The sequence below is a fragment of the Veillonella parvula genome (assembly GCF_040094895.1).
Taxonomy (GTDB): domain Bacteria; phylum Bacillota; class Negativicutes; order Veillonellales; family Veillonellaceae; genus Veillonella; species Veillonella parvula_L.
Map to the genome: position 1 here is coordinate 1 of NZ_JBBNGV010000006.1, position 88,829 is coordinate 88,829.

General features: G+C 37.8%; 59 protein-coding genes and 2 pseudogenes. 46 read left to right on the forward strand and 15 right to left on the reverse strand.

What is annotated here, in order from left to right; genetic code table 11:
• Positions 1–83: 83 nt before the first annotated feature.
• Both AAAT26_RS09075 and AAAT26_RS09080 read right to left on the reverse strand, forming a co-directional pair.
• Positions 84–1,013, reverse strand: coding sequence for a ParB/RepB/Spo0J family partition protein (locus AAAT26_RS09075; protein ID WP_349209109.1), 930 nt, complete (start codon positions 1,011–1,013; stop codon positions 84–86).
• Positions 1,014–1,161: 148 nt separating this feature from the next.
• On the reverse strand, positions 1,162–1,932 hold the full coding sequence (locus tag AAAT26_RS09080) for a ParA family protein (protein WP_287525929.1): 771 nt from the start codon (positions 1,930–1,932) through the stop codon (positions 1,162–1,164).
• An 800-nt stretch (positions 1,933–2,732) separates the two neighbouring features.
• Here AAAT26_RS09080 and AAAT26_RS09085 point away from each other — a divergent pair.
• Genes AAAT26_RS09085 through AAAT26_RS09095 form a run of 3 tightly spaced genes read left to right on the forward strand, consistent with a single transcriptional unit; the run spans position 2,733 to position 6,863 of the window.
• Positions 2,733–3,500, forward strand: coding sequence for a methionine synthase (locus tag AAAT26_RS09085; RefSeq protein WP_287525927.1), 768 nt, complete (start codon positions 2,733–2,735; stop codon positions 3,498–3,500).
• A 48-nt stretch (positions 3,501–3,548) separates the two neighbouring features.
• Positions 3,549–5,984 carry a homocysteine S-methyltransferase family protein gene (locus AAAT26_RS09090; protein WP_349209110.1) on the forward strand — a complete coding sequence of 812 codons (2,436 nt, stop codon included), beginning with the start codon at positions 3,549–3,551 and terminating at the stop codon, positions 5,982–5,984.
• A 21-nt stretch (positions 5,985–6,005) separates the two neighbouring features.
• Positions 6,006–6,863, forward strand: coding sequence for a methylenetetrahydrofolate reductase (locus AAAT26_RS09095; RefSeq protein WP_349209140.1), 858 nt, complete (start codon positions 6,006–6,008; stop codon positions 6,861–6,863).
• 305 nt (positions 6,864–7,168) lie between these two features.
• On the opposite strand, the gene rsmG is transcribed toward AAAT26_RS09095, so the two are convergent.
• From rsmG to rpmH, 8 genes are all read right to left on the reverse strand, one after another.
• Positions 7,169–7,921: a 16S rRNA (guanine(527)-N(7))-methyltransferase RsmG gene (gene rsmG, locus AAAT26_RS09100; RefSeq protein ID WP_349209111.1), complete on the reverse strand. Its 753-nt coding sequence runs from the start codon at positions 7,919–7,921 to the stop codon at positions 7,169–7,171.
• A gap of 124 nt (positions 7,922–8,045) precedes the next feature.
• Entirely contained in the window at positions 8,046–9,917 is a 1,872-nt protein-coding gene (mnmG, locus tag AAAT26_RS09105; RefSeq protein ID WP_349209112.1) for a tRNA uridine-5-carboxymethylaminomethyl(34) synthesis enzyme MnmG, read from the reverse strand.
• A gap of 187 nt (positions 9,918–10,104) precedes the next feature.
• The gene (gene mnmE, locus AAAT26_RS09110) at positions 10,105–11,490 is read right to left on the reverse strand and encodes a tRNA uridine-5-carboxymethylaminomethyl(34) synthesis GTPase MnmE (protein WP_349209113.1); all 1,386 of its coding nucleotides are present in this window, start codon (positions 11,488–11,490) and stop codon (positions 10,105–10,107) included.
• 181 nt (positions 11,491–11,671) lie between these two features.
• On the reverse strand, positions 11,672–12,469 hold the full coding sequence (gene jag / locus AAAT26_RS09115) for an RNA-binding cell elongation regulator Jag/EloR (protein ID WP_349209114.1): 798 nt from the start codon (positions 12,467–12,469) through the stop codon (positions 11,672–11,674).
• 9 nt (positions 12,470–12,478) lie between these two features.
• Positions 12,479–13,144, reverse strand: coding sequence for a YidC/Oxa1 family membrane protein insertase (locus AAAT26_RS09120; RefSeq protein ID WP_004692948.1), 666 nt, complete (start codon positions 13,142–13,144; stop codon positions 12,479–12,481).
• 168 nt (positions 13,145–13,312) lie between these two features.
• Complete coding sequence (gene yidD / locus AAAT26_RS09125; protein WP_012865047.1) at positions 13,313–13,534, reverse strand: membrane protein insertion efficiency factor YidD; 222 nt, start codon at positions 13,532–13,534, stop codon at positions 13,313–13,315.
• A gap of 48 nt (positions 13,535–13,582) precedes the next feature.
• Positions 13,583–13,942 (reverse strand): ribonuclease P protein component, encoded by a 360-nt coding sequence (gene rnpA / locus AAAT26_RS09130; protein WP_004692947.1) that lies wholly within the window; start codon positions 13,940–13,942, stop codon positions 13,583–13,585.
• A gap of 79 nt (positions 13,943–14,021) precedes the next feature.
• Positions 14,022–14,156 carry a 50S ribosomal protein L34 gene (gene rpmH, locus AAAT26_RS09135; RefSeq protein ID WP_004692946.1) on the reverse strand — a complete coding sequence of 45 codons (135 nt, stop codon included), beginning with the start codon at positions 14,154–14,156 and terminating at the stop codon, positions 14,022–14,024.
• Between the two features lie 1,058 nt (positions 14,157–15,214).
• Between rpmH and dnaA the strand changes: the two genes are divergently transcribed.
• From dnaA to AAAT26_RS09180, 9 genes are all read left to right on the forward strand, one after another.
• On the forward strand, positions 15,215–16,789 hold the full coding sequence (gene dnaA / locus AAAT26_RS09140; protein WP_012863613.1) for a chromosomal replication initiator protein DnaA: 1,575 nt from the start codon (positions 15,215–15,217) through the stop codon (positions 16,787–16,789).
• A 410-nt stretch (positions 16,790–17,199) separates the two neighbouring features.
• Positions 17,200–18,312 (forward strand): DNA polymerase III subunit beta, encoded by a 1,113-nt coding sequence (gene dnaN / locus AAAT26_RS09145; RefSeq protein ID WP_349209115.1) that lies wholly within the window; start codon positions 17,200–17,202, stop codon positions 18,310–18,312.
• 24 nt (positions 18,313–18,336) lie between these two features.
• Complete coding sequence (locus AAAT26_RS09150; protein WP_105087308.1) at positions 18,337–18,570, forward strand: RNA-binding S4 domain-containing protein; 234 nt, start codon at positions 18,337–18,339, stop codon at positions 18,568–18,570.
• Positions 18,571–18,573: 3 nt separating this feature from the next.
• Positions 18,574–19,674, forward strand: a complete 1,101-nt coding sequence (gene recF / locus AAAT26_RS09155) for a DNA replication/repair protein RecF (RefSeq protein WP_349209116.1) — start codon at positions 18,574–18,576, stop codon at positions 19,672–19,674.
• A complete protein-coding gene (locus AAAT26_RS09160; protein WP_349209117.1) occupies positions 19,661–20,563 on the forward strand; it encodes a DciA family protein in 903 nt (300 codons plus the stop codon). The genes recF and AAAT26_RS09160 overlap by 14 nt, the downstream gene beginning before the upstream one ends.
• A 13-nt stretch (positions 20,564–20,576) precedes the next feature.
• Complete coding sequence (locus tag AAAT26_RS09165; protein ID WP_004692940.1) at positions 20,577–20,825, forward strand: DUF370 domain-containing protein; 249 nt, start codon at positions 20,577–20,579, stop codon at positions 20,823–20,825.
• Positions 20,826–20,902: 77 nt separating this feature from the next.
• Entirely contained in the window at positions 20,903–22,804 is a 1,902-nt protein-coding gene (gyrB, locus tag AAAT26_RS09170) for a DNA topoisomerase (ATP-hydrolyzing) subunit B (protein ID WP_119563106.1), read from the forward strand.
• A gap of 10 nt (positions 22,805–22,814) precedes the next feature.
• Positions 22,815–24,296, forward strand: a complete 1,482-nt coding sequence (locus tag AAAT26_RS09175) for an amino acid permease (protein ID WP_004698078.1) — start codon at positions 22,815–22,817, stop codon at positions 24,294–24,296.
• 203 nt (positions 24,297–24,499) lie between these two features.
• Entirely contained in the window at positions 24,500–24,817 is a 318-nt protein-coding gene (locus AAAT26_RS09180) for a YbjQ family protein (RefSeq protein ID WP_349209118.1), read from the forward strand.
• A 208-nt stretch (positions 24,818–25,025) separates the two neighbouring features.
• On the opposite strand, the gene AAAT26_RS09185 is transcribed toward AAAT26_RS09180, so the two are convergent.
• From AAAT26_RS09185 to AAAT26_RS09195, 3 genes are all read right to left on the reverse strand, one after another.
• Complete coding sequence (locus AAAT26_RS09185; protein ID WP_349209119.1) at positions 25,026–28,088, reverse strand: efflux RND transporter permease subunit; 3,063 nt, start codon at positions 28,086–28,088, stop codon at positions 25,026–25,028.
• Positions 28,085–29,149 (reverse strand): efflux RND transporter periplasmic adaptor subunit, encoded by a 1,065-nt coding sequence (locus AAAT26_RS09190; protein ID WP_287517426.1) that lies wholly within the window; start codon positions 29,147–29,149, stop codon positions 28,085–28,087. The genes AAAT26_RS09185 and AAAT26_RS09190 overlap by 4 nt, the downstream gene beginning before the upstream one ends.
• A gap of 437 nt (positions 29,150–29,586) precedes the next feature.
• On the reverse strand, positions 29,587–30,942 hold the full coding sequence (locus tag AAAT26_RS09195) for a hemolysin family protein (protein WP_077707876.1): 1,356 nt from the start codon (positions 30,940–30,942) through the stop codon (positions 29,587–29,589).
• Between the two features lie 254 nt (positions 30,943–31,196).
• On the opposite strand from AAAT26_RS09195, the gene AAAT26_RS09200 reads away from it, so the two are divergent.
• The 20 genes from AAAT26_RS09200 (at position 31,197) to AAAT26_RS09295 (ending at position 56,659) form a co-directional block, all read left to right on the forward strand.
• Positions 31,197–31,796, forward strand: coding sequence for a class I SAM-dependent methyltransferase (locus AAAT26_RS09200; protein WP_302132371.1), 600 nt, complete (start codon positions 31,197–31,199; stop codon positions 31,794–31,796).
• Positions 31,797–32,144: 348 nt separating this feature from the next.
• Positions 32,145–33,332 carry a transcriptional regulator gene (locus AAAT26_RS09205; RefSeq protein WP_287517422.1) on the forward strand — a complete coding sequence of 396 codons (1,188 nt, stop codon included), beginning with the start codon at positions 32,145–32,147 and terminating at the stop codon, positions 33,330–33,332.
• Between the two features lie 334 nt (positions 33,333–33,666).
• A complete protein-coding gene (locus AAAT26_RS09210) occupies positions 33,667–35,700 on the forward strand; it encodes an LTA synthase family protein (protein ID WP_349209120.1) in 2,034 nt (677 codons plus the stop codon).
• A gap of 44 nt (positions 35,701–35,744) precedes the next feature.
• Positions 35,745–37,406, forward strand: a complete 1,662-nt coding sequence (locus tag AAAT26_RS09215) for a PIG-L family deacetylase (protein WP_227037178.1) — start codon at positions 35,745–35,747, stop codon at positions 37,404–37,406.
• 13 nt (positions 37,407–37,419) lie between these two features.
• A complete protein-coding gene (locus AAAT26_RS09220) occupies positions 37,420–38,415 on the forward strand; it encodes a glycosyltransferase family 2 protein (protein ID WP_058948356.1) in 996 nt (331 codons plus the stop codon).
• 58 nt (positions 38,416–38,473) lie between these two features.
• Entirely contained in the window at positions 38,474–39,229 is a 756-nt protein-coding gene (locus AAAT26_RS09225) for a glycosyltransferase family 2 protein (protein ID WP_058948357.1), read from the forward strand.
• Between the two features lie 66 nt (positions 39,230–39,295).
• Complete coding sequence (locus AAAT26_RS09230; protein WP_058948358.1) at positions 39,296–41,320, forward strand: LTA synthase family protein; 2,025 nt, start codon at positions 39,296–39,298, stop codon at positions 41,318–41,320.
• Positions 41,321–41,390: 70 nt separating this feature from the next.
• Complete coding sequence (locus AAAT26_RS09235; RefSeq protein ID WP_004692926.1) at positions 41,391–42,455, forward strand: glycosyltransferase family 4 protein; 1,065 nt, start codon at positions 41,391–41,393, stop codon at positions 42,453–42,455.
• Positions 42,456–42,459: 4 nt separating this feature from the next.
• Positions 42,460–43,401 carry a VirK/YbjX family protein gene (locus AAAT26_RS09240; protein WP_058948360.1) on the forward strand — a complete coding sequence of 314 codons (942 nt, stop codon included), beginning with the start codon at positions 42,460–42,462 and terminating at the stop codon, positions 43,399–43,401.
• A gap of 64 nt (positions 43,402–43,465) precedes the next feature.
• Entirely contained in the window at positions 43,466–44,659 is a 1,194-nt protein-coding gene (locus tag AAAT26_RS09245; RefSeq protein ID WP_058948361.1) for an O-antigen ligase family protein, read from the forward strand.
• Positions 44,660–44,904: 245 nt separating this feature from the next.
• On the forward strand, positions 44,905–46,344 hold the full coding sequence (gene wbaP / locus AAAT26_RS09250; RefSeq protein WP_349209121.1) for an undecaprenyl-phosphate galactose phosphotransferase WbaP: 1,440 nt from the start codon (positions 44,905–44,907) through the stop codon (positions 46,342–46,344).
• 8 nt (positions 46,345–46,352) lie between these two features.
• Positions 46,353–47,324 carry an acyltransferase family protein gene (locus AAAT26_RS09255; protein WP_349209122.1) on the forward strand — a complete coding sequence of 324 codons (972 nt, stop codon included), beginning with the start codon at positions 46,353–46,355 and terminating at the stop codon, positions 47,322–47,324.
• A gap of 10 nt (positions 47,325–47,334) precedes the next feature.
• Positions 47,335–48,438, forward strand: coding sequence for a UDP-galactopyranose mutase (glf, locus tag AAAT26_RS09260; RefSeq protein ID WP_349209123.1), 1,104 nt, complete (start codon positions 47,335–47,337; stop codon positions 48,436–48,438).
• 61 nt (positions 48,439–48,499) lie between these two features.
• Positions 48,500–49,258: a DUF4422 domain-containing protein gene (locus AAAT26_RS09265; protein ID WP_349209124.1), complete on the forward strand. Its 759-nt coding sequence runs from the start codon at positions 48,500–48,502 to the stop codon at positions 49,256–49,258.
• Positions 49,259–49,278: 20 nt separating this feature from the next.
• Positions 49,279–50,343: a glycosyltransferase family 2 protein gene (locus tag AAAT26_RS09270; RefSeq protein ID WP_349209125.1), complete on the forward strand. Its 1,065-nt coding sequence runs from the start codon at positions 49,279–49,281 to the stop codon at positions 50,341–50,343.
• A gap of 14 nt (positions 50,344–50,357) precedes the next feature.
• Positions 50,358–51,503, forward strand: a complete 1,146-nt coding sequence (locus AAAT26_RS09275) for a glycosyltransferase family 1 protein (protein WP_349209126.1) — start codon at positions 50,358–50,360, stop codon at positions 51,501–51,503.
• Positions 51,504–51,519: 16 nt separating this feature from the next.
• Positions 51,520–53,433, forward strand: a complete 1,914-nt coding sequence (locus AAAT26_RS09280) for a hypothetical protein (RefSeq protein WP_349209127.1) — start codon at positions 51,520–51,522, stop codon at positions 53,431–53,433.
• Positions 53,430–54,674 carry a flippase gene (locus AAAT26_RS09285; protein WP_349209128.1) on the forward strand — a complete coding sequence of 415 codons (1,245 nt, stop codon included), beginning with the start codon at positions 53,430–53,432 and terminating at the stop codon, positions 54,672–54,674. The genes AAAT26_RS09280 and AAAT26_RS09285 overlap by 4 nt, the downstream gene beginning before the upstream one ends.
• A gap of 22 nt (positions 54,675–54,696) precedes the next feature.
• Positions 54,697–55,359, forward strand: coding sequence for a hypothetical protein (locus AAAT26_RS09290; RefSeq protein WP_349209129.1), 663 nt, complete (start codon positions 54,697–54,699; stop codon positions 55,357–55,359).
• A complete protein-coding gene (locus AAAT26_RS09295; RefSeq protein ID WP_349209130.1) occupies positions 55,349–56,659 on the forward strand; it encodes an O-antigen polymerase in 1,311 nt (436 codons plus the stop codon). Before AAAT26_RS09290 ends, AAAT26_RS09295 begins: the two co-directional genes overlap by 11 nt.
• 36 nt (positions 56,660–56,695) lie before the next feature.
• On the opposite strand, the pseudogene AAAT26_RS09300 reads toward AAAT26_RS09295, so the two are convergent.
• A pseudogene (locus tag AAAT26_RS09300) lies at positions 56,696–57,772 on the reverse strand (IS30 family transposase).
• Positions 57,773–57,949: 177 nt separating this feature from the next.
• Between AAAT26_RS09300 and AAAT26_RS09305 the strand changes: the two are divergent.
• The 9 genes and pseudogenes from AAAT26_RS09305 (at position 57,950) to AAAT26_RS09345 (ending at position 69,064) form a co-directional block, all read left to right on the forward strand.
• Positions 57,950–58,630 (forward strand): hypothetical protein, encoded by a 681-nt coding sequence (locus tag AAAT26_RS09305; RefSeq protein ID WP_349209131.1) that lies wholly within the window; start codon positions 57,950–57,952, stop codon positions 58,628–58,630.
• 117 nt (positions 58,631–58,747) lie between these two features.
• The gene (locus tag AAAT26_RS09310) at positions 58,748–60,178 is read left to right on the forward strand and encodes an AAA family ATPase (RefSeq protein WP_349209132.1); all 1,431 of its coding nucleotides are present in this window, start codon (positions 58,748–58,750) and stop codon (positions 60,176–60,178) included.
• Positions 60,160–60,855 carry a toprim domain-containing protein gene (locus AAAT26_RS09315; RefSeq protein ID WP_349209133.1) on the forward strand — a complete coding sequence of 232 codons (696 nt, stop codon included), beginning with the start codon at positions 60,160–60,162 and terminating at the stop codon, positions 60,853–60,855. Before AAAT26_RS09310 ends, AAAT26_RS09315 begins: the two co-directional genes overlap by 19 nt.
• 286 nt (positions 60,856–61,141) lie before the next feature.
• A pseudogene (tnpA, locus tag AAAT26_RS09320) lies at positions 61,142–61,419 on the forward strand (IS200/IS605 family transposase); the annotation flags it as partial.
• Positions 61,420–61,614: 195 nt separating this feature from the next.
• Positions 61,615–63,798, forward strand: a complete 2,184-nt coding sequence (locus tag AAAT26_RS09325) for a KAP family P-loop NTPase fold protein (protein ID WP_322352867.1) — start codon at positions 61,615–61,617, stop codon at positions 63,796–63,798.
• A 27-nt stretch (positions 63,799–63,825) separates the two neighbouring features.
• Complete coding sequence (locus AAAT26_RS09330; RefSeq protein WP_349209134.1) at positions 63,826–64,440, forward strand: hypothetical protein; 615 nt, start codon at positions 63,826–63,828, stop codon at positions 64,438–64,440.
• Positions 64,441–64,818: 378 nt separating this feature from the next.
• On the forward strand, positions 64,819–65,895 hold the full coding sequence (locus tag AAAT26_RS09335) for an acyltransferase (RefSeq protein ID WP_349209135.1): 1,077 nt from the start codon (positions 64,819–64,821) through the stop codon (positions 65,893–65,895).
• A 66-nt stretch (positions 65,896–65,961) separates the two neighbouring features.
• Positions 65,962–66,288: a Tat pathway signal protein gene (locus AAAT26_RS09340; RefSeq protein WP_119563086.1), complete on the forward strand. Its 327-nt coding sequence runs from the start codon at positions 65,962–65,964 to the stop codon at positions 66,286–66,288.
• A 436-nt stretch (positions 66,289–66,724) separates the two neighbouring features.
• Positions 66,725–69,064: an autotransporter domain-containing protein gene (locus AAAT26_RS09345; protein WP_349209136.1), complete on the forward strand. Its 2,340-nt coding sequence runs from the start codon at positions 66,725–66,727 to the stop codon at positions 69,062–69,064.
• A 689-nt stretch (positions 69,065–69,753) separates the two neighbouring features.
• Here the strand turns inward: AAAT26_RS09345 and AAAT26_RS09350 are convergent.
• Entirely contained in the window at positions 69,754–70,011 is a 258-nt protein-coding gene (locus AAAT26_RS09350) for a hypothetical protein (protein ID WP_012863649.1), read from the reverse strand.
• A gap of 352 nt (positions 70,012–70,363) precedes the next feature.
• On the opposite strand from AAAT26_RS09350, the gene AAAT26_RS09355 reads away from it, so the two are divergent.
• From AAAT26_RS09355 to AAAT26_RS09375, 5 genes are all read left to right on the forward strand, one after another.
• Positions 70,364–71,407: an inverse autotransporter beta domain-containing protein gene (locus tag AAAT26_RS09355; protein WP_038125593.1), complete on the forward strand. Its 1,044-nt coding sequence runs from the start codon at positions 70,364–70,366 to the stop codon at positions 71,405–71,407.
• Between the two features lie 262 nt (positions 71,408–71,669).
• Complete coding sequence (locus tag AAAT26_RS09360) at positions 71,670–74,078, forward strand: S-layer homology domain-containing protein (RefSeq protein WP_349209137.1); 2,409 nt, start codon at positions 71,670–71,672, stop codon at positions 74,076–74,078.
• Positions 74,079–74,594: 516 nt separating this feature from the next.
• Positions 74,595–83,090 carry a YadA-like family protein gene (locus AAAT26_RS09365; RefSeq protein WP_349209138.1) on the forward strand — a complete coding sequence of 2,832 codons (8,496 nt, stop codon included), beginning with the start codon at positions 74,595–74,597 and terminating at the stop codon, positions 83,088–83,090.
• A gap of 87 nt (positions 83,091–83,177) precedes the next feature.
• Positions 83,178–83,822, forward strand: coding sequence for a hypothetical protein (locus tag AAAT26_RS09370; protein ID WP_325306275.1), 645 nt, complete (start codon positions 83,178–83,180; stop codon positions 83,820–83,822).
• A 508-nt stretch (positions 83,823–84,330) separates the two neighbouring features.
• On the forward strand, positions 84,331–88,829 hold a 4,499-nt coding region (locus AAAT26_RS09375), incomplete at its 3' end, for an ESPR-type extended signal peptide-containing protein (protein ID WP_349209139.1).

The following is an 88,829-nucleotide window of genomic DNA, read 5'->3' on the forward strand; positions in this document are numbered from 1 at the left end:
TTGCTTTTGCTTTTGCTTTTGCTTTTGCTTTTGCTTTTGCTTTTGCTTTTGCTTTTGCTTTTGCTTTTGCTTTTGCTAGCCAATTATACTCTAAACTCTATTGTTTCCGCACCTTCTGTTTGATCTTGCCCATCCATATATGCAATAAGTCTTTCTAATTCAGCTTCAGAGGAAAAAGCAATTTCAATTTTCCCTTGTACTTTTTTACCTGCACGGAATTTAATATTCACAGGGGACCCTAAACTTAATTTTAAACGATCCATTAAAGCACGAACTTCTGCCGTATTTTGAGGTTTACCAGCCTTTGCTTTAGATGATTTATTTTGCATAGACTTAACAAGGATCTCGACCTGTCTAGCGCTTAATTCACCCTCTTTAATACGTTCAGCTGCTTCCATTTGTTGAGCTGCACTTCTTAAAGCTAATAATGGACGAGCTTGACCAACCGTCAAATCACCTTCGATTAAATCCTTTTGTACAGAATCACATAATTTTAAAAGACGAACCATATTAGCAATATATGAACGGCTACGGCCAAGACGAGCAGAAATCATTTCTTGCGTTTGCTTATAGGTATCCATCAAACCTTGGTAGGCCAACGCTTCTTCAATTGGATCTAGCCCTTCACGTTGTAAGTTTTCTACAAGAGCAACCTCTGTCATTTCTTCTGTACTATATTTTTTAACAATAACTGGTACTGTTTTCAATCCAGCAATCATAGCAGCACGATAACGGCGCTCACCAGCCACAATTTGATATTTATTTTTTTGTTTACGAACCACAATAGGTTGAAAAATACCAAGATTCTTGATTGATTCGGCCAATGTAGCTAGACTATCATCATCAAAACTTTTACGTGGTTGATCTACATTTGGAACTAACTCAGAAATCGGCAGTTCATGTATCTCCTTTTCAGGCAATACAGAATCTACAGAGTCAACCTTCATTAAATTCTCAAGGCCCTTCCCCAATCCGGACGCTTTGCTTTTCTTGCTTTTAATTTCTCTTGGCATGCAACTAACCTCTCTCGACCTTACAAATATTTACCAATTATAAATAAGTAAATTTCTTAAACTATCAAAGAACCAATTTATTTAACATTTGATGCCTACTTATCACCAGATGCTTACTTAACTTTAAATACTAGTTCAGTTTTAGTACTTATTTAGCTTTGGATGCTTTAATTACCTCTTTAGCTAATTTCGTATATACATCAGCACCTTTGGATTTTGGATCATATACAATAATTGGCTCCCCATAACTAGGTGCCTCACTTAAACGTACATTACGAGGAATAATTGTTTTATATACTTTATTACCAAAGAATTTTTTTACTTCATCGGCTACTTGAATAGATAAATTTGTACGACCATCAAACATAGTCAATAATACGCCTTCAATTTCAAGATCTTTATTGGATGTTTGTTGTACAATTGTTATCGTTTTAACTAATTGACTAACCCCTTCCAATGCGTAAAATTCGCTTTGAATCGGAATCAATACACTATCAGCAGCAGTAAAAGCATTTAATGTTAATAACCCGAGAGATGGAGGACAATCTATAACGATAAAATCATATTTATCTCGTACTGACGCCAATGCTTTTTTCAACATTGTTTCACGTGAAACAACGGAAACTAATTCTACTTCAGCACCAGCTAGTTGAATTGTTGCAGGCGCCACAAATAGGTTTTCAAGCATTGTAGGTTGTACAATATCAGCAATTGGTTCTCCATCAATCAGAACATCATGTACACATAGCTCTAAATCATCTTTTTCAATACCCAACCCAGAACTAGCATTACCTTGTGGATCCAAATCAACCAGTAGCACCGTCTTGCCTGCATCAGCTAAACAAGCACTCAAATTTACTGATGTTGTAGTTTTACCAACACCACCTTTTTGATTAGTAATAGCTATAACTTTGCCCACTTAATTCACCTCACAGCTTCGTTCAAAATATTTCTTTTTCATTATAACATAAAACGATGCGAATTACGGTATTTATAAATCAAATTCTTTATAATTATATATTTACGATATTATTTTTACTTACACTAATAAAGCTTATAGATAAATAGCTTTATCAATATGGTTGCAATACAAATTTTTATTGTTTCACGTGAAACATTTAAGAATTAAAGTCTAACGTAAAACATTAAATTATAAAATCAATAAAAATTTTTACAGTAAAAAAATTATTACCTTAATATAAATCTATACCAACAGATAAAAATATACAAAAATATTTTATATCATTTTTCTATTTATAGAACAACCCTATTAACGAGAGGTATAAAGTAATCATTCTTTGATCGGTAACATTATATATAACAATAATATACGAAATGTAATATACTAATTTAATACTATACTCTTATATGCGTTTAACAACATATAATCAGATCATATTTAACAAATTGTTTCACGTGAAACATTAAAGTTAACATTAAATGCATAAAAACTTTATCGTCAATAACTTTTATGTCTAAAAAAGCATTTTGATATAACTTCAAACTATATCTATATACTACTAAATTATATGAGAATACAGGTCCTATATACTTTGACAGGTATTATCCATATCTATATACTATTAGTTAGATAGTAATTAGATTAATAATCTTAAGAGTCTAGAAAAATTACTTTATAAGATTTATATACAATTGATAACAGTAAGCACATGCTCTACGGACACGCAGAGCTTTTTATTTTGAAGAGGAGGCGTTTCCATGCCCATCTATAACGGAATGCTTCCTGCCATCGATAAAGCAGAAGTAAAACGATACGCAGGACTTCGTCACGCTGAGGATTTCCCACAAAATTATGTTGACGAAGCATGTAAGGAAATCCAATTATTGGCTACACCTAAGGGTGTATATCAAGAATATGATTACGATGCAGAAACAAAGACTATTTTAAGTAATCCACCCCTAAAAATTGAAGGGTCTATTATCGAAAAACACTTAGAAAAATCTACTAAGGTATACGTGTTAGGCGTAACAGTAGGTGAAGATGTAGAAATTCGTAGTGAGCAGTTATTTAAACAAGGTAACTATACGGTGGGTTTATTACTTGATGCAGCTGCTACAACTGCAGTAGAGCAGGTAGCTGATCAGGTAAACGAAGTAATCAATACGATTGCTAAAAAACAGGGGTATAAGCCAACATGGCGTTTTAGTCCTGGTTATGGCAATTGGCCACTAGAGATTCAACCTGAATTAGCTAAAATTATTAAAACCGAGCTAATCGGTTTACAAGTTACAGAGAATTATTTATTGTTCCCACGTAAATCTGTAACAGCTATTATTGGTTTAATGCCTGCAAATGAAGATATTAAAACAAAACGAGGCTGTACATCTTGTTCACAACAAGACTGTGCTTCTCGTAAATTACCAGAAAAAGCAACAGTTAGCGACCAAGATAGGGGAGAAGAGGATAGTAGTAAAACTACTGCCGATATTTCTGGCATCGCTATGAAAGGTCAGCCAACAGAGTGATGTTTCACGTGAAACATTTTAATTTTAGGATGTTAAAGGAAGATGTTTATGTATATATTTGACGGTGCTATGGGCACAATGCTGCAAGCTGCAGGCTTAGAAGAGGGCTATTGTCCAGAGCTGTTTAACGTAGAAAGACCAGAAGTAGTAAAGAATATTCACGCTCAATACTTACAACATGGCAGTGATGTAATTACAACAAATACGTTCGGCGCTTGTGGGCTTAAACTAGAAGATTATGACTTACAAGATCGTGTAAGAGAAATTAATATTGCTGCTGTAAAAGTTGCAAAAGAGGCTATTGCAGAGGTTAAACCATCTGCTCGTGTAGCTGGCTCTATGGGTCCTACAGGTCGTTTCTTACAACCTTTAGGCAATATGAGCTTTGATGCTATTTACGACACATACCGCGAGCAAGCCGAAGCATTAATCGAAGCTGGTGTTGATTTCATCATCATTGAAACTATTATTGACGTACAAGAAATGCGTGCCGCTTTATTAGCATCTTTAGATGCGCGCGAAGCAGCAGGCAAAACGAAAGAAGATGTACAAATCATTTGCCAATTTTCTTTCAGTGAAGATGGTCGTACTATTACTGGTACACCGCCAGCTGTAGCAACTTCAATTGTTGAAGCTATGGGTGCTGATATCATCGGTATTAACTGTTCTCTTGGACCTGAGCAAATCACACCGCTAATCGAAGAGATTGCCAGCGTTACAAACTTACCAATCAGCTGTCAACCAAATGCCGGTATGCCACAACTGATTAATAAACAAACTGTATTCCCACTTACAGCAGAAGAAATGGGACCATTGATGCTCGATATCGTTGATGCAGGCGCTAGTTATGTTGGTGGTTGCTGCGGTACGACACCAGCTCATATCCAATCTATTTCCAATGCTGTAAAAGCACATACACCTAAAGAGCGTGCTCATATCGAACCTAAAACAATTATTACAAGCCGTACTAGATTGTTAGAATTAGGGCACAATACAAAACCGCTTATCATTGGTGAACGTATTAACCCAACAGGTCGTAAAGTTCTCGCTCAAGAATTGCGCGACGGCTCTTTCATTCGTGTAAAGCGCGATGCCTTAGATCAAGTAGAGGCGGGGGCAGACATCCTCGACGTAAACATGGGCGTAGCTGGCATGGATCAAACTCCATTGATGGAACGAGCAATCTTTGAATTATCCATGCTCGTTGAAACTCCATTGTCTATCGATACATTGGACCCAGCAGCTATGGAAATAGCTCTTAAAAACTACCCAGGCCGTGCGCTTATTAACTCCGTAAATGGGGAGGAGGAGTCTATCACTCATGTTATGCCTTTAGCAAAACGTTACGGTGCAGCATTACTTTGCTTACCATTATCTAGTGGTGACCTTCCTGAAAAAGCAGAGGACCGCGTTGCGTTAGCTGAAAGCATCGTAAATCGCGCTTACGGCTATGGTCTTCAACCGCACGACTTATTACTCGACCCATTAGTGTTAACACTTGCCAGCGGTGAGGATAGTGCACGTCAAACATTGCGTACATTACAGTTATATAAAGAGAAGTTTGGCTTCCCAACAGTAATGGGCTTGTCTAATATCTCCTTTGGCATGCCTCAACGTCCATACTTAAACGGTCAATTTTTAACAATGGCCCTTGCATGTGGCTTAACAACACCGATTATGAATCCACTCAATTATCCAGCAAAAAAAGCATTTGTATCTAGTACTACCTTACTAGGCTGGGACCCAGGTTCTGCTGAATTTATTAAAGAATACGGCTATGAAGACGAAACGACTGCTCCTGGTAATTCTGCTCCTAAAGGGCCAGAGAAAAAATCCTTCGATAGCAATGATCCGTTAGCGAATATCCGTACTTGCGTAGAGCAAGGGGAGAAGGAAGCCATCGTTGAGCTTGTCAAAAAAGCCTTAGCTGACGGCATAGATCCATTAGATCTTACGAAAAAAGGTTTATCTGAAGCGATGAACGTAGTAGGGGATAAGTTTGGCTCTGGTAAATTATTCTTACCACAAGTAATGCTTGCTGCTGAAACAATGCAAGCTGCTTTCAACACCATTAAAGAAATTATTCCTGCTAGTGAAAGCTTAGATAAAGGCACCGTTGTCGTGGCTACAGTTAAAGGCGACATTCATGATTTAGGTAAAAATATCGTAGCGGCATTACTTGAAAACAATGGCTACAAAATCATCGACCTTGGTAAGGACGTTGACCCAGAAGTTATCGTACAAGCCATTAAAGATAACAAAGCCGCTCTAGTAGGTATTTGTTCCTTGATGACCACAACAATGCCACAAATAGACAATACCATCGCTGCTATCCGTGCAGCAGGCCTTAAAACCAAGGTCATGGTTGGCGGCGCCGTAGTATCTCAAGACTACGCAGACCAAGCGGGCGCAGATATCTACGCTAAGGACGGCATCGCTGCTGTTAACCACGCTAACGACTTTTTTGAAACACTAGAAAAATAATTTATAGTAACGAGGTACATGATGACATTAAGAGAAAAACATCAACAAGGGCAGTTCACCATTACGGTTGAATTGGATCCTCCCAAAAGCAGTTCTGCGGAAAAGACCTTCGAACAAGCAGCCCGTTTAAAAGGGAAGGTGGATGCTATCAACATCGCTGATAGCCCTATGTCCAAAATGCGCATGAGCCCAATTTCTCTTTCTTATTTGTTACAGCATAACAAAGAGATTGAAACCATTTTCCACCTTACATGCCGCGACCGCAATATTATCGGTTTGCAATCTGAATTACTCGGTGCAGCAGCGTTGGGTGTGCATAATATTTTAACCCTCACTGGTGACAAACCAGATAACGGGGACCATCCATTTGCACAATCTGTATTTGAAGTCGACTGTATGGGACTACTCAATATCGCCAAGACATTAAATGCAGGCAAAGACCTTGCAGGTAATGACCTAGACTCACCTACAAACTTCTACATCGGTGCAACTGGTAATCCTAGTGCTCCAGATTTAGAGATTGAACGCCAAAAATTGGCTGCTAAAATTCAAAATGGCGCTCACTTTGTACAAACACAACCAATTTACGATTTAGAACAGGCAAAACGCTACATTGATAAAATGTCTGAATTCGATGTACCTATCATGCTCGGTTTGATTCCACTTAAAAGCTTTAAAATGGCCACATACCTCCACGAAAAAGTGCCTGGAATCAACCTTACTCAAGAAATATTGGACCGCATGGAAAAAGGTGGTAAAGAGGCTGGTACAGAAATCGCTATCGAAACACTTGAACAAATCAAGAAAATTGCAGCAGGCGTACATATTATGCCTTTAAATGATATCGATACAACGTTACATATTATTGACCACGTATAAGTCATTTTAATGTTTGCATAGAATACCTTTCCCACGGACTCCAAAGCGAGCTAAGTCGTCCTTAGGGAAAGGTATTCTATTTTCATTTAAACTAATTTATCCTATATCAAAATAACTCCTCCTTAAAATGTTGTTGTAAACGATATCATTTAATAGGTAGTGGGGAGGGGGATAGAAAACGAGCTAAGTCATTCCTAATGAAAAGGAAAGAGGATGCAAATATAAAATTTGCATCCTCTTTTTGTACTTGTTTTGTATTGTATTGCTAGTTTTATTAAGTTTCACACAGTATATACTAGTAAAAATCATACTAATGGTTTATCTTTGATTTCTTTTGGTTTCCGTGGGAATTGTTTTGGTGTTTTTCCCGTTTTCTTTATATATATGATTGCTCGTTTATCATCTAAGGTTGGCAGAGTAATGGTTCTTACTTCTTCGATAGTAGCTTTTAGTGTGCTAAGGGCTTTATTAGATTCTTTAACTTCTTCTTCGTATATAGCGCCTTTTAGAGCAACGACGTAGCCACCTTCTTTTACGTATGGCACAGTCCATTCTAAAAGAATCGGCAAGCGTGCCACGGCACGGCTCGTAGCAATATCAAAGCTTTCACGGTAATCTTGATGACTCAAATCCTCCGCACGTCCGTGTAAGGTAGTACAGTTCGTCAGTTTTAGTTTATCTATAACCGATTCCAAAAAGGTAAGCCGCTTTTTCAAAGAATCAAACAGGGTAACCTTGAGGCTACGGTCATAGATAGCCAATGGAATACCAGGGAAACCTGCACCGGTACCAACATCGATAATCGTCATGCCAGATTTGATAATTTCAGAATCATAACAGGAGAGGGAGTCAATCATATGCTTAACCACGACCTCTTTCATGTCTGTGATACCCGTTAAATTGAGATATTTATTTGTTTCAATCATATGCGCATAATACATGTAAAGGTCTTTGGCTTGCTCTTCCGTACAAGGCAAGCCAAAACGGCTCATTTGCTCCATCATGTACGAAACAAATTCAGACTGAGGTGCTATAGGCACATCGTATTTTTCTTTCATAAGTACTCCTAATGAATTGTCTAATATGTATAGGACAATAAGATTTGTAGGAAATATCTTTTAAAATCTGTAAGAAATATCTTCTAAAAAGTTCATATAAAATGCATGTTTTTACATGCTATTTTTATTTACTTCTGTTGTATTGTTCGAGTTGGATCAACAGAACAGATACGTCCGCAGGTGATACGCCAGAGATACGGCTTGCTTGGCCGATGGAGTGAGGACGAATTTTGTTGAGCTTTTGTTGAGCTTCAAGGGAAATACCCTTGATTTGTGTATAGTCCCATTCTTTTGGAAGAATTTTTTCTTCTAGTTTACGAACCTTATCGACTTGCTCCATTTGTTTTTTGATGTATCCTTCGTAGGTAATGGAAATGTCGACAGCCTCTTCTACATCAGGTGTATAGCGTTTCAAACCAAATGCATCAGCTACAATGGCGTAAGAGAGTTCATTACGTTTTACTAAATCATAAGCATGAATACCTGTTCTAATAGGTGCTGTACCTAAACCTTCAAGCAAAACTTGTGTTTCTTTAGACGGATTGACAGGTGTATTTCGTAATATATCCATTGCTTCTTCGATAGCAGCTTTCTTTGCTGTAAATTTGGCCCAACGATCGTCTTTTACAAGACCGATTTCACGGCCTTTTTCCGTAAGACGCATGTCTGCATTATCTTGACGAAGCAATAAGCGATATTCACTGCGGCTTGTCATCATGCGGTACGGTTCATTTGTACCTTTTGTTACAAGATCATCGATGAGAACACCGATGTACGCTTCAGAGCGAGCAAGGATGAACGGTTCTTTACCTTCAAGCCACAATGCTGCGTTAATACCAGCCATAAGACCTTGTGCAGCCGCTTCTTCATAGCCAGATGTACCATTGGCTTGACCCGCAGAGTAGAGACCTTCAATATGTTTCACTTGAAGGGCTGGTGTTAATTGTGTTGGATTCAAGCAATCGTATTCAATAGCATAGGCAGGGCGCATAATTTCAACATTCTCAAGGCCTGGGATGGTACGCAAGAACGCATATTGTACATCCATTGGAAGAGATGTACTCATACCTTGTACATACATTTCATTTGTACCCGTACCTTCTGGTTCTACGAATAATTGATGGCGTTCTTTATCAGCAAAGCGCACTACTTTATCTTCGATGGAAGGGCAGTAACGAGGGCCTACGCCTTCGATTTTGCCACTATACATAGGAGCGCGGTGAATATTGCTATGAATGATTTCGTGCGTTTCCTTGTTAGTATACGTCAACCAGCATACATCTTCATTACGGTTAATCCATTCATCCATAAAAGAAAATGCGTGATGATGTGCATCGCCTTCTTGAACTACCATATTATCGAGGTTTAAAGTACGTTTATCTACACGTGCTGGTGTACCCGTCTTAAAGCGCATCAATTCAACACCATTATCGAGCAAGGATTGAGAGAAATGTTCCGCTACGCGTTGGCCATTTGGACCGCCCACATAATCGATATCGCCGATGAGGATTTTACCTTTCAAATAGGTACCCGTACAAAGAATTATCGCCTTAGCGCCATAAAATTCACCAAGCTCTGTAACGATGCCTGTTACCTTGCCATCCTCAACCTTAAGCTCAGTCACCATGATTTGCTTAACATTGAGATTATCTGTATTCTCCAATGTTTGTTTCATCAAATGTTGATATTTAATCTTGTCGGATTGACAGCGCAAAGAATGAACGGCAGGTCCCTTACCCATATTGAGCATACGCATTTGGATAGCCGTAGCATCCGCATTAATACCCATTTGACCGCCTAATGCGTCAACTTCGTAAACAAGATGGCTTTTACCAGGACCACCCACGGCAGGGTTGCACGGCATAAGCGCAATATTATCTAAACTGATGGTCGCCATCAACGTGCGATGACCCATGCGAGCAGCGGCGAGGGCCGCCTCACAACCAGCATGACCACCACCGATGACGATGACATCATAATTATCTACTGTGTACATATCAATTGAATTCCTTATAATTATTACTTATTTGAAAGCTTAATTTATTTAAATCACGAGGCCGTAGGCCGAGTTCCCTCTATTCTCCATAGAGTGGCAATGAGGGCTTTCAAAAAACGACTTTGGCCCTATCCCGAAGGGATAGACCTGGCCAGTGGAGGCTTTTTGGAAGTACTCATTGTCATCATCACTTACCTAAACAAAATCTACTGAATAGTTCATCGATCATGGATTCTCTAATTGTATCGCCCGTGATGTCGCCTAGTAGTTCCCAAGCGCTACGCAGGTCGGTGGCCACAAAGTCTACAGGCATGCCCATGTCGATAGAGGAGAGGGCTTGTTCTACTTGAGCCTTCGCTTGTTCCATGAGGCTGATGTGGCGCACATTACTGATCATGGCGCTATTGTCTTGTTTAACACGACCGCCGTAGACGAGTTCTTGCACCCATTTGGAGAGAACCGCAGAGCCTTCGCCTTCTTTAGCACTGATTCGTTCGATAGCCGTGAAGGTTCCGTGTTCTTTAATATTTTCGTCTGTAACGACTTGAGCCACATCAGACTTATTAAGGAGTACGATGGTGTTCAAACCGCTGACAGAGGTCAAAATTTCGATTTCTTCAGGGGTTAAAGGAGTAGACCCGTCTATAACGCAGAGTACGATGTCCGCTTTGTTGATATAATCTCGAGCGCGCTCAACACCGAGGGCTTCCACCGTATCTTGTGTGTCGCGAATACCTGCTGTATCGATGAGGCGTAAAGAAATACCTTCTACGGTCATATATTCTTCAATACTGTCACGTGTCGTCCCCGGAATATCCGTTACGATAGCGCGGTTTTCACGCAAGAGAGCGTTCATCAAGCTCGATTTACCTGCATTTGGACGGCCTACAATAACCGTTGTAATACCATCACGAATTAAACGGCCTGTGTTTGCTGTAGACAACAATTCATCCATAGCTTTCAAAATAGGCTGCAACTGTTCGCGCACCTCTTGGCTCGTTACATCTTCGATATCCTCCTCAGGATAATCAATGGTTACCTCTAAATGAGCAATCATGGCGATGAGCTGCTCTCGCACATCTTTTACAAAGAACGAAACAGTTCCATCTAGCTGAGCCACAGCGAGGGAGAGGGAGTCCTCTGTTTTTGCTTCAATAATATCAATGATCGCCTCCGCCTGTGTGAGGTCGATACGTCCGTTCATAAAGGCACGCTTCGTAAATTCACCGGCATCAGCCATGCGCACATCGTGATTTACGAGCAATTTCAAGATTTGTCGAACTGGCACAATACCGCCGTGACACTGAATTTCTACCACATCTTCCGCCGTGTAAGAATGAGGGCCTTTCATTAATAACACAAGAACCTCGTCGATGGTCTTGTTCGTCGCTGGATCCACAATGGTCCCATATTGTATCGTTCTATTTTGGCGATCCATCAAAGGAACGGTGCCAGTGCTCTTGAACAGGCTATTTACAATAGGAAAACTATCCTTGCCGCTAACACGAATAATACCAACCCCACCGATGCCGGGCGGTGTCGCAATGGCCACTATTGTATCATCTATATACATACATATCTCCGTATTTCGATTATTATCTTTTATATGTTCTTCGCCTGTGAAAGTTAAACTAAACCAATCTTACCCGTGCGAAGATTAACTTAGGTTAGCTTTCACCATAACCTAAAGAATAAAGGGAACAGCCCTCAAGTAACGGAGAATACCAGCTACTTGAAAGCTGCACCATTATATTTTATTTTTTGTACGAAATCACAACGTGGCGGAACGGTTCGTCCCCTTCGCTGTTCGTAACAATGTGTTTGTCCCCTTGAAGGGCGGTATGAATGATTTTGCGTTCAAAAGCATTCATCGGTTCTAAGGAAACCTTTTGACGGTTGCGTTTCACCTTAGAAGCCAAGCGTTTCGCAAGATTCACCAATGTTTCTTCTCGGCGAGAACGATAATTTTCCACATCTACCACGATATGGCAATGGCCAGATACATCCTTGTGAGCCACGAGATTTGTTAAGTATTGAATAGCATCCAATGTTTGACCATGTTTACCGATCAAAATACCTAGCTCTTCGCCGTGTACTTGGAATGTAATTTTATCTTTCGTCATCATTTTTTCGATAACTACAGTGAGGCCCATTTGCGTAAACATATCATCGAGGAATTGTTTACCTTTTTCAGCAATTTCTTGTTGATCTTCTTTTGAAAGTTCTTTTTTAGAAGGTTTTTCCGTTACAGTACTTTCAGAAGTTTCAACTGCTGTATCTTGTACTTCTATTTCGCTTGTTGCCACTGGTTCGGAAGCAATAGCTACAGATTGTTCTTCTGCGTTAGCTACTTCTTTTGCAGTAGCAGATTGAGCCAAAGCAGTGAAGAATAAGCGAACAACTGCTGGTTTACGACCAATGCCTAAAAATCCACTAGAAGGTTGTTCTAAGACTTTAGTTTCTACCAATTCTTGGCCTTCAGCGGCTAATTGAGCTACACCTTTAGCAATGGCATCTTCAATGGTTTTAGCAGATACATCGATAAATTCCATAATTGCCTCCTACTTAGCGTTCAAATTTTTGTAAATGAAATGCTGTTGAATCAATTGGAATACGTTAGAAACTACCCAGTAGATAACGAGACCAGATGGGAAGCTCAAAGAAATGTAACCAATGAATAAAGGCATAAAGATTGTCATAATCTTTTGTTGTTGCGCAGCTGCACCAGTTGCACCATTACTAGTTTGACGAGACATAACCCATGTGGATAATGCACTCAAAATAGGTAAGATATACATTGGATCTGGATCGCCAAGGCTAGGCAACCACAAGAATTGTACAAAGTTTGGATCGTATGGGTAATCTTTCAAAGCCCAGTAAATCGCGATCAAGAATGGCATTTGTACCAACAATGGCAAGCAACCAGCCAATGGGTTAACGCCCATTTCTTTGTACAATGCACCCATTTCCGCTTGCAGTTTTGCAGGATCGTTTTTGTATTTATCTTGCAATTGTTTCATGCGAGGCTGCAATTCTTGCATAGCCTTCATGGATTTGATTTGCTTAACAGTAAGTGGTGCCAAAATCGCTTTAATAACGATTGTTAAAAGGATAATAGCCACACCGTAGCTTGGATAACCTATCATTTGAGTCAATTGGAACGCATAAGTTACCAATGTGCTCATTAAATCAACGATAGGTTGGAAAATACCACTTAAAAAGTCCATTGTTTCTCCTTTTTCATACAGTCCGAAATCGTCCTTTGCGCATCTATATATCGTTATGGTATGGTCTAAATTTCATCCATACAGATGCTCAGGTATTTCCAAAACTGTGCTTGATGGTGATGGTGAAAGTTACTTTCACAGAACACATCCAGCCTAATCCCACGTGGGTTAGGGAACTGGATCGTAGCCACCCTTGTGGAAAGGATGACAGCGAAGAATGCGTTTTAAACCCATCCAGCTACCTTTCAAAGGACCATATTTTTCGATGGCCTGCAGAGTATATGTGGAACATGTCGGATAATAACGGCAACATCCAGGTTTTAAGGGAGATATGGCGAGCTGATAAAACCTAATTAAAAGTCGTAAAAGCATGGTTATACAGCGTTTCATGGAAACCTCCATATACACAAAAAGGACCAAAGCCTCTAACTTGTGGTCCTATTTATCATTTTGTATCAATAATTTGCTTTTTCGCAAGAGATACAAAATCTCCTTTTCCGCTTTTTCGTAGGTAGCGTTTTTCAGAGGGCCACGTCCAACAATTACGATATGATACCCTTCGCGAATGGCGTGCTGATTGAGGCGATATACCTCTTTCATCAGGCGTCTAGCTCGGTTGCGCTCCACTGCACAACCAACCTTTTTACCTGTTACAAAACCAATGCGCGTAGGTTGCTTTGCCACGGGCATACGATACAGTACACACATACGGCCTACTTCGTATTTTCCGTGCTTATACACAAGGCGATATTCATTATTGTGCGTCAGTCGTCTTGCTTTATCAAGGCAATAATCCATATGCATTGTCCTTAAGTCCTAAGAATAGAAAAACTTGGCAGCAGCGCCAAGTTTTTTCTCCTGCCTAACAGCTATTATATTATGCAGATAAGCGTTTTCTGCCTTTTGCACGTCTTCTTTTCAAAACGAGACGGCCACCAATAGTTTTCATGCGTTCACGGAAACCATGGGTACGTTTTCTCCAAAGAGTATTTGGTTGGTAAGTACGTTTCATTAGTAAAACACCTCCTCGTCATTCTGTATTGTTTTACTTATACCATAACAGGGTAATTATAGAGGTAAAACGTAAATTTGTCAATATAATAAAGGGGTTCTACTGTGAGTTCTTGTATTTCTGAAAATAATTCTACTACACATTTTATCCTGTAATTGATGTTACGTTTCCAGGGGGAGGAATATAGGGCTCCTTCATCGCTCCATACTCATCGTAAAGTCGCTCAAAAGGACCCTATATTCCCTCCCTAAGGCAACCCTAATGTCACCTTCAATACCACTACACGATGTAAACGTAACATCAATTTATCAACATATAAGAACTCACAATTTAAATCTTTTTATACTTTGGCAAATTTATGTTTTGATCTCTAGTTGAAGAGAGGGGAGGAATAGATGTGGTTTTCTCCCTCCATACTCATCGTAAGTCGGTCAAAAATCCACATCTATTCCTGCTCCTAAGACTCCCTTTTAGAAAAATCACTAGTTTGTCATTTTTATCTATCATTTATTTTTGATTATCTGAAGGTTGATGTTGTTATGTTCATCAATTACTTTTCCATCTATGTGTATAATAATCATAAAAATTATCTTATTGGAGGAGGGGAATGAAAACTACTTTTTGAGCGACTTGCGTTAGAATGGAGCGATAAAAGTAGTTTTCATTCCTCCCCCAAAAGTAATTGATGAACAAATGATAAGATAATTATTGATTTATTAACACATTTCCTTCAGATAATCAAAAGTTATCCACAGATTGAATGACAAATTACTTATTTTTTGGTACAATCATACTTGAAATTAGGGAAAATTATATATTTTTATAAGTTTTTGATGGATAACTTTCGAGGTTATCCACATTTTTTCTCTTTTAACCTATAAAAACTAAAAAGTCAGTAAATATCTGGTTAGAATAGGCTTTTATTTTTACTTATTCACAGGTTATACACAAGTTATTCACAGGAATAATAGGTTTTTCCACAGCTTTTATAATGGTTATACACATTATTCCTAAAGTTATACACATTTATCGCAATAGTTATTCACAAGAGGCACGTCATGCAATCATTTGATTTAAATAATATATGGGAACATATATTGCTTGAGGCGAAAAAGAATATGCAACATTTACCTGATGCATTGTATTTGCGCGTCACGTCATCGTTGATTCCCATGTCTCTCGAAAGTCATTCGATCCATATTGGGGTCATGCAAACATTTGTAAAAAACTTAATCGACCAGCAGCCGCAAATTAGCAAGGCTTTGCAGGATGCGATTACCACGGTCATCGGTTCCCATCGAGATATGGTGTTATTCGATTTTAATCAAGAGAGTATAGATACTAATTTTGTTGATGAAAGTCTCATCGATACGCCAGTTGTAGCACCTCCAATGCCTTTACCACCTATAGTAGAGGAAAAGGCTCATCAAGAGGAATTTTACACACCAGTCTATCAAGATCCTGTCTATATCGACCGCGCGCCAGCACCTGTGGATATTCCAGACGAACCAATGATAGCGACACCAAAGAAACCGACAGAAACAATGTCAACATTACAGTCTGATAATGTTCCTGTAGACTTGTCATTATCTAATCTCAATCCGGCGTACCGTTTTGATAACTACGTAACGGGCAACGCCAACCGCATTCCTTTTGGAGCTGCTCAAAATGTAGCTGAATTTCCAGGCGGCGACTACAATCCTCTCTTTATCTATGGTCCATCGGGCCTCGGCAAAACACATTTGATGCACGCCATCGGTAATGCTATCAAGGAAAATCATCCACATATGAAGGTCATGTCCATTACGAGCGAAAACTTTATGAATATTTTCGTCGAAACATTGCAGCGCAACCAAGGTAAATTATTCCGCAACACGTTTCGCAATATCGATGTTCTCATGATTGACGATATTCAGTTCCTTGAAAGCCGTGAAAGTACGAAAACTGAGCTATTTAATACGTTCAATGAATTATTAAATAACAACAAGCAAATCGTGCTTACCTCTGATACGATGCCAAACGATATGGAACAGTTCGAAGATCGTCTTCGCTCTCGTTTCCAAGCTGGTTACATTGCCACAATGGAAAATCCAGATTTAGAAACGCGCATCGCCATCTTCAGATCACTGCTCGAACGAGAATATAAAAAGAATCGCATTATTCGTATCGATAATGATTCAATTAACTACGTAGCATTGCAATTTAGCGAAAACGTCCGCGTGTTGCAAGGTGCTTTCACCAAACTCATCGGTACAGCGTCCATCGATCAACGTCTAGAATCTATTGACCTAGAATACACAAAACACGCCTTGGCGGGTCTCGTTCATACAGAAGAGGTAAATATAGTTAATATTGAAAGCATCCAAAATTTTGTAAGTTCCTATTTCAATATTAAAAAGCAAGACCTACTTGGCAAGAAACGAAAAGCCCAATTCGCATTTCCACGACAAATCGCCATGTATCTATGCCGCGATATGATCAATGAAAGCTATCCACAAATCGCAGCAGCTTTCTCTCGTGATCATACGACAATTCTCCATGCGTACGATAAAATAACGAAGGAAATTGAAAAAAACGAAGAAACTAAACGAATGGTTGCCGAAATTAAACAGAAATTAACAACCTGTGGATAACTCTGTGGATATATAGTGAATAACTTTGTGGATATCACAAAACTCGTACTTTGGTGTGAATATGTGGATAAGTGGGTACAAACTATTAACATAGTTATGCACAGCTCATAATTCACACAATTATTGGCGCCGATTCACTTTTACACATATAAACAGACCCCTACTATTACTACTACTAAAACTAAGAAACAATCAGAAAAACAGTAGAAACAGATCTATCGTAGAATATATATATAGCATCTACAATAGCAAACATAGAATATTACAAATAAAACAAGTAATTATTAGTGCTTCTACAATATATATAAATCGTAATCACAAACAATATATATATATTAGAAATAATATAGTAGTTAATAATAAAATCCAATTATACAAATTAATATAAAACTTTCAAAAAGGAGTAACATATGCATATTACATTCCCAAAAGCAAATCTCCAAAAAGCAATCAACGTATTGCAAAAGGTATCTCAAAATAAAACAAGTTCCAACTTACCAGGTGCTATTTACATAACTACAAAAAATGGTCAAGTAGAATTGCAAGGTAACGACTTTGAACTTGGTATCCGTTTAACAATTGACGGCGACATCAAAGAACCTGGTACTTTAGTAGTAGGTTCCCGTTATTTTCAAGAATTAATTCGTAAATTACCTGGCGATACTATCGAACTTTACAAACCAGAAGACGGAAATTCTTTGACAATCACATCTGGATCTTCCGAATTTAATCTTGTTACATTACACCCAGATGATTTCTCATTGGTTGAACAAATTCACGACCAAGATCATGTAAACATCGATAGCTTTGCTATGAAAGAACTCATCGATTTAACAAACTACGCAGCAGCTACTGATGAAGATCGTCCTGTATTTACGGGTGCTCTTCTTGAAATCAATGAAAACAAAGTCACTATGGTTGCTACCGATACACACCGTATGGCTGTTAAAAAAATTACCATCGATGAGCCAGCAACTACTCCAATGCGTGCTATCATTCCTACAAAAACGTTAGCTGAAGTATCTCGTTTATTACCAACAGATAATCCAGCAATGATCAATATCATTTGGAATCGTACACAAATCGTTTTTAATTTTGAATCTATTTATATTATTTCTCGCTTAATCGAAGGCACGTATCCTGAATATGAAAAGGTAATTCCTTCCCAATTCGATTCTAGCGCTGTAATCGACTGCCGCGAATTCGCTGGTGCTGTTGATCGCGTATCCTTATTGGCTAAAGACATCAGCTATAACGTAATTCGTTATGATTGGTCTGAAAGCAATGTCACATTGTCTACTCAAAATACTGAAATCGGTATGGCTAAAGAAGATGTAGCTGTTGAATTTAAAGGTACACCTTTTACAATCTCCTTCAATGGTCGTTACATCTCTGATATTTTGCGTCACAGCACAGGCGATAATATTCACTTGTTCTTAAAACAAAATGGTCCTGTTGTCATTCGCCAAGACAATAATCCGAACTATACATACGTAGTAACACCAGTTCGCACAAATGCTTGACCTTTATCACTTTAGGAGAACGTTATGAAAGAGCAACAGCAGGTACCCATTCATACGGAGTACATTCAAATTGATCAGTTGTTGAAGTTAGAAGGCATCATTGAAACAGGTGGTCAAATTAAATCTTTCATCGATGAAGGCATCCTTACCTTGAATGGTCAGGTCGTAACGGAAAAACGCAAGAAATGCCGCGTTGGTGATGTAATTTCTTGTGAAGGTCTCGATGTAGACCTCATAATTACACAAGAGGAGGCATAATCGGTGAGAATTGACTCACTGCAATTATTCCAGTTTCGTAATTATAAGGATGTACAGATACAGTTTAACCCTGAGATTATCGTTCTGCACGGCACCAATGGGGCTGGTAAGACGAATATCCTCGAATCGATTTATGTTGGTACGATTGGTAAAAGCCATCGTACTAACGATACATCGGATATGCTCATGTTTAATGCTGAAGAAGCAGGCATAGTTGTAAAATTCGAGAAAAAAGATACGCCTCAAAAGGTAAATATTAAATTATTCCGCCAAGGGGCCAAGGATATTCGTTTAAACGACACAAAAATATCTCAAAAAGAACTAATTGGTACATTAAATACAGTTATCTTTTGTCCTGAAGACTTACAGCTCATTAAGGGAACTCCGTCTGGTCGTAGGCGATTTCTCGATATGGAAATCTCTCAGACCAGCGCTACTTACTATCATCAATTGATGCAGTATAATCGGTTGTTACAGCAACGAAATGCAGTCCTAAAAGAATATAGGGGAAAGAATAATATTCCTCTTGAAGAATGGGATTTGCAGCTAGCAGATATGGCGAGCTTTATCGTAAAGAAACGATTAGAAAGCTTGAAAAAAATCAATCTGCTCATCGATTTGATGAATCGTAAATTGACGGGTGGACTCGAGAATTTAACTATCGGTTATGAACAGCCGTATATGGACACTGGTTCATTAGAATATACAAAGGAAGGCTTTTACGAACGCATCAAAGCAGCGTTGCCGCAAGATCGTCATCGTTTGAGCACTAGTGTAGGTCCTCATCGCGATGATTTAAGATTCTTTTCCGATGCTATGGATTTAAAGAAATTTGGATCGCAAGGTCAGCAACGAACCGCTGTATTGTCCTTAAAGTTGAGTGAACTTGAGTTTATCAAGTCAGAGGTAGGAGAATATCCAGTTCTTCTCTTGGATGATGTATTGAGCGAACTTGATGAGTCGAGACGAGTGAATTTATTGCAGTTTATTCATAAACGAATTCAAACATTTATTACCACTACAGATATTCACGATTTTAAAGATTTGAAATCCGTTCAATTTATTTCTTGTGAAGGGGGAAATGTTCAGTATGGACAGCCTTGATCTTTGTTTACCAAAGGCCTTAGCAGAACTGAATTTACTGGAACAATATAAATTAAATACCCTCGTTCACAAGTGGCGTGATGTAGTAGGCGATGTTATTGCTGATCATACGAAAATTGTGTCTATCAAGCCTCCAGACATGGTTATCAGTGCAGATAATTCCATGTGGATGCAGGAATTACAGATGCAAAAACGACGTATCATCGAGGCTATCAACAAGTATTACCGCCAAGAGGTAATTACCGATATTCGATTCATCATGAAACGTCAGAGCTATGTGAAAGTAGAAATTAATACGTCTCTAACGATTCCTGATGAACAGATTATTACAAAACGTATTAATTTTGCTAATATCGTGCTTTCAAAAGAAGATGTAGACGCCATCGATAAATCCTTAGAACAAACGGATAACGAAGAATTACGAGCTGCTTTCAGAAAAGTACAAATTACGGCTCGAAAGCGTGAAATATATTTAGAGCAGCATGGGTATCATCGTTGTAAACGATGTGGCATGCATATGAAATCTAAAAAGGAAATTTGTCCAACCTGTGAATATGAATTGCATCGGGCTCATATTAAGGAAATTAAAGCTGTTATTCGAAAGTATCCGTATTTTAAATATAGCGACTGCCAGCAATTTATACAGTGTAGTTTTTCAGACTTTGCAGAAGCGATGCGGGAATCCATATACTTTTACCTTGATAAGATTTATAAAGGATCTATCAATCGCCGTCATATGTTTATGGTGGCTATGCTTATCACCCACAAAAAGCCTGATGAGTTGACGGATCAGCACGTTATTAATTTGTGTAATAAATATCGGTCTAAGTTCCTTGCTGAAGAGGAGCAACGCAAAATCGATGCCCTTAATGGGACATTAGAAAAGTAGAGGGGGCATTCTTATGTATGTTCATATTGGAGATACCATTTCCGTGCCCATAGAATCCATTATTACGATGGTACATGCCAAGGGCGGAAAGTCCCATAAAAGTCCTATTCATCACTATGAAACTCTAGAATATATCGCCATGGTGCCAGAGGAGCAAATCAAGACCTATGTGGTCACAGATGACTGTGTGTATGGATCTGGTATCAGTATTAAGACTTTAATGAGACGGATTGATGAGTTTTATAGTATAATAAAGAGATAAAGTTTAATCCTGTACATGTTTTGTTACTTTATTTCAATCAAGTGCAGTATGATAGATTGTTAGGAGGAGTTTGTTTCATGCCTGAACAAAATTATGGCGCTCAGAATATTCAGGTTCTTGAGGGTCTAGACGCGGTGCGTAAACGCCCAGGGATGTATATTGGTAGTACGTCTGCTCGTGGTTTGCATCACCTCGTATACGAAGTTGTAGATAACTCTGTGGACGAAGCGCTTGCTGGTTATGCTACACATATCGAAGTATCCATCAATCCAGATAATAGTGTTACTGTTGTCGATGATGGTCGTGGTATTCCAACAGGGATGCATGAATCTGGTATGTCTGCGGTAGAGCTAGTATTAACGAAATTGCATGCCGGTGGTAAATTCGGTGGTGGTGGCTACAAGGTATCTGGTGGTCTTCACGGTGTAGGTATTTCCGTAGTTAATGCATTGAGTGAATGGACTAAGGTTCAAGTATCTCAAAATGGTATTGTCCAAGAGATTTCCTTTGCTCGTGGTCATAAAACTTCCGAGTTGCACGAAATTGGCAAGGCCGAAGGCACTGGTACTACAGTTATTTTCAAGCCAGATGCAGAAATCTTTGAAACTACCGTATTTAGCTTTGATACATTGAAAATGCGTTTACAAGAATTGGCATTCCTTAACAAAGGCCTTCGCATTACATTGAGCGATTTGCGCTTAGAGGAACCTCGTGTTGAAAGCTTCCACTATGAAGGTGGTTTGGTTTCTTTCATTACCTTCTTGAACGAAAATAAAGAAGCAATTAACCCAACTGTTATCAACATTGAAAATACAAAAGACGATGTTGTGGTAGATGTGGCATTGCAATATAACGATAGCTATAGCGAAAACTTGTTGTCCTTCGTAAATAACATCAATACTATTGACGGTGGTACACATCTATCTGGTTTCCGTGCTGCCTTGACTCGTACCCTCAATGATTATGGCCGTAAATCTGGTTTGATCAAGGAAAGTGAGTCTAATCTTTCCGGTGAAGACGTACGTGAAGGTTTGACAGCTGTCGTATCTGTAAAAGTGTTGGAACCTCAATTTGAGGGCCAAACAAAAACTAAACTTGGCAATAGTGAAGTAAAAGGTATTACAGACGTTATCGTTACAGAAGGTCTTAAAACATTCTTCGAAGAACATCCTCAAGATGCGAAGAAGATCATTGAAAAAGCAACGATGGCAAGCCGTGCTCGTGAGGCTGCTCGTAAAGCCCGCGACTTAACACGCCGTAAAAATGCGTTGGAAGTATCTAGCCTTCCTGGTAAATTGGCGGACTGCTCCGAAAAAGATACATCTATGACTGAAATTTATCTTGTGGAAGGTGATTCTGCGGGTGGTTCTGCAAAACAAGGTCGCGATCGTCGTTATCAAGCAATTTTGCCATTACGTGGTAAAATCCTCAACGTAGAAAAAGCACGCTTAGATAAGATTTTGGCTAATAACGAAATTCGCTCCATGATTACCGCTTTTGGTACAGGTATTGGCGATGAATTCGATATTACAAAATCCCGTTATAACAAGATTATCATCATGACAGATGCGGACGTTGATGGTGCTCATATCCGTACATTGTTATTAACATTCTTCTACCGCTATATGAGACAATTGATAGAAGATGGACATGTTTATATTGCTCAACCACCTTTGTATCAAATTAAGAAGGGTAAATCCCACTGGTATGTATACTCTGATGCAGAGTTGACTGCTAAACTTGATGAAGTAGGTCGCGATGGTACTACAATCCAACGTTACAAAGGTTTAGGTGAAATGAACCCTGAACAATTATGGGAAACTACAATGAACCCTGAAAATCGTACGATTTTACAAGTTAGTTTAGATGGAGCCATAGAAGCTGATAAAATCTTTACAGTCCTTATGGGTGATAAGGTAGAGCCTCGTCGTAAATTTATTGAAGATAACGCGAAATACGTGCGTAATCTAGATTTGTAAGAGGTGACCCATGTCTGAAAATCATAATAGTAACGTAGAGTTTACGTCTAACAAAGATCAACACCTAAAACGGTCCCTAAAAGCTCGTCATATGAATATGATTGCTTTAGGTGGTGCTATCGGTACAGGTTTATTCGTTGCTGGTGGTGAAGTGGTAAGTACAGCTGGCCCTGGTGGTGCTCTTGTAGCTTACGGTCTTATTGGTATCATGGTTTATTTCCTCATGACATCTCTTGGGGAAATGGCTACGTACTTGCCAATTCCAGGTTCCTTCGGGACTTATGCAAAACGCTATGTAGACCCTGCCTTTGGTTTTGCCTTGGGTTGGAACTACTGGTTTAACTGGGCTATTACCTTGGCTGCTGAAGTATTAGCAGGGGCGCTCATCATGAAATATTGGTTCCCTGATGTACCTGCTATCGTATGGTCTGCTCTGTTCTTGCTCATTTTATTTGGCTTGAACTATTTATCTACTCGTTCCTTTGGTGAAAGTGAATATGTGTTCTCTAGCATCAAAGTTATTACAGTATTCGTATTTCTATTCTGTGGCTTTATGCTCATCTTTGGTATCGGTGGTACATCTCCAGGATTTGCAAACTGGACTGTAGGAGAGGCTCCATTTGTAGGTGGCTGGGAATCTATTCTTGCTATCTTTATGGTGGCAGGATTCTCCTTCCAAGGTACTGAATTGATCGGTGTAGCCGCTGGTGAAGCGGAAGACCCTGAAAAGAATGTGCCAAAAGCGATTAATACAATCTTCTGGCGTATTCTATTATTCTATATCGGTGCTTTCACGGTTATCGGTTTCTTGATTCCGTACACAGATCCAAATCTGTTGAACTCTAGTGTAGAGAACGTATCTATTTCTCCATTTACACTCGTATTTGACCGCTTTGGTTTTGCCTTTGCTGCTAGCTTTATCAATGCTATCATCTTAACGGCTGTATTGAGTGCTGGTAACTCTGGTCTGTACTCTTCTACGCGTATGCTGTACGCACTCGCTAAGGAAGGTCAAGCACCTCAAATTTTTGCTAAGTTAAATAAACGTGGCGTTCCAGTACCTGCGTTAATCTTAACGACAGCAATCGGTTTATTTGCATTCCTAACAAGCTTTATCGGTGAAGGTACAGCCTATACATGGATTGTTAATATTTCTGGTCTATGCGGTTTCATCGCTTGGGTTGGTATCGCCGTATCTCACTATCGTTTCCGCCGTGCGTTCATCGCACAAGGCAGAGATCTTAGCGAATTGCCATACAAAGCGTGGTTATTCCCAGTTGGCCCAATCTTGGCGTTCATTCTTTGCGTCATCATCATCTGTGGTCAAAACTACTCCGCTTTCACAGGTGATACCATCGACTGGTACGGCGTATCCGTTGCCTACATTGGCTTACCAATCTTCTTCGCAGTGTACCTTGGTTACAAATACATCAACAAAACTAAAGTTGTGCCGTTGAAAGAAGTTAACTTAGACCGCGATTTTGATAGATAAAAATATAAAATTAGACCTGTTCATTATGAAAGTAGTGAACAGGTCTTTTTTTGATGTATAATATGTAAATTTTTGATATATAGTATGTAATTTTTGGAGATATACTATGTAATTGTTTTATGTGAAAGCTATATTTGTTTTTATCTAAAAGTCTTGTTATAATAAATTAAAATATATTGTAATCAATTAGAAAGGATACAATTATGATTATTACTACAACTATGTATATTGAAAATAAACCTGTACAAGAGTACAAAGGTATTGTATTTGGTGAAGTCGTAGAAGGCCGTAACTTTGTAAAAGATTTCATGTCTGGTATTCGCGATATCGTTGGTGGTCGTAGTGGCAGCTATGAAGATTCTTTGATGAATGCGCGCAAAGCAGCTCTCGACGAAATGTCTCAACGAGCTTCTAAAATGGGTGCTAATGCTATTATCGGTGTATCCTTCCAATACAGCACAGTAGGTGCACAAAATGGTATGCTTATGATTACATGCAATGGTACAGCCGTTGTAGTTTAATAAATAATAGACTAAGTCAGATATAATTATTAATATAATCCTAAGGGAAATAAGTAAGTCGTAATGTATTATTGTGACTAAAAAAGCAGCAGGGGAAAGCCCTGCTGTTTTTTATATGATATTTATTAAAAACCCCCTATAAAAGTTTATAATACTTTTTATAGGGGGTTTTTGTATTGTGTTTTACCTTATCTTGCCTTATGGTATCCTATTTTACCTTATACCAGCTTGCATACATGACTGGTAATACGATGAGTGTTAGAACCGTTGCCACTAGTAAGCCGCCGCTGAAGGCGATGGCCAATGGGCTCCAGAATACAGATCCCATGAGCGGAATCATGCCTAAAATCGCTGCGATAGCGGTGAGCATGATAGGGCGGAAACGAAGTGTAGCGGAGTTGATAATCGCTTCACGAGGTTCTTGTCCTTCTGCCTTGTGGATTTCGATTTGGTCTAATAAGATAATGGAGTTACGGATGATCATACCCGAGAGGGCGATAATCCCTAGAATAGCCATAAAGCCTAACGGCGTTCTCGTAATATTGAGTGCTAATACAACACCGATTAACCCCAATGGAGCAGTGAGTAGAGCCATTACCATGAGGGCGATACGCTTTAATTGGAACATGAGGATTGTCATGATTACAAAGAGCATAATTGGCATTGGTGTTAATAGCTTTTGAACGGCTGTTTCGCTCTTTTCAGCGGCGCCGTCTAGGTCAATAGAATAGCCTGTAGGCAAGGAATCGCGAATGTCTTGTAAGGATTTGTAAACCTCTTTCGTTTTCGCATTACCCAAAACACCTGCTTTTACATTGGCATGCACACTAATGGTTGGCATCATATTGCGATGCCAAATAATACCATCCTCTTGTGTCATGGTAATGGTTGCAATTTGGCTAAGTGGTACATAGGAGCCATTTCCTGTTTGAATTGGCAAGGATGAAAGAGCACTTAAGTTATGTTGCTCGTTGTCACCTAAACGGAAGGTAACAGGAATGGTTTGGTTCCCTTCATAGTATTCACCAGATTTAGTACCAGACAATAGACTTTGCAAGTGCAAGGATACAGCATAGCTATCGATGCCGAGTAAACGTGCCTTGTTTGGATCGATGTGAATATTGGCTACAGGCTCTGTATCTGGCCAGTCAAAGGCGATATTTTGTAAGTCTTTATCGTTTTGCATTTTAGCTTTTACTTGATTTGCAATTTCTTTTACCACCTTTTGATCAGGGCCAGCAACGCGAAGCATGACTGGAAATTTGGATGGTGGACCGATTTGTAAGAATTGCGTATTTACAAGGGCCGATGGGAATTGCTCGTTTAAATAAGGAGTCAATTCAGCATAAAGTTTATCGCGATCCTCTAAGGATTTTGTGACAATCACATATTGCAAGAAGTTGTTCCGTTGCAATTCCGGTTCCAAGGTGAGGACGAAACGTGGAGAACCTTGTCCGATGTAAGATGTAAAGGTTGAAATATGTTCGTTACCTTGTAAATGTTTGTCGATGATCTTCGCTTGATTTGCGGTGTACTCGATGGATGAACTTTGAGGGAATTGCATAGATACGATGATTTCATTACGCGTTGATGATGGGAAAAATTCCTGTTTAATCAATGGTAGTGAAAGTAGGGATAACACAAAGGCACCTAAGGTGATGAGTAATACGACCTTATGATGGCCTAAGGCCCAATGTAACAGTTTTTCAAACTTATCATAGAATGTAACACTGAGCTTGTGCATGATACGGTTTCGTTTGGTCCATTCTGATTCAGGTTTTGGAGCCTTATTTTCGATGATTTTATAACCTAGAACAGGGCTGACGAGAACAGAGGCGAACCAAGATAGGATGAGCGCCATAAATACAACGATGGATAGAGATTTTGTAAACTCTGCAACCATGCCTTGTGCTAATGCTAATGGTAAGAAGCCAGCGCAGGTAATGAGCGTACCCGATAGCATAGGGAATGCTGTAGATTGATAAGCAAAGGTTGCAGATCTAAAGTGTCCCCAACCTTCTTCGAGCTTAACGCTCATCATTTCTACAACGATGATGGCATCGTCTACGAGGAGGCCTAGAGCCAGTATTAATGCACCTAGACTAACCTTGTGCAGATAAATGCCACTTTCATACATCAAAATGAATGTGGTAGACACAACGACTGGAATAGTGAGGGCTACTACAACACCGGTTCGCAAGCCAAGGGATGCAAAGCTTACGAGCAATACGATGGCGATGGCTTCAAATAAGGATTGAGAGAAGTCCCCAATAGATTCCTTAACAATATGTGGCTGGTTAGATACTTGATCGAGTTCAAGTCCTGCAGGGATGGTTTTCTTCAATTCTGCTAGCTTTTTATCGATAGCTTCGCCGAATTCGATATTATTGCCCCCTGCATCCATGGAGATAGCGATGCCAATGGCTGGCTTACCTTTGTAATAGAACTGTGGATCGCTAGGGTCTTGGTAGGTCATGGTTACATCAGCCATGTCACCGAGGCGCAACGTTTGGTTATTGATGCGGATTGGCATATCTCGCACCGCTTGAGGGCTATCGAATAGACCGTTGACGCGAAGATATACATTGTTTGTATCCGTTGTAATCACACCAGCTGGAACCATCATACTTTGCTGTTTAAGCGCTGTTAACAGCTGTTGTGTACTGACTTTATAGGATGCGAGTTTATCCTTGTTTATGGTTACATTGAGGGTTTGCTGTTGAACCCCAATGAGGCTGATTTTTTTAACATTAGGAACAGATAAAAGCTGACGCTTTAAGTCTTCTGCTTGTTGACGCTTTTCTTCATAAGAAAATTCATCACCACTAATGGCATAGATAATGCCATATACATCGTCGAACCTGTCGTTGATGGTCGGTCCTTGAACGCCTGCAGGCAATGATTTCCATTCGTCGTTGATCATATTCCGCGCTTCTTCCCAAGCGGGACGAATCTTATCGGATGGCAAATCCTCTCTTAGATTGATATAAATAACGGATTTGCTGCCATCTGTGAAAGATTTTGTATAATCTACACCAGGAAGGTCGCGTAGTTTTTCTTCGAGTTTATCCGTTACCTGATTCGACATTTCTTGTGGAGAAGACCCCGGCCAAGCAACACCGACCACCATGGTGCGCATCGTAAAATCAGGATCTTCCATGCGTCCCATATGGGTAAATGAGAAAATACCGAAGGTGAGGAGCACAGCCATGAAGTAGTAGATAATGGACTTGTGTTTAAGAGCCCATTCGGCTAAGTTAAATTGTTTCATTGACTAACCGCCGTCCCTTCTTGTAATTGTTGGGTGCCTGCGGTGATGACAATGTCGCCCTTAGCTAAACCAGATGTGACGATGACGGAGTTCTTACCGAATTCACCAGTCTTGATAGGCACGAGATGAGCCTTCTTATCGCGGATGATATAGACCGCATTATTACCGTTAGAGTCTTTCACAAGAGCTGTCAATGGGATAGAAATATTGGTACTATCTGTGGTAGATAGATTAGCATTGACCGTCATGCCTAGTTGTACCTCTTTAGGCGCATTTTGTAAGGTAATTTTTACGGTATACGTTCTGGCTACAGGGTCAGGAACTGGTGAAATTTCACGTACTACACCTTGCACGGTTACATTAGGTAGAGCCCAGAAGGTAATAGTAGCAGGGCTTCCTACATGAATTTTACTCAATTCTTGTTCAGGAAGGGCAATGACTGCTTCTGGGTCGTGACCGGCCGCTAAGGTACCAACGCTTTGACCGGCTGCTACGACTTGTCCTGCTTCAATATTGAAAGCTGTAATAATACCTGTATCAGGGGCCGTTAAATTAGTATAGCTATTTTGATTGCTGCTCAAATTAAGGCTTGCCTGTGCTTGTTGTAATTGAGCAGATGTGGCATTCAATTGGTTTTCAGCCTGGTCTAATTGCAATTTACTAATTGCTTGTTGTGCATAGAGTTCGCGGTATCGTTTAGCATTGGTTTCTGCCAATTCGTAGGCCGATTGAGCAGCTTTTACAGCACCTTCAGCATTTTGCAACTGAGCTGATGTATCTGAACTATTGATTTGAGCAATGACTTGGCCTGCTTGCACTACATCACCAACATTTACAAATTTGTTGATGACACGCCCTCCAATTTGAAAGGCTAAGTTTGTTTCTGTTTTATTATGAATGGTGCCTGCATAGCCAGCATCAGTAGTTCCAGACTCTTCACCTATAGTGATGGTACGCACCTTGAGACTTGTATCTTCAGGGGGCTTTTCTGATCCACAACCACTTATGATGGCGGTCCCTATTAATAGGGCTCCTATGGTTGCTATGATTCGTTGATTCATAGAATCTCTCCTTTTACTACCGCATATAAGCCCTATGACACAGAACTACACATAGGTAGTAATCATAGGACTCTATATGTATATTAGAAAACTCTAATTTCTAATTATATATTTTATAGAAAAAAATAATTATATATTTTATACAATTTAATAATACTATATTTATATTGAAAGTTCTAGCCTTTATGCAGAAAATAAAAGAATTATATACTTAATTTATATAATTGATGATATATTTTAATGATAATTTTTAAAAGTAATCTATATTTTGCTAGTATTTGCTAGTATATGTATTATTTATATTATGAATACAAAAATGTAGTAAAAAAGTGAGTCCTCTATCGATTGAGCTGTATCCAAAAATATGTCCAATTTTTGGGGTACAGTTCATAGTAAGAGAACTCACTTCTTTAGATTTTGTCTATATTATTTGAGCTTTATTTTTCTTCTTCTTGTTCTACAATAGGTTCTTCATAGGTTACAAGGATTTTATCGATACGAGTATGATCCATATCGATGACTTCAAAGGTATAGCCGTTCCATTTTGCCTTGTCTAATTCTTTTGGAATACGACCGAAGAGGACGTTTAAGAGGCCGCCCATAGTTTTGTACAAGTCGTCTTCTTCGCCTGGCAATTCTTGATCGATGTGAAAGAATTCTTTAAATTCATCTACATTGAGAAGGCCATCTACGAGCCATGCTCCATCGCGTTCGATGATCTTGTTTTCTTCTTCCTTGATTTCTTCCTCACCGGAAGGCATAAGGCCTACGATTTCCTCCATGATGTCATGCAAGGTGACAAGTCCAGTAAAACCACCATATTCGTCGAGGATAATTGCTTCATGAACGCCTTCTGTACGTAGAACGTTCAATAATTTCATGAGTGAAATGGATTCAGGAACGAGAACAGGTTCTTTCAAACAAGCTTTGATGATATCGTGAATGGAACTTTCACTAGGACGTTGCATAATTTGAACTAATACATCGGATACGGTAACGAGACCCTTTAATTCATCTAAGGAATCGGTACCTACAGGAATGCGGTAATGGTTGGCATTCTTGAGGACCTCCATGATCTCGTCTTCCGTGCCATTAAGATCAATCCATTTGAGCTGTGTACGAGGAGTCATGATGTCACCTGCGTTCATATCTGCAAGATGGAAGATATTTTCTACGAGGATAGGTTCTTCCTCTTCGTAAGCACCCATGGCAACGCCTTCGGTAAGCATTTTATTAATTTCAGATTCTGTAACAGGCGCTTCTTCTTTTACAGTAACGCCTAGCATTTTTAAGAGGAATTCTGTGGAAACGCCGAGGAAGCTAACGATTGGTTTTAACGCCACAGATAGCCAGTAAATTGGTTTTGCTACTACAACGGCAATGCTTTCAGGGCTATTTAAGGCCAAGCGTTTAGGCACGAGTTCGCCGATAACGAGGGATAAATAGGTAATGATGGCAACGATAATGAAAGAGCTTATAGAAGCTGCGTATGGTTCGATGCTTGGAATATTTGCTACTAATATATCTTCTAAAGGTCCAGAGAAGGTGGCACCAGAATACAAACCAGTTAAAATACCTACGAGGGTGATGCCGATTTGAATGGTAGAGAACATTTCATTTGGGTTCTCCGATAATTCAAAGGCTGTTTTCGCGCGTTCATTGCCTGATTCTGCTAACTCTTCAAGTTTACGTTTTTTTGCATTTACAATGGCTAACTCCGTCATGGAGAATAAACCATTTGCGATGATTAATACGATGATAATGATAAAATCTAAGGTCAGATCACTGTCCATGTAAGTAGATACTCCTTTTTAATGACATATAATTCTACACATGAGAATAATAGAAATATTACTCCTAGTATACCATATCGACATTAATAAGTGATTCATATAATAAAAGCACCCGATATGGATGCTTTTGTTATATACTATAGGTGTTACTGGACTAGTAAATAGTACCCTAATAAGGGTATAGTATGTATAGAAATTAAGATTAGTATCAGTATTAGGTCATATAATTTGGGCCTCATAATAGGATTATATAGATGGCAACAGAGCAAGAGTGGGAAAGTGTATTACAAATTAAAACCTCTGGTCGGGATGATAGTCGTTCCGATACGGAGCATCATCCGTACGAGCCGACGGATTATTGCGTGCTGGAGCGTTTAGCAAATAGTGGTCATATTCGCAAGAAAAATACGCTCATCGATTATGGCAGTGGCAAGGGCCGAGTGAGTATTTTCATGGCTTACCAAACGGGCTGCTATTCTATAGGCATCGAATACGATGAACGGCTCTATGAAAAGGCTTTAATTAATGGTGAAAGCCCTGCTGCTCGTAATCGTGTAAGCTTTGTACTAGGTGATGCGGCGCTGTATGAATTGCCAAATCAGGTTGATCGATGTTTTTTCTTTAATCCCTTTGCACTCCATACGATTAAGCGGGTATTAGGAAATATTTTTGATTCGCTATATCATAATCCTCGGGAGATTAAGTTATTTTTCTACTATGTTAATGACGAGGTGGAGAACTTTTTAAATAACCATGTTCGCTTGGAACAAGAGGAACCTATTGATTGTAGTGACCTCTTTGAGGCCAGCGATGCAAAGGAACGAATTCTCGTCTATTCAGTTAACTTGTTTTAGTGCAGTTTAGTGCAGTAATTTAAGACTTTTATAATGAAATAATTTAAGGCCTTTAAAGACCTTTATGTAACAATTAGATATGTTTTGATGTAACAGTTAATTAAATAACCTCGATTTGAATAGTGTTTTAGTAGTATGAAATGCATACTATTAGGGACGTATTTAAATTGAGGTTTTATTCTATTTTTAAGGAACTTTTACACATATTATTAAGGAAAAAGCAGATAAATTCTGCTATAATAATATATTAGAGATTATAAAATTAATTCATTTTTATGATTCTATACATTGATTCGTATACGCTAATGTAGCGGGTAGGACTGAGTGTATTGAATACAGGAGGTGCATATGGAACTCATCGATACAATGTTGATTGAACGCATTCGTAAAGCGTTAATTAAACGATATGACCGAGATCAACAGATTCAACAAATGATTGAAGAAATTGGTACAGAGGAAGGCCTTAATGAGTCCGAATTGGCTATCGTTTACCAAGCTTATTTAGAGGTAAAGGAACGGGTGTATTATACATCTTCTCTCGTTGATTTGTGGAATCAAATTGAAGATGTTCAAAAACGTATGGTCTTATTGCATTCTTACGAATCTTTAGAAGAAGATTTATTTGGCGATGTGCTAGGTGACGATAAGGAAGATATCGTCATTTCTAATACATCTGGAGTTGGTAAGGGTGTTAGTCACAGTGATGATGCATATGCTATGGAACAGATACAATTATCTGACGTTCCTGTGCATCATGATTCTACGGTGGGTATGAATCATATTAAATTGAATGAATTAAAATCTATAGGTGGTCTCTTTACTGGTTTTGGTGAAAGCTCTGGTAAGGAAATGGCAGATTTTGAAGATACTGCGATTGAGCAGCTTGATGTAAAACCATTAGAAGGCGTTGAAAGCTTAGCAATTCATCATTTAGATGAAAATGAAGAGTTAAATGTAGATGGTCTTGATGAATTTTCGAAAGATAAGAAATCAGAGGAAGCTAAAGTGGATGATGAGGATATATCGTCTATCGATCCATACACGGCGGTGAATGCTTTGTTATTTGGTAAAGCCGGTTTAGAATCTGATAAAACAAATAAGAAGATGGAAAAGCTTCTTAAAAAGAAATTAAAACGCGTTGACGATGAATGGGCGTGTATCAACGGTTCTGAGGACAAGAAATCTAAGGACGATAAAAAATCCAAGGAAGACAAAAAAGTTAAAGAGGATAAGAAATCTAAAGAAGACAAAAAGTCCAAGGAAGAGAAAAAATCTAAGAAAGATAAGAAGTTTAAAGAAGATAAGAAAGATAAGAAAGATAAAAAACACAAGAAGCATAAAGAAGATAAGCTTTATAAAGCCGAAGAAAAGTTAAAGAAAAAGAAAGATAAGGCTGAAAAGAAGCTTAAAATCTTAAACGATAAGTTAAAAACAGTCTTCTTAGCGGATACTTTTAAGAAAAAAGATAAGAAGAAAGACAAGAAAAAGGATCAAAAATTCAAAAAAGATGAATCCGCAAAAAAGCAGAATCGATAGTTTCCGTATGGAATAGTAAGGTCTCTGAAAAGATGACCAAGGAGAGTGCTATTGCGAAAAAATCAGCAGGTGCTGAGACTATCGACCGTGGATGCGGTAAATGCAAACGATGTAAAGGTCCTAAATGTAAGAAATATCCAAGATAATTGATAGTTATGTAATTATTAGAATATTACGTAATATATTACGTAGGATATATATAGCATATATATGTAGTTTATAAATTTTATTACTCATTTAGGCAGTATAGTTATGTAGTTTTGTTACGTTTGTAACAATATAGTTGGATTAGTGATTTAACAATTTGGTTATACGATTCAACAGTTAGGGGTTAATGATGAACCGATGGCAGCGATTATTTGAAGGCATACGAACAGAGATTAAGGTATTTATCTTTTTCTCTGTTTTGTTGACTGCATTTAGAATCGTGTTTCTTGCAGTATTTCAATCACAACTGGCTTCCGTGACGATGGAGAATATCCTTACGTCCTTATGGTTAGGATTTAGATTGAGTCTCAAGACCGTCGGTTCTTTGTGTTTACTGGGCTTTTTAGGGGGTACGTTGGTGCATACCTTTGTACCCAAATGGCCGTCATTGCGCATTAAACAGGTCCTCTATTCCATTGCGACTGTACTGTTGACATTCCTATTTCTGGGACGCATTCCGTTCTATAAAATCTTCAACTCCTCTTATAATGCGATGCTCATCAATGGCAAAAACGATGATATCGGCGCCATTGTAAATACAGCAATCAATGAATATAATGCCCTCATGTACATCATTGGGGCCGTTGTATTGAGCGCAGCTCTCTGCTGGTTCCTAGTTCGTTTTTTAGCGTGGAATACGAAGAAATATAGTGACTACGCTGATGATCTAAGGAATGGTGATGATGCTGATGATTTAAAAAATATTGATTCTGCAGATAATCAACGACTTTGTACTACTTGGTATCCTAAGACGAAGAAAACACAATGGATGACGGGCATTGCATTGACAGTCGCTATTGGCGTACTAGGTCTATTCTTTAGATTTGGCGGTGCTTTCAGCTATACGAACTCCATCAACTGGGAAAGTGCGGCTCGCCTCAGCTCCAATCTGTTGAATGAAAATATCCTCGACGATGTGCAGGCTCTCTATCGTGTTAAAAGCATTGCTAAACGGACGGCTGAGCTTGAGGTTATTAACTTAACGCCTCAAGAGCTAAATGAAAAAATCACTGCCGTTGGTGGTAAGTTTAACGGTACAAATTTTGACGGTTCTTTCACGAGAATCATTACGACACAACGATTAGCGGATCAACCGCACTCCATAAACCTCGTTCTTGGAGAATCCTATGGCTTGTGGCCGTTCCTCGCTGAATATAACGAGCCTGGTGCGTACCTCGTTGAGCAAGGTCGTAAATACGCTGCTAGTCCTCAAGCGATGAGCACGCAACTAGCCCTTGCGCAAGGCACGGGCACGATGCCAGCCATCAATGGTTTGTTGACAGGGATGCCCGATACAGGGCTATATCCTAACTATGAAGGTGAAAGTTTCAAAGAGCCCTATGGTTTAGGCATTGGTTCTGTTATGAAAAAGCTAGGCTACAAGACTGTATTCTGGTATGGTGGCTTTAGCACATGGCAAAATGTTAAAAACTTTGTTTTATCTCAAGGTTTCGATGAATTCCACGATGCCTCTGAAATGCCAAGCGAAGACGGCAATGCTTGGGGCGTAGGCGATAAAGACTTGTTTAAAGCTATTTCTGCCTACATGGATCAGCATAGAGGGGAAAAAATCCTCAATGTGATTATGACAACCTCTAATCATCCGCCGTATAGCATCAATGTGGCCAAGGAAGGCTTTGATGCGAGCAAGGTGAAAGGTCATGTACCTGATTCTATTTCCGATGATGAAAAGCAATTGAATGAAATGGGTCATATTTGGTACGCAGACCACGTGATGGGGAACTTTATTGCTAATGAAGAAAAAGCAGATCCGTCTGCGCTCTTCGTCATCACTGGTGATCATAGTGAACGCTTTAACTTTGCTCGTGAAGTAGGGCCTAATGTGGCATCTACGATTCCGATTATCTTCTATGGTCGAGGTATTCATAAAGATTGGCTTGCTCCTAATGCGTTCGGCATGAGTATTCAAATCATTCCAACCTTGGCGGAATTGGTAGGCCGTCCAGGTCAAACCTATGAAGCCATGGTGCCTAGTTTGTTTACACAAGAGGAATTTGTCTTTAACCATAGATTATACCTAGATAAAAACGGAAAAGTCCTAGAACAAAGTGCGAGCATGCCTCAATCCTATGGGGATATGATTAAAAACATGCGAGAACTAGCGGCATGGCGTATTAAACATGGGGATGTTATACAGTAATTGTAAATAATATATAGAATTAGTAATTGGGAGTTTTTCTATTTATGAATACATCTAGTTTTTCTTATGAAAAATTCTTTCATGGTCATTCAGTTATGTTTATTGTTCCTCACGAAGATGATGAGATTAATATGGCTGGTGCCACTATATATGGGGCGATACAAGAAGGGCTAGAGGTATATGTAGTTTTTCTTACAAATGGTGATTATGAATATACTTTTGATGTGCGATGTAATGAGACATATCAAATGGCTAAAGAAATTGGATTACCTCAAGAGAATATTATTTTCTTAGGATTTGGCGATTTTATTGGTCATGAAATCATTTATAATAAATCGGCAATTATTACGAGTCATGCTAATCATAATCAAACATATGGAGCTGATTTTGCTAGTTTAGTAATGTCTAAGCCCAAACCATATTCTTGGAATGGTATTGTAGAATCTGTGATTGATGCAATTTTACATTTTAAACCAGATACAATTATAGCAACGGATTATGATACTCATGTAGACCATAGATTATGTACATTTACAGTTGAAAGTGCAATGGAATGGATTATAAAATATACTGAGTTTAGACCTCAACTTTTAAAAGGCTTTGCTTATGCTACAGGCTATGAAACGATAGATGATTATTATAATAATCACCTATTATCTACTGTAATAAATAAAAAAGCATTACCAACTGATGAATTTAGTACAGGGAATCCAACTTTATCTTGGATACATCGTCTAAGAATTTCGGTTCCTCAAGCATGTCGAGAAAAGAAATTAATACAAAATCCTATTTTTAAGGCTATGGCGTCTCATGTGAGTCAACAAGGGTATAAACGTGGTTCTCGACTTATTAATGGCGATCAAGTATTTTGGAAAAGAAGAACCGATAATATAGCTTTACATGCAGATATAACAGTTTCATCTGGGAATGCTAACTATCTCAATGACTTTTTACGTTTTAACACTGTAGATGTCAAATCTAATGTATATGATGCAAATAACTATATGTGGATGCCATCAGTAGATGATACAGAACGTAAGGTTCATATTTCTTTTACAAAAATTACTCAGATACAGGTAATTCAGTTATTTGGTAGTGTACATAAGTCTCATGAATTATGCTCTATTCGTATTGAAACTAGTGCTGGTAAACATGTGCAACTAGATGAAATTATTCATATAGGGCAGGGTATATCTTATATTTTTGATAAACCATTATTCTTAGAGTGGATTGATATATATATTGATAAACAATGTTTGGGGTTATCTGAAATAGAATTGTATAGTGCTATTAATGATAAGTATGATTATTGTCATATATTAGCAGATAATCATTTTATGTATAATTGGGTGGTGTATCCAGGTGAAAAAATCCCTATGATTACGTCTTATATTGAAGGCATTAGAAAAGATATGCTTACATATAGAGAATCAGAACAAAAAAATACATATAGATGGCTTATCAATGATAAATATATCGATGAATCTGTATTACAGATTTTGATTGAACGGGAGTTAACAACTAAGCCATTACAATTGCGGCTAGAGTCTATTGATGGTTCTGTATTTTGTGAAGGCACTATTCGTAAAGGTACCTTTAAAGATTGGTTTGCTTTGAAGTGTAATCAATTACAAGATAAATTAGATTATTTACAAGTAAAATCAAAATATAAAAAGGGATATAAAGCGGAAAAAGCTTATAAATAAGAGGGAGTTAATTATGGAAAATCAATATAGACCTTTAGTATCTATAGTTATTCCTGTGTACAAAGCAGAAGAATATATTGGTAAGTGTATCGAAAGTTTACAAAATCAAACATATAGTAATTTACAAATCATATTGATTGAAGATAGTTCACCAGATAATAGTGGACAAATTTGTGATGACTATGCAGCAAAAGATGATAGAATTACTGTTATTCATCATGAGCGTAATATGGGTGTTAGTAAGACGCGAAATGATGGACTTGCTATCGTAAAAGGGGAATACATTGCCTTTGTAGATGGTGATGATTACGTAGCACCGACTATGATAGAAGATTGCTTATCAACAATTAATGAGAAACAAGTAGATGTAGTTGTTTTTGATATCGCTGTTGTAGAAAATGGCAAGATAAGTCCACGACATATGGATGAACGTTATTTCATAGATATTAAAAGTGCATACACAGCATTGATTGAGGATAAAATTCCAAATTATTTATGTAATAAATTTTTTAAAGCAAATGCGTGGAAAGAAATTCGATTAAAAGAAAATACAGATTTTGAGGACCTTATGATTATGCCGTTGGTCTTTAAAAATCTTTCATCTGTATATTATTTACAAAAATCCCTTTACTTTTATAATTGTGATAATGAAAATTCGATTACAAGTAATTGGAGTGCAAAGAGCAAATATGGGTTATTTTGTTCATATTTATATCGTCAACCATTAGCTGAGGAACTAGGTATGACAGACTTTGTGCGATACTGTCGTCATAGAGCTATTCGCAGTGCTGTTGGGGGAATTGGTTTTAACTTAGCAAAACCAGAATTACAAGAAAAACAGATAGAGCATATGCTAGAGTATTTAAAACAAGAGGAACGGTCTTCTGATATGCCTTCCATTGGTTCCAAATATCAAGTGTTATTATACGGTGCACTCCATGCTCCATTTATCTCAAAACTGTATGGTCATATGATGTTTGGATTAGAACGAATCAAGAAATCTTTATAATTGAATAAGTAATTAATTTTATATCCGGATTGAAATTATATGAATATTGAGGCAACTTATGTCAACAATTACGGCTATTATCTTAGCCCGCAATGAAGAACAACATATTGTAGATTGTATTAAGAGTATTCAATTTGCTGATGAAATTTTAGTTATCGATGATGGTAGTACAGATCAAACCGTATCACTTGCTACTGAACTGGGTGCAAAGGTTATACCGCATCCTTTAAATGGAGATTGGTCACAACAACGACGCTTTGGTATTTCACAAGCCCAGAGTGAATGGATTCTATTTGTCGACTCTGATGAGCGCGTATCACAAGAGTTAGCAAAGTCTATTCAACGAGCTATCCAAGGTGAACCGAAGGCTTATTGGTTACATAGATATAATCTATTCCATCATAATCAGGCAACTCATGGTGTGGTAAGACCTGATAAGGTGTTACGATTGATGCCTCGAGAGGGAGCAACTGTAGAAGGTGCTGTTCATGAAGTTTTTATCAGTCCCTATCCACAAGCTACATTAGAGGGAAAATTATATCACTATACGTATGATAACTGGCATCAATTCTTTGAGAAGTTTAATAAGTATACGACAGCAGCAGCTAACAAATACAAGGCACAAGGGAAGTCTTGTAGTTTTTTAGGGGATATTTTATTGCGTCCAACATGGGCATTTTTTAAGATATATATTTTGCAAGGTGGCATATTAGATGGAAAAATAGGCTTTCTATTATCTATTTACCATATGATGTACACCATGACGAAATATGTGAAATTATATTATTTAAATAAATCTAATGGGCAATTATAATAAGTGATTTAGTATAGTAAATTGCTATGGGGAAGTATTGTTCTTGATGTAGATATGGAAGCATAAATGAGTGAACAATTTTTTCTATCCCTACAACAAAATATAAAACTAATGCTTTGGGCCCCTATATTGAGTACCATCTTTCGAATCATATTCATGATTGTGTATAATCCTTACCCCACATGGAAGGGACGCTGGAAATCTGTATTGGGTTCATTGCGTTACGGCTTCTGGTGGGGCATGGATTTTGATGCTTATGTATTCTTACTACCCTTAGTATTGGTGACGCTCCCTGCATTATTATTTGATAGGTATCATCAAATAGAAGATGCTGTACGATTGGTAGGATTAACCATTTATTCCTGCGTATTATATGCAGCCTTTGCAGGAAAAATGATTTTCTACAAGCATTTCCATGATACGTACAACTATATGGTTCATTATGGAAATCATGCAGAAAAACATAATTTAATTGATGTATTCTTTAATCAAGATCGAGGAATGCTTGTCATCTTAGGATTAATTCCTATTACATTTATATCCTGGTACATAGGAAATTTCTTTTTATCATTGCCATCTATACCATATCCAACTATTGAAGGAACTTGGCCTACTATAGTTTGGAATATAGGGCTTGTGGCTATCTCTGTTTTGGGATTTTATTGGTTCCGCTATGGTGGAACATTATCTCATGATGATAAACCTGAGTGGGATACGATTCCTACAGTGATAAAAGAGGATATATTCTTTGCTCGTGCAACGGTGCCAGATCTATGTGCCATAGAAACAGTGCTAAAACATCCACTTCGTGATGAATATACGGCATCTGCTGAGGACATTGATGACGCGATTCACCGTATTGTTCCTAAGGAATATAAAGATTCTTGGCAGGATTTGAATACACCACTTCATGCATTCAAGCGCGTTGCATCAGGTCCTCGTATTGATAAACCACAGCATATTTTCTTTATTGTTGGTGAAAGTATCCCTCAGTGGTCTCTTGATGAACCTTACAAGGATCTCAATATATGCCCTGGCTTATGGGATTTTAAAGATAATCCTCATACGGCGCAAGTACCTAATTTCTTGCCTGCTGGTAATGTGTCTCGCCCATCCATTGTGAGTCTGTTATCCGGTGTTTATGATGCGGGTATGGAAATCAATGAACGGGAAGCCTTCTGGCATGAACCATTGCCGACTTCTTTGGCATCTCAAATGAAGAATTTAGGCTATGATACGATTTACTGGTATGGTGGCAATGCATCGTACGGCAACTTTAATCACTTTGGTAAGGCGCAAGGCTTTGATCAAGTGGAAAGCGCTTCTGTTTTTTGCGGCCCCGATGCACCTAAGACTTGGGTAGGCGTTTATGACCATGTATTTTTAGAACATATCGAAGAGGAAATCAAATCCTTAGAACATCCTACATTCCATTTTATTTATACTACATCCAATCATGGTCCTTATAAAATGGAGGATTCCTTATTAGATTATGATCCTAAACAGGTCATGCCAAACCTTGGAGATGATTTAAAATCCAATAAGAAACGCAATAAGGAATTGGCTACTTATCGCTATAGTGATAAGGCTATTTTTAACTTTATTAATGCTATGAAAAAGGCCTTTCCAGATAGTTTATTCGTTGTCACTGGTGACCACTCTAATCTATTTGGCTTTTTGAATAATACATCCTTAATTCAACGAGACTATACCTTGCGCGACACATTCTGTACCGTAGGATTGTTGCAACATCCTGCTTTCACTAAAGACACGATTACAGCGCCAATTGGCACGCATATGAGTCTCATGCCTACCATTATTGAAGCTATTGCACCAAAGGGTTTTGAATATTACTCCATCGTACCGTCCTTGTTTGATGAACAGCCAGATACATTAGTTACACCGTATCAATGGATTACGCCTCATATGATGGGCGATGTTCGTATGGATTATGGTGAAAGCAATATACCATCCTATAAACCGGTTGAGCCAATTCGTCCTATTAATAATCATGGGAATGATGCTCGTGATTGGACATTATTGACTATGTGGTTCATTAATCATGAAAAGATATTGTTTTCTAAAAAATAGATGAAAAATAATTTCATATATGATTAACTATATATAGTTAACTACAGTATATATTTGAAGGAGGGTATCTATGTCGATACTGAACGTAGTAGGCGCCAAAGTTTGGGGCGGCGGAGAGCAATACGTATATGATATGTGCGATGAACTACATAGACGGCAGATACCTTCTTTTGTTTTGATTGATGTTTCAAATCATGAATTGCAAGAAAGATTTGAGCAAGTAGCAGAGGTTTTAACAGCTAATCTTTATTCCTATAAAGGATTTACTTCTCTTTTATCTATTGTAAAACATATAAAAGAGAAGGGAATCACAGTTATTCAATGTCACTCAGGAAAATATATTTTATTATGCTTGGCTTTAAAGCGTTTAACGGGTGCTAAACTCATTTTTTATAAGCATAATGTAATAAAAGCTAAAACAGATATGTACCATCAGTGGATTCAATCACAGGTAGATGCTTTTATATGTGTGTCTAAAAAGGTTTACGATGCACAAGTCATTCCAAACATAATTGATAAATACCATCTTGTTTACAATGGCGTTAATACACGTCGTTTTTCTGATGTTTCTGATGATAATATTCCAAATAAGCCATTTATCGTTGGTTATGCAGGTCGAATCATTGAAAATAAAGGAATCTTTGATCTTTTAGATGCGGTTAGAGTGATTCATAATAAAATTGATGAGGTTCGTTTAGTTATATGTGGAGACGGTAAGTCTGCTGATATCGAACAAATGAATCAGTATATCAAGCAGCATCAGATGGAAGAATATGTGCAGTACATGGGCTTTCAAAAGGATATGAATCGATGGTATCGATCTATTCATTGTTTAGTAGCACCCTCTAAGGTGCAGGAAGCTTTTGGTCTCGTATTATGTGAAGCTATGTATTGCAAGGTGCCCGTTATAACAAGTACATCAGGGGCGCAAGCAGAGATTATTGAGAATGGAAAATCTGGTATTCTCATAGATACGGTTAATAGTGAATCTATTATAGAGGCTATTCAAGGCTTAATGGAGAATGATGGAGTTCGAAAATCTATAATTGAACATGGATATACACGTGTGAAGTCTACTTTTACCATCGACAAGATGGTGGATTCCATAGATAAGATAGTTTGTAATTTGAGGTGATAAGGTGTTACAGTATATACAAAATCAATGGAGGAAAGGCCGAAAAATATATGGCAAACGTAGTTGGAGGGAGACACGACGTACTTTCCTTCATACAATGCGCTCTATCCGCAATAAACGAGAAATAGAGGACTTAGAGAATTATTTTGCAAGCTACACACCTGATTCAGTACTATTAGACCGTCAAGTTGGTTTATATGAGTTAATGACAAGATATTTTTTGTTTAAAAATTCGACACCACAGGAACGATTAGAGGCTATTATTAATCATTTTGATTATTTGAAAGCTGTATTTACAGATGAAGCAATTCGTGAAATGTACTCTGTAGATCCAGATAATATTTATGATGACGTAAGTCGTATGAAGCGTGGTTTTATCATATGGGAATCGGAAGAGCTTGATATGGTGGCCCGTTTATATTATGGACCTGGGCAACGAAAAGAAGGTTTTTTGACATTGTTACTAACATTGGGCAAACAAGGTGTATATCATGCTAACTTCCGTTTTGGGAAAGGCTTTAATGGGGAGCCTGCCATGTGGATAGGCACTGTTCAAGGTTATAAAGATGGTCTTGATAATGCTAAAACAGTTACTAAGAAAATGTTTGGTTATCGACCAAAAAACTTTATTATGTTCCTCTTGCGTCATATAGCAGTCATTTGTAAGGTAGAATCTATCTATGCTGTATCTGATGAAGGTTTCTATGCTAATACACACTTAGTTCGCGGTCATCGTGCTAAAGTTGCAGAGCTAGATTCATTATGGGAGGAATCTGGTGGTGTAGTATGCAGCGATGAACGGTTTTTCAAAATTCCATTGGAGGAATACCGAAAACCAATCGAGGAAATTAAGTCACAAAAACGTAGTCAATATCGTAAACGCTATGATTTACTCGATCAATATGAGCAAGAAATTCAAGACCATATGAAACATTTAATAAAATAAGTATATGTAAACAGTAACAATGCTTGATTATTAAATAATATGAATAAGGGATAAGGGAGTTAGTATGAAATCTTGGATACTTAACAATGCGGAAATGGTACTAACGATACTCATTTCGATTATGATATGTATGACACGGTCATCTATGGCTTTTGGGAATTTGATGTATGGTCTCATTATTTTGATGACCTTAATAACTTGTTGGTATAGACGACATGAAATCTCTGTACCACAATCGATACGCCAATATGGATGGGCTTATTTAGTGATGTTGCTGTGTGTATTGCCATCAGCATTTATAAGCGATGATATACTAGTGACGACCAAATATTTCTTTAATATTTGGGTTTGGAAGGTATTAATCATCGTACCAATCCTGTTATGTATTAAAAGTTCTCGCAAATTATACACCATATTATCAGTATTTTTTGTATATATGGGCATTGATGCTTTATCTGCCTTTGTACAATATTTACTAGGATATAATGTAGGTCCAGGAGGTCGCGCAGGTGGCGTTATTCATGGCTCTATGATGGGACTAGCTATGTTGTTAACATTAGCTTTTCCATTAGCTTTAATTGTTGCCTATGATAAAAGATTTCCTTCGTATGTAAGAATATCAGCTGTATTTTCTTTGTTTGGTATGTTATTGGGAATGTGGGGAAACCAAAGCCGAGGTTCCTGGTTATTTAATGGAATTAACGGCGTACTGATTACATTGCGCTATTGCTTTGTTAATATTCGCTATATATTAGTATTATTTGTGACTGTTGTAGGCATAGGATATGCATTTACTAGTAATCAATCTTATATGGAGCGTTTAGAAAGTACTTTTAATATAACTAGTGATGGTTCAAATTTAGGCCGTATCTATGTATGGAAAGCCGATAAGCAAATGATTTTGGATCATCCCATTATAGGTGTTGGTCCTGGCTTATGGGGAAAAAAGTATGCAGAACAATATCAATTAAAGCAGGAAATGCAAAATTTAGGACATTCTCATAATAATATGTTACAAATAGCTTCTGAATCTGGCATATTAGGACTTATTGGTTTCTTAGGATTCTCAATTTTTACAATCTATAAATCAGTAAAAAATTATATTATGTCTGCAAATCCTTATGATTTATCAATTATTGTTGGTTTTATTAGTTATTTATTTTTATTTGGATCTGTTGATTATACTTGGGGTAACTCATCTGGTATTCGAATGTTTTGGATTGTTATGGGGATAATGCTTCAATTGCGAGATAATTGAGAATGATATAGTCTTTTAGAACGTAATTGACTACTATTTAATAGACAATAAAGTATAATTTAAATAGGCATAAAAAACAAAGAACTATATAAAAGATAGGTGAAATCTATGTTTTTATAGTTTTACATATTTAAATATGATACAATATATGTAAATATTGGTACATTGTATTCGTATGATAGAGAGGTTGTTTTCTTGAAAATATATTGAGAAAACAATCTTTTTTTATAATTTGGGGTATTAGTATGAATAGTTCTATCTGTAATAACAATAATAAAAAGTTATTTATTAGTAAGCTTATAGTGCTTATAGCAGATTATATTGCTATTGTTTTGGGGACATTAGCAGCCTATTATTTGCGTTTAAACTTATCAATTTTACCGGTAAGTTCAAATTTTAAGGTAGAAGAAATTTACGTATATGGTGTTGTGCCTATCGTATTTTTATCAATATTGCTTCTTAATAATGCCTATTCCATAGTATCTCCCTATTGGGATACTATGAAAAATTTATTTCGCAGTATTACCATAGGGGTTGTCGTATCTATTGTCCTCATGTACACGGGCCATGTAATTAATGATGTGTCTCGTTTATTTGTTGCCTTTGCTTATATATGTATGCTCGTCTTTATCTTTAGTGAGCGTTTTATTGTAGGAAAAATACTTTCAAAAGCAGGATATTTAACAATTCCAATCCTTCTCGTTGGGGCGGGGAAGACTGCAGAACTTGTAAAGAGGTCTTTAGATCGCATGCCGATTACTACCTATAAGATTATTGGTTATGTAGATGATAATCCTAAATCATTATCCATTGCTAAAGAATACCCATGCCTTGGAGTCTTTAAAGATGTAGAAAGCGTTATTAAAGAAACAGGCGTTCAAACAGTGCTCATCTGTGCGCCAGGTCTTGAGTCTAAAAAATTAGTATCTTTGATTAATCGATTACAAGTATTAGTAAAACGTGTGGCCTTTGTTCCTGAATTATTTGGTTTACCTACTAGTAATATCAGTGCTCGTGGCATGATGGAAGAACAAGCCGTCATATTGCGTGTACAAAATAATCTAGCACGCAAGTCTAACCGTGTTTTCAAACGTATTTTTGACATTGTAGCTACCGTATGTGGTGGTATTTTGATTTTACCAATTCTCGGTATCATTGCTATATTGATTTACTTGGATTCTCCAGGACCTATCGTATTTGGGCATAAACGTGTTGGACAGGGTGGAAAATTATTCCTTTGTTACAAATTCCGATCTATGGTACCAAATGCGCAAGAGGCTTTGGAGCAATATTTGAAAGATAATCCAGCTGCTCGTGAAGAATGGGAACGAGACTTTAAATTGAAAGACGATCCTCGGGTTACAAGAATCGGAAAATTCCTTCGAAAAACAAGTCTTGATGAATTACCACAGTTATGGAATGTTCTTGTTGGGGACATGAGCCTCGTAGGGCCAAGACCTATTGTTCGAGATGAAATTGTAAAATACGGCGATTATATTAATGACTTTTACCTTGTACCACCAGGAATTACTGGTGTTTGGCAGGTAAGTGGTCGTAGTGATACCACCTATGAAGAACGGGTGTTAATGGACTCTTGGTATGTTCACAACTGGTCCGTGTGGATCGATATTGTATATCTGTTGAAAACTGTGTTGGCTGTCGTTAAATCGAAAGGGGCCTATTAGGCGGTATTATGAGAGATAGTAGTTTTGACATTATGAAGGGGATTGCAATTTTGCTTGTTGTTTTGGGGCATTCTGTTCCAGACCAAGCAAGTGTTAATGGTATTGCTAGTTATCCTTTATATTTGATGCGAACTATAATTTATAGCTTCCATATGCCTGTATTTTTCTTTGTATCTGGCTATTTTATGCATATACCTTTGAAAGAGGGCTTCCAAAAATTCGTAAAAGATAAAAGTATACGGTTAATGGTTCCTTATTTCACTATTGGTTTATTGTATTTTCCCTTCAAATTAGCTTTATCAAAATTTGCAAGTCAGCAAATAGATCCACAAAATATATGGAAAATTTTTATTGGTATTAATCCTGATGGGGAACTATGGTTTTTATATTGTTTATTCTTTATATCAATCCTTATTGGATTATTGGTTAAACGTGTAAATTGGGGTTTGCTAATTATTTCTTTCATAATTGGTATCTTTTCTGAAAAAATTAATATTTTCTCTATGCCAATGATATCAGAGATATTATACTTTCAATTTTTCTATATTTTGGGCCTATATATAAAGAAATATGCGCTATTGGATTATATGAAATCTATAGGAATAGTCCTTACATCTATGGTGATTTTTAGTGTAGGTAATTATGCATTACTACATGATATTAATGTGTTTAAAATACTTACTCTTATAACAGCAGTATCCGGGATTACTATTACATATTATATAGCTAATCAAATCTCATTTAGAATTAGCTTATATAAAACACTTTTGTTTTTTTTAGGTACAGTCTCCATGGATGTTTATATCTTTAGTGATATTGTTAAAATTCCATTTAGAATTGTACTTTGGTCTAAATTAGGATTGTATTATGAAGCCTTTATTGTTTGCTTCTTAGTATCTATAATTCTATCTATCTTGATAGGTTATATTTTAAGAAAAAATTATTATTCACGATTGCTATGTCTTGGTATGAAAAAATAAGGATATATATATGAAAAAACAATTTGATTATTTAGTAGTTGGGGCAGGCCCATTTGGTGCTGTATTTGCCCATGAAGCGCACAAGCGAGGTAAATCCGTACTCGTCATCGATCGTCGCAATCACATAGCAGGTAATTTGTATTGTGAAAGCAAAGATGATATCAATATTCACGTCTATGGCGCTCATATTTTCCACACATCCTTGAAACATGTGTGGGATTATGTTAATCAATTTGCTGAGTTTAATCACTATGTAAATAGCCCTGTGGCAAATTATAAAGGTGAGATGTACAACTTGCCCTTCAATATGAACACATTCTCTAAAATGTGGAATATTCGAACTCCAAAAGAGGCACAAGATATCATTACTAAACAACGGGCTGCTATTTCAGGGGAACCAAAGAATTTAGAAGAGCAAGCTATTAGCCTCGTAGGTACAGATATTTACGAAAAGCTCATCAAAGGGTATACAGAAAAACAATGGGGACGTAAATGTACAGAGTTACCAGCTTTTATCATTAAACGCTTGCCAGTGCGTTATACATACGATAACAATTACTTTAATGACCGTTTCCAAGGAATTCCTATTGGCGGTTATACTAAGATGATTGAACGCATGTTAGAAGGCATCGAAGTGCGCTTGGGCGTAGATTTTCTCAAACATCGCGATGAATACGAAGCCTTGGCAGAAACGATTATCTATACTGGTCCTATAGATGAATATTTTGGTTATTCTGAAGGGGTTTTAGAGTATCGTGGTCTTTACTTTGAAACTGAGCGTCTCGAAGAGGAAAACCATCAAGGCGTTGCGGTGGTGAACTATACGGAAGGTGAAATTCCGTATACTCGTATCATTGAGCATAAGCATTTTGAGTTTGGAACACAGCCCGTTACGTATGTAACAAAAGAATATCCAAAGGACTGGGAAATCGGTGAAGAAGCGTATTATCCAGTAAATGATGTAAAGAACTTGGATCTATATGCTAAATATGTTAAAAAGGCTGAAACGATTTCCAATGTTATCTTTGGTGGTCGTTTAGGGGAATATAAATATTACGATATGGATAAGGTCATTGCTAGTGCTTTATTATTAGTAGAAAAAGAGCTAGCCTGAACGAATTTTCATATGGTAGGTGAATCGACTAGAGAGTCAATACTCAAGTAGGAGAGTACTAGTGAATATTAAGATTTTAGTTGCCACACATAAGCAATATTGGATGCCAGAAGACCCCGTATATATGCCAATTCATGTTGGTCGAGAAGGTAAGGCTGATATTGGTTATACTGGTGATTATACGGGAGATAACATATCTTCAAAAAATGCGAACTATTGTGAGTTGACAGGCCTGTATTGGGCTTGGAAAAACCTTGATGCAGACTATATCGGTCTCGTTCATTATAGACGTTACTTTACGCGCAAAGAGGTTCGCTCTGTAGAGGCGAAAAAGGAGCAAATCCTTACTGGTGCTGAATGGGAAACATTACTTTCAGAATATCCTGTAGTAGTAGCAGATAAACGTAAATATTATATTGAATCTAATCGCTCTCATTATAATCATGCTCATCATAGCGACGGCCTTGATGCGGCAGAGCAAATCATCGCTGAAAAATATCCTGAATATAGCGCTGCTTTCACAAAGGTTTGCAATCGCACTTGGGCACATATGTTTAATATGTTCGTCATGCGCCGCGACTTGTTTGATCAATACTGCGAGTGGATGTTCTCTATCTTGGAAGAGATTGAACATCGCGTCGATATTTCCGATTACGATACATACGAAGCACGTATTTATGGTTTTGTAAGCGAAATCTTGCTCGACGTATGGATTGAAGCAAACAACATTAATTATAAAGAACAAAATGTATCCTTCATGGAGCCACAAAACTGGTTGAAAAAGGGGAGTTCCTTTGTGTTGCGTAAATTTGGTTTATAAAGTAAAGGCTAGGTATCGTTGTGAATCCAGTACTATCTATCATCGTTGCAACGTATAATGCGGAAAGGACAATTAAACAAGTTATTGACAGTGTATATTCACAGGCTGTTGACAGATCCTTATATGAATTGATTATTGTAAACGATGGTTCTAAGGACAAGACGAAGGAACTACTCGACACATTGGCTAGTTCTTATCCTGATATGTGCCTTACTATTCGTCATATTCCTAATGGTGGCGTATGTAATGCTCGCAATTATGGCATGTCCATTGCAGGCGGTGAATTTGTTACCTTTATGGACTCCGATGATTACTATGGTGAAAATATTCTTTCCTCCTTTTTCGATAATTATAACCAGCATCCAAATGTAGATTTTTGGAAATATGGCGTTGTTGAGCATTATATTGAGCATGGTGAAAGCCTTAGAGATAAGATAAATGGCGTAGAGGATTTTGTATCTAGTGATGCTACAGCTATCTTTCGGATGGCTTTAGAAATGGAATATATTCCGCTCTTTGGTTATGTGTGCAACGGGTTTTATAAACGGTCCATCATCAAAAAATATCATATTCAATTTTCAGCTGAATATATTATGGAGGATTTTATGTTCTCCTTTGAATATTTAACTTATGTTGAGTCTATGGGAACCATTCCTTATGTGTATTATCACTATATGCTTGACTTAGATAAGACGAGTTTATCTAAGAAATGGGAGCCCAAGTATTACGAAATGTATCGCTTGAAGGTCCAAACTATTCATCAATATATGCTTGATGCGGCCATTGATGATGTGTACTGTTACCAATTATTGAGTGTATTATACGTTAAGTACATGTATTCTGCGTTGGAGCGTATGGGCGCTGTTTCTTCGCTATATGGAAAATACAAATGGTTACAAGAGTTATGGCAGGACAATGTATATAAAGCCATGCAGCCTCATATGAAGGGCGGAGCCTCTCTTATTGGTATATTGTCTGGATTGTTAAAATATAAATGCAATTTAGGAATTATAGCTAGCACAGAGTGTATTTCCTTTGTGCGCCATCGTTTAAAAGGTGTATTTGCGAAGATCAAATCTAATTAGAAAGAAGCACGATTATGACAAACCGAGAATCCCGTGGATTGCGTGTGTTACAAGTGGGTATGACACGTAATCTAGGTGGCATAGAAACATATTTGATAGAACAATTTAGACATCTTGATAAAAGTAAAATTGATTATGATTTTGTGAACATCACAGGGGAGTATTCCATTTGTTATGACGATGAAATCTTAGCATCTGGTAGCAAGATTTTTAAGGTTGTTTCTAGACATAAAAATCCACTGCTCCATTATTGGCAGTGGTTTACTATACTATTACAAAATAAAGGCGTTTATGATGTGATCGTCTTGAATACGAATAGTTTGGAATACGTGTTCCCTCTCGTGTTGGGGAAGGTCTTTGGCATACCTGTTCGGGTTATCCATAGCCATAATTCAGGTTTTGAAAATAAGCAAGGTTTAGCCCGTCGTCTCTTGGTAGGAATGAACAAGAAATTACTCGCTTGGAGTGTTAATTTGCGCTTTGCATGTAGTAAATTTGCAGGTCAATGGATGTTTAAAGACAACCCATATCACGTTATTTACAATGCTATCGATATTAGAAAATATGATGCAAATCCAGTGGTTCGCAATGAAACTCGTCAATCCTTAGGATTACATTCGGAATTAACCTTGTTACATGTAGGGCGTTTTTCGTATCAAAAGAACCATAGTTTTTTGCTAGATATATTTAAGGAAGTGCATCAAAATCAGCCTGATTCTGTGTTGTTACTCGTAGGGGACACCAGCGAAGAGAGTGAATTCTTAACGGAAGTTAAGCGAAAAATCAAAGAATACGGTTTAGAGGATTCCGTTCGTTTACTAGGCAGACGAGATGATGTAAATAAAATCATGCAAGCTGCAGATGTACTGGTGATGCCATCTTTCTTTGAAGGTCTTACCGTTGTGGGCATCGAGGCACAAGCATCGGATTTGCCACTGCTTTTATCTGATACGGTGACTAAGGAATTGGGACTTTTACCATCTACTCAATTCATTTCATTAGAAGCCGGTCCAAAAGTGTGGGCTGAAACAATTGTAAATAGTAAACAACATAATAGACAGAGTCGTTATGAAGAATTAAAAGCAGCAGGCTATGATATTACAAACGAAACAGAACGTGTAGAGAAGATATTACTAGAAGCTTATCATGAGCTAGCATAATAATTGGGGAGAAGGAATGGAGTTAGCATTACAACAAGCCATCGATGTACATCCGGTCATTACATTTGATGTATATGATACGCTAGTATGTCGTGTTATCTATAAAGATAGAGATCTATGGCATTTAGTAGATCGGGAATACCAAAAGCGAAATCATGCAAAGCCCATTGGTTTTTATAAGAAACGGGAAGCAGCTGACCACGAGGCGCGTAAAACCTATCCGTACCGAGAGATAACGCTGGATGAAATTTACGAAGTCTTCGCTGATTTATATGGTCAGGAATTGGCCGATGCATGTAAGGCCCTTGAAATTGAATTAGAAATTAATTTAACTTTTTCCAATGATGAGGTCATAGAGGCCTATCAATACGCATTGCAACAAGGGAAAAAGGTATATATTATCTCCGATATGTATTTGACGGATACCATTATTGGACAGGTGTTAGAACACAATAAGATTTCAGGATACGATAAATTATTTGTGTCTTGTATATATCGCAAAACTAAACATGAACAGGGTGCCTTGTTTAGTGCTGTCTTAGAGGAAATTCAAGCAGATGCTAAAGATGTGCTGCACATCGGAAATGATGCTAAAGCGGATATTCAGCAGTCAAAAGCTGTTGGTTTAGATGCGTATTTAATCAAGCCTCCTAGTCGCAAATCGTATGTAAATGAAAGTAAGGCAAAGGGCGATTTAGATTATTCTCTTTTATATGGCTTTATTACGAAATATAATTCGCCTCAAACGCCAGATTCTTTGGCGTATCGCTTAGGTTTTGATGTGTTTGGTCCTATCGTTAAGGGCTTTATGGAATGGATTAAGGCATATAAGGATAGTTATAATCTTGATGCTATTCTGTTCTTGGCTCGCGATGGTTATGTGTTACAAGAAATTAGCGACCAAGAGGGAGAGTTGACTAGTTTCTACTCTTATTTATCCCGTCGATCTGTGGTAATTCCTATGATTCAATATCGACAGTCCTTAGAGGATATCTTGCGTCTATATAAATCTTGGCAGCCGCATATAACGCTTAATACCTTGTTTAATCGTTTGGGGATTCCTTATGATGCGGATGCTGTTTGTTCCGTTGGCTTAGGTGAAAGTTCTACCTTCACGCGCGCTGAATTGTCGCAAGATGAGCGTATCCAAGCTCTATACAGCCAAGTGCGATCAAAGGTATATTACAATTCACAAGAGCAAGGTCAGTTATTGTCTGATTACCTCAAACAGTATAAGGATTACGGTAGAGTTGGTGTTGTAGATCTCGGTGCTGGTACTATCGTATCTGCACTCCAGCAATATAGTACGATCAAAAACTATAACATTGATTGGATTCCTTTGTACTTACAAAGTAGTCATGAACCAAAGGATTCGTACATTGATGTTTCCCAAAACTATGAATTGCAAACGGCTTTGCGCTTAGGTTATATGTTCTTGGAGGTATTCTTCACGGCGCCACACGGCACGACTTTGGGCTATGAGTACAATGAAAAATATGAGGCTGTGCCTCTATTAGAGGAATACGAATATAGCTCTATGCCTGAGGCATATAAAAACCGTTTAACGGAGCTACATCAAGGGGCAAAGGATTTCTATCAGTTCTATCCGCTAGATATGATGCAATATGGCTCTATTGATGCGGACATGGTGATGACGAACTTTAACCAATTTGTGTTGCATCCTGATGATGAAGATGTAGCGTATTGGGGCCCATATCCAGTATATATAGACTCTTTTGAACCGATGGTTAAGAATAAATCCTTGTCCTCTTACTTAGGTAATCCTAAACAATTAGCTACGGACTTCAAGGATAGTATTTGGCCTGCAGGTTTTTTACACGCTTTGGGCGGTTCCAATCTATTGTTAGGTATATTAAATCATAGTAATCAACTGCGATTGTCTTTGAAAGATAAGTTGGTGAAGCGATGAAAATAAATTGGTCTTTATTGGAAAATATTGGCTCTTTGCTGACTGTAAAAGGACTCCAATATATTCTGAGCTTTATTACCTTTCCATACCTCGTGCGTGTTTTACACGTTGATGGCTTTGGTCAACTTGCCTTTGCAACGGGCGTAGTGCAGTATTTTTTGCTGTTCTCTAATTTTGGTTTTGACCTAAGTGGGCCGAAAAGTATTGCTCGCCACGATAGGGGACCGAAACGAGGTTTCTATTTTAGCTCCATCATGGGTGCTAAGCTTTTTATTCTCGCCATCATAACCGTTGTCTTTGGGATATTGATGTTTATCCTGTCTAAATGGTTTAACTATAATGCACTTCTCTATGGAGCGGTGTATTTAAACGTGATTGGTACAGCTCTACTCCCAATCTGGTTCTTCCAAGGCATACAGAAGATGCGTTATATCATTTTTGTAAGCATCTTAGGCCGTATCGTATCGGTAGCAGGTATATTTATCTTCGTAAATACTTTAGACGATATTGTATGGGCTGCCTTTTTCCAATCTATTACAAATGTGATTGCTGCGGTTTTCTCGTGGATTATCATCTACAAGGAATATCCAGATATTTTGATGAGAGTTAAATGGTGCCATATTAAAGCTGCCATCGAGGATAGTCTTCCCTACTTTGGCTCCATGGTCGCTATTAATCTCTATACTAGCTCCACTATCGTATTCCTTGGTCTAGTAACCTCCGATTACATTGTAGGTATCTATACGGCAGCAAACCGTATTATCGATGCTTTCAGAGGTGGCCTAAGTCCTGTAGTAGACGCATTATATCCATTTGTTAATAAAATCGCGAAGGAATCTAAGGCGCACGCTCAATCGGTATTGCGTAAAGCAATGATTATCTTATGTTCTGGTACATCTTTACTATGTATCGGTATTTTCTTAACTGCTAAATGGTTAGTTTATTATATTCTTGGACCGAGCTATGAAGAGTCCGTGTCTGTATTGCAAATATTGGCGTTCTTGCCACTAGTGGTCATTACGAGCAATATTTATGGTCTATTCGGCATGATCTCCTTTGGTCATCAAAAGGAATTTGTTACGATTTTAGTTCATTCTGCTATTTTAGATTTATGTATTGTGTTCCCATTGCTCTATTACATGGGTGCCGATGGAGCAGCATTAACGATGCTTTTAACAGAAATCTACGTACTCTACAGATGTATTAAATTCGTAAATGCTAGTGATTTTAGATTTTTATAATTCAATAAAGAAGTGAAAGCATATGAATACGTATATTTTAAACGACCTTAAACGAAAATGGTGGCAAATAGCCCTTGTAGGTATCATTTGTGCCATTTTTATCATGGTATCTCGCATTGTATTGGTAAAACCAACTATGGTGCATGGTCCAATCAATGCATCTGTCATCTTTACGGTAGATAATAAAACACCAAATGTAATGGTGAAAGAAGATCTTCAGTTGAGAGGTATGCTTCAATCTCAAAGCTTTATTATGGGCTTTGTAAAACAATCGTCCAACGATATTGATTGGTCTAAACTAAATTCTAATTGGGATATAATGGACGCCATAAATCAATTCAAATGGTTTCAACAACATATCTTTATAAATACGGAAGATCCTAAAATCTACGAGTTGTACATCATGTTTAATCCAAATGATGTTCAAGATCCAGATTATACTAAAGCTCACCTAGATATGCTGATTAGCCAATATATCAACTATGCCAATAGCAAGGTACAAGTTATCGATCCAAACTACTCTGTTCGTCTCGTGGATAAACGAATCGCAGAAGGGGACGCACAGTTCCAAAACGAAGGTTTCTTGCCTGTGAAGTACGGTATCATAGGCTTTATTTTAGGTGGCATGGTTATGACCTTGTTTGTTTCTGTAACAGCTGTAAGGAAGTATCGTTATGGTAGATAGCCAATTTTGGTTTATATCGCTGTCATTATCATCAGTTTTACTGCTGCTAGTGACGCTATATGCACTAGATTTTGATTTACTATCGCCTGTTATCGCCACTCAATCATCCCTAACAATTGCCAGTATCCTGTGCACCATTATGGTGAAGACTTGGCAATTGCCCATGCATGGCAGCACGGTGTTAATCCTCATTAGTGCCCAAATCGTCATGACCTTAGGTTCTCTCTATGTGGCCCATTGCCTTAACGATAGGCTCATGGTGAAAGCTAACTTATCCTCACAGAGCATGAGCGATGTGTATATTCCGATGTATCTTCAAGGTATATTATGGGTGTTGCTAACTATTATCGTAGGGTTAGCCGGTCATGAGATGTATACCTTAGCGGAGAAGGCGGGTAATACGAATGGTATACTCGGTATTGCCAGCTCTATTCGGCCCTATATAATGGCTGAAAGCTCAACTATCAAGCTATCCCGGTGGATGGCGTATTATCAAATCTTAGTGCAACAGATAACATATGTATCTATTTTTGCTTTTATTCAACGTACAGTCTTTAAGGCGTGGCGATGGAGCAATCTATGTTATTTAATACCTTTATTATTTTTCTTCCCCTTTGTCTATTTAACGACAGGAAGAATCTTAATTATCACACTTGTCATATTCATTTTTACTATTGTCGGTCATGCTATGTATCGCAAGTATGAAGGCTTTGAGTATGCGAAGAAATTGCTCACCGCTGCAGGGATATCCTTTTTATCCTTTTTTTTACTATTTGTAATTGTAGGTACTTTGTTTGGAAAAGGTATTAGTTCAAATTCCTCAGCTCTTGAGATTCTAGCCCATTATGCAGGAATATCATTGTCCGCTTTTGATGTGATTTTACAGTATCAATTAGTAGATTCTACATTGATTGGTCAAACACTATTTGTTGGACCTTATGCAAATCTAAATACTTTAGGTTTTGATTTACCTAAACCAAGTGTATTTTTGTTCTTTACTTATTTTAATAATATTGATACAAATGTATATACATCTCTAATGCGTTATTATCATGATTTTTCGTTTTTAGGCATGTATCTTTTTGCATTATTCATTATCTTAATCTATACGATTTTGTATTACGTCTGTAGGCAATGCAACAGTATTCCTATGATCTTGGCGTACGCTACATTTGTATATCCCCTATACTTGTTCTACGTAGATGATCGAATCTTTATAGACTTCTTTGGCACACAAATCATTTACGTAGTAGTGCTACAGTTTATTCTGATTAAATTGCTATATAAATATAAGGCGTAATCTTATAGATATATGAGTCATAAATTTTATACAAATTTAAATTGCAATATGAAATTGAACAGTATCCAAATCTACAATTCTATTAACTTCTTCAAGAAAGACATCCAAAGGGGTTCTATAATTTAGAAGCTTGCGTGGCAAATTATTACACCATTGAAGTGTTCGTTGAATTGTTTCCTCTGAAACGGCTTTTATTGGCATTCCTTTCGGTATACATCTACGAAGTAAACCATTATGCCTTTCGTTTGATCCACGTTTCCAAGCAGAATAAGGTCTAGCAAAATAAATAGACAAGGTTTCATTTTCTAAATTAGATATCTCTGAAAACTCTAACCCGTTATCTGCAGTTATTGTTTTACATAAGCAAGCTAGATTAACATCTTTAAACGTATTTAACCATGCATGCAATGTTTCTTTTACATCAGTAGCCCGTGCTGATGTACATCGTAAAGCCACATATAATCTGCTTTTACGCTCAAGTAAAGTGATTAAAACATGGTCTGTTTTATCTTTTGTTCCACGGATGGTATCTAATCCCCAATATCCAAATTCCTCGCGCATTTCAATATTAGGATTACGAAGCTCTATGGATTTACCAAGTTCTCGCTTATGTTTTCTAGAAATAGATTTTTGTTGGGAACGCCGTACTACCAATGGTAAATCAATTGCTTCTATACCTAATACACCTTTGTGAAGATAGTTATATAAAGTTTTAGTACAAACTATTTCATTACGCACAAACAACCCCTTATGTTTAGCATATCCAACAGCAGCATCAAATGACCAACGATTAGCTAGCGTCTTGCTTTCAATCCAATTTATAAAAGATTCTATAGCACCAATTCTCATGGTATTAAAGGAGCCAACACGTTGTCTTTTATATGTTGCTTGTCCAGAATCAGCTAAATATACAAGTTGAGATTTACCTTGTCAAATTTGAATTACAGTACCGCGTTTTAATTCTGTATAAATAGTTGTTCTAGAACGGCCCAGTGCACGTGAAATTGCAGCAATACTATCCCCTAGAACGATTCTCTTTTCTAAATAAAATCGTTCTTCGAAGTTTAAGTGTTTGTTTGTGCGTAATGTCGTGTTATGATTATTGTAGTCCATAGTGATTACCTCGGTTATATTTTGATTAGTCACCTAAATCATAACACAAGGTTACTATGGATTTTTTATGTGTTCAATTTCATTCTACAATTAAGCAATAATATAATAAGATTAAACTTTGATTTTCTTTTTACAACTTAAAAAAGGTTACTAATTCAACGAAAGAGCGGTATAGATATGGCTAATAATTTATTGCGATGTAAGAATAATTATAGGAAACAGATATTATATATATTATTGACAATAGTTGTATCATTAATGTTTGCAGTTATATTATCTTGGTTAGGATATTATTTTAGAAATCTGTATAAAATACCTGTCGAATCTGATTTAATCGGTTTATTAGGAAATATATCTAGTGGAATTATTGGTGGTGTTGGAACTATAATAGCAGTTATTTTAAGCATTAGTAAAACCGATGAAATACAACGATTACATGAATTGGAATATAAAAAAGATAAACAACAATTATTTAGTAATGAAATAATGGATTTGATTTCCAAATATATAACAGATATTTCTGGATATTATTATAGTTGTAGGCGGCAAATTCTTTTACAAAATAGACTTGATACTACAGAGGATGAGTTTGAAAAAACAAAATTAAAGATTGAGTTAGAAAAGTTAAGAATCAATAGAAGTATTGCTATTGAGTGTAGATATTCTTTAATTTTACGATTACAAGATAATAAATTAGCAGAAGAATTGTTAATCAATTTAAATAGCGTGCATAATAAGATTAGTACAAATATAGATATACAAGAGAACATATTTGATCAACATATTGAAAATTTAATAGTAATTACATATAATTTTTGTAGAAATTATATTGATGATAGTAGTTCAAATAAAATTTAACAGGATAATTTTTCTGTATGAATAATAAAAACGAAATTTTTTATTCTGTTTTTATAGTTCTTCTTTTTTGTTTGTTAAGTTTGTGATACACTATTGACAAGAAAAGGAGAAAAAGCTATGAATACGCCTATTGTTCGTATAGAAGATATTACAATTAAAAATCTAAAGAATGTTGAATATGGACATATTAAATTCAATCTAGGAAAGAAATATACATCAGCAAGTTTATTAGGTTTATATGGACAAAATGGTTCAGGAAAAACAGTACTTATTAATGCGATTGATATATTAAAACAACTATTGATGGGGCAGCGATTGCCAGAATATCTAGTTGATTATATTAATATAAATAGTGATGTAGCAGAACTTTCTTTTGAATTTTCCATACAATCTGGTAGTAATCATATATATGTGTATTACGATGTAGAATTAGGTAAAGCTAAGGCTACCGGTGATAATAATACAGATGATTTAGATTCTATAAATGCTGTTCTTATCGTAAAAAAAGAAGTATTACAGTATAGAGTAGAAAATAGTATTAATTCAATTAGAAAGAATATAATTGCTAATACTGACACGACACAAGTATTTGTACCTATCAGTAAATTTGAGATTCTATTTGGTAAAGACTATGAGGATATGACAGATTTTCTTGTAGATAAACGATTATGTCAAGCTGAATCTAGATCTTTTTTATTTTCTGCTCGATTTATGAAGCGCCTTAATTTTCAACGTGAATTTCTTGAGAATACTCCTGAGTATAATCGTATTACAGAGATTATAAATATATTAGTGCAATATGGTAACCATGATTTATTTGTTGTATTAACAGCTCATAGTGGGTTACATAGTCTCAATGTATTACCATTAGAAATAAATGTAAAACAAGATAATATGGGACGGATAGGTACCATCACATTACCATTAGATAAACCTATTGCATTTCCAATGCCTATTGTTGATGTAATTCATAACATTATAAATATGATGAACTTAGTTTTATCTGAAATTATTCCAGGATTACAGATTTCAGCTTCTGATTTAGGTGTCGAATTATTAGAAAATGGTGAAATCGGTAAGCGTTTGATGCTAGTTTCTAATAAGAATGATAAGAATATACCTTTAAAATATGAGTCAGAAGGTATACGTAAAATTATATCTATTTTAAGCTTATTGATTGCTGTGTATAATCGCTCATCTGTGACTATTGCTGTTGATGAATTAGATGCTGGAATTTTTGAATATTTATTAGGGGAATTACTTCGAATTATTGCTGAAAAAGGTAAAGGTCAACTTATATTTACTTCACATAATTTACGTCCATTAGAGACTTTGGATAAAGGATTTATTGCTTTTACTACGACAAATCCTAATAATCGTTATATTCGCCCTAAAAATGTAAAGGCTTCTAACAATTTAAGAGATTTCTACTATAGGGATATTACATTAGGTGAACAAGCAGAAGAAGTGTATAAACCAACACAAAATGCTGAGATTTCATATGCTTTCAAGAAAGCTGGTGGATATAAGTGGCACGAAAAAAAATAGTGTTAATAATTGTAGAAGGTCCTTCAGATGCTTCTGCGTTAGAACGGTATTTTGTCAAACACTTTGATAGTGATCGCATTGTGACAAAAATAATACATGGAGATATTACCACTGATAGAAATATTGATCAATCGAAAATAAAAGCATATTTAGGGAATAAGATTAAATCATGGATTATAAAAGATAAATTCAAGAAATCAGATATAGCTCTAATTATTCATATCGTTGATATGGATGGTGCTTATATAGGAGATAATCTTATTCAACTAGATGAATCATGTGAAGAGCCATATTATTCAACATCGTCTATTAAAACATCAAATGTAGAAAGAATTCGCCTCAGAAATATTCAGAAAAGAGAAAATTTAAATACATTGAGTACTAATACAAGTGGTATCTATAATGGTATTCCTTATAGAATATATTATATGTCTTGTAATTTAGATCATGTATTGTATAACCTACAAAATGCTAGTGATGAGGAGAAGGAAGAGTATGCATTAGAATTCTCAGAACGATATATAGCTAATATTAATGATTTTATATCATTTTTATGTCATTCTAAATTTTCTCGTTGTGAATCTTATGAGGCTTCTTGGAATTTTATTAAGAAAGGTAAACATTCATTAGAACAATATAGTAATTTAGGTCTTTGTTTTTTGTCTACTGAGTTTTAAATATATTATTTATCTTAATATTTATTTTTATAAATCACCATATAGAACTACAATATTAGTTCTATATGGTCTTTTTATTTTAATGTCTTTAGATTGGTTAGTAACGTAGTCGAGAATCATAAAACCACCCGTTATGCGGGTGCGGCAACGAAAGTTATACAAAAAATTTACCTTGCTTAAGTATAATGTAGGTGTTCAAGTCATATTATATGCAAAAGAAAGGTGATTTTATATGGTAACAAAGACATAGAGTCTTGCGCACACAAAATGGCTATGTAAATACCACATAGTATTTACACCTAAGTATAGACGTAAAGTTATATATAATTAATACAGAAATAGTTTACGTGAAATATTAAAGCGTTTGTGTGAATATAAGAGTGTCAAATTATAGAGGGGGAGTTGATGGTAGATTATATTCATATGTTAGTATTAATCCCACCTGAAATAGCAGTTTTATCTTTCTTAGGATATTAAAAAAGTGCACTCGTGATATTTGATAAATATGCAAATTTAAAATATAAATATGGAAATAGGTATCTGGAGACCAAAAGATATTATATATAGATGATAAATCTAAATGAGATTCTATTTAGAAAAATATACACGAGCAAAAGATTCACTTTACGGGTGACTTCGATTATAAGTGCTATAATATGAATAATAGGTAATCAATTATAAACTGGGATTATATGATATATTGTGTAAGTCATTATAATTGTATGATGTGGAATTTGTAATTTTTCGAAGGGAAAAAATATGAATTACAATTCGGATAAAGCAATTGAATCTTCGGAACAGGATTTACTGGGGAGAGTAACATTCGCCAAACAATTAGGGGAAGCGATATATAAATATGATGGAAAAGATGGATTAGTATTAGGAGTATTTGGTAAATGGGGAACTGGTAAGACATCTATTCTGAATATGGTTGTCAATGAAATAAATTATTTATCTGATAATGATGATGACGGCTCTATTATTGTAAATTTTTCTCCTTGGAATTATTCAGATAAAGATAATCTTATAGGTATATTCTTTGAGGACTTGAGAATTAAGTTAAAACTTCATAGTAATAAAGAAAACATGAAACAGATAGTAAGGGCTATAGATCAGTATTCTGGTGCCTTAAATTTATTATTATATACATCGATTGTATCAAGTCAGAATTGGATTATAATGTTAAAGTACCCTTTAAAATGTTTATATAGATATATTAGAGGAAAGATATTAGAAGATAATGATTTAGATAAGGTAAAGGCAAATTTAGAAAGAGTACTTATTAAAAGTAAACAAAAAATTGTTGTGATTATAGATGATATTGATCGCTTAACCAATACACAGATTAGAGATATTTTTCAATTAGTTAAGCAGGTTGGTAATTTTCCAAATATAATATATGTCTTATCTATGGATAGAGATGTTGTATGTAGAGCTTTAGAAAGTGTACATGATATTGATGGTGCAGAATATTTAGAAAAAATTGTACAGATCCCATTTGAAATACCTGCACTTTTGAAGCCAAGATTACGTGAGATATTTTTAACAAATCTTGAAAATACAGTTAAAACTATTTCTGATAACCCAAAAATTGATCAATCTTATTGGAGTGAAGTGTTTACAAATTGTATAGAACCTTATATTGAAACATTAAGAGATGTAAATCGAGTTATAAATACATTTCAATTTAGATATAAAATATTATATGAAGAAACTGCTTTCGAAGATATGGTGGCTCTTACTACTATTGAGGTTCTAAAACCTCAATTATATCAGTGGATTGGTAGAAATAAAGATTTGCTTTGTAGTACATATTCTCATAGTTTTTCAGCTTTATTTAGGAATAAAAGTGATTATCGTACATCAATACATGAGGAACTTAAAAAATTAGGTATAAATACGGATATAGGAATAAAATTTCTCTCTACTTTATTTCCTGTATTTGCAGAGGATATTGATGAACGTGATTATAGATATACAGAATCGAATATAAGAGAGACAATGAGAGTAGCACAAGAAGAACGGTTTGATTCATATTTTATGTTTGACTTGGGTGGAATTCCTGTTTCAAGATATATTATTAATTCTTATATAAATATATTACCTTTAGATGATTTAATCGATACAATTACTGAAATTAATAATAATGGGAATATTGAATATTTTATAGATGAATTAAGATCATTGGTTGATACCATTCCTGAAAAGCGTTTAGGTTTATTATCATCTGTCATTTTGAATGTATTACATAAATTCTCTCAAAATAGTCAATTTTATATGTTATCAGCATATACTAAAGCAGAATTCCTTGTTTATGATATTATAAGTAAGATCAATGATGAAAATGAACGATATCATTTGATTAAAAGTGTATTAGAAAATATAAATAAAGAGCAACTAGGAACATTAGCTTCTTTTATCAATAGAATAGAATTATCTCATGGAAGGCTCGCAGGAAAAGAGGAACATATAGAGAAACAACTTATTACTTTACAGCATTTAATTGATATAGAGCTAATTTATGTTTCAAAAATTAATGAGATTACTCAATCTGAAGCAATTATTGATATAAGAGACTTCCATATGGCTTTCTATTTATGGGAGTGTCTAGATAAAGATAGAGCAAGAACTTATTTAAACTATATATTGAAAGAGGATAACAATATACTTAAGTTTATATGTGCTATTGCAAGTAAGTGGACGAGTGATAATAATGACAGTGGATGGGATTTTCCATTAGAAAAATATTTAACATATATCTCTAAAGATACAATATATGAGAAAATTCAGGAATTTGATAAACGACAATTAAATACATTTACATTAGAAGATCAGATTAAATTGGCTTCTTTTGTTTTGTCATATGATAAATCAGAAAGTTATCGTGTTGATGAGAAAGAAGCTTTGAAGCTTGTAAATGAATGGAAAGATAATAAAAGTTAAATAATATATTGTAAAAATGGTAGGCTTATGAGTAGAGTAGTTCAATTCTTAACATTTATTTGGTACTCCATGACAACTGATTTATATACACAGTATCGTTCATATATAAAACATAAATTAATGAATAAATCTAACTCAGAGTTACGAATTATACATGAATTATTAATAAGTGATTTTGAGAGTCGATACATGTTTATATGGGGAACTATTTCTTTAGGTGCTATTTTGGCCCTTATAGTAAGTATAGGATCAAATTTGGCAATAGAAGTTTTGAAGGAAGGTGCTAGTGAAAGTATTATTTTTGCTTATAGTCAATTTATAATAATTACTATAATAGTACTGTTAGGTTGTAGTATGGTAGGCTTTGTTTCAACTATGCTTTTGAGTATTTCTAAGTTCAAATCTATTGGATTTTATGGCATTTTATTTGTTGGAATAATAGGATTAGCTTATTGGAGCCATTTTGAACACTCTATTCTTATGGACTTATTCTTTCTCATATTAAGTTGTATATGTACAAGTATTATGTTTGCTACAATTTTTGATACGATAAAAAAATGTGCTGTTATCAAGAAATTAATAATAGAGGAGCTTATAAGTAGTAGGAAAATAAAAATACGATTGCCAAAAACTATTAGTTGATTAGATGACATTTCTAATATGTATGTAGTATAAGTATAATCTAAATAGGCATTCACTTGTTTAAAGAGGATGTTTATTGAATTAATAACTAACGAATCTTAGTAAATTAATGTTCAAAAAGAAGGATTTTTGAACATCATTTTTCTAAATAGTAGATTGATGTACAAAATGCTAATTTTTTGTACATTAATTATTATCGTAATAAGTATAGCTTAACAAAAAGACAGTTGATTATATCAGCTGTCTTTTTTATGTGTAAAATTTGTCACAACATTCTCATATATTTCATGTATTTTATGATGTATACAAGTCATCTTGGTAGTTACCAGTTGGCGTAGTATTCATATAGTTTGAGAGGAAGAATATGAGGTATAGAGAATGAGAGCGAGCAATATTGAATTGTTGCGTATCATTTCGATGATACTAATTATTATGCATCATTTTAGCGTGCACGGTTGTTTCCCCTTTACACCAGATTTAACGTTTAATAAGGTGTTTCTCCAAGTATTTGGACTTGGAGGCAAGGCTGGTGTAGTTGCCTTTGTTATGATAACAGGCTATTTTATGGTTTCTAGTAGTTTTAAGCTGCACAAGTTTGTGAAGTTAGTAGGGCAAATATGGTTTTATAGCATTGCTATGTTCGGCGTGGCTATGGGTTTAGGACTCGATACGGTGACGTCAAGGAATATGATGCTCGCTTTATTGCCCATTGGTGCCATGAGTTGGTTCGCCCAGAACTTTTTAGTACTCTATTTATTAACGCCTGTTATTAATCGAGTACTTCATTGGCTGCAGCATACATACTACATTATACTCCTAGTGGTTTCCACGGTAATTTGGTTCTTAATGCCGACGGTGTTGAATTTGTGGCCTAATGTACCGCATACCACCTTTGGATTTAAACATATCTTTTCATTTATCGTATTCTATTCGCTAGGGGCGTATATCAAACTGTACGGCTCACATATAACAAAGAAAATAGGTATTATTTTTACTGCCATAGGCTTTGTAGGAGCCTTTCTAGGGGATATCCTCGTCGATGTACTAGCCATGACGGATCCAGCGTATATGAAACAGATTTTCTACTTTACACAAAATGATTATGGTTTCTTTCAATTGCTATTAGGTATTGGCTTATTTATTATTTTTTTGAAAGCAAAGATCACTTATCACCCTTGGATCAATGCGGTAGCATCTACTACCTTTGGCATATACCTATTGCATGATAATAAGCTATTCCTTCATTACATGTGGGATAATGTATTGGCAACGTATCAGTACTATGATTCAATACTATTACCTCTGTATGCAATTCTTGTAGTGGTGCTTATTTTTGTTATCGGTATGATTGTAGACTATGTGCGGTTAGCTTTCATAGAAAAACCTGTGATGAAAGCAATCACGCCGAGCCTCGAGCGAATTCAGTCAAGGGTTGAGAAAGTACTGCCATTATAATGCGATTATCGGTGTTTTTTGGTATAATATATAAGTATTCTTACCATAAAACGGGAGGTAATTATAATGCGTAAATTCTTATATATGTTAGCGGCATTGCTTGTATTAATTGGCATTAGCACAAACGATGTAGAAGCTCGTCAAGATGTGTATGCTACGACATATCTCGGTAATAACTGGTATGTAGATCAAGACTCTGTAAAGCGAGTGGGGGATATACTCAACTTTACGGTGTACACAACGGCAGGTCTTAGCTACAAAGTGACATCTAGTGATGACAACTATTACAATGCAGACGTGTTTTACGATAATAATAAACTCGTATCCGATAATGGCCAATCCGTCTGGAAGTCGCCAGGCATGATGGCAGCCATGCGCGTGGCTCGTAGATAAACAAAAAAGGCAGGAATTATTGATATGTCCTCCATTACTGAACATCTAGTAATGGAGGACATGTTACATAATCTCTGCCTCCTCTTTTGCTTTGGGAAAAGACAAATAGCCCTTCGTTACCAATAACTGGATAACTGAAAGGCCATTTCATCATATTCTTTATTCTTTTGAGATGAGCCCGACGGTTCTACTCGCTTGGCTATCTACTTATATTATAGGGATAAAAATATATATCGTCAAATTCGAATGAACGATAATATAGCTTTCAATAGATTTTTTATAATTATGGGCAGCACTTAGGTTCCGCCTTTTTCTTTTGTTATTTATTATTTTTTTGATGATGAAACAGTTTTCTTATGTTTACAATAATAGCCCCTATAAATTATAATTAAAAAGATTTAATGGTAATTTATAGTATGAATGAGAGAGGGTTCTTATGAAACGTGTGTGTAAAGCAAACTTATCATTAGCGATTGCCCTGACGATTGCTAGCTCTGTAATGCCTAATGTAATGGCAGAAGATACTGTTATTAGTGCCGTTAAGGGTGAGACCTTAGACTTGGGAAAGGTACAAGGGACACTGTATGGTATTGATGCAGATAATAAGAGTACTATTAATGCAGATTATGTATCTGGTAGACTAATGGATGGACGAAAGACTATCATTACTAGTCAAAATGGAAGTACTGTGAATATTAAAAATGGCGATCTTCAAGTTGGTCGTGGCAGTAATCCACTTGTTATTGCTAAAGGCGGTACTGTAAATCTCGGCGTAGATGGTAATAAGGGTAATTTTACTGGCCATGATATGTCCATTGAAGGCGATGTGCGTATCGATGGTAGCGATACACATCCATCTGAAATTAATATCGGTGTAGATAGTGATGAAGTACTATGGACTGGCTTTGCTCTCAACTTAGCAGATAAGAATGCAAAACAGCCAAACCATATCAATGTATTTCTTGGTGATCGTGGTTATTGGGACCATATGTATCAAGGTGGTTTAAATGGCACTAGATATAGCACAATGACAACTCCAAGCCATGTACATCGTTTGGTAGGTTCAAAAAATCGTAATTTTGAATCCATAGTAACTCAAAGTGAGCATAATGAAATTCACATTGATAAGTTAGAAGGTCATGTAAACTTTATTTATGATCCAAATGGTGAGTATGATGACAAAGAAGATCCAGATTACAAAGAACGTAAAAATCTTGTAAATGGATTGACTCCAGAATCCTTCTGGGGTGGTGATATCCATATTACAAGTGCGGCACCTAATTCCGGTGCTCATATGTATACGAGTCGTAAGGGATTAGACTTGTCTACTGAGGACAATGTAAATAAAGTTTTAGATAACTTGGCACATAAGGTGTACTATCACAATTATGTAAATGGTGAAAGAAACCTTCAAGGTACAGTTGCTATTGCCTCTACAGGTGCTGAATCTGCACGCTTTAAAGTATTAACCGAAGGTCATGCTAAGGAAGGTGCTATCACGTGGCAGGCTGATAAAAATGGTCAAGGTAAATATGAGTATGGTGAGGTAAAACCGGCTCCGGCGCCAACGCCTAAACCGGAAGTGAAACCAGCACCGCAACCGACTCCGAAGCCTGAGGTAAAACCGGCTCCGGTTCCAACACCTAAGCCGGAAGTGAAACCAGCACCGCAACCGACTCCAAAGCCTGAGGTAAAACCGGCTCCGGTTCCAACACCTAAGCCGGAAGTGAAACCAACACCGCAACCGACTCCAAAGCCTGAGGTAAAACCAGCGCCAGCGCCTAAACCGGAGGTGAAACCAGCACCGCAAGCAACTCCAAAAGCTGAGGAAAAACAAGCACCAGCTCTCGAGCAGAATCCTCAGATGCACGTCAATATGGGAGCTTTTGATACGCCACATATGCGTGGCACTCGTTCCGCTATCATGAGTAATATTAATGGTTGGAGAACGTTGACAGATAATATGTATCGTTCACGCGTATTACAACAAGGGGAACCGACAGGTATTTGGGCTCGTGTTGGTGGCGGTAAATACAGCTTTAATGGAAACGGTGTCGACACAGATACAACTTATACACGTATTCAAGGTGGTTACGATGCTAAAACTGGCAGCGGATGGACTATAGGTGGTCAAGTTTCCTATCTTCGTGGTAACGATGATTACATTTTCAACGGCTCTGGTAAGGAAAAAGCTTTCGCTGTCGGTACGTATGGTTTGAAAGATCTTGGTAACAACCAATATATCCATATTGAGTCCCAAGTAGGTCGTACATCTAACGATTTCACTGTTCGTAATGAGATTGGTGAAAAACTTTCTGGTGAGACTAAAACTAATGCGTATACAATTGGTGCACGCTATGGTAAAACCGTGAAACTTTCAAATGGTACATATATCGAGCCACAAGCACAATTGAGCTATACTCACTTTGGTGGTGATAGCTTCAATGCTGGCAGTATGCATGTAGATCAGTCTGGTGTGAGCAGTACAGTAGGCGGTCTTGGCCTTGAAATCGGTAAACATTTCGGCGCAGGTAATCTATATACTCGTCTTGGTGTTAACCATGCATTCTCCGGTACAGTAAAAACTACGTATACAAGTGGTGCTACTACTAAATACACTTCCGAGGACATTAAAGGCACTTGGACAGATTTAGCCTTTGGTGGTCGCTATGGTTTTAATGCAAATAACAGCATCTTTGCTGATATTAGTACAGGTCTATCTGGTGATTATAAGGCCGGTTGGTCTGTAAATGCAGGATTTACACATAAATTTTAAGCGAATTATTAATAGATAGGAGCGATTTTAGTACATCGATAATTGCATGACAGGTAAAGTCGTCTATTGATTCATTCATATATTTCTTTAAAACGTTTCTTATTGTATCGAGCATTAGTTCGACTTATAATAGGATTAGGATAGTTAACGAGGTTGGGCCTCTCTTTGTTAATGAAGGGAGGGGTGTCTATGAGTGATTATGAGTTAATCATGCTAATTCTAGAGGTAATAACTGTAGTTATTGCCTTTGGAGCACTTGTGGCTCTTATTTGTCTTGGAAAAGACAAATAGCCCTTCGTTACCAGTAACTGGATAACTGAAAGGCCATTTCATCAATTATTTATAGTTCTGAGATGAGCCTAACGGAACCACTCGCTTGGCTATCTACCTATATTATAGGGATAAAAATATATATCGTCAAATTGAGATGAAATACATTATTATAATAACTACATATAAATAATCATAAAAGCTGTATATACATAGATTAGATTGAACGGATTTGATGTCAAAACCAATGTAACATCAAAGGTAGTTCAAAAATCGACTATGTGTGTACAGCTTTTTGTGTTTTGGTTTTAGTGTGTTTGTGTGAAAGTAGTCATTGGAAGAATAGACAGAAAAGGCTGTAATTGAATGCGATATAACTGCATTTCAATTACAGCCCCTTTTAGGTTCTGTATGAGATTTTAGTTATCTTTCTTGATAAATTTCACGATAATACCGCCTACGGTCGATGCAATGCCGAGGCCGAGACAGAACATACCGATGGTGTGGATAAGAATGGATGTCTGGTTATTTTTGGAAATGGCCTGTGCCGCTTGTTGTGCACTGGTCGCATGTCTTGCGATTTCTACGTTGTTCGCTGATGGATCTGGAATGATCAGCAAGATGACTACGGCGATGATTAAAGCTATAATACCCATTGGTAATAATTTGTTCTTCATTGTAATTCTCCTTTTAAGAATTCATTAAACGTTGTTTATATATTTTGATTATACACTTATTATAAATATTTAAGAAGAGCTTATATATAAATAAAATGAAATTTACTTATGTATATAAAATAATATTATGGATTGTAACGATTATATTGTATGGATATTTTGTATGAATGTAGCATATTGTATTGTATTTGCATTGACAATCCTCTATATATTTATATAAAATAGAAATAATTTCATGTTTTGTTCATGATAAAATCATGAGTCATCGGCGTGTGTAATGACGTATTAAGTACATAATTAAATAAATAATTATGTGCGTAATGAAAAGTGTGTTTGTACGTAAGAGTGTGTAATGAAATATATAATCGTGTTGATGAGTGCCCTTTATATGTTTGTCATGCCTGTATCGGGGGAGCAGGTAAGTAAAGCAGAGCAGCCTATACAGGGGACTAGGGTAAAACAAGTTCATAGTGAAAGTACGGTCGCCTTATCTGACGACTCAGATACATTCCATGTTAATTCGTCTCATACTCCAGATCATGTCATCGGTCAGGGCGGATTGGAGATGCCGGACTCCACAGATAAAAAGACGACTCGTTATTCCGATACGGATGCAGTCAACTCTGCGTTGCAGGCGGTGGTTATGACTGGTGTTCATTCCGCAATGCACGGATCGAAGGCAAAACCGTGGATGCAGAGAACCGTCGTGTCATTGCGCTTTCAGAAAAACTGGAAGCCCTTGTACGGTGTGGAAACATTGCAACCACTAGGTTACTATGATGAGACATCTCGTCATGTGTGGTTTACACAGGAGAGGTTGGCGAATGCAGCGGATACAGGAACGACGGCGAATGTGGGTATCGGCTATCGCCGAATCGCAGCGAACGATGACCATTATTACGGTGGTAATCTGTTTTATGACCATCGGTTCAGAGGTAATCACAGTCGCATGAGTGTCGGGCTGGAGTATGTATCGGGTATCGGTGCATTTCGCATGAACTGGTATCGCGGTGTGTCCAGCGAGCGTTCCCTTGACGGTGCGACACGCTTGGAGAGCGTGTCTAACGGATATACTGCGGAATATGGGACTAGCTTTAAGAATGCCCGTTGGGCGCGCGTGTACATGGAAGCCTATCGTTGGCAGTTGCGGCGTAGTGAGGATAAGCATGGCTTGCGTATCGGTACGGAGTTGCAGCTCACGCCGAGGATTTCCGTGGACATGGGCTATAATAAGCCCGAGCATGAGCATGGCAGTCCGTACGGAAAAATCATGTTCCGTCTAGCCGGGGTTGATACGGCATGGTTTGGTGGTAACCATCGATCGGATGCAAAAGCATCGGTTCGTGCGAATATGCTAGAAAATGTGCGCCGCCAACATACGGTGCACGTTGATTGATAGATTGATATATATATATTTATTATTTTGATAAAAGTAGCATAAGAATCCATATTTATTTTTTAGATAAAAGCAACATAGGGAGCTGTTTTATCATATCAGATGATTGTCATCTGATATGAAAAGACAGTTCCTTTTTTTATACATTAATTCATAAAAATTTATTTTGTTTACAAAATAGAAAAAGAGTGGCACAATATTCATGAAAATATAATGAAGAATAAGTTACACGTGGAATTCATTAGGGATTGGAGAGGATAAAATGAGCAAGCGTAAACTTATATTATCGGTGTTGATTAATGGTGTGTTGTTATCGAGCCTATATGTGGCCGGAGCGGTGGATGTGGCACCGGGTAGCGGTAACGGTGTAGCCATCGGTACGGGTAGCAATGCACCAAAGGCGGAAAACGTAGCCATTGGTAAAGGGGCTACTATAGAGTATTCGGGTGGTGTCGGACAGCCGTCCACAGGTGATATTGTAATTGGTGGAAAGGCACATATTAATAATTATATTGATCAAGGTGGCGGCATTGCCATAGGTGCGAATTCATTCGTCGAAAATATGGTAGGCGGAATGGAAAGAGCGTTTGATTTTAATCAGGCTGGATACAAAAATCTTTTTGGTATACCTTTCGGGCTCCCAAAAAATCCTGAAAAGATGGTAACCGGAATGGCTATTGGTCAAAACACCTATGCTCGTTCTGGCAGTATTATGTTGGGGACCCATAATTATAAAGGAAAATTAGGTGATGTGGATGTAGATAGTTCTAATACCAAAAATAATAATGGACATTTATTTTCCACAACTATAGGAGCGAATAGTTATTCTAATGGTTTGTTTTCTTCTATTGTAGGGGCTTATTCGATTGCCTCTTCAGGTTATCCTACCACTACCGCTGATGCCACTAAGAATTTTGGTGCTACTATTACAGGGTCTTTAAATAGTATTGAATCGGCAAGTGCTAGCTCTCAATACTCTGGGGTTGCAAATAGTATCGTAGGCACTGCCAATCGAACCTTTAACTCCAATGGATCTCTCGTTTTTGGTGCTGGGAATGAAATAACGAATTCTGTAGCCGATATTTCAGCGCCAAGTTCGGGAGGTAATTCCGCTAAAGAACTAGCTGAGAAATTACGTTCTGCTGTCAAAAATTCTAATGGTGGCGGTTCTACTATGGCATTTGGTAGCGGTAATAAGGCGGATTATACACTTCGCTCCGCACTTATGGGTGTCAATAATACATTGACTGGCTCTAAAGGCAATGAAAGTACGAATACCATGTTGACGGGCTTTCACAATACGGCGGATAAGGTGTTTAATACGACCGTAATAGGGTCTGAAAATACGGTGACTAATTCTAAGAATAGTCTTGTAATGGGGGATAATCGTGAGGTGAAAGATGCGAATCATGCAGTTCTCATTGGTTCCACAGACAGCAAGACTACGACATCTGTTAATAATGCGGTCGCTGTCGGACATAATACGAATGTAACCGTAGAGGGTGGCGTTGCATTGGGCAGTGAATCGAAGTCTACTGTAGTGGCTGGCGCCGTTGGGTATGATCCGAGTACAAAGGCACAGTCTACGAATACAGATTCTACGTGGAAGGCGACTAAATCGGCCATATCTGTCGGTGATGCGGATAACAATATTACGCGTCAGATTACATCCGTAGCAGCCGGCACAAAGGATACGGATGCGGTGAATGTGGCACAGCTCAAAAAGTTGCAAAATCAAGTGAATGCGAACGGCTCCACTACCGTCAGTGCAGGTAAGCATATTAATGTGACAACTACGACGAACGGAACTACTAAGGATTATAAGGTAAGCCTATCTGACGATATAACGAACCAGATTACAAATAACACAACAAATATTAACAATATACAAGGTGATGTAACCAATATTAAAAAGAATGTAACCAATATTCAAGGCGACATTACTAATATCAAGCAGGACGTAACCAATATGGGGCGGAATGTAGCTCGTCTCGATAAAAAGGTTAACAAATCTGTGGCCGGAGCGGCCGCACTTGCCGCCTTACATCCATTGGATTTCGATCCTGATGCAAAATGGGACTTTGCTGCTGGTTATGGCCACTATCATGATGGTAATGCCGCTGCATTGGGGGCTTTCTACAGACCGAATGAGGACTTGCAATTTAGTGTAGGATCTACTGTTGGTAATGGTGAAACCGTTGTGAATGCCGGTATGTCTGTGAAAGTTGGTGCTCACAGTAATGTATCTCGTTCTCGTGTGGCCATCGGTAAGGAAGTTTTGGAACTTAAGAAAACTGTAGCGGTACAAAATGCGCAGATTCAAAAGTTGACAGCTCTTTTGAATGGCTTGGCTGGAACAAATATGAAAGCAGACCGCAGCACATTATTCCCTGATGTGCCGAATAATCACTGGGCATATGCGGCGGTTAGTGATCTATCTCGACGGGGTCTTGTGGAAGGCTATCCTGATGGTACATTCGGAGGAGACCGTATGTTGACCCGTTATGAATTTGCTCAAATTGTGTACCGAGCTATTCAAAACGGTGTTGCTGTCGATGATCGACTCGTATCTGAATTTGGTCCTGAAATGGCGTTATTCCGTGTGGATACAATCGCCAAGAATCATGAAGGACAACCAACTATTGAACGTGTAAGGGTCAATAAAAAATAGAATATTTATATATATGATTTATATTGTGAAAGTCGAGGCTCTAGGGCCTCGGCTTTTTTGTGTATATGTAGATGGTAATTCTTTTGTATATAAAATTATCTTATTTATGAAAGCGTTAAATTGAAACGTCTAAAAATATGAAATTGATTACGCAATTACAACAATCGTTATATCTCGATATGTGGATTTATCGCAATAAATGATAGGAAAGATGAAGACTCTATTTCTTAAAATTAAAAAGTATTAAATTAGAAATAAATAAACGAAAAAAATGAAGAAAAGATGAAAAAAGTTGTTTACAAGATAGAAATTTTTTGATATTGTATTGCCGTGGATGAGTATATGATGAAGAATCATGAATAATTATAGTATTCAGATCGTAATTTGGAATACTAATATTTGGTGTAAGAAGTGTAGATGATAATTAATCTTTATACTTCTTCTTTTTATTATCTTTGCAATATTATGCAACACAAGTGGTGTGTTTTACTGAGTTTTCGGTAAGAAAGGATAATCATGAATCGAATTTATAATGTTATTTGGAGTAAGACAAAAAAATGCTACGTTGTAGTATCTGAAATTGTAAAAACAGGTGGCGGTAAGGTGAAATCCGTACAAAACGGTACAACCTGGGCACGCATGAGTGCGATTATGGCGGTGGCTGCATTATTAATGGGTGGTAATATTACTACAGTTAATGCTGCTACATATACTGCTATGACGATTAATGATGTAAATGGCGCTGGTTATGCTACTGGTAATGTAGTTTATAGTGAAGGTAGTTATTTATATAATTATCAAAACCCTGGGAACCTGACACCATTTGATAATAGTCATTTGTATAATGGTACAGATAGAGGTAACTATACAGAAAATAGTTTTGCTGGCATTGCTATCGGTAAAAATACAAATATTCAGGAAACTGGTAATCCAACTTATTATTCCGGTTTAGCTATCGGTAACTATGCTCAGGCCACAGGTGGTATTTCTTTTGCTTTAGGTCATTATGCTCAGGCTTTATCACCATCTGCTATGGCTCTTGGTACAGCTACAAAGGCGAGCGGATTTAACTCCTTGGCTATGATGCGTCAATCCGCTGCAGAAGGTGAGTTCTCCACAGCATTGGGTACTGCATCTTGGGCAAAGGGTAATGGTAGTTTTGCCATGGGTTACTCCGCTACAGCAAAAGCGGATCAATCCATCGCAATCGGTGCGGCAGAAACTATAAAATTACCTGGTCAACAACATGGTACTCCAAGTGCTAAATATAATGGCGATGGTAATACCGTAACAGAAGGGGCTCGTTCTCTTGCTTTCGGTACGAAAGCTCGTACTGCAGTTGGTGCAGATGATTCTATGGCATTCGGTTCTTCATCCAGTACTGGTGGCGCCAATGCGGTAGCTATGGGTTATAGTGCTAATGCTAGTGCAGAGAATGCCTTTGCCATCGGTAATACGGCACAATCATCCGCACAAAATGCGGTAGCGATGGGTAAAAGTGCAAATGCAAGTGGTGTAAGTAGTTTTGCTATGGGTAGTAGTTCTAATGCTGCTGGTGCTGATGCTATCGCTATGGGTAGTTCTTCCCAAGCAAAATTATCCAACTCCATCGCATTGGGTGGTAATGCAAAATCCTTGGGTGCCGATGCGCTTGCACTTGGTGGTGCGGCGAATGCCTTTAAAGATGGTGCCATTGCAATCGGTAAAGAAGCAAAAGCAAACAATACTAATACGACAGCTATCGGTCTTGGTGCAACTGTTACAGGTACTAACTCCATGGCTATCGGTACAAATGCCGTTGCAGAATCCAATAACTCCTTGGCATTGGGCACTGGTACGGAAGTAAGAGGTGCCTTGGTTAATGGTTTCTCTGCTTTCACTAACCAACAAAATAACAATGTTGCAAACGGTGTAGTTGCGGTGGGTAATGTAGGTTCTGAACGCCGTATCATCAACGTAGCGGGCGGTGAAAACGATACTGACGCAACAAATGTTAAACAATTAAAATTTGTAAACAGTAACTTGGCAAAATCCATCGCAGGTCCTACCTATACGGGCTATGAAGCGAATGGTTCTACATATAAAGCGCCTGATTTCAATATCAAGAATAGCACATACCATACGGTAAAAGAGGCTGTTGAAGCGGCGCAAACGAATTTCTTTAGTGCTAAAGGCACATCTGCCGATGCGAACTACGATAACACAGGTGCTACAGGCAATAACGCGACAGCAGCCGGTGTACGTACTTCTGCAGCAGGTAACTTCGCTACAGCTGTCGGTGCTGATGCGACTGCAGCTAATGCGAACAGCACTGCTATCGGTTATAAAGCTAAATCCAGCGTAGATGACGGCGTTGCATTGGGTGCGAATTCCGTTGCTTCCGTTGTGGCCGGTAAATCAGGTTATAATGTTAAAACTGCAGACAGCCGTACAAACGGATATAGCGGATTGACAGGTGCTGCGTTGACATCCACTATGGGGGCGGTGTCCGTAGGTGACGGCGGTACAAAAACTCGTCAGATCACAAACGTGGCTGCAGGTACAGCTGATACTGATGCTGTTAACGTGGCACAATTGCGCAATGTTAATTTGAAAGTAGCTGGCAACACTGGCAAAAATGACGTTTTATTGGATAACCAAACATTGACTGTAAAAGGCGACGGTTCTTATGTTACGACATCTGTTAACAACCAAACAATCGATGTGACGTTGACTGATGCTACTAAGAACAAGATTGACAATGCGGCAAATAAAGACTTGTCCAACATTACGGACGGCGGTAAATCCGTTATCCGTGATGAAGCTCAAAAAGCAGTTAAAGTTGTTGCTGGTAAAAACACAACGATTACAGAAGGTACTGACGGTACATATAAAACATATAAAGTTGACGTAGATGCTCCTGACTATCAATTAGTTGAAAACAGCAGTGCTGCTGATAAAGCGTACACTGTATCTGGCAATAAAGTTGACTTAACTGTACAAGATGCTAAAAATCCTGCGAATAAGAAAACTGTTACTATTAAGGATATCGCGTCTAAAACAGAGCTTGATGATACAAAAACAGAGCTTATTAATAAAGGTTTGAAATTTGATGCTGATAATGGCGGCGAAAAAACAAATAAATTAGGCTCCAAGGTAACAGTAGCTGGTGATGGTACTAACATCGATACTACAATTACACAAACTGGCGATGATACAACAATTAAGGTTGCATTGGGTCAAGACATCAATGTTAATACAGTAACTGCTACAAAAACTGTAAAAGCTGGTACTGCTACTATGGGTAACCAAGCTGTAACAGACAATAAGTCAGCTACTCAAAATGGTAACTTTGTATCCGGTTTGGACAATAAAAATTGGACATTAACTGATCCTGCCTTCGTGTCCGGACGTGCGGCAACAGAAGATCAACTTAAAATTGTCAGCGATGCTGTAAAAGCGGCTAATGCGGCTAACGCAAGTGCTTCTGATTATCGTTTAATCGCTAATCCGAACAATGCGGCAGACGGCTCTTATAAAGTTGATAACAATAAAGTTGATTTACAAGTGAAGGACGATAAATCTGGTACAGTTAATACTGTGACAATTAAGGATATTGCGTCCAAAACAGAACTTGATAAAGTAAAAGATCGTTCTGTGAAATACGATGGTGAAACTAACAAAGATACAGTAACTTTGGAAGGTGCTAACGGTACAAAAATCACTAACTTGAAGGACGGTAACGTAGCAGCAGGCTCCAAAGATGCTGTAAACGGCGGTCAATTACATCAAGTTAAGCAGGATCTTGGTGACCAAATCACAAATACTAAAAATGATTTAAACAATAAGATTGATACAACTAAACAAGATCTTATTGATAAAGGTTTGAAATTCGATGCCAACAACGGTGGCGAAAAAACAAATAAATTGGGCTCCAAAGTAGCTGTTAAAGGGGATAACTCCAATATCATTACGGAAATCTCTCAAGATGCTAACGGCGACAGCACAATTGATGTGAAACTTGGTAAAAACCTTAATGTAGAGACAATTACGGCTACTGGTGCAAACGGTAAGGATGGTAAAATCGGCATCAACGGTAAAGACGGTGTAACAACTAACATTTCCGTTACTCGTGACGGTCAACCTGGTGTAGATGGTGCTCCTGGCACGACTACAACTCGTATTACCTACCAAAAACCTGACGGCTCCAACGAAGAAGTGGCAACTTTGAACGACGGCCTTAAATTCAAAGGCGACATGGGCGCTACATCCAATGTTAAGCTTAACAAACAAGTGGATATTAACGGTGGCGTGACAAGTGCTTCCGATCTTGCGACAGGTAATAATATCGGTGTTACTTCTGCGGCTGTTGGCGCTGATGGCAATGCAAAATTACAATTGCAATTGGCGAAAAACTTGACTGGCTTGCAATCCGTAACGGCATCCGACACTGTGAAAGCAGGCACTGCCACTGTAGGTAATCATACGGTAGCAGATAACAAAGGTGCTAACCAAACTGGTAACTTTGTAACAGGTTTAGATAATACATCTTGGAATATTGCAGATCCTGTATATGTACCAAACCGTGCAGCTACTGAAGAACAGTTAAAAACAGTTAGTGATGCTTTGAAAGCGGCTAATGCAAGTTCTACGGATTATCGCTTAATTGCTAATCCGAACAACGCCGTAGACGGTTCCTATAAGGTTGAAAACAATCAAGTTGACTTGAAGGTAAAAGACGAAAAATCTAAAGACGTTAAAACTGTAACGATTAAGGATATTGCGTCCAAAACTGAACTAGATAATGTAAAAGATCGTTCCGTAAAATATGACGGTAACACAGGCCATGACACAGTAACATTGGAAGGTCCTAACGGTACAAAAATTACTAACTTGAAAGATGGTAACGTAGCGGCTGGTTCTAAAGATGCTGTAAACGGCGGTCAATTACATCAAGTTAAACAAGACCTTGGCGATCAAATTACGAATACCAAGAATGACTTGATTAATACAGGTCTTAAATTCGATGCCAATGTAGGCGGCGTACAAACTAACAAATTAGGCTCCACCGTAACAATTCAAGGTGAAGGTACTGCTGCTGACGCTGATTATAGCGGTGAAAATCTTAAAACTTTCATCAATCAAGATGCGGCAACAGGCAATACGACTATTGACGTGAAGATGAACAAAAACCTTAAAGCTGAATCTGTGAAGGTTGGCAAAAATGGTAAGGACGGCGTATCTATTACAGGTCCTGACACAGCGAACGGTACAGATGGCAAGGTAGCTGTGACTGATAAAAACGGTAAAGAAGCAGTTTCTATTTCCGGTAAGGACGGCGTAGGTCACATCGGCTTGACAGGCCCTGCTGGAACGAACGGCGTGAACGGTACTAATGGTATCGACTTGTCCGTGAAACCTGGTTACGATGATCCTGCTACAGGCGTTAAAGGTGAAAAAGGTGTAGACGGTACAAACGGTCTTACACGTATCGTTTACAAAGATGGTAACGGTGAACACCAAGTTGCGACTATGGAGGACGGTTTACAATTCACTGGTAACAATTCTGGTACTGTGAATAAACAAAAATTGAACTCCTTGGTGAAAGTACAAGGTGAAGGCGTAACTGCAGCTGAATCCGCTGCATTCAAGAGCGCATCCGGCAACATCAACGTAAAAGCTGATGGCACTGACAAATTGGAACTTCAATTGGCGAAAGACCTTAAAAATCTTGATTCCGTAACGGCTGCTAAGACTGTGAAAGCAGGCGGTGCTACTATGGGTGGTCAAACTGTTAATAACGAAGCTGGCGACAGCGAAACAGGCAATTATGTAACAGGCCTTGATAATAAAGATTGGAATGCAGACAAGATCGTATCCGGTCGTGCCGCAACAGAAGATCAATTGAAAAAAGCGTTGGATGCTCAAAGTGCTAACTCCACTGATTATCGTTTGATCAAAAATCAAGCGGCAGGCTCTAATGGTGACTATACCGTGGATGCGAATGGCGATGTAGCGTTGACTGTACAGGATAAGAATCATCCAGATAAAACAGAAACCGTTACCATCAAAGACGTTGCTTCTAAATCCAAACTTGATAAATTGAATGATCGCGCTGTTAAGTATGATTTGGACCCTGCTGGCAATCTTGACAAATCCAAGGTAACTTACGAAGGCCCTACATACAATAACAAACAAGGTGGGACTCACGTAACGAATGTAGCATATGCTACAGGCAACGATGGCAGCGAAGCGGTTAATGTGGACTACTTGAATGATAAAATCAAAGATAGTGCGGACGCATTGACTAATAAAGGTTTGAAATTCGATGCTAACCAAGGCGGAGAAAAAACTAACAAGCTTGGCTCTAAAGTGACTATTAAAGGTGAAGGTACTGCAGCTGACGGAGATTACAGCGGCGAAAACCTTAAAACTTTCATCACACAAGACCAAACATCTGGTGATACAACTATCAACGTGAAGATGAATAAAAACCTTAAAGCTGAATCCGTGAAAGTTGGCAAAGACGGTAAGGACGGCGTGTCCATTACAGGTCCTGATAACGGTACAGACGGCAAGGTAGCTGTGACTGGTAAGGACGGCAAAGAAGCCGTATCTATTTCTGGTAAAAACGGCGTAGGTCACATCGGTCTTAACGGTAAAGACGGTCGTAGCGCTGACATTTCTGTTGAAAAAGGTGATCCGGACCTCAATGGTAACGAAATCACTCGTATTAAATACACTGATGAAAGTGGTAAGACACATCAAGTGGCAACAAAAGATGACGGTATGGCATATGGTGGTGACAACGGCGACGTTATCAAGAAAAAACTTAATGAACAATTGGACATTAAGGGCGGCGTAACAAATGAAGATAATTTGACTGAAAACAATATTGGTGTTATCAGCAAAAATAATATCCTCAATGTTCGTTTGGCAAAAGATCTTAAAGACTTGAACTCCATTACTTTCAACAACGGCGCTAACGGTGCAAATGGTAAAACCGTTGTAAACGGCGAAGGTATGACTATTAAAGATGCAGCAGGTAATCCATTGACATCCGTTACAAAAGACGGTGTGAAGATTACCAACGGTCCATCCATGACGAAAGACGGCATCGATGCAGCTGGTAATAAAATTACAAACGTTCAAGACGGTACGGTTGCAAAAGATAGCAAAGATGCTGTAAACGGTGGCCAATTGCATGATGCTGTTGAAAGCCTTAAATCCAAAGGCTTCGGTCTAGAAGCAGAAGACGGTCAATCCGTGAAAAAAGCTCTTGGTGAAACTGTTAAAGTTAAAGGTGATGACACGAATATCAAAACATCCGTAGACGACGGCGCTGTTAAGGTAGAATTGAAAAAAGACATCACTGTAGACACTGTAACAGCTAACACTGTGACTACAGGCGACACTAAGATGGATACAAATGGCGTTACTATCAAGGACGGCGCTAATGAAGCGACTAAGTTGACTAAAGACGGCTTGCAAATCAATGATGGTGGTAACAAAGTTGTTACTATCAACAAAGATGGCTTAACAATCGAAAACGGTCCTAAGGTAACAAAAGACGGTATTGATGCGGCTGATAAGAAGATCACTAATGTGGCTGATGGTACTATTGGCGCTGGTAGCAAGGATGCTGTAAACGGCGGTCAATTGCATACAGCTATTGAAGACATCAAATCCACAGGCTTCGGTCTTAAAGCAGAAGACGGTAACTCCGTGAAGAAACCTCTTGGCGAAACAATTGACCTAAAAGGTGACGGTAATATCAAAACTTCTGTTGATAACGGCGCCATCAAGATGGCCTTGAACGATAAGATCACTCTTGGCCAAGATCCAGCAAAACAAGTTAAGATTGACGGTTCCGAAGGTACTGTTACAGCCGGCAATGGCGATAAAGAAGTTAAGTTGGATGGCTCTGCAGGAACGATTACAGCCGGTAAAGGTGATAATCAAGTTAAAATCGACGGCAACAACGGTTCTGTAACGGCAAATACTGTGAAAGCCGGCGATGTAGTTGTAGGCAAGCAAACTTCTGACGGTAAAGAAGGTAACTTCGTAACAGGTTTGGATAACAAAACTTGGGATCCTGAAAACCCTGTAGCAGTTCCTGGTCGTGCCGCAACAGAAGATCAATTGAAAGCTGTTAATGACGACTTCAATAATAAAGCAAGAACAGGCCGTGTATTCCAAGGTGACCAACCTGGCGATAGCGGTAAAGTGGTTCGTGGATTGGGAGATACTATGAACCTTACTGGTGGTGCTGATGTGAACCGTTTGGCAGATAATAATATCGGTGTTGTGAAAAACGCTGCTGGTGATGGTTATAACATTAAGTTGGCTAAAGACTTGAAAGGTCTTGAGTCCGTAACGACTACGGATGCTGCTGGTAATACAACTGTTATGAACGGTGGTGGTATGACAATTACACCTGCTCAAGGTAATGCTGTAAGTCTTACTAAAGACGGCCTCAATAACGGCGGTAATAGAATTACTAATGTAGGCCCTGGTGTAGATGGTACTGATGCGGTTAACGTAAATCAATTGAGCAGTGCTATGCGTAGCGTGGATGGTAAAATCGCTGATGTAGGTGCTACTAGTGCGGCTATTTCCGGCCTCAAACCATTACAATATGATCCATTGGAACCAACTCAAGTATTGGCTGCTGTAGGCCATTATAAAGGCAGCACCGCTGCAGCTGTAGGCGTGGCGCACTATACTAATGAATCTACAATGTTCCATATGGGCGTATCTCTTGGCGGTCATGACAACATGATTAATGCGGGCGTATCCTACAAATTCGGTACTTCCGATGCGAAGAAAGCGGTTCCTGCACGTTATAAGGCTGGCCCTATCAGCTCCGCGTATGTATTGCAGGATGAAGTGACTGCATTGAAAGCTGAAAATGAACGTATGAAACAACATGATCTAGAGTTAACTGCTAAATACGATCAAGTACAACGCGATAATGAAGAAATGAAAGCTCAAATCGCATTGTTGATGCAACAAGCAGGTCTTACAAAATAATCGAATCTGAATATTCGAGTTCTTAACCACTCATGTAAGGATTGTGAAAGCCGCCCTTTCTAGGGCGGCTCATCATAAGGAGGATTTATGAAATTCAAAACATTTATGCCTGTATTGGCACTGGCTTGTGTGTGTGCGGTAGGTCAAGCGGATGCGGCTCAAGATCGATTGATGATGCCGGAACAGCCAGCTGAACCATTAAACGTGATTGAAGCAGAAGTGGCTGTTCCTGTACCTAGCGAAGAAGTTCGGGACGTAGTGAATGCTTTCACACAATTCCAATTGGACCAAAAGGGCAAGCGCATCATGGATGATTCCCGCGTTATGACTGGTCAAGAGCGTTACCGTAACAATGTGTTGTATTACATGAACGTTCGTCGCAGCTGGTACATCGTAAGCCATCGTTATAAAAACGACAGCTATGCGCGCATGGCGTTAGATCGTTTGTACAACGATTACAAACAGTTCTTTACAGAACATGCGACTGTATCTGAAGAGGCTAAATTGGACTATGCGCAACAAATCATCGACATCTTGGATCGCAATACGGCCAATGTACATGATGACGAATTGCGTTTCTACATGAACGAAATGGTTATCTTCAGCTTGAACGAAGCTATGAAAGACGGCAATAATCGCGTGAAAACTGTGGATGAAAAAGCAGCTCCTGCAATGGACGAACTTCATACAGTGGATCTTCGTAAAGCGATTAATGCACCAACAATTCAGTAAGATCTGGTGTAAGTAATAAACCGCTAATTTAATTAAATATTGTAATTGAATCAGGGACAGTTTCATTAGATTCTGTGATAATACACTGATAACTAAATAATATTTAGAATGTATGGTGTCTATAAAAGCCGGGGCATAGATTGCCTCGGCTTTTGTTATGTATAAATTGAAATTGTTACATGCAAATATGTAAATTCAATGGCATAAATGTATCGAAAAGATGAAGATTTTATTTCCTAATTATTAATTTTGTTAAATAAACCATAAAAATGAATGAAACATGAAAAATTTGTTTACAATATAGATTTTTTTTGATATGGTATACGAGTAGATGAGTATATGATAACAATCTGTAATAAGTGTAATATTTGACTTGTTATGTTGAATATTGTTGGTTTGTATTAGAAGTATAGATAATTTTTATATCTATTACTTCTTATTTTTATTATAGTTTTATATAAGGTTAGATAGGTATTACGCAACGAAAATGTAGTACGAAAGGAACGTTATGAATCGAATTTATAAAGTCATTTGGAATCGGGTGAAAAACTGTTATGTAGTTGTGTCCGAAATTGCTAATAATCGCGGGAAAATTAATGGAAGAAGCACAACATGCGTTAGTACACTTTTATGTATTTTGGCACTAGTAGGCGGTACATTATTGCCACTGAATACTGCTAATGCAGTAAATCCTGCGGGGACTGGTGCAGGGGTATCATGGGGAAATGGCACGAATAGTGGCACAGATCAAAATAATGTAGCTATTGGCGGTTATGCGCAGGCCCTTGGACCGGTTTCCTTGGCATTAGGTGCGCATAGTAATTCTTCTGCTTCATATTCAACCGCTATCGGTGGAGGAACACAATCTACTGCGGAAAACGCGACAGCCATTGGTGGTGTAGCCAAGGCACAAGGGAAAAATGCTACCGCTATTGGGGCAAAAGCCGAAGCTAATGGAGAGTATGCTACCACTATCGGTGCAGGTGCAAAAGCGGATAATACCTATGCTATAGCCATCGGCAGCCTTTCTCATGCTACTGAGGTATCCTCGTTAGCGATGGGAAATAATTCAAAAGCTACTAATACCTATGCTTATGCAATCGGTGGGAGCGCGGAGGCTAAGGGCAGATGGAGTATTGCCATGGGGACAAATGCAGTGGCCGAAGATGATGCCAGCGTGTCTATCGGTACTTGGTCAAAAGCTACTACTGGACAGTCCGTGGCTGTCGGTTATCTAGCTAACGCGAAACAATTAGGGGCAACGGCACTTGGCAGACAGACGAATGCTAGTGCAGTAGATGCAACTGCTATAGGATCTGGATCTAATTCTACTGCTGAAAACGGTACAGCTATAGGTAAAAATGCTTCGGTCAGTGCGAAAAACAGCGTCGCTATCGGTACTGGGGCGAAAGCAACCAATGAAAATGCGGTGGCTCTCGGCACCGGTTCTGAAACTGCTGCAGCGGTAGCAACAGCCTCTGAGTCAGTTAATGGAATAGTACATAACTTTGCAGGTATAAATCCTGGTTCCACAGTTAGCGTAGGTAAGACAGGTATGGAACGGACGGTTACCAATGTAGCGGCCGGCCGTATTTCCGCTACATCTACAGATGCTATTAACGGCAGTCAACTGTATGCAGTGACTACGGAAGTGAATAAGGGCACAGTTTATGCAGGAGATGTAAAAGGTACGGGGGCTACAGATAATAAGTTTACCCAAAGACTGGGGGCACAAACTAATATCGTTGGTGGCGTAGCCGATACATCCAAATTGAGTGATAACAATATTGGAGTGGTATCTAATGGCACAGATACATTGAACGTGAAATTGGCTAAAGAACTGAAAGACCTAACTAGTGTGACTGCTGGTGATACAGTGATGAACACGGATGGTGTGACGATCACTGGAGGCCCTAAAATTGTAAAAACCGGCATTGATGCAGGAAACAAACAAATCGTTAATGTGGCTAGCGGCGGAGACGTAACGACGAATGGTGCCAATATTGGCGATATTAACCGTATCATTACGGCGAAGGATAAGTATGTGACTGGCGGTTCAGTGACTTATCAAGCAAATGGTGAGGGTGCCGCAAATTTAACCGGCACAAACGGATTGACTGCCAACGTAAGCGGATTGAAAAATAACTATGTTACGAGTGGCAGTATTTCTAATGACGGCAAAGTGTTGACACTGGAACGTAACGATACGGGCAAAGTTAATGTTGATTTGAGTAATATATTTACTGAGGTAGCAAAGGGAGATTACCGTTTGGTAGAAAATCCTGAAGCGGGTAGTCAGGGTAAATATAAGGTTGATAGCAATGGAAATATGGTATTGACTGTAGCAAATGATAAAGGCGACAAAAAACAAGTTACATTGACAGATATTGCATCTAAGGCGCAACAAGATAATAATACATCAAGTATTACTACGATCAATACAACTCTTGATAAAGGCTTGAACTTTGCCGGTGATACCGGTGCTGTGAGCAACAGAAAATTAGGAGATACTGTAACTGTTAAAGGCGGTGCTACAGGCGCATTGTCCGACGGTAATATCGGTGTTGAATCCGACGGCAATGGCACATTGAATGTGAAATTGGCGAAAACGTTAAGCGGTTTAGATAGCGTTACAGCTGGTGGTACTACTATCAACAACAGCGGTTTGACTGTAGGTGGTAAAACATATGTATCTCCAACAGGTATCAATGCAAATGATCAAAAAATTACCAATGTTTCTGATGGTACTGTAGGTGCAGGCAGTAAAGACGCTGTAAACGGCGGTCAATTGCACGATGCTAAAAACGAATTAAATACTAATATCAATAATGCTAAAACTGATCTTATCAACAAGGGCCTTCGTTTTAACGCTGATAATAACGCTGAAAAAACGAATAAACTTGGTTCTAAAGTAACAGTCAATGGTGATAACAATATCACTACTGAAATTACGCAAACTGGCGATGATACTACAATCGGCGTTAAATTGAACAAAAATCTTAATGTTCAAACATTGACGGCTACAGATACTGTGAAAGCCGGCGGTGTAACAATGGGTAAACACGCTGATACTAAGAACTATGTAACTGGTCTTGATAATAGAGATTGGGATGTAAATACATCTAATCCTGTAAACGGTCGTGCTGCTACAGAAGATCAGTTGAAAAAGATTAGTGATGTTGTTAAGAGCCAAGGTGCTGCTGCTACAGATTACCGTTTGGTGAAAAATGCAGCTGCTGCAGATGGTGCTTATACAGTTGATTCTAACGGCGATGTTGACTTAACTGTAGAGGATAAAAACCATGCAGGTAGTAAAGAAACAGTTAAGATTAAGGATGTTGCCTCTAAATCTAAATTAGATAAAGTTATCAATGACGGCTTGAAATTCGATGCCAATACAGGCGGCGAAAAAACGAATAAATTGGGGTCCAAGGTATCCGTGAAAGGGGATAATTCCAATATCATTACAAGTATCTCCCAAGATGCGAACGGTGACAGCACCATTGATGTGAAACTCGGCAAAGACCTTAAGACCGAAACGATTACCGCTACCGGTAAAGACGGCAAGGACGGCAAGATCGGCATCAACGGTAAAGACGGTGTTACGACGAATATTTCCGTAACCCGTGACGGCAAGCCGGGCGTCGACGGTGCCGCCGGCACGACCACTACGCGCATTGTATATCAAAAACCGGACGGCACGAACGAAGAAGTGGCGAACCTAAATGACGGTATGATGTACGGCGGCGATACAGGCAATGTGATTAAGAAAAAACTTAACAACCAAGTGAATGTTAAGGGCGGTATCTCCGATGAAAGCAAATTAGCTACTGAAGACAACATCGGTGTTGTTTCCGACGGTTCCGATACATTGAAATTGCGCTTGGCGAAAGAATTGAAAGGCTTAACGTCTGCTACTTTTACAAACGGCGGCAATAATACTGTTATCAATGGTGATGGCATGACAATCAATCGTGCTGGTGGTAATGCAGTGAGTCTTACAAAAGACGGCTTAAATAATGGCGGTAATAAGATTACGAATGTAGCTGACGGCACAGATCCTAACGATGCAGTTAATAAATCTCAATTGGATAAAGCTACAGCAGCTGCATCCACAACGGTATCGGCAGGTAATAATATTACTGTAACACCTAGCACTAATGCGAATGGTTCCAAGAACTATGAAGTAAGTCTCAAAGACCAAGTGACATTGGGCTCTGATGCTACAAAACAAATCGCGATGGACGGTACTACAGGCACAATCAAAGCTGGTGATAAAGTTACCATCGACGGCAACAAAGGTACTATTAAAGCCGGTAATGTAACAATTGACGGTGAAAACGGTACCATTAAAGCTGGCGACAAGGTAACTATTGACGGTAAAGATGGTAAGATTGCAGCAGGTAAGGTATCTGTTGATGGTAAAGACGGTTATGTGACAGGTTTGGAAAACAAAGATTGGGATCCTAACAACATCACAAGCGGTCGCGCTGCTACAGAAGATCAATTGCAAAAATCTCACAAATCCTTGGATAATAAGATTACTAACCTAGGTGATGAAATCACGAAAAAAGGTATGAATTTTGCTGGTAATACAGGTGAATTCCACCGTGATTTAGGCCAAAAGGTTACTATCAAAGGTGAAGGTAAAGAGTCTGACGATAAATATTCCGGCGAAAATATTAAAACAGTAGCCGACCAAGATGGTAATGTTACTATCAAGATGGCGAAAAACATTAAGACTGACAGCTTAACTACTGATAAGGTAAAAGTTGGCAAAAACGGTCAAGACGGCGTATCCATTACTGGTCCTAACGGTGTTGATGGTACAGATGGCAAAGTAGGCATTACTGGCAAAGACGGTAAAGATGCTGTATCCATGTCCGGTAAAGACGGTGTTGGTCATATCGGTTTAACTGGTAAAGACGGTCGTAATGCGGATATTACCGTTGATAAAGGTGATCCAGACTTAGACGGTAACAACATCACTCGTATTAAGTACCAAGA

What these genes read in the sequence shown, in the direction of transcription:
- AAAT26_RS09075 (WP_349209109.1), bottom strand. Translation starts at nt 1,013, where the DNA reads ATGCCAAGAGAAATTAAAAGCAAGAAAAGCAAAGCGTCCGGATTGGGG.
- AAAT26_RS09085 (WP_287525927.1), top strand. Translation starts at nt 2,733, where the DNA reads ATGCCCATCTATAACGGAATGCTTCCTGCCATCGATAAAGCAGAAGTA.
- AAAT26_RS09090 (WP_349209110.1), top strand. Translation starts at nt 3,549, where the DNA reads ATGTATATATTTGACGGTGCTATGGGCACAATGCTGCAAGCTGCAGGC.
- AAAT26_RS09095 (WP_349209140.1), top strand. Translation starts at nt 6,006, where the DNA reads ATGACATTAAGAGAAAAACATCAACAAGGGCAGTTCACCATTACGGTT.
- rsmG (WP_349209111.1), bottom strand. Translation starts at nt 7,921, where the DNA reads ATGAAAGAAAAATACGATGTGCCTATAGCACCTCAGTCTGAATTTGTT.
- mnmG (WP_349209112.1), bottom strand. Translation starts at nt 9,917, where the DNA reads ATGTACACAGTAGATAATTATGATGTCATCGTCATCGGTGGTGGTCAT.
- mnmE (WP_349209113.1), bottom strand. Translation starts at nt 11,490, where the DNA reads ATGTATATAGATGATACAATAGTGGCCATTGCGACACCGCCCGGCATC.
- jag (WP_349209114.1), bottom strand. Translation starts at nt 12,469, where the DNA reads ATGGAATTTATCGATGTATCTGCTAAAACCATTGAAGATGCCATTGCT.
- AAAT26_RS09120 (WP_004692948.1), bottom strand. Translation starts at nt 13,144, where the DNA reads ATGGACTTTTTAAGTGGTATTTTCCAACCTATCGTTGATTTAATGAGC.
- yidD (WP_012865047.1), bottom strand. Translation starts at nt 13,534, where the DNA reads ATGAAACGCTGTATAACCATGCTTTTACGACTTTTAATTAGGTTTTAT.
- rnpA (WP_004692947.1), bottom strand. Translation starts at nt 13,942, where the DNA reads ATGGATTATTGCCTTGATAAAGCAAGACGACTGACGCACAATAATGAA.
- rpmH (WP_004692946.1), bottom strand. Translation starts at nt 14,156, where the DNA reads ATGAAACGTACTTACCAACCAAATACTCTTTGGAGAAAACGTACCCAT.
- dnaA (WP_012863613.1), top strand. Translation starts at nt 15,215, where the DNA reads ATGCAATCATTTGATTTAAATAATATATGGGAACATATATTGCTTGAG.
- dnaN (WP_349209115.1), top strand. Translation starts at nt 17,200, where the DNA reads ATGCATATTACATTCCCAAAAGCAAATCTCCAAAAAGCAATCAACGTA.
- AAAT26_RS09150 (WP_105087308.1), top strand. Translation starts at nt 18,337, where the DNA reads ATGAAAGAGCAACAGCAGGTACCCATTCATACGGAGTACATTCAAATT.
- AAAT26_RS09160 (WP_349209117.1), top strand. Translation starts at nt 19,661, where the DNA reads ATGGACAGCCTTGATCTTTGTTTACCAAAGGCCTTAGCAGAACTGAAT.
- AAAT26_RS09165 (WP_004692940.1), top strand. Translation starts at nt 20,577, where the DNA reads ATGTATGTTCATATTGGAGATACCATTTCCGTGCCCATAGAATCCATT.
- gyrB (WP_119563106.1), top strand. Translation starts at nt 20,903, where the DNA reads ATGCCTGAACAAAATTATGGCGCTCAGAATATTCAGGTTCTTGAGGGT.
- AAAT26_RS09175 (WP_004698078.1), top strand. Translation starts at nt 22,815, where the DNA reads ATGTCTGAAAATCATAATAGTAACGTAGAGTTTACGTCTAACAAAGAT.
- AAAT26_RS09180 (WP_349209118.1), top strand. Translation starts at nt 24,500, where the DNA reads ATGATTATTACTACAACTATGTATATTGAAAATAAACCTGTACAAGAG.
- AAAT26_RS09185 (WP_349209119.1), bottom strand. Translation starts at nt 28,088, where the DNA reads ATGAAACAATTTAACTTAGCCGAATGGGCTCTTAAACACAAGTCCATT.
- AAAT26_RS09190 (WP_287517426.1), bottom strand. Translation starts at nt 29,149, where the DNA reads ATGAATCAACGAATCATAGCAACCATAGGAGCCCTATTAATAGGGACC.
- AAAT26_RS09195 (WP_077707876.1), bottom strand. Translation starts at nt 30,942, where the DNA reads ATGGACAGTGATCTGACCTTAGATTTTATCATTATCATCGTATTAATC.
- AAAT26_RS09200 (WP_302132371.1), top strand. Translation starts at nt 31,197, where the DNA reads ATGGCAACAGAGCAAGAGTGGGAAAGTGTATTACAAATTAAAACCTCT.
- AAAT26_RS09205 (WP_287517422.1), top strand. Translation starts at nt 32,145, where the DNA reads ATGGAACTCATCGATACAATGTTGATTGAACGCATTCGTAAAGCGTTA.
- AAAT26_RS09210 (WP_349209120.1), top strand. Translation starts at nt 33,667, where the DNA reads ATGATGAACCGATGGCAGCGATTATTTGAAGGCATACGAACAGAGATT.
- AAAT26_RS09215 (WP_227037178.1), top strand. Translation starts at nt 35,745, where the DNA reads ATGAATACATCTAGTTTTTCTTATGAAAAATTCTTTCATGGTCATTCA.
- AAAT26_RS09220 (WP_058948356.1), top strand. Translation starts at nt 37,420, where the DNA reads ATGGAAAATCAATATAGACCTTTAGTATCTATAGTTATTCCTGTGTAC.
- AAAT26_RS09225 (WP_058948357.1), top strand. Translation starts at nt 38,474, where the DNA reads ATGTCAACAATTACGGCTATTATCTTAGCCCGCAATGAAGAACAACAT.
- AAAT26_RS09230 (WP_058948358.1), top strand. Translation starts at nt 39,296, where the DNA reads ATGAGTGAACAATTTTTTCTATCCCTACAACAAAATATAAAACTAATG.
- AAAT26_RS09235 (WP_004692926.1), top strand. Translation starts at nt 41,391, where the DNA reads ATGTCGATACTGAACGTAGTAGGCGCCAAAGTTTGGGGCGGCGGAGAG.
- AAAT26_RS09245 (WP_058948361.1), top strand. Translation starts at nt 43,466, where the DNA reads ATGAAATCTTGGATACTTAACAATGCGGAAATGGTACTAACGATACTC.
- wbaP (WP_349209121.1), top strand. Translation starts at nt 44,905, where the DNA reads ATGAATAGTTCTATCTGTAATAACAATAATAAAAAGTTATTTATTAGT.
- AAAT26_RS09255 (WP_349209122.1), top strand. Translation starts at nt 46,353, where the DNA reads ATGAGAGATAGTAGTTTTGACATTATGAAGGGGATTGCAATTTTGCTT.
- glf (WP_349209123.1), top strand. Translation starts at nt 47,335, where the DNA reads ATGAAAAAACAATTTGATTATTTAGTAGTTGGGGCAGGCCCATTTGGT.
- AAAT26_RS09275 (WP_349209126.1), top strand. Translation starts at nt 50,358, where the DNA reads ATGACAAACCGAGAATCCCGTGGATTGCGTGTGTTACAAGTGGGTATG.
- AAAT26_RS09280 (WP_349209127.1), top strand. Translation starts at nt 51,520, where the DNA reads ATGGAGTTAGCATTACAACAAGCCATCGATGTACATCCGGTCATTACA.
- AAAT26_RS09285 (WP_349209128.1), top strand. Translation starts at nt 53,430, where the DNA reads ATGAAAATAAATTGGTCTTTATTGGAAAATATTGGCTCTTTGCTGACT.
- AAAT26_RS09290 (WP_349209129.1), top strand. Translation starts at nt 54,697, where the DNA reads ATGAATACGTATATTTTAAACGACCTTAAACGAAAATGGTGGCAAATA.
- AAAT26_RS09295 (WP_349209130.1), top strand. Translation starts at nt 55,349, where the DNA reads ATGGTAGATAGCCAATTTTGGTTTATATCGCTGTCATTATCATCAGTT.
- AAAT26_RS09305 (WP_349209131.1), top strand. Translation starts at nt 57,950, where the DNA reads ATGGCTAATAATTTATTGCGATGTAAGAATAATTATAGGAAACAGATA.
- AAAT26_RS09310 (WP_349209132.1), top strand. Translation starts at nt 58,748, where the DNA reads ATGAATACGCCTATTGTTCGTATAGAAGATATTACAATTAAAAATCTA.
- AAAT26_RS09325 (WP_322352867.1), top strand. Translation starts at nt 61,615, where the DNA reads ATGAATTACAATTCGGATAAAGCAATTGAATCTTCGGAACAGGATTTA.
- AAAT26_RS09330 (WP_349209134.1), top strand. Translation starts at nt 63,826, where the DNA reads ATGAGTAGAGTAGTTCAATTCTTAACATTTATTTGGTACTCCATGACA.
- AAAT26_RS09335 (WP_349209135.1), top strand. Translation starts at nt 64,819, where the DNA reads ATGAGAGCGAGCAATATTGAATTGTTGCGTATCATTTCGATGATACTA.
- AAAT26_RS09340 (WP_119563086.1), top strand. Translation starts at nt 65,962, where the DNA reads ATGCGTAAATTCTTATATATGTTAGCGGCATTGCTTGTATTAATTGGC.
- AAAT26_RS09345 (WP_349209136.1), top strand. Translation starts at nt 66,725, where the DNA reads ATGAAACGTGTGTGTAAAGCAAACTTATCATTAGCGATTGCCCTGACG.
- AAAT26_RS09350 (WP_012863649.1), bottom strand. Translation starts at nt 70,011, where the DNA reads ATGAAGAACAAATTATTACCAATGGGTATTATAGCTTTAATCATCGCC.
- AAAT26_RS09355 (WP_038125593.1), top strand. Translation starts at nt 70,364, where the DNA reads ATGAAATATATAATCGTGTTGATGAGTGCCCTTTATATGTTTGTCATG.
- AAAT26_RS09360 (WP_349209137.1), top strand. Translation starts at nt 71,670, where the DNA reads ATGAGCAAGCGTAAACTTATATTATCGGTGTTGATTAATGGTGTGTTG.
- AAAT26_RS09365 (WP_349209138.1), top strand. Translation starts at nt 74,595, where the DNA reads ATGAATCGAATTTATAATGTTATTTGGAGTAAGACAAAAAAATGCTAC.
- AAAT26_RS09370 (WP_325306275.1), top strand. Translation starts at nt 83,178, where the DNA reads ATGAAATTCAAAACATTTATGCCTGTATTGGCACTGGCTTGTGTGTGT.